Source organism: Streptomyces sp. DSM 40868, assembly GCF_011820545.1.
Lineage (GTDB): Bacteria > Actinomycetota > Actinomycetes > Streptomycetales > Streptomycetaceae > Streptomyces > Streptomyces eurythermus.
The window spans coordinates 6,696,071-6,809,920 of record NZ_CP050504.1; the positions used below are offsets into that span (position 1 = coordinate 6,696,071).

The following is a 113,850-nucleotide window of genomic DNA, read 5'->3' on the forward strand; positions in this document are numbered from 1 at the left end:
CATGCCGGTGGCGCCGGGGCCGCCCGGGTTGAAGACCAGGGCGCCCTGGCGGGGGACCTTGCGTTTGCTGTTGTGCGGGTCCTTCTGCGTGGCCCGGGCCCGGCTGACGGTCAGCTTGATCTGCCGGCCGTCCGGGTGGGAGTAGTCCAGCGGGACGCTCACCGTGCCGCACCGCACACCGGCCGGCGTGCCCGGCACCTCGGCCGCCGGGCACGGGCCGAAGTCGATCCCGGCCGCCCGGGCGCGGGCCGCGGCCATCGCGGTGCCGCGCAGCTCGGCCGCGCCGGGGGCGGCCGGGGCGTGCGCGACGGGCACGGCGTGCGGGGTGCCGGGGGTGCCGCCCGCCGGGGCCGCGGCCAGGGTGGTCAGCAGCAAGGACCCGGCGGCCGGGTAAAGGGCGGCAGCTTTCATCGCGTATCCCTTCGGTGCGCGGCGGCGGTGGCACGGCTGCCACGGCCCGGCGCGAACACAAGGGATATTTGGTACGGCCGTGGGGGGAAGGCAAGGACCGCCCGGCCGGTGTCGGCGTCAATGCCCCCTGTGCGCCCCCGGCGCCTTCCGGGCTCCCGGACCCCGGGTGCTCCCGGTCACTCGCGCAAGGGCTGGTCGCGGTCGGTGAAGGCCGCGCGCAGCTCCGGTTCGCCGATCGCGCGGATGCCGCGTACGGCGACGGAGGTGAGGAACGACCGCTCGTCCCCGGCCGGCCGCCCGGTCAGCGCGCGCAGCAGCCGCTGCCCGGCCGGGGAGGCCCAGGGCGAGTAGGGGTGCACCTCGAACCGGGCGATGGCCAGGCTGCTCAGCGTCAGTATGAGGGGCAGCGCGAACCACGCGCCCACCAGCGGGCGCGGTGTCCCGGTGTCGCCGGGCAGCAGCAGGGCCGTGATGCCGAACGCCGCCACGGCGAGCGCGGCGGCGCGCACCTGACGGACGGCGGACGCCACCGTGCCCGAGCACTCGGGCACCGCGAGTCCCGCGTGCACCAGGCCGTCGGCCAGGCGGCGTACGGCCTCCGTGTCGGCCGCCCGCGTCCGCACCGGCGCGATCCGCGACTGCCCGCCGGGTCCTATGGCTCCGATGACGGACTGCTCGATCTCGTCGCGGCCCCGCGGGTCCACGACCGTGGCCCAGCCGGTGTGCGCGAGCAGCAGCCGGCGCTGGCGGGCCATGGAGACGAGGGCCACATCGGCGACCCGCCTGGGCCCGCCGGAGAGGAACGCCGCCTCGTACAGCGTCAGATCGCGCTCGGCGACCGTCGGCGTGCCGGGTGCGTCCGGCGTGTCCGATGCGTCCGTGCGTACGGCCGCCAGGCAGAGACGGGCGCAGGCCGTACCGGCGAAAGCCCAGGCCAGGAAGAGGAGAAGGACCCAGAACATGAGCTGTTTGTATGCCAGGGGACTGGGTAGACACCATGCTCTGTTCACCATCCGGACGCACTGTTGCCGGTATGTGACGTTCCGTTTTCTCCGCCGGCCATCCGGGACGGTCGCGCCCGCGTTGTCGGCCGGATCGCGGACCGGGGAGTTCCGGGTGCCGGCCCGGACCTGGGTGGCAAGGGGGTACACCCGGCCGTGCGCGAGCCGCAGCACGGCGCCGAAGCGCCGGTCGAAGTCCCGGCCCTCGGCCGCCTCCAGGGTGGCGAGCCCCCGCTTCTGCCGCTCGTCCGGCTCGTTGGGCAGGAGAAGCAGGACGACGGCCGTCGCCGCGAGAGCGTACCGAGGTGCTGCCCCCTCCGGGGGAGGCACACCACCGCGGCGATGAGCCGGTCCGGGGCCCGCCCGGACCGGCTCAGGAGGACCGGCCGGTGCGCCGCCGCAGGACCCGCCCCAACAGCCCCCGCTTCCTGGGCGCCGGACCCGCTCGGTCCAGCCACCACTCCCGCAGGACGCGGCGGGCGCGGGCGTCCTGCGGCCGGCCCAGTTTCAGCAGATGGCCGGCGAAGTCCAGCGCGTCCTGGCGGTAGCCGCCCCGCATCGGACGCCGGCGCGCGTACTCCAGGAACGCCTCCCGGTACCCCGCCCCCAGGATCACCGGCAGTTCGGGCGCCACCTTGGCCACCACGCCCGCCCGTTTCGCGGCGAGCGCCCGCGCCTGCACCCCCATCCGGACGCGGTCGAACCCCTCCGGTACCGGCGTCCCCGCCACCAGCGCCGACAGCACGGCGGTCTGCGCCACCCCGAGCCGCTCGCGCACCCCGGCCACCGGCCGCGCCAGGACACCGACGCCCCCGGCCCCGCCGCCGACGGCGCCCTGCGCTGCCGTACGCACCGCCGCGCGTCCCCGAGCGCGCCCGGCCGCCACCGCCTCCCGGATGGCCGCCAACTCCCGCTCCAGCTCGACCGGTTCGGGGAAGTTCTCGTCCCGCTCCAGCAGCACTCCCGGCGGTGCGACCCGGCCGGCGAGGTCGCTCAGGATGTCGAGCACCGGGCGGGGCACGGGGTGCGCGTGGCTGTCGTGCCAGACGCCGTCGCGCTCGAAGCCGCCCGCGACATGGACGTAGGCGATCGCCTCCACCGGCAGCGCGGCCAGCGCCTCGGCGGGGTCCTCGCCCCGGTTGACGTGGTTGGTGTGCAGGTTGGCCACGTCGATCAGCAGCCGTACCCCGGTCCGTTCGACCAGCTCGGACAGGAACTGTCCCTCCGTCAGCTCCTCGCCCGGCCAGGAGAACAGCGCGGCGATGTTCTCCAGGGCCAGCGGCACCGGCAGCGCGTCCTGGGCGATGCGGACGTTCTCGCACAGCACGTCCAGCGCGTCCCGGGTGCGCGGCACGGGCAGCAGATGACCGGCCTCCAGCCGGGGGGACGCGGTGAGCTCGCCGCCCGCCCGGACGAACGCGATGTGCTCGGTGACCAGCGGGGAACCGAGGGCCTCCGCGCGTTCGGCGAGCGCCGTCAGCCGCCCCGCGTCGGGCCGGTCCGCGCCGCCGAGGCCGAGGGAGACGCCGTGCGGGACCACCGTCACACCGCGCTCGCGCAGCCGCAGCAGGGAGTGGGGCAGATGCCCGGGGCAGACGTTCTCCGCCACGACCTCCACCCAGTCGATGCCCGCCATCGCCTCCACGGCGTCCGCGATCTCCGGCCGCCAGCCGATCCCCGTCCCCAGCCGCATGACGCCTCCCCCTCCTCGGCCTGTGTCCGTACGTCGAGTGAGGGGGATATGGCCCCACCGCCCACCGGCGAACCCCCGCCCGGAGGCGTTCAGAGCAACATTTGAGGTTCGGGTGGCCACGGCGGCCCGGACGGGACCAGGCGCGCGCATCTGGTGTTGTCCGACCCGAGTCACCGGGAGGGGCCGGTCTCCATGGGAGACCGGCCCCTCCCGGTGCTCAGGGGGTGCCCGCCAGGGAGCGCGGCCGGGGGGTCGCGTACTGGCGGTTGTGGTAGACCAGCGGTGGCTGTTCGAGGACGGCCGCCTGCTCCACTTGCCCGATGAGGATGCTGTGGTCGCCGCCGTCGAGGATCGAGTGGACGGCGCAGGCCAGGCGGACGGTGGCGTCGGGCAGCCCGGGCAGTCCGAGTTCGCTGGTGAGCATCGGGCCGTCGGCGAACTTGTCCCGGTCGGGGGTGGCGAAGCGCTGGGCGATGCCATGGTGGTCCGCGCCCAGCAAGTTGACCATGAAGTGCGCGGTACGCAGGAACGCCTCGTGGGAGGACGCGGTCTTCGCCAGGCAGACCAGGATCAGAGGCGGGTCGGCGGACAGGGAGCAGAAGGAGCTCGCGGTGAATCCGTGGCGCCGTCCTTCGGGGGTGACCGTGGTGACGACGGTGACGGGGGCGGGCACCTGGGCCATGGCGTGGGTGAAGACGGTGCGATCGATGGGCATCGTGGTCTCTTCCGTTGCGACAGGGGACGGAGCCGGGGTGCCGCCCTCAGACGGTGGCCGGGCGCGCCGTCTCGAGCCCGAGCGGGCGTGCGTCCAGCCACTGGCCGTCGGGGTCGCCGAAGCCGTGGGAGTCCCAGATGACCGCGCCGCGGCGGACGGTGATGTCCACCCGGCCGGTGAAGGTCCAGCCCTCGTAGGCCGACCACGTGTTCTTGGTGTGAGCCTCGCGGGACGACATCAGCCAGTTGGCGGAAGGGTCGAAGACCACGAAGTCGGCGTCACGGCCCTCCGTCAGGGCACCCTTGCGCTCGTCCAGGCCGAACAGCGCGGCCGGCCTGGCGGCGCACAGCCGGGACAGCAGCATCATGTGGTCGTCGAGGGGGACGTCCGGGAAACGGCGCACCAGCCCGGTGAAGACGGCGGTGAGCAGTTCCTGGACGCCGGGCAGGCCGGGCGGCGCGTCCGGAGCGGGCCGGGCCTTCTCCTGCGGGGTGTGCGGCGCGTGGTCGCTGCCCAGCGTGGTGACCTGCTCCGATACGACGGCCCGCCACAGGCACTCCTGGTCGCGCTCTTCCCGGATCGCCGGGCTCAGCCGGATGCGCGCACCGAGCCGGCGCGTATCGGAGGCGGTGAAGGAGAGGTGGTGCGGGGTGGTCTCGTAGGTCACGGGCAGTCCCGCGGCGCGGGCGGCCGACAGCAGGTCGCTCTCCTCGGCCGAGGAGACGTGCAGGACGTGCGCCGCGGTGCCGTGGCGGCGGACCAGGTCGATCACCTTGGCGACGGCGACGATGCCGCCGCTGCGGGGCCGGTGGGGTTCGTAGGCGTCGTAGGAGTCCGGCCCCGGACGGTGGGTGTCGAGCAGGGAGAAGACGCCGTCGTCCTCCGCGTGCAGGACCAGGCGCAGGTCCCGCTCGGCGGCGACGGCGAAGATGCGGTCCAGGACGGCCGGGTCACGGATCACCGACGGAGCGGTGTGGTGCCCGGTCATGAACACCTTGACGGAGGTGGCGACGCGCGGAGTGAGGTCGCGCAGCACGTCGACGGTGTCCTCTCGCACCCCGAAGTGGAACCGGTAGTCGACCAGGGACTGCCCGGAGATCATCTCCGCCTTCGCGTAGGCCAGTTCGAGGCTGTGCAGCGGCGGTTCGGTGTTGGGCATGTCGATGACGGTGGTGACTCCGCCGGCCGCGGCGGCCCGGCTGCCGTGGTACCAGGTCTCCTTGTGGGTCAGGCCCGGGGTGCGGAAGTGGACGTGGGAGTCGATGACACCGGGCAGCACGTACCGGCCGGCGGCGTCCAGCGTCCGGGTCGCCGGCGGCAACGGCGCGTCGGCGGACAGGATCCGGGCGATGCGGCCGCCGGCCACGGCGAGGGCACCGGTGCGCACTCCCTCGGGCGTGACCAGGCGGGCGTCGGTGACGAGCAGGTCGTAGGCGGTCAGGCGGTCCATGGCATGCTCACCAGCTCTCGGGTCAGATCGTTCGTGGGGCCCATCAGGCCGACGGCGCGGGCGTCCCGGGCCAGCCGGTTCAGGGGGTGGTCGCGCAGATAGCCGGCGCTGCCCAGAAGGCGCTGTGCCTCCAGGCAGACCTGCTCACCCGTGCGGGAGGCGTGGAGCTTGGACAGCAGGGTGGTGGTGCCGGGGTCGGAGCTCTCGCGGCGCCCGGCGCGTTCGACCAGCGCGCGGGCGCTCTCCACCTGGGCGGCCAGATCGGCCAGGCGGTGGCGGACCGCCTGCGCCCCGTCCAGGCCCCGGCGGCGCGCGTGGGTGAGCGCCAATTCCAGGGCGGCCTCGGCGATGCCGACGGAGACGGCGCCCAGAGTGGCCCCGGACTGCCGTACGCCGGCGATGATCCGGGCCGCCTGGCCCACGGGGCCGAGGACGTTGTCGAGGGGAACCCGGCAGCCGTGGAGTTCGACGAAGCCGGTCGCCGAGGCGCGCATTCCGACCAGGTCCATCCCGGTGTCGGCGATCAGCCCCGGCCGGTCGGCTTCGATGAGGAAGAAGGTCTGTCCGTCGCTGCCGTAGATGCCGTCGTCGCCGCCGGGGGCGGAGGTCTGGGCGAGTACCAGGTAGAGCTGGGCGAGGCCGGCTCCCGTGGTGAAGGTCTTGGCCCCGTTCAGGGACCAGCCCGTGGCAGTGCGGTCGGCGGTGGTGGACAGGTTGCGTTTGTCGGCGCCGGCACCGCTCTCGCTCCAGGCGGAGGCCGCTATCCACTCGCCGGTGGCGAGCGGGGGCAGGAAGCGCTGCTTCTGCTCCTCGGTGGCCCATTCGCTGATGCGGGCCGTGACGGCGTAGTGCTGGAAGAGGATGATCGCCACGGACGGGTCGGCGGCGGCCACCTGCCGGATGAGGTCGTTGGTGGTGGCGGCACCTGCGCCGAGACCGCCGTACGCCGCGGGTACCGCAGCCGCCAGGATGCCGCTGGAGCGCAGGTGGGCCAGGACGTCGTCGCTCAGCCGGCCGGCCACGTCGGCGGTCGCCGCGTCACGGCGCAGGGCCTCGTCGAGCCCGGGGTAGTCCCGGCGCAGGATGGCGTGGTGGTCGTGGACGGACGTCAGGCGCTCGCGGGCTGCCATGAGGGTGCCTCCTGGTAGAGGTAGGTGCTCAGTTCGGGGATCTTGGCGGGGCCGCGCAGGTGGGCGTGTTTGTCGCCGATGCTGACCCACAGCAGGGCGGAGCGGGCGTCGGCCGTGGTGCCCAGGGAGGCGGCGATCCGCGTGGTGCTCCGCGGGGTGTCGACGACGATGTCGTCCAGCCCGGCTCCGGCCCGCTCCAGCAAGCCGGCGGGGACGGTCCCGGGGATCGCGGCGGCCGCCGCGAGGCAGGTCGCGCCGGTCAGCGCGAGGGTGGGGTGCCAGCTGGGCACGGAGATGGCCCGCACGGCCAGGCGGCCCGGCTCGTACGATCCGACCGCCGCGATCTTGGGGAAGACGCTTTCGGGCGGCCAGCCCAGGGTGGTGGCGGCCGCGGTGCGGATCTGCTGCAGCCGTTCATAGGTTTCCTCGCCCGCTTCGAACAGCTCCTGCCGGCTGGCGAGGCCGAGGGACTCGGCGTCGACGAAGACGTACGGGTTGCCGGTGGCCACGAGGGACGCCTCGTGCAGGCCGGACGTGGTGAGCAGCAGGTCCCGGGCGCGCCCGGTCAGCAGCAGGTCCTCCAGTGCCCGGTCGGAGTCCTGGACGAAGTGGACGGTGAACGTGCCGCCGTCGCGGCGGGCCTCGTCCACCTCGCAGACCACGTGGTCGCCGTTGTTGAGGACCCGCACCCGGACCCGGCTGCCGGGGGCGAGTCCGGGCAGCCAGCCGAGTGTGTCGGCGGCCAGCACCGAGGAGAGGATCGAATGCCCGCAGGAGCCGCGGAAGTCGAAGTGGCCCGGGCCGTCGGGCAGCCCTTGCACGAAGCGGTAGTCCAGGTCGAACAGCGGGTGGGCGGAGGGGGTGACGAGCGCGAACTTCAGTACGTCGTGGTGGCCGTTGGCGGCCAGCCAGGAGCGGACGGTGGTGAGGACCGCGCGTATGTCCGGTTCCTCCGGAGGAACCAAGCTGGCGTCCAGAACCAGCGTGGGGGTGGGCGCGCCGGTGGCCTGGGCGAGATAGGCGATCATGCGAGTACCTCGTGTCGGTTTCGGGGAGTGGCGGCGTGGAACTGGTCGAGCCACAGCTCGTGGATGAGCAGGGACCACACGGCCAGGGCGGAGGCGTCGGTCGGGGTGGTGCTCTGGGTGCGCAGGAGGGCTTGCACCGCGTCCGGGTCGAGCCGGCCGTGCCGGCGCAGCCGGGCCGGTGCCAGCATGTCCCGGGCGAACTCCATCAGCCGCTGGCCGTCGCAGAGCATGGCGGTGATCGGCAGGGTGAAGGGCTGCTTGGGCCGGTTGAGGACCGAGTCGGGCAGCAGTCCGCCGGCCGCCGCGTACAGGACCTTCTTGACCTGATCGCCCTCGACCTTGAGCGCAGCGGGCAGGGAGCGGGCGTAGCGCACCAGGGCGGGCTGGCAGAAGGGCAGGCGCACCTCGACCGAGGAGGCCATGGACAGGTGGTCGACCCGGCGCAGGTGGTAGGCCGGCAGCCGGCGGCCGATCTCGACCTCGGTGATCGCCGTCAGCCGGTCGTGCGGCGAGGAGGTGAGCGCCTGCGCGAGATGGTCCTCGGCGGTGCCGTGTGCGGTGATGAAGTGCCGGTAGTCGTCGGAGTACAGCCCCAGCCGCCGTTCGCGGGGGACGGCGGCGAGCGCGCGGACGTAGGCGGGCACCCAGTCGTGGCCGGCGCCGGCCTTCAACGCGGCCTTGATCCGGTCGTAGCCCCCGAAGAGTTCGTCGGCGGCGTCCCCGGTGACCGCCACCTTGAACCCGGCCTGGTGGACGGCCCGGAACAGCGCGTAGGTGCTCAGGGTGATGGGGTCGGCGTTCGGCTGGCCCAGGTGCCACACCACGTCCGACAGCAGGTCGGGGAAGTCCGCGGGGTCTATCTCGACCTGGTGGTGGCGGGTGCCGTGGCGGCTGGCGACCTCCTGGGCGAAGCCCCGCTCGTCGGCCGGCCAGGTACCGCGGTAGGCGATGTTGAAGCTGTGCAGCTCCCCGACCCGTTCGGCGGCCAGGGCCGTCACCAGGCTGGAGTCGAGCCCACCGCTGGTGATGGCACAGACGGGTACGTCGGCCCGGGTCAGACGGTGGACCTCGTGGCGCAGCAGCTCGCGGACTCGCTCGGCGGCCTCCTCCGGACCGGCGTCCGCCGGCGGGACCGAGGTGTCCCGTACCCGGATGCGCAGCCCGCTGCCGCGGGTGACCTCCGCGGTGGCGGCGGGAGGCAGGACCCGGATGCCGTCGAACATGGTCTGCTCGCTGAACGGCGTCTTGGTCGCCAGGTAGGCGTCCAGTCCCGGCTCCCAGGCCCGGGCCTGGACCGCCCGGAAGGACAGCAGGGCGGGCAGCTCGGAGGCGAAGTACAGGTGCCGTTCGGCGGCGTTCCAGTGGTAGTAGAGCGGCTTCATGCCCATGTCGTCGGTGGCGAGCACGAGTTTCGGCTCGCCGCGCAGATCGACGACGGCCACGGCGTACATGCCGTCGAGGTGCTCGGTGAACGCCGTGCCGTACTCGGCGTACAGCGCGGGCAGGATCGATCCGTCGCACAGATCGGGGAAGCGGTGGCCGCGGGCGGTCAGCATGCGGCGCAGCTCGTGATGGTTGTAGATCTCGCCGTTGAAGACGACGACGATGCCGTCGAGGACGTAGGGCTGGTCGCCTCCGTCGAGGTCCATGATGGCGAGCCGGTTGTTGCCCAGGCCCCAGGTGTCGCCCGTGGTGATGTACTGGGCGTCCGGGCCGCCGTGGCGCTGCAGCGCCGCGACGGTCTTGAGCTCGTGCACCGTGGCCTGGCTGTCGAAGTGGCCGAATATCCTGCACATCCTGATCACTTCACCTCGGTGGACAGTCCGGCGCGCTGGTAGAGCACCGGGTCGAAGGGGGTGGGACCGCCGCAGGTGGCGAAACGCGGGGCGGCGGGGTCGGTGGCGGGGTGCCGGGTGCCGTGCGGCACTCCGGGCGGGGCGAAGAGCACGTCGCCGGGGGCGGCGTCGATCCACTCGCCGTCCAGGTGGAGCTGTCCGGTTCCCTCGAAGACGATGAAGGCCTCCTCGCTGTCCGGATGGACATGGACGTTGAAGTACTCCCCGGCCTGCATGCAGCCGCAGTGCAGGCACAGCTGCGGGCTGCCGGTGCCCGGCCAGAACAGGAAGTTCATGGGGGCGGTGCGCCGGGAGGCGGGGGCCTGGCCCGTGCCGGTGAAGCCGGTGAGCTGGGTGTCGGTGTTCCACAGGCGGCTGAAGCGTGCCGGGGCGGCGCCGGGACGGCGGCCGGGGAGCAGACGGCTGCGCCAGAGGTAGACGGTGACGTCCGTGCCGGCCGCCGTCATGCCCAGGGTGTCGCCCGTGGGCGAGTAGACGGCGTCGCCCCGGGTGACCTCGCGGGTGTGCGCTCCCGAGGCTGCGGTGCCGGGGCCGGCGAAGACCACCATGACGTTCTCCTCGTGGGCGGCCCGCGAAAGTGCCCAGGTGCGGCCCGCGGCGATACGGACGACGTCCAGGCGGACGATGCGGGCGCCGAGATGGGCGCCGACCGCGGTGGCGGTGGTCACTCCTTGGCCGGCGGAGGTGAAGGTGAGCGTGCCGGCGGGGATGACGGCGCCGCGCGTGGCTGTCGTGGACATGACTGTTCCTTGTCGTGAGGGGATGATGTCGCGGCAGGCGGGCAGGAGCCGCGGTACGAAGCTCTCGCGCAGGGCAGCGGTTCGGGTCTGCCGGTCAGCGAGGGGCCGGCACCGGAGTGTCCGGGTCCCGGCGCTGGTCCCCGCCGGGCTGCCGCGCGGGGGGCGGGACGTCCGCGGCGGCGGGCGCGGGGCGGCGCCGGCTGCCCCAGCGGCGCATCGCGGGCACCTCCACGTACCTGTGGAGCAGCCAGGCGCACCCCAGTGACGCGCTGAACAGGCCCGCTGTCAGGGCGAGGCCCCCGGCGGTGCTCCAGTGGTGTCCCAGGGCCCGCAGCCCGTAACGGATGATCAGCTCGTGGACCATGTAGAAGGCGAAGGAGAGTTCGCCCAGCCGCACCATGGCCGCCGACCGCAGCGGTGACGGTGCGCCCGTGATGTCCGCCGTGGCGATGGCCGCGATCAGCAGGGCCAGCGGTACGGCGGGGACGGCCGCCATGGCGAACTCGGCCGGTGCCACGGTCATCACACCGTAGGCGGCCAGGGTGAGCAGCGTCGCCGTCACGGGGCCCGGGCCGGCCCAGCGGCCGGTGAGGACGGTGCGGGCCACGAGGATGCCCAGGACGAACTCGAGCATCCGTACCGGGGGCAGGCTGTAGGCCAGCCAGTAGTGCCAGAACGGGATGTCGGCAGCCCACGGGGTGACCGGTGCGGTGGGCAGTGCACGCGCCAGGAAGGGCACGGCGATGACGAGCAGCCCCACCGCGGCTGTCCACACCCACAGCCGGGTGGACGGGATGCGCACGACGAGACGGTGCAGAAGCGGGAACGCGAGGTAGAAGGCCAGCTCGCAACAGAGCGACCAGCTCAGCCCGTTGGGGCTGTCGTAGATGTCGACGACGGGCACCCAGGTGTTGAGCAGCAGCAGGTTCGCCGCGGTGGCCGAGGGCCTGATGGTCTGCCCGACGGCCGCCATCAGGGCCAGCGCGGCCACGAGGGTGACCAGGTGGTTGGGGTAGATCTTGACGATCCTGCGGCGCCAGAAGCCTCGCACCGTGTCGGCGGGGCGGGCGGACCAGGTCAGGATGAAGCCGCTGAGGACGAAGAAGAAGCTGACGCCGAGCCATCCGGTGCGGCCCAGCACGGCGGCCAGGCCGTCGTCGGTGGCCCGCGAGGCGAAGAGCCGGTTGGCGGATATGTGTGTGGCGAAGACCAGCAGGGCGGCGATGAACCGCATGCCGGTCAGGGACGGAAGTCTGCTGAACGTCGCGTTGCTGGTTGCCGGTTCGACGGATGCCGGTTCTCCGGACTCCGTCGGCGCGTGCAGGCGCGGCATGGATTTTCCCCCCGGTTGTCAGGCCCGTCAGGAGCGGTACCGGTACTGGTCGAACCGCTCGGCGAATTCCTCCAGTTCCTGCTCGCCGGGGACGACGTCCCGGTTCAGCAGCTCGGCCAGCCCGCGGAAGAAGTCCTCGCGGTGACGGCCCGGCATGAACGCGATCAGCAGCTCGGCAGGTGTGTCGGAGACGTTCGCGAAGCCGTGCGGGGTGCCCGGGGGAACGTAGAGCGCCGTACCGGGCCGGGCCGTCACCGGTGTCTCACCCCTGGTCAGGGTCACCTCACCGGACAGGACCACGAACAGCTCGGTCATCTCCTTGTGGAAGTGGGGCGAGGCGTACGGACCGTTCGGGGGCATCGACAGCGAGAACAGGCCGAGCCTGCCGCCGGTGGCGTGGGTGGGCACGAGCATCCTGCACACGTTCGTGCCGATGGGAACCTGCTCGGCCTGCTCGGGGGTGCCCAGGTAGGACTCGTCGGGGCGGGGCCGCACATCCCGCCGGTCGCCCGGGCGCTGTTCGGGAGCGCGCTGTGCGGAGGCGCGTATGTAGAGCGACATGTTCACCTGCCTGCCTCTATGCGAGCGATCTGCTCTTCGAGGGGGATGGGCGCCGGCGTGTCGGGGGCCGGAACGCCGTGGCGGAAGGGGTGGTCCTGGGGGACCTCGACGACGTAGATGCGCACTCCGTCGGGGTCGTTGAGGTGCATCTCCCACAGTCCCCAGGGTTCGACCCGCGCGTCACGGGCCGGGGTGACGCCGTTGGCGAGCAGCCGGGCGCGGGTCGCGGCGAGGTTGCGGACCTGGAGCCAGAGGGCGGGCTGGTCGGTCGGCGGCGTCGTGGACCGGCCGACGAGTTCGAGGAATCCGCCCCCCAGGTGGAAGACGGTGCCGCGTTCGGGACCGCTGCCGAACTCCTGGTAGACCGGCAGCTCCAGCTGGTCACGGTAGAAGCGGCGGGCCGCTTCGGGGTCGGTGGGACGGATGACGATGCGGCTGGCGAGGATTTCCATGGTGCTTCCCGGGCTCCTTCCGGAAGGCCGGCGGCGGGCGCCGGCGGGGCGGGGGCCTCGCGTCCGGGGGCCTGTGAGGGAGGACGGGCCCCCGGACGCGGCGGCCGCGGTGAGGGGGTTCCGCCCGGTGCGGCCGGGTGGCCGCACCGGCATCGCGGCGGCGGGCGGACGCGGTTGTCCTGCGTGTGTGGCCGCGGCTGTGCTGTGCGTGGGGCAGGTGGCCGCGGTCGGGCTGTGCGCGGGGGCGGATGCTCAGTCCGCCTTGCCGGCCAGCGGGCCACGCAGGCCGGTGGCGGCGACCAAGGTGCCGAGCAGGGCCATGGCGCCGGTGGCGGCGAAGGTGGTCGTGAAGTTGCCGGTGCCGGGATGCGCGCCGAGGAGGATGACCAGGACGGCGAGCCCGAGCGCCTGGAAGACGTTCTGCGTGGTGGTCACCAGTGCCGCGCCGACGCCCTGGTTCTCCCCGGGGATCTCGGAGGTGGCCGCGATGAACATGGCCGGGAAGGCGATGCCGTTGCCCAGTCCGGACAGCAGCAGCCCGGGCAGCACACCGATCGCGTAGCTGTCGCTGTGTACCCCGACCGCCAGCAGGCCGAGGCCGATCGCGGCGAGCAGCAACCCGCCCATCACCATGGTCCTCGGCCCGTGCCGCCCGACGAGCCGGTCCGTGACGGCGTTGCCGATGATCACCGTCACCGTCAGCGGCAGGAAGCCGAGCCCGGCGGCGAGGGGACTGAAGCCCCGCTGGTCCTGCAGGAACAGCGTGACGAGGAAGAACTCCACGCCGATGCTGAGCACATAGCAGGCGTCCACCGCACAGGCCACCATCAGCGACCGGGTGCGCCACAGTTCGCGGGCGATCAGGGGGCTGGCACTGGTCCGCTCGCGCACCACCCACAGGGCGGCCAGCACCACGAAGCCGGCCAGGCCGACGAGGGTGGCGGGGTCGGACCAGCCCGCGTCCCCGAGGCGGGTCAGGCCGAGCACGAGCAGGAGGATCGCGCCGGTGCCGAGGATCCCGCTCAGCGCGTTCAGCGGCGTCGGCGCGGCCGCGTCGGTGCGGCGGCCGGGCAGCAGGAAGAGACCGGCGGCGATGACCGCGGCGGCGATCGGTACGTTCACGAGGAACACCCACTGCCACGACACCGTCGTCAGCAGCCCGCCCAGGGCGACACCGCCGACCAGGCCGATCGCTCCCACGGCGCCCCATACGGCCATGGCGCGGTTCCGCTTGGGGCCGGGCGGGAAGACCTGCTGGATCAGTCCCAGGGTGGCCGGGTCGAGCAGTCCGGCCCCGATGCCCTGCAGAGCGCGGGCGACGACGAGCGTGGTGAAGTCCTGGGTCAGCGCGGCCGCCAGTGAGCTGGCCCCGAAGAGCGCGGTGGCGCCGAGGAAGACCCTGCGGGCGCCGAAGCGGTCCCCGGTGCGTCCCCCCACCAGGAGGAACCCGGCGAAGAAGATGGCGTAGCCGCTGACGATCCACTGGAGCCTGCTCTCGGGCAGCGCCAGGTCCTCGCCGATGCTGGGCAGGGCAACGTAGACGATGGAGAGGTCGAGGGTGGCGAGGAACAATCCGCAGCCCAGGACCGCCAGGGCCCATGCCTGCCGGCCGCTGATCCTGTTGTCGGCCGGTTCGGGAGCGCTCTGGGCGGCGGCCATCGCGCCGGTCGGGTTCCCCGACGTTGCTTCTGTGGTCATGACTGTGCTTTCTCCTGGCGTCCGGTCTCGTGCCTCAGGCACGGACCGGGTCGGCCGGGACGTGTTCCGACAGGGTTTGTACGACTTCGCCGAAGGACCGGCAGATCAGCGCGCCACCGCCGGCGAGCTCCTCCTCGGCGCCGACGCCATAGGTGACCGCGACCGGCAGCATCCCCGCACTGACAGCCATGCGCATGTCAGTACCGGTGTCACCGATGTAGGCGCACCGCTCGACCGGCACACCCAGCTCGCTCGCGGCCCGCAGACCCATCTCCGGGTCGGGCTTGCCGCGCCGCACCATGTCGTTGCCGACGACCGGGCCGAACAGCTCACGGATCCCGGTGGCGGCAAGGAGCTTCTCGGCGCTGGCGGAGATCTTCGACGTGCCCACGGCCAGCGGCAGCCCTCGCTCCCGCAGGTCCCGCAGCCCCTCGGCGACCCCCTCGTACAACAGGGCGGGTCCCGCGCTGAGGACGTCGGAGTCGAACAGCTCCCGGTAGCGGGTCACCGCCCGCGTGGTGACCGGGTCGTCCACCGCCCGCCCCAGCAGTGCGGCGACGGAGGGCTCCAGCGGCTTGCCGATGGTCGGTGCCACCTGTGCCTCGGTGACGTCCACTCCGTACTCCGCGCACACCCGCGTCAGCAGGCGGCCGATCGCGGCCGGGGTGTCGGCGAGGGTTCCGTCCAGGTCGAAGACGGCCGCCTGGATCACCGGTCCTCACCTCCCCCGACGCCGGCCTGCCGGGTGTAGGCGACGGCCAGTTCGCCCGCGACGGCCGCCGTGGAGATGAGCACCGCCCGGTTGGCGGCCGCGCTGCGGCCCTCGGTGGCCCGCGAGACGGCCTTCATCAGATACGGCGTGATGGCCGGCCCCGTGACCCCTTCCGCGTCGGCGTCGGCCAGGGCCCGCTCGATGACCTCCTCCATGGCCTGCGCGTCGAGGGCGTCCGCCTCGGCGATCGGGTGGGTGACCAGGGCGCCGCCGGGCAGACCCGCGGCCCAGTGCGCGCGCAGGGCCCGTGCGATGGCGTCGAGGTCGTCGATCCGCTGCGGGTTGCGGAAGCCGGAGGAACGGCAGTAGAACGCGGGGAAGTCGTCGCACCGGTAGCCCATGACGGGAACGCCGAGCGTCTCCAGGTACTCCAGGGTCAGCCCGAGGTCGAGGATGCTCTTGGCGCCGGCGCACACCACCGCGACCCGACTGCGGGTGAACTGCACCAGGTCGGCGGAGATGTCGAAGGTGGTCTGCGCCCCGCGGTGGACGCCGCCGATGCCGGCCGTGGAGAACACCGGGATGCCCGCCAGGTCGGCGGCGACCAGGCTGGAGGCGACGGTGGTGGCGCCGAGGCCACCGCCGGCGAGCACCGGGCCGATGTCCCGGCTGCTGACCTTGGGCACACCCTGCGTGGTGGCGAACTGCTCGATCCTCTTGTCGTCCATCCCGACGACGAAGCGGCCGTCCGCGATACCGATGGTGGCGGGCACGGCGCCGGCCGAGCGAACCGCCTGCTCGATGGCCCGGGCCGTCTCCACATTGCCCGGATAGGCCATTCCATGGGCGATGACCGTCGATTCCAGCGCGACCACCGGGCGGTGTTCGGACAGCGCCGTGGCCACTTCTTCGCCGAGTTCGATCAATTCGTGCACGGTCTCGTTCACCGAGGCAACCTCCGACTCGTCGGGTGAATTCCGATCGCGTGGCCACAATCGTGTTCGGTCGGTGTGCCGCTTGTCCACCGAATGGTGTGGCGAAGAGTCGCCTGGCGTTTCCCTGACAGGTGTCCATGCACGTCGAGCTCGGTGTCAATGGCGAATACCCGCCTGTCCGGCACTGGCCAACAGGCATTCACGGAACTTTCCCGAGTGCTTTCATGACACCGTGGGAAATCTTCTCGGCGAGGGAGCTCCTCTTCCCGTAAGGGATCAGGGCGAAGAGAGAAAGAGACTGTACCGGAGGAACAAGGCAGGAAAGGAGAGAGAAAGGAATGGAAACGGAGCAGGGAAAGAGCGAGGGGCTGGATGTGGGCCGTGCCCTGCGGGTGCTGGAGGCGGCGGATTCGGCTTTCTCCTCCAGCCCGAGCAAGACGGAGCTGAAGAACCTCGTCTGGCATCTGCGCCAGGCTCTGCGCCAGGCCGTCGCCTCGGCCCTGGCCGGCGCCGAGGCGACACAGCCGCCCAGACCGTGATCGGCCCGGGTCAGCTCAGCAGGCCGAGCTCCGCGGCGCGAACCCCCGCCTCGAACCGGCTGCGGGCCTCCAGTTCCTCCATCGCGCCGGCCATCAGCCGGCTCAGGGTCCGGGAGGACACGCCGAGCAGCCGGGCGATCTTCTCGTCCTTCACCCCGGAGCTCATCAGTCGCAGCATCGTCAGCTGCTCCGCCGTCAGCCGCTGCCGCGCCCGGGATCCGGGGTGCACCCGCCGGGCCGAGCGCCAGGTCTGCTCGAACGACTGCCTCAGCAGGGCGACGTCCTGGGGTGCGCGGAAGACCGTCTCGCCCTCCTCGCCCGGGCGCAGGCCCGCGGCCATGAACACGAACTCCTGGTCGACCACGGCGGTGAAGACCTGCTGGATGTCCACCATGCGGCACTCCACACCGAGTTCCGCCGTCCGTTCCAGATGCTCCGCGCCGCCGTCGACGGCGAGGACGGTGCTCGGGTACAGGGCGCGCAGCGCCACACCCTGGGAGGTCAGATCCGCGAACTGGGCCTCGGCGTCCTTCAGGCAAGCCAGCGAGGGGGGAGGGGCCAGCGCCACCCACACCTCGCGACGAGCGCTCAGCACCAGCTCGCGTCCCGGCTCCTTGGGCACCGGTGCGAGCCGGGGCATCTCCGCGAGTTCGCGCCGCAGGCTGCGCGCGCGGGCGAGCTGTTCCTTCAGGGCCGCCTGGGCGCGGGTGAGCACCGCCTCGACGGCGTCCAGCTCACCCTCCAGGGACGACGGGCCGGCCGTCTCGACGCGGGACGACGGCAGGGCACCTCCCACAGCGCGGAGGGCCGTGGTCTGCCGGTGGCCACTGCGTACGGCGGCATGATCCTTACGCGCGATCCCGACTGAATGCACGAACACTCCCTCATCGACATCGATTGGGCACGCGGTCCGCCCGTGACACACCACGGGCCGGCCGGCTGTGCGGACACGGCGTGGACAGCCGTGCGGAGAGCTACGCACTCAGAGAATAACAAACAGATCGGTCTGCCTGTTATGGCGGGCCACCTCAGTGAGCGACAAGAGACGAAAGGACCTCCCCATGCCCGTGGTGACGATCGACTGGTGGCGCGGCAGCACCGCCGACACGCGCGCGACGACCGTGAAGAGGGTCACGGAGGTGGTCGCCCAAGGGGCCGGCTGCCCCGAGGAGGCCGTCACGGTGATCATCCGGGAGACGGACCCCGCGTTCTGGGGGCGCGGCGGGGCCCTGGCGGCTCCGGGGGCGGACTGACCGCCGGCACGCCATTCCGAACCGACCGACCCGTATTCGATATGCCGACTCAGGCTCGCGGCTACCGGACCCGGAGCGCCCTGGTACTGGCGGCCGCGCACGAAGTGGACCGAACCGGCGACGCCAGCATGAGCGGGGTCTGCCGCAGGGCGGGCGTCAGCCGGGGCGCCCTCAGCCATCACTTCTCCGGCAAGCAGGACCTGCTGCGGGCCCTGCGCGACGAGGCGCGGGGGACGCTGCGCCTGCTGCTGCGGCACTTCGTGGCCGACCGGCGGCCGGTCGCGGAGGCCCTGTGCCGCCTCGCGGAGCAGTTGTTCCGGCGGCTGCGCCAGGACGTCGTGCTCCGATCCGGCCTGGCGCTCCTCGATCCCCGGGAAGTCGCCGCCCTGCAAGCGCAGTTCACCTGCCTGGTGCGCCGACGCATCGCGCGTGAGCAGCGCACGGCCGCCTCCGCGCCGGGCCCGGCGCAGGCGGCCACGCTGGTCGTCAGCGTGTTCGGCGGACTGGAGGCGCTGGGCCGGCGGGACCCGCGGTGGTGGTACCTCGCGGAATCCGTCGGCCTGTGGCAACAGCTCGGCCGCGCGCTGGCGGAGCCGGAGGCCGTCTGATCCCCGGGCGGCCGACCGGTATTGCCCGATGCCGCCGCGGCTCCAAGCCGGTGGGCGCCGGGGGGGGAGTCCCCCCCGGCGCGCGTCACACATCGTCCGCGTCGCCCTGCGTCCCGCTCAGAAGGTGACCGCGTTCCTCGTGCGTGTCGAGCCGCCGCAGGACACCCGGCACGGCGATGCCCGGCAACAGCACGTTCCACATCACCGACACCCGGTGCAGCAGGTCCTCACGGCCGCTGACCAGGTTCGACAGCAGCTGGATGCCGGTGAACGACCCCACGACGAGCTGGGCGAGATCCGGGATCGGCGTGCCCGGCAGCAGCTCACCGCCCGCATCGGCCTCGCGCAGCACGTTCTCGATGACGTCCAGGGCCCACTGATAGGGCGCCGTCCTGCTCTGCGAGAAGGAGGTTTCCTCGACCGTGAGACGTACCGCCGCCCTCAGCACGTCGCTGGTCTGCAGCAGTCGTGCGTAGGTGAGCGTGATGTCGATCGCGGCCTGCAGCCGGACGCTGGTCCTCGGCGGGCGCAAAGCCTCGATCTGGGCCGCCACCACCTCCTGGGCGATGGCCTCCTTGGACGCGAAATGGTGGTACATCGCCCCGCGCGTGAATCCCGCCCGGGTCAGGATCTCCCCGGTGCTGGCCCCGTCGTAGCCCCGTTCGGCGAACACGGAGGCCGCCGCCTCCACCAGTTGCCGCCGGGTCTGAAGCGCTCGTTCCTGCTGCGCCACTGTGCTCTCCCAAGATGCCTGTTGAAGTACAGACAGATCGGTCTGTATTTTACCGGCGGCAGGTCCGGTCCTGCTGCGGCCCGGACCCCTCGCGTTGTCAGGACACAGTTGTCAGGACAAAGGTCAAGAGGAGATCAAGGTGACGCTCCACCCTGTTCCGACCCTCGCCCGCTCCACCCCCGTAGCCGACCGCAACACCCTTGCCGAGCGGACGTGGACGCCGCTGAGCGACGACGATCTGCTGGCTCTGACCGCCACCGTCCCCCGCCAGTACGTCCACCGGGCAGCGGTCGCCGAGGTCTTTCTCACCGGCTGGCGAGCGGACGGCCCCGACTCGTTCACCGTCGCCGCGCAGTGGCCCCGCACCCACGCCTTCTTCACACCCGTGGCGGGGCGCCTCGACCCGCTGCTGCTGGCCGAGACGGTCCGCCAGACCGGCGCCCTCCTCGCCCATGCCGAGTACCAGGTTCCGTTCGGTCACCAGTTCCTGTTGCAGAGCCTGTCGTACTCCGTCACCGAAGAAGGCCTGCGCATCGGCGCCACCCCCGCCGACGTCGAACTCAAGATCACCTGCGGTGACATCGCCTACCGCTCCGGCCACCTGTCCCGCATGCGGTACCACGCGGTCCTCCTGCGCGAGGGCCGCCCCGTCGCCGAGGCCGAGGCCGCCTTCGGCTGCGCCTCCCCGGCCGTCTACCGGCGGCTGCGTGCCGGAGCACCGAGCAAGGCCCTGCCACTGCCGCAGGCACTGTCTCCGCGGGCCGTCGGCCGTGAACATCCGCAAGACGTCGTCCTCGCCGCAGCCGACCGCCCGGGCCGCTGGCAACTGCGCGCGGACACCACCCACCCCATCCTCTTCGACCACCCGGTCGACCACGTCCCCGGGATGGTCCTCCTCGAGGCCGCACGGCAGGCCGCCCACGCCCTGCACGGCGCTTCCCGCCGGCAGCCCCCGATCACGATGGACAGCGTCTTCACCCGATACGTCGAATTCGGCTCGCCCTGCTACATCGAGGCGGAACACATCCACTCGGCCGGGCCCGGTCCGCGCGTCCGCGTGCGTGGTGTCCAGGACGGTGCCGAGAGCTTCTCCGCGACGCTCACCCTCTGGTCACCCGACGGCGCCCAGGGCCGGCGGGGGGGCCTCTTATGACCACCATCCTGATCACCGGGGCGAGCGGCTTCATCGGCAGCCGGGTGACCCACTGGGCCGCACGCGCCCATCCCGACGCGCGACTGCGCCTGCTGCGCCACCACCGCGCTCCGGCAGCCGCCCCGGCGCATGCCACTGTCGTCACCGGCGATGTGACCGATCCGGACACCCTCACCCGTATCTGCGCGGACGTGGACGTCCTCGTGCACTGCTCCTCCTGCGTCGCGGGCCCGCCCGACGCGTGTGCGGCGGTCAACGCCGCCGGGACCAGAGCCCTGGTCGGGGAAGCCGCCCGCGCGGGCGTGCGCCGCATCGTCTACGTCAGCACCGCCGCGGTCTACGGTCGCGGTCCGTTCCGCGACGCGACCGTGGAGGAACTGCGCCGCGCCCCCGTCTCCGACGCCTCCCGCAGCCGCGCCGAGGCAGAGGACGCCGTACTCGCCGCCGACGGCACCGTGCTGCGCCCGCACCTGGTGCACGGGGCGGGCGACCGATGGGTCGGCCCGGGCATCACCCGGCTGGCCCGCGCGCTGCCGTTCACCGTCGACGGCTGGCGCAGCCTGCACTCCGTCATCACCGTCGACGACCTCGCACGCCTGGCCGTGGCCGCGGCGACGGCTCCGTCACGGGCCCTGCGCGGTCGCGCCTACCACGCCAACCACCCGTCCCCCGTCTCCGCCCGCACCCTCCTACGGTACTTCGCCCGGCGGGCCGGGCTCTCCCTGCCACACCGGAACGTCAGCCTGGAGCAGGCCCGGACCCACCTGCGCGCACACGGGCACAGCACCCACGACCTCGACCTACTCGCGACCGACCACTGGTTCCACAGCACCGGCATCTGGCGGGACACCGGCTGCGTTCCCCACCCCGACCCGGCACTGTCCCCCGACAGCCCCGGTCGAGACGTCCACCACCGATGCCGGCAAGAACGGCAACCGCGCTGGCAGGAGACCTGAACACCACGCCCGGACACATCCGGAACCCCGACGCGACGGGCGCCGGCCGGCCGCTCCCCGGCCGAGGTGACGGCCCGCCGACGGGCGCGCATCCACGGCGGTCCGGCCGCACCGTGGCCGCTCGGACGTCGGCGTGGCTGCGGCGTCGACGTCCCGTCGGGGGAGCAGGTGACGAATCACCTACGAAGACGGCCGTCGCAGCGCCGGATGGTCCGCCACCACCGTGCAGGAGCCCGGTGCGATCTCCGTGTAGCCGGCGTCGCGGACCAGGGGGAGTCCGGCGGTGGTCAGCCGGGGCCAGTCGGCGGGGGCGGCGGTGCGGACGGCCAGCGGGAAGCCCGCTTCCCGCCATACGGTGCGCTCCGCCTCGGACAGTGCCCACCAGGCCAGCTGGGCGCCGTGCCCGGCCTGGGCCATCGCCTTGCCCGCCGACATCTCCAGGTCCGGGTTGAGCCACAGCACCGGCTGCGCCGGATCGGCGGCGACGGGCGGCTCCGGGTCGTCCAGCTCGGTGCCCGACACCTGGAGCTTCGCCAGGTCCTTGGGCCAGCCGTCCAGCGGGATCGGCGGGAAGACCCGGACCTCGGCCGACTTGCCGGTCAGCGTGATCCCGGGCAGTGCCTCGGCACGCCGCCACTCGGCGCCCCGGGCCCGCCGGACCACCTTGCGGATCCGCGCGTCCTCCCAGTTCCGCACCGCCTCGGCCCACTCCCCGTCGCCGTGCGCCCGCTCGTCGGAGAGCAGGACGAGCACGGCCCGGGCGGCCGTCTCGAGCGCGTCGGTCCGGGCGGGCGGGGCGCCGCGCTCGATGCGTACGACGAGCGGCAGCACGTACTGCGGCGCCTCGTCGCGGGGATCGGTCCCGGCGCGGAACGGGCGGGCACTGGAGGGGGCGGGATCGTGGCTCACGAGAGCCCAGCCTACGAACCCGCCGACGCGCCGATCAACGCGCGGTCCCCGGCGGAGTCCGGCCCCCCGCCCATCCCGGTTCCGGTCGCAGTCAGAAGTCCGGCCGAAGCCCGGCCGGAGAAACGGCGACCGGAGCAGAGCCCACCCGGCCAGAATGGCCTCCATGCATCAAGGCCGTGAGCTGTGCCTGACCGCCGTGGGCCGTCGTTACGGTGTGCGCGGGCCCTGGGTGCTGCGCGGGGTGGACCTCGTCGTCGCGCCCGGCACCCTCGTCCGGATCGAGGGGGCGAACGGCAGCGGGAAGTCCACGCTGCTGCGGCTCCTCGCCCGGCTGGACGCGCCCTCCGAGGGCCGCGTCACCGGCCGGCCGCGCACGGCGTACGTACCCGAGCGGTTCCCCTCCGCCCTGCCCTTCACGGCCGTCGGCTATCTGACCCACCTCGGCACCCTCCACGGCCTGGGCCGCAAGGCCGCCGCCCGTGCCGCGGGCACCTGGCTGGAGCGGTTCGGCGCGGGACCGTACGCCGGTACCCCGATGGCGCGGCTGTCCAAGGGCGGCAGCCAGAAGGTCGCCGTCGCCCAGGCCCTGCTCGGCGACCCGGAGCTGCTGGTGCTGGACGAGGCGTGGACCGGGCTGGACGGGCCGGCGCGGGCCGAGCTGGACCGGGCGGTGGCCGAGCACACGGCCGCCGGGGGCGCGGTGGTGTTCGTGGACCACGACCCGCGCCGGCTCGCCGGGGCGGCGGACGCCACGTACACCGTGACCGACGGCGGTCTGCGGAGCCGTACCGGAAGCGCCGGTCCGGCGGTGGACGGGCCGGTCACCGTCGTCGTCGTACAGGGCCCGCCGGACGGGCGGCTGCCCCCGGAGGCGGTACGGACCGCCGTCGCCGTGGTGGAGACGGCTCCCGGCGGTCACCGCCTCACCGTACCGGCCTCCCACTCCGACGTCGTACTGCGCGCCCTGCTCACGGCCCGCCCGCCCTGGCACGTGGTGCGCGTCGAACCCGCCGGCGCCCCGCCCCCCGACCCCGGAAGCCACCCATGACCGCCCTGTTGCGCTACCAGGCCGACCTGCTGCTGCGCTCCCAGCGCTGGCTGCCCCCGGTGATCCTCTACGCCGTCTTCCTGGCCGTCGGCGTGCGCGGTGGACAGCCGGTGCTGGACTCGCTCGGCTACACCGCCGCCGCCCTGCTGCCGGTGGCCGCCTGGCTGGTACGGATCTGTGTCACCGGCGAGCCGCCCGCCGCCCGGGCCTGTGTCGCCGCCGCGCGCGGCCCCGCCCGGGCGCACCTCGCCTGCCTGCTGACCGCGCTGCTCGCGGCCGTGCTGCTGGGCGTGGCCGCCGACGTGGTGGTGACGCTGATCAGCGATCCCGCGAGCACCGCGCGTCCCGCCGGCGCGGGCGCTGGCCGCCGGGCTGCCGGCCGCGCTCGTCTGCGCCCTGCTCGGCACGGCCGTCGGCGCGCTCACCGGCCCGCCGGTGCTGCGCTCCACCGGGCGCTCGGTGCCCGCGATGCTGCTCGGCGCGCTGCTCGCGGTGGTCGCGTCCGGCTCCCCGGCGCGGGCCGCCGTCAGCGGTCTGGTCACCGGGTCGCACAGCGGGCGGGCGCCGGTGCCGCTGCTGCCGCTGGCGGGCGCGGCCCTGCTCGCGGCCGCCGCGTGCGCCGCCGCGGCCTGGCTCACCGCCCGCCGGTCAGCCTGAGCAGGCGGTGCGCTGGGCCTCCTGCCACTCGCACACCGGGCACAGCGTGATGCCCTTGTACGACTCCGGGTACTCGGTCGGCTCCCGGCACAGCACGCAGTCCGCGTACGGCGGGCCGTCGGCCCTGGGCGGCCGGGCCGCCTCGGCGATGGTGCAGTAGTCCTCGTCGTTCATGCCTTCAGCGTAGGACGGCGGTCCTCGAGCGTGGGTCAACGGCCGGTGCCGGTCTCGCCGATCAGCTCGGAGACCTTCACGAACCGGTAGCCGCGCCCGCGCAGCTCCGGTACGACCGTACGCACCACCTGCTCGGTGGTCGGGGCGGCGCTGCGGGTGCAGTGCAGGACGACCACCGAGCCCGGCCGTACCCCGTCGAGCACCTGCCGGGCCACCGCGTCGGCGTCCGTGGCGAACGCGTCACCGCTGACCACGTCCCACTGCACGGCGGTCACCCCGAGCCCGCTGAGCGCGCGCAGCGCCCGCTGGTCGTAACAGCCGCCGGGAAAGCGGAAGTACGGCATCGGGTGCGGCACGCCGGCCGCGCGCAGGGAGGCGTACGCCCGCTCCACGTCCGCCCGCATCCGGCCGGCGTCCACGGTCGGCAGGCCGTAGCAGTCGGCGGTGAAGGCGTAGTGGCTCCAGGAGTGGTTGGCCACCTCGAAGCGCGGGTCGCGGCCCAGGTCGCGGGCCTCGGCCGGGTACTGCTCGGCCCAGCTGCCGGTCATGAAGACCGTCGCCGGCACCTTCAGTTCGCGCAGTGCCCGGATCAGTCCCGGGTTGTCGAAGCGCTCGCCGGCGGCCGCGCGGGGCCCCTGGTCGGCGGTCATGTCGGCGTCGAAGGTGAACGCGACCGTCTTGCCCCGGGTGCGCGGGCCGTGCTCGAAGACCGGGGTCAGCCCGCCGGGGCCCGGCGCGAGCACCGGTGCGCGGGAGGGCGAGGGGGAACCGGTGGCGGGGGAGGCGGGGTGCTCCTGTCTCGCGGTGCCGCAGGCGGTGAGCACCGCGCCGAGGAGGCAGAGGGCGATGAGACGACGTGCTGGTGGGTTCACCCCACGAAGGTAAAACCGAATATCGGTTTATAAGTCTATATACATCCAGTGTTGTGGTGGCCTCACCCGCCCGGCGGGCCCGCCCCGAGCCTCGCAGCCCGCGCCCGCCGGTCAGCCCAGCTCGCGCCGGTCAGTCCAGCTCGCGCCGCTCCAGCGGCTTGACCGCCGGACCCTGGAGCACCGAGCCGTCCACCGCGAACCGCGAGCCGTGGCAGGGGCACTCCCAGGCACGCTCGGCGCGGTTGAAGGAGACCAGACAGCCGAGGTGGGTGCAGCGGGCGGACACCGCGTGCAGCGCGCCCTCCTCGTCGCGGTGCACGGCGAGCCGCTCGCCGCCGGAGCGGACCAGCGTGCCGTCGCCGGGCGCCAGGTCCGCCACCGAGCCCGGCGGCTTCAGCCGGTCGCCGACGAAGTGCCGGGCCACCTCCGCCTGCGTCTTCAGCAGCGACGGCGCCTCGCGGACCACCGACTTCAGCCGGCGCGGGTCGTACAGCTCGCGCCACAGACAGTCCCGGCCGGTGATCAGCGCGGTGAGCAGCAGCCCGGCCATGATTCCGTTGCTCAGGCCCCAGCCGCCGAAACCGGTGGCCACATAGGTGTGCCGGGCGGCCGGGTGGAACGGGCCGACCAGCGGGACGGTGTCGGTGGACTCGTTGTCCTGGGTGGCCCAGGCGTGGTCCAGGGTCACCCCGGGGAAGTGCGTCTCCGCCCAGGCGGCGAGCCGGTCGAACCCGGCCCGCGGATCGCCCGTGCCGGGCGTGAAGTGCTCCCCGGTGACCACGAGCAGCCGTTGCCCGTCCGGGCCGTAGGGAGCGGTGCGCACCGAGCGGGTGTTCTCGTCCGGGGTGATGTACATGCCGTCCGGATCCGGGCCGTCGCCCAGCGGCCCGGCCACGACCAGCTCCCGGCGCGGGGAGAGCCGGGCGAACAGCAGTGCCCGGTCGAACACCGGGTAGTGGGTGGCGATCACCACGTGCCGGGCGGTCACCACGGGGCCCGCCGCGGTCGTCAACCGGCACGGCTCGCCCTCCGTCAGCCCGGTCACCCGCGTGTGCTCGTACACCCGGCCGCCGAGCCGCAGCAGGTCGGCGGTGAGCGCCCGCAGGTACTTGACCGGGTGGAACTGCGCCTGCCCGGTCACCCGGACCGCGCCCGCCACCGGGAACGGCAGGCCGGTCTCCGTGGTGAACGACGCCGGCAGCCCCGCCTGCCGGGCGGCGTCCGCCTCCGCGCGCACCTCGGCCACCCGCGAGGGGTCCCCGACATAGGTGTAGGCGTCCCGGGTCTCCCACTCGCAGTCGATGTCCAGCTCCGCCACCAGCTCCGCCGCGTGCTCGATCGCCTCCGACTGCGAGCGGGCGTACAGCCGGGCGCCGTCCGGGCCCCGGGTGCGCCGCAGCCGGTCGTAGACCAGCGTGTGCTGGGCGGTCAGCTTGGCGGTGGTGTAGCCGGTGACCCCGGCCGCCGCCCGCCCGGCCTCCAGCACCGCCACCCGACGCCCGGCCCGGGCCAGCGCGTGGGCGGTGCTCAGCCCGGCGATGCCCGCGCCGACGACGGCCACGTCCACCTCGAGATCCGCGTCCAGGGCGGGGTGATCGGGCCCGGGAGCGGTGTGCAACCAGTACGAATCGGTGACCTTCCGCTGCTCACGCATGCCCGCCGGGTACCCAGGCCGCCCCGGCTCACATCTGCGGCGGGGGGCCTACGGTCACGGGACCTGCGGAGTGCTGTCGGTGCTGTTCAGGGGGGACTGTGGTGGGCCGTCGGGGCCGATCACGGGGACCTGGGGCGGGCCGCCGGTGTCGGTCACCGGAAGCTGGGGCGTGCCGTCGGCGTACCGCTCCCGTCCGCCGTCGGTGTGCCCCGGCGCGGCGCCCCGGTCCTGCTCCGGCGCGGACGGCCGGCCGCCGCGCTCCAGGAAGTGCAGCAGTTCCACCGGGATCGGCAGCACCAGCGTGGAGTTCTTCTCGGCCGCCACCGCCATCACCGTCTGCAGCAGCCGCAGCTGGAGCGCGGTCGGCGTCTCCGCCATCTGCTGGGCGGCCTCGGCGAGCTTCTTCGACGCCTGCAGCTCGGCGTCGGCGTTGATGATCCGGGCCCGGCGCTCCCGGTCCGCCTCGGCCTGACGGGCCATCGACCGCTTCATCGTGTCCGGCAGGGACACGTCCTTGATCTCCACCCGGTCGACCTGGATGCCCCAGCCCACCGCCGGGCTGTCGATCATCAGCTCCAGGCCCTGGTTCAGCTTCTCGCGGTCGGAGAGCAGGTCGTCCAGGTCGCTCTTGCCGATGATCGACCGCAGGGACGTCTGCGCCATCTGCGACACCGCGAACTTGTAGTCCTCGACCTTCACCAGGGCGCTCGCCGCGTCGACCACCCGGAAGTAGACCACCGCGTCCACCCGGACGGTGACGTTGTCCCGGGTGATGCCCTCCTGGGCCGGCACCGGCAGCGTCACGATCTGCATGTTGACCTTCTGCAGCCGGTCCACGAAGGGAATGATCAGGTTCAGGCCCGGCGACCGTACGTCCCCGCTGACCCGGCCGAGCCGGAACAGCACCCCGCGTTCGTACTGCTTGATCACCCGGACCGCCGACGCCAGATACACGACACCGGCGGAGCCCGCCGCCGCAACGGCCACCAGAAGGTCCTCGACCATGGCGACCTCCTCGCCCAGAGGTCGGTTTTGTCTGCTGTTGCCACCATAGGCCCGTGGGGCCGGGATGCCGAGAGGTTCCGGCGTCCCGGCCCCACGGGAGGGCTCTCAGGCGGCTGTGACCAGCTTCACCGGGTCGGTCCCGGCCGTGCTGTGCCGTTCCGCCCAGTTGTCCAGGGCCATCCGGCAGGCGTGGTCCAGATGGTGCAGCCCGGACACGTCGAGCCGGACCGGACGGTCCTGCGGCAGCGACTCCAGGCTGTCCAGGATCTTCGGCAGCCGCAGGAAGGTGGCGTTGCCCGTCAGGCGCGCCTCTATCGGGCCCGCGCCCTCGTCCACGACGTCCAGCTTGACGTGCGAGGCCTCCCAGGCGGACTTCGCCACCGCCAGCGCCAGACCGATGAGCACGCCCTCGAACATGCTGACCGCGACGATGGAGACGGCGGTGACGGCGAGGACCACCGCCTCCCCCCGGTGCTCGCGCCACAGCGTGCCCAGCGACCGGACGGGGATCAGCTTGGCGCCCGCGTGGATCAGGATGCCCGCGAGGGCCGGGATCGGGATGTAGGCGAGCACGTCGGGCAGCAGCGCCGCGAACAGCAGCAGCCACGCGCCGTGCAGGACCCGGGAGGCCTTCGTACGGGCGCCCGCCTGGACGTTGGCCGCGCTGCGCACGATCACCGCGGTCATCGGCAGCGCGCCGAGCGCCCCGCAGACCATGTTGCCGGTGCCCTGGGCGATGAGCTCCTTGTTGTACTCGGTGCGCGGCCCGGAGTGCAGCCGGTCCACGGCCGCCGCGCTGAACAGGGACTCGGCGGACGCGATCAGGGTGAAGGCGACGACCGTGCCGAGCAGTCCGATGCCGGCCAGTTCACCGAAGGCGCTCAGCGGCGGCGGCTGGACGGCGCCGAGCAGGCCCTTCACCTCGACCGTGGCCACGGGCATGTCCAGCGCGAACACGGCCAGCGTGGCGAGCCCCACCGCGGCGAGCGGGCCGGGCACCGTGCGCACCTTCTCCGGGGCGTGCTTCCACAGCAGCAGCACCGCGATGGTGCCCGCGGCCACCGCCAGGGAGGACAGCGCGCCGGTGTCACCGAAGGAGTCCACGAGTGTGCCGGGCAGTTCGGCGATCTTGTCCAGACCGGAGTCGGGGGCCTTGGTGGCCATCGCCGGGTAGAGCTGCCCGGCGATGATCACCAGGCCGATGCCGGCCAGCATCCCCTCCACGACGGAGACGGAGATGGCGCGGAAGTAACGGCCCAGCCGCAGCAGGCCCATGCCTATCTGGATGGCGCCGGAGGCGAGCACGATCACGCCGAGCACCGGCAGGCCGAACTCCTGCACCGCCTCGTAGACGAGCACGGTCATGCCGGCGGCCGGTCCCGACACCTGGAGGCTGCTGCCGCGCATCAGTCCGGTGACGAGGCCGCCCACGATGCCGGTCACCAGGCCGAGTTCGGCCGGTGCGCCGGAGGCGACGGACACGCCCACGCAGAGCGGGACGGCGACCAGGAAGACGACGAGCGAGGCCGCGAAGTCCTCCTTCAGGTGCGGGAAACGTGATGTGAGGGTGCGGTTGTCGGTCATCGGCGGACTCACAGGGCCTCGAAACTGTCGGTCTGCTGGCGGTGCGTCCGTACCGTGCCGGTGTGCACCTCGTAGTACCAGGCGTGCAGGTTCAGTTCACCCTCGGCCAGCTTCCGCTCGACGCAGGGGTACGAACGGAGCCGCAGCAGCTGGGTGAGGACATGGCTCTGCACGCCGTCGGCGACCTCCGGGTCCTCGGCCTTGCCGGACGGGCGCGGGGTGGCCGAGACCAGCCAGTCGCGCACGGCCGGTACGGCGGTGAGGTCGTCGCCGCGCACCAGCGCGCCGACGGCGCCGCAGTGCGAGTGGCCGCAGACCACGATGTCGCGGACGCCGAGCACCTCCACGGCGTACTCGATGGTGGCCGCCTCGCTGGTGGGGTGCTCGGAGGCGTAGGGCGGGACGATGTTCCCCGCGGTGCGCAGCTCGAACAGCTCGCCGGGGCGGGCGCCCGTGATCAGGGCCGGGACGACCCGGGAATCGGAGCAGGTGATGAACAGGACCTGCGGGGACTGGCCTTCGGCGAGCTTGGCGAACTCCTCAGGGCGTTGTCCGAAGGTACGGGCGTTGTCGATGAGGGGCTGCATGTGTGTGGGTTCCTCCTGGCGCGCCTTCCCGGCGCGTCGGACTCGAACGATGGTCGTGGGGGGAGAGAGCGCGAGGCGCCCGGACCTCAGCAGCGGAAGACCTGAAGCGCTGCCGGGGTGTGGGCTCTGATGGCTCTCGGGGAAGAGTGGCGCGTTCCGTCGGGCGGTGCCGACGGGGCTTCTCCGGCCCCCCGGCCGGAGTCGAGGATGCTCTCTTCGGGCCATCCGGACGCCGGCCCGCGATGCCGGTCGCGAAGATGCGGGGTGCCCACGGGCGCGTCCGGGCTGCCGGGGGCGCGGACCGTGTCCGCTCCGGCGCGCGCGGACCACGCGGAGGGAACAATTCCGGTCTCCGCCTTGAGCAACGTCTGGCCGAACGTGTGCGCGGATGCGAAGTTTTCGGTGCCCGCGCGCAGCTGGAGCGCGAGCAGCACCGCGGCGAGGGCGGCGAGCAGGCCGCGTACGGCTGTACTGCGGAACATGAGCCCCCCCTTCGCCCTGTTCATGTTTCTAGTACAGACCAAACCTTGGTCAACGGATGGTCAAGAAACACCTTAGCCGTGCAAAGACCTTTGCTGGGTTAACTGGAGGTTAACGGGCTGAGAGAGCGTAAAAAACGCGGGTCAAGTGGCCTGAAGTAGCCCTTGACCCGCGTCAGTTGATCGGTTATCAGATGGCGCCGTTCAGGCGCCGACCAGCCCCTTCGCGTCCCGGGCCAGCGCGGTGAGCCGGGATATCGCGCGGAAGTACTTCTTGCGGTAGCCGCCGTTCAGCATCTCCTCGCTGAACAGCCGGTCGAACGGCAGCCCCGAGGCCAGCACCGGCACCTCGCGGTCGTAGAGCCGGTCGGCGAGGACCACCAGCCGCAGCGCCGTCGACTGGTCCGGCACCGGCCGCACGCCGGTCAGGCACACCGCCCGCACCCCGTCGGTCAGCGCGCCGTACCGGCTCGGGTGCACCTTGGCCAAGTGCTCCAGCAGGCTCGGGAAGTCGTCCAGCGAGGCGTCCTCGGTGGCGAACGCCGTCTTCATGACCTCCTCGTCGGAGAAGGGCGCCGGTGCCTCGGGCAGGCCGCGGTGGCGGTAGTCCTCGCCGTCGATGCGCAGGGTGCGGAAGTGGGCCGACAGACCCTGGATCTCGCGCAGGAAGTCGGCGGCGGCGAAGCGCCCCTCGCCCAGCTTGCCGGGCAGCGTGTTGGAGGTGGCGGCGAGCGCCACGCCCGCCTCGACCAGCTTGCCGAGCAGCGTCGACACCAGGACCGTGTCGCCGGGGTCGTCCAGCTCGAACTCGTCGATGCACAGCAGGCTGTGCCCGGACAGCGTGCGCACCGTCTGCTGGAAGCCGAGCGCGCCGACCAGGTTGGTCAGCTCCACGAAGGTGCCGAACGCCTTGCGGGACGGCTCCGCCGGGGCGGCGTGCCACAGGGAGGCCAGCAGATGGGTCTTGCCCACGCCGTAGCCGCCGTCCAGGTACACCCCGCGCGGGCCGGCCGGGGCCTTGGGCGCCTTCGCCCGGCCGAATCCGAAAAGGCCGCGCCGGCCGGTGCCGGACGCCTGCGGCGCGCCCAGCCCGGCGGCGAAGCCCTCCAGGACCCGGACGGCCTCCGTCTGGCTGGGCTGGTTCGGGTCCGGGATGTACGTGGCGAAACGGACCGAGTCGAAGCGCGGCGGCGGCACCATCTCGGCGACCAGCCGGTCCGCGGGCACGTGCGGCTCGCGGGCGCACAGGGAGAGGGGGCCCGCGTCGGGCACGGGGCCGGAACCGGGGGCGGTGCTGGAGGAGGACACGGTTATCCATGCTAAGCGCCGTGTCACACTGCACGAATGCGACGCCTCTTCCCTGTGACCGAAGAAACAGCAGCCCAGGCCCGCGCCGACGGGGGAGCACCGGCCGCCTTGGGGGCGGCCGCGGACCGGGAGTGGGACCTCGCCGAGCTGGCCGCCGCCTATGCCTACCCGGACCCCGCGCCGGGCGCCCCGCGGCCCTGGCTGCGGGCCAACATGGTCTCCTCCCTCGACGGCGCCGCCCAGCACGAGGGCCACTCCAAGCCCATCTCCAGCGCCGCCGACATGCGGATCTTCGGCACCCTGCGGGCGCTCGCGGACGTCGTGCTCGTCGGTGCGGAAACGGTACGGCAGGAGGGGTACCGCCCCGCCCGGGTGCGCGCCGAGTTCGCCGGGGCGCGCGCGGCCGCCGGACAGGCCCCGGTCCCGGCGATCGCGATCGTCAGCGCGAGCCTGGACCTGGACTTCACGCTGCCGCTGTTCACCTCGCCCCTGGTCCCGACGCTGATCCTCACCGGAGCCGCCGCCGCGCCCGACCGGGTCGCCGCCGCCGAGAAGGCAGGCGCCCGGGTGCTGGTCGCCGGGGAGGGCATGGGCGTGGAGCCCGCCCGCGCGGTCGAGGCCCTCGCCGGCCTCGGACACACCCGGCTGCTCACCGAGGGCGGCCCCCGGCTGCTCGGCCAGCTGATCGCCGCGGAGGTGCTGGACGAGCTGTGCCTGACCGTCTCGCCGACGCTGACGGCGGGCGGCGCGCAGCGCATCTCCGGGGGGCCGTCGGTCGCCGTTCCGCACCGGTTCGAACTCGTGTCCCTGCTGGAGGAGGACGGATTCCTCTTCGGGCGCTACCGTCGGCCTTGAAATCAACGGAATCATCCGTTCCGGTTCGCTTCCGGCGGGCAGACTTAAGGCGGCAGTACCCGTGCGATCACGGGGAAGGATGGTTTCCGCAGGGGCCCTGCCGGGCCCTCTAAGGAGAAGAGGCGCCTGGTGTTCACAAGCGTTCTGATGATCGAGAAGGCCCTGACGTCCGCCGACGTGGAGTTCGTCACCACCTTGCACGGGGACGAGCCCGTCTCCTTTCACGTGCTGCTCCAGCCGCGCGGCGAGCAGGCGGACCGGCTGCTGCGGGCCATCGACGACATCGCGCTCGGCGAACTCGACGAGGCGGTGCGGGAGGGCGAGACCCCCGAGGGCCGCGAGGCGCGGAGCGTGGGGCAGCAGGCCCTCGACGTGTCGCTCCAGGCGCTGCGCTCCGCGGGGAGCGAGGCGGAGGGGCGGCTGGTCGAGGACCACCCGCTGGACGCGCTGAAGGGGCTGGTCGCCGAGGTGGACGCGGACGAGGTGATCGTCCTGACCGATCCGCACTACGTGGAGGAGTTCTTCCACCGGGACTGGGCTTCGCGGGCGCGGCACAAGGTGGGGGTGCCGGTGCTGAAGCTGTTCTCCCACAGCAAGGCGTAGGCGTGGGGCCCGTCGCGCGCGGGCCGCGGGTCCCTCGTGGCCGAGCCCGCCCTCCCGCGCCCCTTGCGGGGCGACCGGTGCTCCAGCGCATAGGCTAGGCCTGTTCCGGCACGTACCGTCTCTGGGGAGAAACGCATGGCACCCGGCCTTCCTACCGCCATGGACCGACCGCACTTCATCGGCATCGGCGGCGCCGGGATGTCCGGAATCGCGAAGATCCTGGCCCAGCGCGGGGCCCGGGTGGCCGGCAGCGACGCCAAGGACTCGGCGACCGCCGAGGCGCTCCGGGCGCTGGGCGCGACCGTGCACATCGGACACGCCGCCGGGCACCTCGCCGACGACGCGAGCTGTGTCGTGGTGTCGTCGGCGATCCGCGAGGACAACCCGGAGCTGGTCCGCGCCGCCGAGCTGGGCATCCCGGTGGTGCACCGCTCCGACGCGCTGGCCGCGCTGATGACGGGGCTGCGGCCGATCGCCGTGGCCGGCACCCACGGCAAGACCACCACCACCTCGATGCTGGCGGTCTCCCTGACCGAGCTGGGCCTGAAGCCGTCGTACGCCATCGGCGGCGACCTGGACGCGCCCGGCTCCAACGCGCTGCACGGCGAGGGCGAGATCTTCGTCGCCGAGGCGGACGAATCGGACCGCAGCTTCCACAAGTACGCGCCCGAGGTCGCCATCGTCCTCAACGTCGAGCTGGACCACCACGCCAACTACGCCTCCATCGACGAGATCCACGAGTCCTTCGAGACCTTCGTGGGCCGGATCACCGAGGGCGGCACCCTGGTCGTCTCCGCCGACCACGAGGGCGCCCGGGAGCTGACCCGGCGGGTGCGCGACCGCGCGGTGCGGGTGGTGACCTACGGCGAGGCCGAGGACGCCGACGTGCGCGTGCTGTCGATCGTCCCGCAGGGGCTGAAGAGCCGGGTGACGGCGGTGCTGGACGGGCAGGAGCTGACCTTCGCCGTCTCCGTGCCGGGCCGCCACTACGCGCTCAACGCGGTCGCCGCGCTCACCGCCGGCGCCGCCCTCGGCATCCCGGCCGCCGAGCTGGCGCCCGCGCTCGCCGCCTACACCGGCGTCAAGCGCCGCCTCCAGCTCAAGGGCGAGGCGGCCGGCGTCCAGGTGATCGACTCCTACGCCCATCACCCGACCGAGATGACGGCCGACCTGGAGGCCATGCGCGGCGCCGCCGGTGACGCCCGGATCCTCGTCGTCTTCCAGCCGCACCTGTTCTCCCGCACCCAGGAGCTGGGCAAGGAGATGGGGCAGGCGCTGGCCCTCGCCGACGCCTCGGTGGTGCTGGACATCTACCCGGCCCGCGAGGACCCGATCCCGGGCGTGACCAGCGAGCTGATCATCGAGTCCGCGCGCGCGGCCGGCGCCGACGTGACCGCCGTCCACGACAAGGCGGACATCCCGGCGGTGATCGCGGGAATGGCGAAGCCCGGTGATCTCGTTCTCACCATGGGCGCGGGCGACGTGACCGACCTGGGCCCGCTGATCCTGGACCGACTCGCGCAGTGATGAGGGGCTGAGAGCTGATGGCGTACGACGTCGAGAAGCCGGACGAGCAGTGGCGTGCGGAGCTGAACCCGGCCGAGTACGCGGTGCTGCGCCAGTCCGCCACCGAGCCGGCCTTCACCGGTGAGTACACGGACACCAAGACCAAGGGCGTGTACTCCTGCCGGGCCTGCGGCGCGGAGCTGTTCACCTCCGACACCAAGTTCGAGTCGCACTGCGGCTGGCCGTCCTTCTACGACCCGAAGGACTCCGACGCCGTGGAGCTGGTCGAGGACCGCTCCCACGGCATGGTCCGCACCGAGGTCCGGTGTGCCCGCTGCGGCTCCCACCTGGGGCACGTCTTCGCGGGCGAGGGCTACCCGACCCCCACCGACCAGCGGTACTGCATCAACTCCATCTCGCTGCGACTGACGCCCGCGGAGGGCTGAGGCGGCGCGGCGGCCCCGGTCCCGCCGGCCGGGGCCGGGCGGAGCCCACCGCCGCCCGCCCGGGCCGCGACCCGCCGTCTTCGTGCCAAGGTGTCGCAACACCGGCGGTCTAGACTCTCCCCGCATCAGCCCAGAGCGGTCGGACCGAAGGGTACGCGGCGTTTTGATACGGATAGATGCAGTCACCAAGCGGTACCCGGACGGCACGGTCGCCGTAGACCGGCTGTCGCTGGAGATACCGGACCGCGCGATCACCGTCCTCGTCGGGCCGTCCGGCTGCGGCAAGACGACGACCCTGCGGATGATCAACCGGATGGTGGAGCCCACCGAGGGCAGCATCCTCCTCGACGGCCAGGACATCCGGCAGCAGCCGGTCAACACCCTGCGCCGTTCGATGGGTTACGTCATCCAGAACGCCGGTCTCTTCCCGCACCGCACCATCCTCGACAACATCGCCACCGTGCCCCGGCTGCTCGGCCGGAGCAGGCGGCAGGCCCGGGAGCGGGCCGCCGAGCTGATGGAGCGGGTCGGGCTCGACACGGCACTTGCCAAGCGGTACCCGTACCAGCTCTCCGGCGGCCAGCAGCAGCGCGTCGGCGTGGCCCGCGCGCTCGCCGCAGATCCGCCGGTCCTGCTGATGGACGAGCCGTTCTCCGCCGTCGACCCGGTCGTCCGCAAGCAGCTCCAGGACGAACTCCTGCGCATCCAGGAGGAACTGGGCAAGACCATCGTCTTCGTCACGCACGACATCGACGAGGCGATCAAGCTCGGCACCCGGGTCGCCGTACTGCGCACCGGCGGCCGGCTCGCCCAGTACGCCCCGCCCGCCGAACTGCTCAGCGCGCCCGCCGACGCCTTCGTGGAGGACTTCCTCGGCGCCGACCGCGGCATCCGCCGGCTCTCCTTCTTCCCGTCCGCCGGGCTGGAGTTGCAGACCGCGCCCCTGGTACCGGCCGACGCCGACGCCGGCACGCTCGCCGCCCGGGCCACCGCCGCGCCGTACCTCCTCGTCACCGACCCCGACGGCAGGCCGCTGGGCTGGAGCGAGCCCGGCCGGCTCACCGCCGGCGCCGTCGACCGGGAGCGACTGCTCGACTACGGGCGGCCGTTCGTGCCCGGAACCGACTCGCTGCGGGCCGCGCTGGACGGGGCCGTGCTCTCGCCGACCGGATGGGCGGTGGCGGTGGACGGCGAGGGGCGCGCCGTCGGTGTCGTGTCCCAGCAGGTCATCGGCGAGGCGATCCGGGCCGCCCACGGCCGGGTGGCCGAGCGGGCCGGGGAGGCGGCCGGACGATGAGCGGGTTCTTCGACCTCCCGAGCGACCTCGGGCAGAGCTGGCTCGGTCTCGTCGGGCTGCACCTGCGCGAGGCCCTGCTGCCGGTGCTGGCCGGGCTGCTCGTCTCGCTGCCCGTGGCGCAGCTGTGCGTGCGCTTCCGCTGGATCTACCCGCCCGTCCTCGGCATCGCCACGGTCCTCTACGCCATTCCCTCGCTCGCCTTCTTCGTCGTGCTCATCGACTACTTCGGCCAGAGCGAGACCACGGTGATGATCCCGCTCGCGCTCTACAGCCTGGTGGTGCTGGTACCGGCGATCGTGGACGGCGTCCGCTCGGTGCCGCCGGAGACCCTGGCCGCCGCCCAGGCCATGGGCTTCGGCGCCGTACGCCGGTACTTCCAGGTCCAGTTGCCCCTCGCCGTGCCCGCCATCATCGCCGGCCTGCGGGTGGCGACCGTGTCCAGCATCTCCCTGGTCAGCGTCGGCATGCTCATCGGCAACCAGGGCGCCCTCGGCAACATGCTCTACGCCGCCCAGACCTACGGCCGCCCCGCCCTGGCCGTGAACGCGGTGCTGACCATCGGGGTGCTGGGCATGCTCGCCGACGCCGCGCTGGTCCTCCTGCGTTTCCTGCTCACCCCCTGGATGCCGCGGAAGGGGGCCGGCCGGTGAACGTCCTCGACTTCGCGCGCGCCTTCTTCGTCGACAGCGCCCACTGGCAGGGCTACGACGGCATCCCCACCCGGTTCGCCGAGCACATCGGGTACTGCCTCGAAGCCCTGGCGATCGCCGCCGCGATCGGTCTGCCCGTCGGCCTGCTCACCGGTCACACCGGCCGGGGCGGCAACGCCCTGGCGTTCCTCGCCACCGCCGGGCGGGCCCTGCCCAGCTTCGGCCTGCTGGTGCTGATGTTCATCTGGATCGGCCTGGGACTGCTGCCGGTGATGATCCCGCTGGTCGTGCTCGCCGTCCCGCCGATCCTGGTCACCACCTACGAGGCGGTCCGCTCCGTCGACCCCTCCCCGGTGGACGCCGCCCGGGGCATGGGGATGCCCGAGGCACGGGTGCTGTTCCAGGTGGAGGTGCCGGTCGCGCTCCCGCTGATCCTGAGCGGTCTGCGCACCGCGGCCGTCCAGATCGTCTCCACCGCCACCATCGCCGCCTACGTCAGCCTGGGCGGCCTCGGCCGGTACATCATCGACGGCCTCTACCAGAAGGACTACGAGAAGGTCGTCGGCGGCGCCACCCTGGTCGCCGGGCTCGCCCTCGTGACCCTGGCCCTGTTCTGGGCGGTGTCGCGGCTCGCGGTGTCACCGGGCGTGCGCCGCAGCGGCCGGGGCTGACGGCTGTCGCCGCGACGACGGGTACGGGCCCTACGCCGGTGAACCGCCGTCAGGAGGACACCCGGTGCCCACCACCACACGCGGACCGGCGGGCGATTTCCGGCCGATGGCACTTGACTGACCGAGAAGCGGCTGGATTGGATCAACGGGTGACTTCAACGACCCATGACAGCAGGTCCATCCGGGGGAGCAGAGGCGCGGCGGTGGTCGCCCTGGCGGCGACGGCTCTGCTGGCGGGCTGTTCCTCCAGCGACAAGGCCGACAACCCCCTCACCGGCGGCAAGGCGGACGGCGACAGCGTGGTCGTCGGTTCCAACAACTTTCCCGAGAGCACCCTGCTCGCCGACATCTACGGCGAGGCCCTCAAGGCCAAGGGCATCAAGGTCACGTACAAGCCGAACATCGGCAGCCGCGAGACCACATACGGGCTGATCAAGAACGGCTCCCTCACGGTGATGCCCGAGTTCAACGGCGCCCTGCTGGCCCATCTCGACAAGAAGGCCACCCCGAAGACCCTGGAGGAGACCCAGGACGCCATCAACGCCAAGCTGGACTCCCAGCTGACCCTGCTCGACCCGGCGCCGGCGCAGTCCAAGGACTCCGTCACGGTGAACGCGGCCACCGCCGAGAAGTACCACCTCACGGAGAAGTCCTCCATCGCCGACCTGAAGGACATCGCGGGGGACCTGGTCATCGGCGGCTCGCCGGAGTTCCAGGCCCGGCAGCAGGGGCTGGAGGGCCTGAAGTCCGTCTACGGCCTCGAATTCAAGTCCTTCAAGGCGCTGGACACCGGAGGCCCGCTGACGCTGGCGGCGCTGAAGAAGAACGCCGTCCAGGTCGCGGACGTCTTCACCACGGACCCGAACATCACCAAGGAGAAGTTCGTCGTCCTGCAGGACCCGAAGAACCTCTTCGGCTTCCAGAACGTCCAGCCGCTCGTCCGCAAGGGCGCGCTGCCCGAGAAGGGCGTCGACGCGCTCAACGCGGTCTCCGCGAAGCTCGACACCAAGACCCTGCTGGAGCTGGACACCCAGGTGCAGGCGGAGAAGAAGGACCCGCTGGACGTCGCCCGGGCCTGGCTGAAGTCCGCCGGGCTCGGCTGATCCACCGGCAGCCGCCAGTCCATGGGCGCCCGTCGGCGGGTGTCCCCGGGCCCGGGGACACCCGCCGACGGGTTTCCGGTCCTCGCTCAGAGGTCTCAGAGGTCTCAGAGGTCGAACTCGTGCGGCGGCAGGTCCAGCGCGTAGCACGCCTCGCGCACCACGGCCTGTTCGGTCTTGTCGAAGTCGCCGTCCGCGCCGCCGATGACGATGCCGATCTGGATGACGGCCCGCGCCTCCGCAGGCTTCTTCTTCGCCTTGGCGATCTCCTGGAGCACGCTGACCTTGCCGAAGGCGAAGTCGGCCGTCAGCTTGTTCAGGTTGTCCTCGAAACGGCGCCGCAGGTCGTCCGCCGGGAAGTTCTGCAACACCTCGTTCGTGGCGATGAGCTGGGCCACCCGCTGCCGCTCCGAGGGATCCACCGTCCCGTCGGCGGCGGCCACCAGCGCGCACATCGCCATGCTCGCATCGCGGAACGCGCCGCTCTTCAGGTCGTTCTTCTTCGCCACCAACTGGGTCTGCATCTGCGACGCCGACTCCTTGATGCGGTCCCACAGGGCCATGTCCACTCCTCGCAACAGCCGTCGGATGCCCTCGCGGCACCCCACGGAATTTCTACAGCACTGTAGAAACTAACGGATCGGCCGGGAAGTTCCGCGGACCGGCACCGGGCCGCCGGCGTGCTGCCCACCGCCGACCGGCATCCGGACGGACTCCACCCGAGTTGTACAGTTGCGCAATGCGGCAACTTTCCGTTGCCGTAGGCCGAGACGGAGAAGGGGCCGTCATGTTCCGCAACGCCATCGAGCCCTGGCACCTGCTGGTCGTCGCGATCGTGTTCATCGTGCTGTTCGGTTACCGGAAGCTGCCCGACACCGCCCGGGCGCTCGGGAAGTCCGTGCGGATCCTCAAGAGCGAGGCGCGGGCGATGAAGGACGGGGACGGTACGGGCGGTTCCGCCGGCTGAGGTCAGGCCTCTTCGGCGTCGTCCTCCTCCCCCTCGAAGAAGTCCCCGATCTCGTCCACGGCCTCCGCGGCCACCATGCCCCCGACCACGCCCACGGCGAGGCCCGCCGCGCCCGCCGCCACGGCCGTGCCCAGCCCCGGGCCGGAGTGGTGGCCGGTCCCGGGCATACCGGCGTGGCCGTAGCCGTGGCTGTCGTGGCCGTACGCCGCGTGGCTGCCGTAGGCGTCGTGGTGCTCGGTCATCCGGCGGATCCAGCCGTCCACCTCGGCCTGCCAGTCCAGGGCCGGCGCGTCCTCGTGGCGCACCGTGAACCGGGTCAGGGCGTCGTGCCCCGCGGAGAACGGCCCGCCGCGCTTGTCCGCCTCCAGCACGATCTCCACGCCGGCGGGGGAGGCCAGGAAGGTCAGCTCCAGCTCGTTCATCGCGTGCGCGTACTGCGGGGCCGGCGTCAGCTCGATCTCCTGGTAGAACGGCAGCCGCTGGCCCGTACCGCCGATGTGGCCGTACTCCAGGTCGGCCGAGCGGAAGCCGAAGCCCAGGCCGCCGAAGGCCTCCAGCACCGCCTCCTGCACGGGCAGCGGACGGACGGCCAGCGGGTCCAGGTCGCCCTTGTCCCGGGCGCCGGCCACCGCGACCTCCGTGCGCACGCCCAGCGCGACGCCGAGCGGCTGCCCGTGCAGCTCGGTCACCGGGGTCTCCCAGGGCAGCGGCACGCTGAACGGCAGCTCGCGCTCCTCGCCCTCGCCGAGCCGGAAGCCGCCGCCCACGGTGAACCGCTCGAAGACGACCGAGCCCTCGCTCTCGCCCTCCGCGTGCTCCGCCTCCACGCGGGCGATCAGCTCCAGGCCGATGTGCTCGATGTCCACGGCCGACCCGCCGCCCCGCAGCAGCACCCGGCCCGTCAGGGCGCCGCCCGGCAGCGCCGCGCCCCCGTCCAGCACCGTGTCCACGGAGGGGCCGCCGACCCCGATCGCACCCAGCAGCCTCTTGAACACCATGCCGTAGCTCCCTTGCGCCTCGTCGTGTCCGGACGGCACTCCTTGTCCGCCCGGCTGCCCGGTGAACTCCCGGCAAGGACAGAGAAGTTCCCAGGTCACCCGTTCGAAGGACCCATGACCTGACGGGGTGACGTCGTGACGGGCGGCGAGGTGCGGCAACCGCCGTGCCAGGGGACGCTGTTCGCTCTCAAGGGCGGGAAAGCACCGACCGGTCCTGCTGTTTTGCGGCTGCTCCGGCTCCCCGTTGAAGACCGGGCGTCCGCCTCGTATCGTGACGGATCAAGGGTGCGGTTGCCGCCGCCCGGAGCCCACCGAGCGCTGTAGTACGGCTGACAGGTGTCGTATCGCGTGCGATGGACCTCTGGACTCCCATTCCCGTGCGGTGAGTTATCGTATGCGGGGGGTTGAAAACAAACCGCATGTCCTGTTCTTTTGAGGTGCGAGGAGGGGTCCGGGGATGGCGAGGCAGTTACGCGCAGAACAGACCCGCGCAACGATCATCACGGCCGCCGCCGACCTGTTCGACCGGCACGGCTACGAATCCACCAGCTTGAGCGATATCGTCGCACATGCGAAGGTCACCAAGGGTGCCCTGTACTTCCACTTCGCGGCCAAGGAGGACCTCGCCCAGGCGATCCTGGAGCTCCAGGCCAAGGCGGCCCGGCAGCTCGTGGCCGACGTCGAGAGCCGTGGCTGCTCGTCGTTGGAGGCGCTGATGCGCGCCACGTTCGGGATGGCCCGGCTCGCCGTGGAGGATCCCGTGCCGCGCGCCGGGCTCCGCCTCGCCACCGCCGACATCGCCGTACGGCCGCCGCTGCGGCACCCGTTCACCGAGTGGCTGGAGTTCGCCACCCGCAAATTCAACGGGGCCGTCAGGGAGGCCGACCTGCACGGGGATCTCGACGTCGGGGTGGTCGCCCACTCCCTCGTCTGCTTCTTCGTCGGCACCCGGGTCGCGGGCCGTTCGCTGGAACCGGTCGGGCGGCTGCCGCGCAGGGTCGCCGAGATGTGGCACCTGGTGATCCGCGGTCTGGTCCCGGTGCACCGGCGCCCCCGCTACGTCACCCTCGCCACCCATCTGGAACGGGAGGTCCGTGCCGCCTGACGCCCACGACACGGTGACGGACATGTCCCTCCGTCCCCTTCGCGCCCATGGCCCGTCAGAGCAGCAGCAGCGGCAGTGACTTGACGCCGTTGATGAAGTTCGACACCAGCCGTCCTGCCGGCCCCGCGAGCACCGGCGGGCCCGGCAGGACGCGCGGCAACTCCTCGTGCAGCAGCCGCAGTTGCAGCCGGGCGAAGTGGGCGCCCAGACAGACGTGGGGGCCGTCCCCGAACGACACATGCGGATTGGGGGAGCGCGTCGGGTCGAGCCGGTCCGGGTCGGCGAACACGCGCTCGTCCCGGTTGGCCGAGGCGTGGAACACCACGACCTTGTCGCCCGCCCGGATCCGGCGGCCCGCCAGCTCGGTGTCCCGCACGGCCGTCCGGCGGAAGGTCAGCACCGGCGGATGCCAGCGCAGCAACTCGTCGACGGCCGACGGCAGGCCGGCCGGTTCGGCGCGCAGCCTCTCGTACACCCCGGGATGCTCCGCCAGCGCCAGCAGCCCGCCCGGGGCCGCGGCGCGCACCGTGTCGTTGCCCGCCACGGTGAGCAGGAAGAAGAACATCTCCAGTTCCGCGTCCGCGAGCCCGGCGTCGTGGGCGAGCGTCGTCATGATGTCGTCGGCGGGGTGCCGGCGCTTGTGCGCCGCGAGGTGCCCGGCGTAGTCGAACATGTCCCGCAGCATCGCCGGCGACCGGGGATCGACCGGCCTGCCCGCCTGGTCCAGCACCGGCGGGGCGGCCTCGTCCGGGTCCTGGTAGCCGATGACCCGCCGGGTCCAGTCCAGCAGCAGCCCCCGGTCGCTCTCCGGGACTCCCAGCAGATCCGTCAGGTTCAGCAGGGCGTACTCGTCGGTGACGGCGGCCACCAGATCGACCGTGCCGTCCCCCTCCCGCGCCCGCGCGAGGGCACCCGCGAGCAGCGCCCGCGCCCGCTCACGGGCGACGTCCGCGAACCGCTCCACGCGCCCCGGCGTGAAGGCGCGGCTCACCAGCCTGCGCAGCCGCCCGTGCGCCGGCGGATCCTGGTTGAGCATCATCCGCCGGATGAACGGCAGATCCTCCGGATCGGGGTCGCGGATCTGGGTGGCGCCCGCGTACGAGGAGTACGTCCCCGCGTCCTTCAGTACGCGCACGACGTCCGCGTGCCTCGTCACCGCCCAGAAGCCGGGCCCGGCCGGCCAGCCCAGCACCTCCGGCTCCTCCTGCCAGGCCACCGGATGATGGTCGCGCAGCACGCGGTAGTCGTCGTAGGGCACCCCGGCGGCGTACCGGCGCGGATCGAAGACGTCCGGGATTGGCGGGGCCGCGCGCCCGCTCACGCCCGCCCGTCCCGGTCCGCGCCGGCCGTCTCCCCGGCCTCGTCCGCCCGCAGGAAGTCCTCGGCCACGCGCACCAGTTCCAGCGGGGTCTCGTCCATGGCACAGTGGCCGGCGCGGGAGAGCACCGCCAGCCGTGCGCGCGGGTACCAGGACAGCCAGGTCCGCCGCATGACCTCCGGCGACAACGCCGGATCGAGCGCACCGGCCACGGCCAGCGCCGGCACCTCGCTGCCGGTGACCTCGGCGCTGAAGTCATCGCCCGACCACGACTCCAGCCAGGCCCGGAACGCCTTGGCGTCGCTGCGCTCCAGCGAGCGGGCGACCATCCGGTCCAGCCAGGCGGCGGGCCGGTCGCCCCCGGTGGTGAAGTCGATGATCGCGCGCCGGTTCTCCGCGCGGTGCGCCGCCTCGGCGAACAGCGCCGCCTGTTCCCCGGCCAGCGGCAGGCCCGAGGCGGGCACGGGCGAGACGCCCACGATCCGGCGCAGCCGCTCCGGGGCCACCGCGAGCAGCCGCTGGGCCACCGCGCCGCCCATCGAGTGCCCGATCACCGAGAACCGCCGCCAGCCGAGCCGGTCCGCCAGTTCCACCAGGTCCACGGCGGCCTCGGCGGTGGTGTACGCGCCCGTGACGTCCCGCGCCTCGCCGTAGCCGCGCAGGTCGACCAGCGCGTAGGAGAAGGACGTGCGGTCGAGGTCCGGCAGCACGGGTGTGTACGCGGACCGGTCGGCGAACCAGCCGTGCACGGCGAACACCTTGTGGGCGCCGTCGCCGTGCACCTCATGGGGCAGCACGAAGGAGGTCATGCGCCTACCGTGGCCCCCGCGCGCGGGCACGGCAAGGCGGCCAACGCCACAACCCCCGCAGGAGTTCCCGGTTTCGCCCACGGTTCACGCGATGGTGTGATCATGTGCCTTGGTGCGGATGGGGTTTCGGGGACACGGGTAGGGCCCCGGCCATGACGCAGCCGTTCGAACTCCCGCACTTCTACATGCCGTACCCCGCGCGGCTCAACCCGCACCTGGACGAGGCCCGCGCCCACTCGACCCGGTGGGCGCGCGAGATGGGCATGCTGGAGGGCTCCGGGATCTGGGACCAGGCCGACCTGGAGGCGCACGACTACGGACTCCTGTGCGCCTACACCCACCCCGACTGCGACGGACCCGCCCTCTCGCTGATCACCGACTGGTACGTGTGGGTGTTCTTCTTCGACGACCACTTCCTCGACATGTTCAAGCGCACCCAGGACCGCGCCGCCGGCAAGGCCCACCTGGACCGTCTGCCGCTGTTCATGCCGCTCGACCCCGGCACGCCCGTGCCCGAGCCGGAGAACCCGGTGGAGGCGGGCCTGAAGGACCTGTGGGCGCGCACGGTGCCGGCGATGTCCGTGGACTGGCGGCGCCGCTTCTCCGTCGCCACCGAACACCTGCTCAACGAGTCGATGTGGGAGCTGTCCAACATCAACGAGGGGCGGATCGCCAACCCCGTCGAGTACATCGAGATGCGCCGGAAGGTGGGCGGCGCCCCCTGGTCGGCCGGGCTCGTGGAGTACGCGACCGCCGAGGTGCCCGCCGCCGTCGCCGGCACCCGGCCGCTGCGCGTCCTCATGGAGACGTTCTCCGACGCCGTCCACCTGCGCAACGACCTGTTCTCCTACCAGCGCGAGGTCGAGGAGGAGGGCGAGAACAGCAACGGCGTGCTGGTCCTGGAGACGTTCTTCAAGTGCACCACCCAGGAGGCCGCCGACATCGTCAACGACGTCCTCACCTCCCGGCTGCACCAGTTCGAGCACACCGCGCTCACCGAAGTGCCCGCCGTCGCCCTGGAGAAGGGCCTGAGCCCCGCCGAGGTGGCCGCCGTCGCCGCCTACACCAAGGGGCTCCAGGACTGGCAGTCCGGCGGCCACGAATGGCACCTGCGTTCCAGCCGCTACATGAACAAGGGCGCGCGCACCGGCTCACCGTGGCAGGTGCCGAGCGGCCCCGGCACCTCGGCCGCCGACATCGGCGCCCTCCTCGCCTCGGCCGCGCAGGACCGCCTGCGCTCCTACTCCCACGTGCCGTACCAGAAGGTCGGCCCGTCCCGCATCCCCGACCTGCACATGCCCTTCGAACTCCAGCTCAGCCCCCACCTGGACCAGGCCCGCGGCCACCTCGCCGACTGGTGCCACCGCATGGGCATCCTCCAGGAGGGGGTCTGGGACGAGGACAAGCTGGCCGCCTACGACCTCGCGCTGTGCTCCGCCGGTCTGGACCCCGACGCCACCCCCGAGGCCCTCGACCTCAGCGCGCACTGGCTCGCCTGGGGAACCTACGGCGACGACTACTACCCGCTGGTGTACGGCCACCGCAGGGACCTGGCCGCCGCCCGCCTCACCACGGCCCGGCTCTCGCAGTGCATGCCGGTCGAGGGCGAGCCGGCCGTCGTCCCCGGCAACGCCATGGAACGCGCGCTGATCGACCTGTGGGCGCGCACCACGGCCACCATGACCACCGACCAGCGGCGCACCCTGAAGTCGGCCGTCGACGCGATGACCGAGAGCTGGGTCTGGGAACTGTCCAACCAGCTCCAGAACCGCATCCCGGACCCGGTCGACTACCTGGAGATGCGGCGTGCCACCTTCGGCTCGGACCTCACCCTGAGCCTGTGCCGGATGGGGCAGGGCCCCGCCATCCCGGCCGAGGTCTACGCCAGCGGCCCGGTGCGCTCCCTGGAGAACGCCGCCATCGACTACGCCTGCCTCCTCAACGACGTCTTCTCCTACCAGAAGGAGATCGAGTACGAGGGCGAGATCCACAACGCCATCCTCGTGGTCCAGAACTTCTTCGGCGTGGACTACCCGTCCGCGCTGACCGTCGTCCAGGACCTGATCAACCAGCGCATGCGGCAGTTCGAGCACGTCATCGCGCACGAACTTCCCGTCCTGTACGACGACTTCGCACTGTCCGAGGAGTCCCGGACCGCCATGGGCGCCTATGTGCTGGACCTGCAGAACTGGCTGGCGGGCATCCTGAACTGGCACCGGTCCGTCGACCGGTACAAGGCCGAGTGGCTGGGCCGCCGCGCCCACGGCTTCCTCCCCGACAGGCCGCCCGCCGTGCCGGCCCTGTCGCTCGGCTGACGGTCGCCGAATCTCCTCGTACGGAACAAGGCACTCAGGGAACTTCGCTGACCTCTCGGGAGTCTTCAGAAGCAAGGGGAAAAACAAACGCCAACACGGGGGGTGTGCGGCCTTGACCGAGATGATCGAGAGGCTCGCCGCTGACGCCGTACCTGGCACCGTTGACCGTACCGGGCGCCGGGCAACCCGATGCTGCGGATCATGGGCCGTTTCGACGGAGCGTACGGCCGGTTCATGTACCACTGCCATCTGCTGGAGCACGAGGACATGGGCATGATGCGGCCCTTCGTCGTCATGCCGCCCGAGGCCCTGAAGTTCTCCCACGACGGGGCACACGACGGCCACGGGCACACGGGCTGAGCGACGCGGCCCCACCGATCGGCTGAGCGCCGGCGGCCTCACCCGGTCGAGTGACGGTCACACCGGCTGAGCCGAGTAGCAAGACCGGATGGCCGGGCAGCTCGGCCATCCGGTCCCGGCCGTCCTCGTCGTCCCCCGAGAGACGGGGACGACGCCTCGTCGGCCACGGTCGGCCAGGGGCAGTCACGGTCAGGCATGACTACCCTCCGCCACCCTCCGGCCAGTTTCACCCTTTCGTGTCTCGTCACCGCCCGCCGTCCCGGGTAGAGCACCAGCCGGAGGCGAGCGAACCATGGAACCGACTGTGTTGCGTCCCAAGCCGATGCCCGGACAGAACCGGGAGGGAGAAGGCGGCCAGGGCCCCGTCCGGCGTCCGCATGCCGCGCCCCGGCGCGGACGGCGGCCGCGGACCCTGCTGCTCGGCCTGGGCGCCGCCGCGGCACTGCTGCTCTGCGGCATCGCCCTCGGCATCGCCGCCACCACGCTGACCGGCACCGGCGGACCGGCCGGGCCGTCCCGCCAGGCGCCGCCGTCCGCCCCCGCGGCCCCCACGGCCGCCCCCGTCCCGCCCGGCGCGACCCTCGGCGTGGAGGTGGCCGACGGCGAGAAGGCGGGCGCGCTGGTGGTGGCCGTCCATGTGCCCGGCCCCGGCTACACGGCCGGCCTGGTCCGCGGCGACCTCGTGCTCCAGCTCGGCGCGGCCCGTGTCGACACCGCCGCCGACCTCGCCCGCGCCGTCAGCCGGTCCCGCCCCGGCCGGGCGGTGCTCCTCACCGTGCGCCACGGCAGCGGGGCGTACCAGCAGTTGACGGTGACCCCCGGACTGGTCACCTGACGCCTCCGCGACCGGCGCGCTGCCCCACCACGCCCCGGGAAACCCCTGGTCACCATCCGTCCCGCGGGTCATCATGGGCCCATGCCGAGCCGTTTCGCCGCGTACCGCGGGACGCCCGTTCCGGGGATCCGGTCGCGTGGGTCCGGCCGGGCGGGCAGGATGCTGCCCGAGACGTCAGCACCCCCTTTCCCGAGCAGCGCCCGGAGGCCCGGATGACCGGTACCACGCCCGCGCCCTTCACCGCCGCCGACTACCGGGCCCGCATGGACCGCGCCGTGCGCTCCGCGGCCGACGCCGGCCTCGCCGGACTGCTCGTGGCCCCGGGCCCGGACCTGGTGTGGCTCACCGGCTACACCCCCACCGCGATCACCGAACGGCTGACCGTGCTCGTCCTCGCCCCCGGGCGCGACCCCGTCCTCGTCGTGCCCACCCTGGAGGCCCCGGACGCCGAGCAGGCACCCGGCGCCCCCGCGCTGACCCTGCGCGACTGGACCGACGGCACGGACCCCTACGCCGTCACCGCCGGCCTCCTCGACGACCGCGGCCGGTTCGGCATCAGCGACAACACCTGGGCGATGCACCTGCTGGGCCTCCAGCGGACCCTGCCCGGCACCTCCTACGCCGCCCTCACCGACGCCCTGCCCATGCTGCGCGCGGTGAAGGACAAGGCCGAGCTGGACCTCCTGGCCGCCGCGGGGGCCGCCGCCGACCAGGCGTTCGAGGAGATCCGCAAGCTGCCCTTCGCCGGCCGCCGCGAGTCCGACGTCGGCCGGGACCTCGCCGCCCTGCTGCGCCGCTTCGGGCACGAACAGGTCGACTTCACCATCGTCGGCTCCGGCCCCAACGGCGCCAACCCGCACCACGAGGTCGGCGACCGGGAGATCCGGCCCGGCGACATGGTCGTCCTCGACTTCGGCGGCCTGAAGGACGGCTACGGCTCCGACACCACCCGCACGGTCCACGTCGGCGAGCCCACCGAGGAGGAGCGCCGGGTGCACGACGTCGTACGCGCCGCCCAGGAGGCCGGCTACCAGGCCGTACGCCCCGGCGCGGCCTGCCAGGACGTCGACCGTGCCGCCCGCGCGGTGATCGCCGACGCCGGGTACGGCGCGTACTTCATCCACCGCACCGGGCACGGCATCGGCGTCACCACGCACGAGCCGCCGTACATGATCGAGGGCGAGGAGCAGCCGCTCGTGCCCGGCATGTGCTTCTCCGTGGAGCCCGGTATCTATCTGCCCGGCCGCTTCGGGGTGCGCATCGAGGACATCGTCACGGTCACCGAGGACGGCGGACGGCGCCTGAACAACACCACCCGCGAGATGGTCACAGTGGACTGAGGCATCCCGCGAGACCCCACCCCGACGACACCGGAACGGCGACGCGCGCACCCATGACCCAGGCACCGACACCCACCGCGGACACCGTCCGCCAACTGGTCCGTTCGCTGCTCAAGGAGGGCCGCGACGGCACCGGGGGACCCGAGGTGCGGCCCGTGGCGCCGCGGCGGGAGTACACCTGGTGGATCGGCGACCGCCATGTGCTGCGCCTCGCGCCCGACCGGGAGGCGTCCACGCGCCGCCGCCGGGAACTGCGGCTGCGCGACCTGGTCCGCCCGCAGCTGCCGGTCGCCGTCCCGGTCAGCGTCGCGCACGGCGACTGGGCACCCGGGCTCGCCTACACCCTCGACACCCGGGTGCCCGGCGGTACGGCCGACGAGCACGACGTCTCCGCCGTCGGGGAGGCCGATCTCGCCGGGCTGCTCGGCGGGCTGCGCGCGGTGCCCGTACGCCAGGCCGAGGCGCTCGGCGTGCCCCGCACCGCACCGCGCTCGCTGGAGGCGCTGCGCCGGATGGCCGTGCACGCGGCCGGACAACTCGCCGCGGCCGACGAGTTCGACGCCGCCCGGCTGCACCAGCTCTCCCCGGCGAACGCGGCCCGGCTCGCCGCGCAGCCCGGTGCCGCCGTCCTCACCCACCACGGGCTGACCGGCGCGCACGTGCTGGTCGGCGCCGACGGCCGGGTGCGGGGCGTCCTGGACTGGACGCGGGCGACCCTCGGCGACCCCGCCGAGGACATCGCCGGGCTGGCCGCCGCCGTCGGCCCCCCGGCGGCCGTCCGCGCCGCCACCCTCGCCGGCTACGGCGCCCGCCCCTGCCTGCGCGGCCTGTGGCTGGCCCGCTGCGACACCGTCATCCGGTTCGCCGACCACCTCCAGGGCCGCGCGGCCGGCTCCCCGCCCCTGCTGCGCGGCCGGCTGCGGCGCGCCTGGGAGCCGATCCTGCTGGAGCGGGTCACCGACTTCCCGGAGAACGAGCCGGAACCCTGACGGCGGGCGGGGTCCACACCCCTCAGGGCTGGGTCAGGACCACGCAGGACTCACCGGGGACGTGCAGCAGACCGTCCGGGCCCGGTTCCGGCACCGGCTCCCAGGCCGCCAGGACCTCCACCCGGCCGGTGCCCAGCGGGATCGCCGCGGCCTGCTTGCCGAGGTTCACCGCCACCCGTACGTCCCCGCGCCGGAAGGCCAGCCAGCGGGCCTCCTCGTCGTAGGCCACCCGCGTCGCGGCGAGGTCCGGGCCGGTGAGGTCGGGCTGGGCGTGGCGCAGCGCGATCAGCCGCCGGTACCAGGCCAGCACGCGCGCGTGCGGCTCGCGCTCCGGCTCCGACCAGTCCAGGCAGGACCGCTCCCGGGTCGCCGGGTCCTGCGGGTCCGGTACGTCCTCCTCGGCCCAGCCGTGCGCCGCGAACTCCCGCCGCCTGCCCCGCCGTACCGCCTCGGCCAGCTCCGGATCGGTGTGGTCGGTGAAGAACTGCCAGGGCGTGCCCGCCGCCCACTCCTCGCCCATGAACAGCATCGGCGTGAACGGCGCGGTCAGGGTCAGCGCGGCCGCGCAGGCCAGCAGGCCGGGGGAGAGCAGCGCGGTGAGCCGGTCACCCTGGGCGCGGTTGCCGACCTGGTCGTGGGTCTGGCTGTAGCCGACCAGCCGGTGCCCGGCCACCCGCGTGCGGTCCAGCGGACGGCCGTGGCGCCGGCCCCGGAACGACGAGTACGTGCCGTCGTGGAAGAAGCCGCCGGTGAGCGTCTTGGCGAGCGCGGCGAAGGGCTCCCGCGCGAAGTCGGCGTAGTAGCCCTGGGCCTCGCCGGTCAGCGCGGTGTGCAGGGCGTGATGGAAGTCGTCGTTCCACTGCGCGTGCAGCCCGAGCCCCTGCTCCGCGCGCCGGGTGATGAACCGCGGGTTGTTCAGGTCCGACTCGGCGATCAGGAACAGCGGCCTGCCCACCTCCCCGGCCAGAGCGTCCACGGCCGCCGACAGCTCCTCCAGGACGTGGCACGCGCGCGTGTCGTACAGCTCGTGCACCGCGTCCAGCCTCAGCCCGTCGATGCGGTAGTCCCGCAGCCACGCCAGCGCGCTGCCGACGAGGAACGCCCGCACCTCGTCCGAGCCGGGGGCGTCCAGGTTCACCGCCGAGCCCCAGGGAGTGGTGTGCGTGTCCGTGAAGTAGGGCCCGAACCGCGGCAGATGGTTGCCCGACGGGCCCAAGTGGTTTTGGACGACGTCCAGGACGACGCCCAGCCCGAGTTCATGCGCCCGGTCCACGAACCGCTTCAGCGCCTCCGGACCGCCGTACGGCTCGTGCACCGCCCACAGCGACACCCCGTCGTAACCCCAGCCGTGTTGCCCCGGGAAGGGACAGAGCGGCATCAACTCCACGTGGGTGACGCCCAGTTCCACCAGGTGCTCCAGCCGGGCCGCCGCGGCGTCCAGGGTGCCCTCACGGGTGTACGTGCCCACGTGCAGCTCGTACAGCACCGCGCCCGGCAGCCCGCGCCCCGCCCACCGCGCGCGCCACTCGTGGCGCCCGTGGTCCACGACCGCGCTCAGCCCGTCCGGGCCGTCCGGCTGGCGGCGCGAACGCGGGTCGGGCAGCACCGGCCCGTCGTCCAGCGCGAACCCGTACCGCGCGCCGTCCGCCGCCTCCGCCTCACCCGTCCACCACCCCTCGCGGGCGGGATCGCGCGCCAACGCGCGCGTGGTGCCCTCGCAATGGAGCGTCACTCGGTCTGCCTGCGGTGCCCACACCTCGAACTGCACGGACGGTTCCCCTTCGTCTGCTCACCGTGATGTTCAGCGGCCCCCATCGTGCCGCCTGGAACGATCGATCCGCTCATCAATTCGTCCCCGGCGGGCTGGTGTCGCGGAAGTACCGGCACACCGGCACCCGTTCCGCGTTTTCTGGACACCCGGAGTTCACTGCCCGACAATCACCAGCGTGACGTCGTCCTTCGAGTTCTCCACCTACCCCGCGCGCCTGTCCGACGCGGAACGGGACAAGGCGCTGCGGGTGCTGCGCGACGGCGTCGCCCTGGGCCGGCTCTCGCACGACACGTTCGTCCGCCGGATGGAACTGGCGCTCGCCGCGCGCCGCTCCGACGAACTCGCCGTCCTCGTCGCCGACCTGCCCCAGGAGAACCGCTTCTCCCGTGCGGTCCTGGGCGCCGTGGAGGCCGTGTCCGGGTTCACCGTACGGCTGCGCCGCGCCTGGCAGGCCGAGCGGCTGCCCAAGCTGCTGCTGCCGCACCCGGACCACGCCCACCCGCTGCGCATCGGCCGCGATCCCGCGAGCGGGCTGCGCCTGAACCACGAGACGGTCTCCCGCGTCCACGCCGAACTCCGCCGTCAGGGCGGTTCGTGGGTGCTCAGGGACCTGGGCTCCACCAACGGCACCACCGTCAACGGCCGCCGGGTGACCGGCGCGGTCGTGGTCCGCGAGGGCGATCAGGTGGCCTTCGGCCGGATGGCGTTCCGGCTCGCGGTGGGCTAGGACGCCGGCCGGTCCTTTTCGAATGGACGAACGGGCGTACGCGCGGGCCGTCCCGAACGGGTGAGGGCTCTCGGGAAGACGGGCCGCCGTGCCGATGCAACCGGCATGACTCACCACACCAGAGCGACAGCGTTGGCCGGTGCCCTGCTGGCCGTCGCGGCCCTTCTCACCGCCGGACCGGCGCAGGCCGCCACCCGGGAAGCCCGCGCGGACACCTGGCTCTTTCTGACGGTCACCAAGGGCAGCGCCCGGACCGGCGCGGTGCGCGGCACGCTGCTGCGCTGCGACCCGCCGCGCCTGCACGCGCGCGCGACCGAGGCCTGCGCCGAACTCGGCGCTGCCGGCGGTGACATCGGGCGCATCCCGGCCGAGAACGTCTTCTGCCCGATGATCTACGCCCCGGTGACCGCCCGGGCGCTCGGCCGGTGGAACGGCCGGACGGTCACCTTCCGGGAGACGTACACCAGCGCGTGCGTGATGAAGGCGCGCACCCGGCACGTCTTCGCCTTCGACGACTGAGGACGGATCCCGGCCGGGCGGCGCACCGGCCGCGCCGGGCTCACGCCACCCGCTCCCGGGCCTGCTGCGCCGCCACCAGCACCGTCCGCGACTGGTGCTCCACCTGGTGCTCCAGCGGCACCCAGCGGGCCCGGAACCGCTGCGCGAAGGCGTCGCACCAGGCGGCCACCAGCCGCTCCAGGCGCGGCGCCGCCCGGTCGTCCGCCTCCCGCAGCACCCGCAGCAGCATCGCCGCGGCCCGCAGCGGCAGCCGCCGCCCGAAGGCGTCCACACTCCCGACGTACGCCATCGTGGTGCCCGCCGGAGAGGTGTGCGCCCAGTCCTCGGCCAGGCCCGGGATCAGCTCCAGCGCCCACCGCGCGGCCCGCAGCAGCGGTCCGTCCACGCCGTCCAGCCGGGGCAGCGCCTCGGCGAGGACCCGCTCCACCTGCCGCGCGTCCCGCAGCAGCCGGGCGGCCAGGCCGCGCAGGGCCGCCTCGGGCTCCGGATGCGGGGCCGGGTCGTCCACCAGGTCGCTGGCCCACATCGGCACCTCCACCACGGCCGTCAGACCGCCGTACCGGTGCGCGTGGTACCAGGTGCTGTGCCGGGCGTCGTCCGGCATGCTCGGGTAGGGCACGCCGCTGTCCGGGCCGGGCATCACATGCACCCCGGGACCGGAGGCCGGCCAGCCCGCCGCGTCCGAGGCCCCCGTCTCCACCGGGATGTGCAGCTCCGCCGCGGACTTGGCGAACGGCTCGGCGAGACCCGGCACGTCCTTGGTCAGCTGCACCCAGCTGCCGCCCAAGTCGGTGCCGTGCAGGGTCACTTGCAGATACGGCCGCAACTCGTCTATCACCCCGGTCAGCGTCCGCGTCTCGGGCGGCAGCCGGTCCGGCGGCAGCACCGAGGGTGACCACTCCGGCTGCTCCGCGCCCGTCGGCCGGTAGAAGCCGAGGTGGTAGTCGAGCAGGCTGCGCGGCGCCGGGGTCACGTGCAGGCTCGCGCCGTCCGGGTCCGCGCACAGCAGGAAGTGCCAGGAGGTTCCGGCCCGCAACTCGCGGTGGGACAGCACGCGTTCGGCGAGCACCAGCAGGGTGGAACCGCCCGTCGGCTCATTGGCGTGGGCTCCGGCGACGACCAGCACCGCACGGTCGGCGTGCCCCACCGACAGCAGGTGCAGGGGTCTTCCCGCGCGTGAGACACCCACCTGGCGCAGTGCGCACAGCCCGGGTTCCCGGGCCGCCAACGCCTGGGCGTGGGCGATCAGTTCGGGAACGCTGGGATAGCGCAGCTCCGGCAGTGGACTCACCCCCGACTTGTCCGCCCGGCTTCGCCCTCCCAGTCCCGCACGCGACGGGGGAACTGTCAAGCAGTCGGCGGGGGAGGCGCCAGGGGCGTGCGGGGGCGCGAAGCCGACGGGATCCGGGCCACTGTGTGCCACGAGCGCACTACCGGTACGACAGGAGACCCGTGAGCGCACTACCGGCATGACGGACGTCCCGTGGCGCACTGTCGGCGCGGGGGCCCTCAGCCGTCCGCGACGCGCTCCAGCAGGGCCACCGGGAAGCGGTCCAGCAGGTCGGCCACGCGCGCGTGGCCGGTGAATTCCCGGCCCGGGGCGAGCACGTCGGCCCAGCGGCCGGGCGGCAGCGGCAGCAGCGTCTCGCGCCAGCCGCCCGCCTCCGCGAGCCGCAGTGACAGCCGGGTCACCGCCGTGACCACCTGACCGGAGCGCGCGAACGCCAGACAGTGGCCGGCCGCCGGACCCTCGGCGTCCAGCTGCTCGTACGACGCGTCCGCGCCGAACGCGTCCGGGCGCCGGGCGCGCAGCCGCAGCGCCGCCGCCGTCAGCGCGTCCTTCTCGCCGGGCGCCTCGGGCGGGAACGCCACCGGCCGCCGGTTGTCCGGGTCGACCAGCGCCCGGTACTCGCCCTCCGTGCCCTGGTACACGTCCGGCACTCCCGGCATCGTCAGGTGCACCAGCGCGGTGCCCAGGACATTGGCCCGCACGTGCGGCTCCAGCGCCTTGCGGAACGCGGCCACCCGTTCGCCGGGCGGACCGCACGGCCCGGCGGAGACGAAGGCGGCCACCGCGTCCTCGTAGGGCGGCTCCTGCTCCGTCCAGCTGGTGTACATGCCCGCCTCGCGCGCGTGCTTCAGCAGCGCCTGCTGGATCCGGTCCTCCTCGGCCGGGCCCAGCCCGAACACCGTCTGCCAGGCCGCCCAGGCCAGCTGTCCGTCCGGCGCGCCCTCCTCGGCCAGGCTCACCTCGGCGAGCAGTTCCGCCCAGCGGTCCGGGCACTCGGTGAGCACGGCCAGCGCGGCGCGCACGTCCGCGCTGCGCTTGGTGTCGTGCGTGGAGACGACCGTGCCGGTGAGCGGCCGGTCACGCTGCACGCGCGCGCAGTACGCGTGGAACTCCTCCGGGGACACGCCAGGGCTGCCGGGGTCGCCGCCCACCTCGGTCGCCGACAGCAGCGGCACATAGCGGTAGAAGGCGGTGTCCTCCACCGACTTGGCGCGCAGCGCCGACGCGGTCTGCGCGAACCGGGTACGGAACTCCACCCGGTCGGCGTGGTCCGGCGCCGCCGGGTCGCCGGGCGGCTCGACCAGCAGCCGGCGCACCACGGAGACGGCCTCGGCCTCCTCCGGCACCACGAACGCCAGCCGGGCCTCCTCGGCGGCCTCCTCGGTGATCACGGCGGAGGCGTCAGTGGAGGCGTACGGCCGGTACACCCGCAACCGCACCAGCAGCTCCTCCACGGCCGTGCGCAGCGCCCAGGGGGCGCGGTCGCGCAGCGAGAGGTCGGGCGAGGCGGCGCACAGCCGGGCGGCCACCCGGGTGAGCCGGTCCGTCTCCGTGGCCAGTTCGTGGGTGAGCACCTTGTACGCGGCCCGGCGGACCGTGGCCTCCCAGTTGCCGCCCCGGTCCGTCTGCGGGGCCGCGAACGCCCGGTACCGGCCCAGCAGTTCGTACGCCCCGGTGCGGTCCGTGAACAGGCCGTCGACGTGCCGCAGGGCGTCGTAGCCCGTGGTGCCCGCGACGGGCCAGGAGGCCGGCAGGCGCTCGCCGTCGGCCAGGATCTTCTCCACGACCGTCCAGCGTCCGCCGGTCGCCTCGTGCAACCGTGCGACATAGCCGTCGGGGTCGGCGAGTCCGTCGGGGTGGTCGACCCGCAGCCCGTCGAGCACGCCCTCGTGCAGCAGCCGCAGGATCGTGGCGTGGGTGGCGTCGAACACCTCGGGGTCCTCCACCCGCAGCCCGATCAGCTCCGAGATGCTGAAGAACCGCCGGTAGTTCAGCTCGGTACGGGCCAGCCGCCACCACACGGGGCGGTACCACTGCGCGTCCAGCAGTTCGGGCAGCGGCAGCGCCTCGGTGCCCGGACGCAGCGGGAAGGCGTGGTCGTGGTAGCGCAGCACGTCGCCGTCCACCCGCAGCCGCTCCAGCTCCGCGCCGACCGGGCCGCCGAGCACCGGCAGCAGCACCCGGCCGCCGTGCGCCGCCCAGTCGATGTCGAACCAGCGCGCGTACGGCGACTCGGGCCCGTCGCGCAGCACCTCCCACAGGGCGCGGTTGTACCGGGGGACCATCGCCATGTGGTTGGGCACGATGTCCGCCACCAGGCCGAGGCCGTGCGCCCGCGCGGTACGGGCCAGCGCGCGCAGACCCTCCTCACCGCCCAGTTCCTCGCGCACGCGCCCGTGGTCCACCACGTCGTAGCCGTGCGCGGAGCCCGGCACGGCCTCCAGGACCGGGGACAGGTGCAGATGCGAGACGCCGAGCGACGCCAGGTACGGTACGGCCGCCTCGGCGGCGGCGAACGGGAACGCGGGCTGAAGCTGTAGCCGGTAGGTGGCCGTGGGCACCCCCGGCCCGGGACGCGCAGGAGTCATGGGAACCTACGTACCCCGCCCGCCGTCTTTCGTGTCATCGGCCGGTGCCCGGATCACGCCCGCGTGTCCGGGTTCGAGCGGTGGGGACGACGGGAAAGCCGGGGCGGGGCCGCGCGGGGGACGTCTGCCGGCGGGTGACCGGGCTGGTGGAACGGCTCGCGGACCGGCCCGGCCGGCGCACGGTGGTGCTCGCGTTCTCGCTCGTCAACGCCGTGGCCGGCGCCACCGTGCCGCTCGTGGGGCCGCCGGCCCGGGCCCGGCCGGTCGTGCTCGGGCGCCTCCGAGGCCACGGTCGGTGCCGCGCTGTCCTTCGAGAGCACCCCGGACGAACTGTCTTTCGTCCGCTGCCTGGCCGCGGTACTCGCCCATCCGGCCTACGCGACGGCCGCCGCGGCGGCCCCGGTGGCCACCAGCGGCACCGCCTTCGCCCTCCACCCGACGTCCCACGCGGCGACCCCCGCAGGCGAGAACCCCGCCCGGCCCGACACCCCTGCCCCCGGCCCGCCCGAACCGCCCGCACGCGCGTGCCGCGCGCGCCGTCCCGGCCGGCCGAGACGATGGGCGTGGCCACCAGCACCCTTGTTGACGACCGGGCTCACCGTCGTCCCCACCCGGACGGTGGGCCCGGCCATGTACGCGGGCGAGCCCGGAAGAGCGCTCCACGCGCGCGAGGCGGACACGCGGCCCCGCCGAGGGGCCGCGCCCTACTCCGCGGGCCTTTGCAGCACCGTCAGGCTGCGGTCCGGCAGGGTGAGGCGGTCGCCGGCCGCGACCTTCTCGCCCGTCCCCGGCTCCACCCCGTCCGGGCGGGCCGTGTCCACCACCACCTGCCACTGCCGGCCGTGGTCGACCGGCACCACGAAGTCCAGCGGCTCGGGGGAGGCGTTGAACATCAGCAGGAAGGAGTCGTCGGTGACGCGTTCCCCGCGCGGGCCGGGCTCGGAGATGGCGTTGCCGTTGAGGAACACCGTCAGCGCCGAGGCCCGCGCCGAGTTCCAGTCCCGCTGGGTCATCTCGGCACCCTCGGGAGTGAACCAGGCGATGTCGGACAGCTCGTCGTGCGTGCCCTCCACCGTACGGCCGTGGAAGAAGCGGCGCCGCCGCAGCACGGGATGGTCCCGGCGCAGCCACACCATCGCGCGCGTGAACTCCAGCAGCTCGCCGTCGTCCGCCGGCCAGTCGATCCACGACAGCTCGTTGTCCTGGCAGTAGGCGTTGTTGTTGCCGCGCTGGGTGCGCGCGAACTCGTCGCCGTGGCTGATCATCGGCACGCCCTGGGACAGCATCAGCGTGGCGATGAAGTTCCGCATCTGCCGGGCGCGCAGCCGCAGCACCCCGGGATCGTCGGTGTCACCCTCCACCCCGCAGTTCCAGGACCGGTTGTGGCTCTCGCCGTCCCGGTTGTCCTCGCCGTTGGCCTCGTTGTGCTTGTCGTTGTACGCCACCAGGTCGTGCAGGGTGAAACCGTCGTGGCAGGTGACGAAGTTGATGGAGGCCAGCGGGCGGCGGCCGTCGTCCTGGTAGAGGTCGGAGGAGCCGGTCAGCCGGGAGGCGAACTCGGCCAGCGCGCGCGGCTCGCCCCGCCACAGGTCGCGGACGGTGTCCCGGTACTTGCCGTTCCACTCGGTCCACAGCGGCGGGAAGTTGCCCACCTGGTAACCGCCCTCGCCCACGTCCCACGGCTCGGCGATCAGCTTCACCTGGGAGACCACCGGGTCCTGCTGCACCAGGTCGAAGAACGACGACAGCCGGTCCACCTCGTGGAACTGCCGGGCGAGGGTGGCCGCCAGGTCGAAGCGGAAGCCGTCGACGTGCATCTCCGTGACCCAGTACCGCAGCGAGTCCATGATCAGCTGGAGCACGTGCGGGGACCGCATCAGCAGCGAGTTCCCGGTGCCCGTGGTGTCCATGTAGTAGCGCGGATCGTCGGCGAGCCGGTAGTACGAGGGGTTGTCGATGCCCTTGAAGGACAGCGTCGGGCCCAGATGGTTGCCCTCGGCGGTGTGGTTGTAGACCACGTCCAGGATGACCTCGATCCCGGCCTCGTGCAGCGCCCGGACCGCCGACTTGAACTCCAGCACCTGCTGGCCGCGGTCGCCCCAGGAGGCGTACGCGTTGTGCGGGGCGAAGAAGCCGATGGTGTTGTAGCCCCAGTAGTTGCTCAGGCCCATGTCGGCCAGCCGGTGGTCGTTCACGAACTGATGGACGGGCATCAGTTCGAGCGCCGTCACCCCGAGCTTGGTCAGGTGCTCGATGACCGCCGGGTGGGCGAGGCCCGCGTAGGTGCCGCGCAGCTCCTCGGGCAGGTCCGGATGACGCATGGTCAGGCCCTTGACGTGGGCCTCGTAGATCACCGTGTGGTGGTACTCGGTGCGCGGCGGCCGGTCGTCGCCCCAGTCGAAGTACGGGTTGATCACCACCGACGTCATGGTGTGCGGCGCCGAGTCCAGGTCGTTGCGCCGCTCCGGCGCGCCGAAGTGGTAGCCGTAGACCTCCTCGCCCCACCGGACCGACCCGCTGACCGCCTTCGCGTACGGGTCGAGCAGCAGCTTCGCCGAGTTGCAGCGCAGCCCGCGCCCGGGGTCGTACGGGCCGTGCACCCGGAACCCGTACCGCTGTCCCGGCATCACCCCGGGCAGGTACGCGTGCCGCACGAACGCGTCACTCTCGCGCAGTTCCACCGCCGTCTCCGAGCCGTCGTCGTGCAGCAGACACAGCTCTACTCGGTCCGCGGCCTCCGTGAAGACCGCGAAGTTGGTTCCGGCGCCGTCATAGGTGGCGCCGAGCGGATACGCCTCTCCAGGCCAGACCTGCATGGATACGACTCTCCCAGGTGTGCCGTCCGCCAGGGGCCGGGTCGGCCCCGAGTGTTGTCCGAAAGTGAGGCAACCTCCCGTGGCCCACCCGGCCTCTTGTGAGGTGACCAGTGCGTGTGGCGGTTCTGGTACCCGCCACGCGCCGAACCAGCGGGGCAGAAAACGTACTCCCGGGTGACCAAGGGGGGAGTAGGGGGAAATGTGCGCGAAAAAGTGCGCCGCCATCTGGGCAAAGTGCTGACCGGCGCGGCCCTCGCGGCGGCGGGGACCGCCGCCATGGTCGCGGTGACGCTGCCGGGCACGGCGGGCGCCGGCGAGTCCGGAGGGGCCGGCGGCGGCACGCGGGCCGCGCGGCAGACCGGGCCGGGCCCGGACGCCGCGCCGCCCGGCGTCGTGGAGCGGGCGCCCGCCGAGGCGGAGCGGGGCACGGGCCGCGATCCGCTCACCGACGACGAGCTCGGCCGGGTGGAGAAGGCCGCGCTGGCCGGGCGGCTGTCCGCCCTGGGCGAGAACGTCACCGGGGCGCGCGGACCGCAGCGGCTGAGCATCGACCTCGCCGAGCCCGAGGCCGGCGAGACGGACGACCCGGACGCGCCGCGCCGGGCCGACGTGGCCTTCTACGACTACAAGAACGACACGCTCGTCACCAAGACCGTCAACCTGGGCACCGGGAAGGTGGAGCGGACGGACACCCAGCGCGGCGCGCAGCCGCCGCCGAGCCGCGCCGAGAACGCGGAGGCGGCCCGCCTCCTGATCGCGAGCCCGCTCGGCGCGGGCCTCAAGTCGGACTACAAGGACGCCACCGGCAAGGACCTCACCTCCCCGGACCAGCTGGAACTGAGCGGCGGCATCTACCGGGCCGCGCCCGGCGCCCAGCCCGCCGTGCTCGACGCCTGCGGGACACACCGGTGCGTACGGCTGTTCTCCAAGGTCAGGAACGGGCCGTGGATCGACACCAGGGATCTGGTGATCGACCTGAGCGCCCGCAAGACCGCCGCCCTCGACCGCGGCTGACCGCCCGCACACCCGTGACCCCGGCAAGGAGTCGTCCCGTCATGCCCGAACAGCACCTGCCCGGCGGCGCCCGGCCGCGCGCCCTCGGCCGCGCCGCCCGCAAGACCGCGGCCGTCGGAGTGTCCCTGGCCGCGCTGGCCGCCGCCGCGACGGCCGGCGCGGGTCCCGCCGCGGCCCGGCCGCGCACCGCCCCCGCCGCGGCCCCCGGCTGCAGCGCCGCCTACACGATCGAACAGAAGCTCACCACCGGTACGACCTGGCGGATGTGCTGGCGCTACGACAGCAAGGCCGGCCTCGTCCTGGAGAACGTCTCCTATCAGCCCAAGGGCGAGACCAAGCCGATCAAGGTCCTCAACAGCGCCAGACTCGCCCAGGTCCACGTCCCCTACGACGACGGAAAGCACGAGTACTACGACCTGACGGGCCAGGGCTTCGCCCAGGAACTGATGACACTGTCGCCCGGCGAGTGTCCCGGCGGCACCATCAAGACCGTCAAGGTCCCGGACGGCGACCCGAGGAACCCGAACGTCAAGGGGCTGTGCACGACCACCCGTTCGCGTGGTCACGCCTACCGGATGCACGACATCGTCCAGTCGGACAAGACCTACCAGCAGCAGGGCAAGGACCTGCTGGTGTACACGGTCAACCAGGTCGGCTGGTACGAGTACATCACCGAGTGGCGCTTCCAGGACGACGGCACGGTCAACATGAACGTCGGCGCCACCGGCAGCCTCTCCTGGGAGGACTACAACGCCCAGGACGGGCGCGGCTGGCCCATCGGCAAGAACGCCAAGGACTACGCGACCAGCCACAGCCACAACGTCTTCTGGCGGCTCGACTTCGGCCTCGACGGCTCCTCCGGGACGAAGGTCGAGCAGTACGACTCCACCGTCAGCGCCCCCTCCGGACGGCAGGAGGGCCCGACCGCCAGGACCACCCGCACCCGGCCGGGCAAGGAGTTCGCGGGCGACTACAAGACCTACCGCTGGTGGCGGATGGTCAGCGCGTCCGGCAAGAACAAGGACGGGCACGCCCGTTCGTACGAACTGGTCCCCGGACCCACCACCAAGTACCCGGGCCGCCCCTTCACCCGGCACGACCTGTACGTCACCCAGTACGACAAGTGCGAGCTGTTCGCCAGTGACAACCCCAAGTGCGCGACGGGCCACCCGAAGTCCGTCGACAAGTGGGTGAACGGCCAGGCCCTCACCCACCCCGTGGTCTGGGTGAACGTCGGCTTTCACCACATAGCCCGGGACGAGGACCAGCAGCCCATGCCGGTGCACTGGCAGGGCCTCTCCATCGCCCCGCGGGACGTCACGGCTATGAATCCGCTCACTCCCAAGGAGCTGGCGTGGCAGAACGGACACTGGGAATGGCGTAGTTGAGCCGAGCGGCCGGGAAACCGACCTGTCCATCCGGCTGCACCGCCGACCGCTCCCGGAGTAGGCTTCCTTGATCGTTGAGATGGGAAGCCCCGGGAGCGGAAGGCGGTGCACGGGTGGGCTCGGGAGGGCTGGAGCTGCCTCCTGGTGACGAGGGTCACGAGGGGAACTCCGCAGACGTCCCGCCCGGCGCGGTGTCCCTGGCCCGGCCGATGGACGCGGGGTCCATCGGCCCGGAGCTGGACTGGGACGCCGACGCCTGGCGCGAGGTGCGCACCCGCGCCCAGCGGGCCGGCCGGGCCTACATCTGGCTGAACCTCGTCGAACAGCGGCTGCGCGCGGTCGTGGCCGCCGTGCTGCGGCCCGTCTACGAACCCGTCCACGGCGACGAGTGGGTGGTGGCCGCGGCCGGCCCGGCCGGGCAGGAGTGGGTGCAGCGGGCGGTCGCCGTCCGCGAGGTCAGCCGCCGCAAGGGCTACCTGCTCGACCCGGCCGACGACAACGTCCTCAGCTTCCTCACCCTGCCGCAGCTGCGCGAGCTGGTGGTGCAGCACTGGCCGTGCTTCGAGCCGTACTTCGACGAGCGCCGGGACCTCGAACTCGCCCTGGACGAGCTGGAGGTGACCCGCAATGTCGTCTCCCGCAACCGGGCCCTGTCGGAGGCGGTGCTCGGCCAGGCCGAGCGGGCCTCGGCCCGGCTGCTGGAGATGCTCGGCGCGGGCGGGGACGTGCCCTCGGCGCGCCGGCTGCCCGTGGACGCGGTCGAGGACCTGGTCGGCGACCGGTACGCGGACGTCGTCGCGGTCCACTCCGACCGGGTGCGGCTGCTGCGCCAGTTCCCGGCCGAGGACATCTTCGGCGGCGCCCGCCGGCTCGACGCCATCGGCATCGGCCTCAACCTGCTGGTGCAGAACTTCTCCGGGCGCCGCCTGGTCCGGCTCGCCGAGTCCGGCTGCCGGGTGCGGCTGCTCTTCCTCAACCCGGCCTCCAGCTCGGTCAAGCGCCGCGAGCGCGAACTGGGGATGAAACGGGGCGAGCTGAGCCGCTCGGTGGAGATGAACATCCTGCACATGCGCCGGGTGCGGTCCCGGCTGCGCGACCCGGGCGCGTTCGAGATCCAGGTGTACGACGAGACGCCCCGCTTCACCGCCTACCTGGTGGACGGCGACGGCGCGGACGGCGTCGCGGTGGTGCAGTCCTATCTGCGCGGCGCGCGCGGGATGGAGTCACCGGTCCTGGTACTGCGCAACGGCAGCCGGCTGGTCACGTCCGACGACGTCGGAGAATCCGGTCTTTTCCCGACATACCGCGAGGAATTCGAGCTGGCTTGGGCGGATTCGCGCCCGGTGTCCTGACCCACCGGCGCCGGGCGGCGCAAGGCCGTCGGTGGATTGTCAGTGCCGCGTGCGATGGTGGAGGCACTGGGGGAAAGCACCACCAAGAAGGGGGGCCGCCCATGGGCTGGCACCAGGAGCTGCTGATCGGCTTCGACCTGGAGACGACCGGGACCGATCCGCGTCAGGCGCGCATCGTCACCGGTGCCGTGATCGAGGTCAGGGCCGGTGAGCCCGTGGGCCGCCGGGAGTGGCTGGCCGATCCGGGCGTGGAGATCCCGGCCGACGCGGTCGCGGTCCACGGCATCAGCACCGCACGCGCGGCGGCCGAGGGCCGCCCGGCCGACCAGGTGGCCGACGCCATCGCGGACGTCCTGGTGGGGTACTGGAGGACGGGCGTCCCGGTCGTCGCCTACAACGCGGCCTTCGACCTCACCCTGCTCTCCGCCGAACTGCGCCGGTACGGCCTGCCGTCCCTGACCGACCGGCTCGGCACCGCCCCCGCCCCGGTCGTCGACCCGTACACCATCGACCGCTGGGCCGACCGCTACCGCCGCGGCAAACGGAACCTGGAGGCGGTCTGCGCCGAGTACGGCATAGTCCTGGGCGCGGCCCACGACGCCACCGCCGACGCCCTCGCCGCCGCGCGGCTCGCCTCCGCGATAGCCGACCGCCACCCGAAGATCGCCGCCCTGGGCCCCGCCGAACTGCACCGGCGTCAGATCCGGTGGTACGCCGAATGGGCGGCGGACTTCCAGGCGTTCCTGCGGCGCAAGGGCGAGACGGACGCGGTGGTCGACGGCGCGTGGCCGCTCCGCGAGCTGACCGAGGACCAGGCGGCGTAACGACGCCACCCGCGGGCGCGCCGTGGCGTCCGCGCCCCGTCCGGGCGAGGCACCGTCAGAACGGATACCACCGCACCGTCTCGTCCCCGTCCCGCAGGGACGCCACCCGCCGCCGGAACTCGGCCAGCGCCTTCGGGTTGGACGGGGCGTGCTGGGCCACCCACGCGCAGCTGGCCGTCTCCCGGGCACCGCGCAGCACCCCGCAGCCGTCCCACTCGCGCACGTCCCAGCCGTAGGCCCCGGTGAAGGAGTCGTACGCCTCGGCGGGCAGCCCGTACCGGTCGCGGGAGAGGGCCATGACCACCAGGTCGTGCTCGCGCAGGTCGGCGGAGAAGGTCTCCAGGTCGACCAGGACCGGCCCGTCCGGCCCGACGTGCACATTGCGGGGCAGCGCGTCACCGTGGATCGGCCCCGGCGGCAGCTGGGGCGTCAGCGCCGCCGCCCGCGCGGCGAAGCCGTCGCGGCGCGCACGGAGATAGGCCGCGTCCTCCGGGTCGATCGCGTCACCCGCGAGCCGCAGCCAGCGCTCCACACCGCCCAGCAGATCGCGGGGCGGCAAGGCGAACGAGGGCGAGGGAAGGGCGTGCACGACGCGCAGCAGCGCGGCCAGGTCCCGTGGCTCGGCGGGTCGTACGGCATCCGGCAGCCGGTGCCATACGGTCACCGGGTGCCCGTCCACCAGCAGCGGCTTCGGCTCGGCCGCCCGCACCGCCGGCACACCCGCCTCGGCCAGCCAGGCGGCGACGGCCAGTTCGCGCTCGGCCCGCGGCAGCAGCTCGGCGTCCCGGCCGACCTTCACCACCAGGTCGCCGGCGGCGAACACCGCGTTCTCGCCGAGGGCCACCAGCCGGGCGTCCCGGGCCGCTCCCGGGAGCACCCCCGTCTCGGCCAGTACGTCCCGCGCGCGTGCCTCGTCCATCGTCCCGCCTCCGTGCCGTCTTCCTGTGCCGGGTCCGTCCGTCGTCCGGCCAGTCTCGCATCCGTACAGGTCGGCGGCGGTGCGCGGGCCCTTGACGGGGTACCGGGCCTTCACGACCATGAACACGCCAACCGGAGCAGGCAAAGGGGCTGATTCCGTGACAGAGGTGGCCGAAGTGCGGACACCGGTGGCGGGGACACACCCCCGCGCCGGACTCCGGGCCGCCCACCGCGGCGCCTGGTTCCTGGTCCTGCCCGCCCTCATCCCGATCCTGCTGCTCAGCGTCGGCCCGCTGCTCTACGGCGTCCTGCTGGCCTTCACCGACGCCCAGTCCGGCCGGACCGCCGCCACCCGCTGGATCGGCGCCCTCAACTTCCGGGACCTGCTGCACGACACCCTGTTCTGGGAGTCGTTCCGCATCGGCCTGGTCTGGGCGGCGGGCGTGACCGTACCCCAGTTCCTGCTGGCGCTCGGCCTGGCCCTGCTGCTGAACCAGGACTTACGGCTGCGCGGCCTGGCCCGCGCCCTCGCGATCGTGCCCTGGGCGATGCCCGAGGTCGTCGTCGGCATCATGTGGCGGCTCGTCTACAACCCGGACGCGGGCGTCCTCAACGAGACCCTGCGCGACCTCGGCCTCGGGGACGGCCGGGACTGGCTGAGCGGCCTGGCCACCGCGCTGCCCGCGGTGATCGTCGTCGGCGTCTGGGCGGGCCTGCCGCAGACCACGGTCGCCCTGCTCGCCGGACTGCAGAACGTCCCCCGCGAACTCCACGAGGCGGCCGCGGTCGACGGCGCGGGCGCCTGGCGCCGCTTCCGCACGGTCACCTGGCCCGCACTGAGACCCGTGGCCCTCGCCATCACCGCGCTGAACCTGATCTGGAACCTCAACTCCTTCGCCCTGGTCTACGTCCTCACCGCCGGCGGACCCGGCGGCCAGACCCGGCTGCCCATGCTCTTCGCCTACGAAGAGGCCTTCCGCTACGGCCAGTTCGGCTACGCGGCGGCCATGGGCTGCGTGCTCGTCGCCGTGGTCTCCGTCCTGCTCGCGGTGTTCCTGGCCGGCCGGCTGCGCGGTGGTGAGGACGCATGAGGACCGCGCGCACCCCGAGGGCCCGCCGCGCCGCCCGCGCCGGGCAGTACACCGCCCTGCTCGGCTACCTGCTGTTCCTCGGCTTCCCGCTGCTGTGGCTGCTGTCCACCGCGCTGAAGTCCCCGCGCGAGCTGGGCAGCCCGCACCCCGCCTGGATCCCCCGCCACCCCACCCTGGCCAACGTCCGGCAGGCCTTCGCCGAACAGCCGCTGGCGCACGCCGCCCTCAACTCCCTGCTGGTGGCGCTCGCCACCGCCGCCGTCACGGTACTGATCGCCACCCCGATGGCCTACGTCATGGCCCGGCACCGCACCAAGGCGGCCCGGGCGGCCACGGGCTGGGTGGTGGTCAGCCAGGCGTTTCCCTTCGTCCTGCTGATCATCCCGCTGTTCCTGGTGCTGAAGCGGCTGCGGCTGATCGACTCCCTGACCGGACTGGTACTGGTGTACGTGGTGTGGTCGCTGCCGTTCGCGCTGTGGATGCTCGCCGGCCACGCCCGCGCGGTCCCCGCCGAACTGGAGGAGGCGGCGGCCGTGGACGGGGCCGGACGGCTGAGAACGCTGACGTCGGTGACGGTGCCGCTGCTCGCGCCGGGCATCGCGGCGACGGCCCTGTTCGCGTTCGTCACCGCGTGGAACGAGTTCTTCTTCGCGCTGGTGCTGCTCAAGAGCCCGCACCGGCAGACGCTCCCGGTCGTCCTCACCCACTTCATCGGCGCGGAGGGCGTGGCCGACCTCGGCCCGCTGGCCGCCGCCGCGTTCCTGGCCACCCTGCCCTCCCTGGCCTTCTTCGCACTGGTCCAGCGGCGGATCACCAGCGGCCTGCTCACCGGGGCGGTGAAGAACTGATGCGGACCCGGATCACCCTGGCACTCGCCGTGCTCCTGCTCCTCCTCGCGGGCTGCTCCCCGGGCGCCCCCGCGGACGGCCCGGTCACCCTGCGCTTCCAGTCCCTGGCCTGGCAGCCGGACTCCGTCGCCGCCACCAAGGAGCTGGTGGGGGAGTGGAACGCCACCCACCCGGACGTCAAGGTCGAGTACATCCAGGGCAGTTGGGACAGCGTGCACGACCAGCTGCTCACCTCCTTCGAGGGCGGCGAGGCACCGGACGTCATCCACGACGCCTCCGACGACCTCGCCGACTTCGCCTACGGCGGCTACCTCGCCGACCTGTCCGGCCTGCTGCCCGCCCGGCTCGCCTCCGACATCCCGCGCGGCAGCTGGGAGACGGCCACCTTCGGACGCGGTGTCTACGGCGTGCCGTTCCTCCAGGAGCCCCGGGTGCTGATCGCCGACGCCGACCGGCTGCGCGCGGCCAAGGTGCGCATACCGACCCCCGGACACCCCTGGAGCTGGCCGGAGTTCCGGCAGGTGGCCAAGAAGCTCACCGGGCCCGGGCGGTACGGCGTGGCCTGGCCGCTGAAGGAGCCCGTGTCCGCCACGCTCAACCTGTCCCTGTCGGCGGGCGGACGGCTCTTCCACCGGGGTGCGGACGACAAGGTCACCGTGCGGTTCGAGGCCGGGGACGAGGTCGTGGCCCGCACCATCCACGACCAGGTCGCCGTCGACCGCAGCGCCCCCGCCTCGACCCTCGGCAGCGGGGGTGCGGACACCCTGCCCGGCCTGTTCGGCGGCCGGTACGCGATGGTCCCGCTGGGCTTCTCCTACCGCCAGCAGATCGTGCGGCAGGCCCCCGAGGACTTCCACTGGCAGGTGCTGCCCGCGCCGGCCGGCGCCGGCGGGCTCACCCAGGGCGTCAGCCCGCAGACGCTGTCCGTCTCCGCCGACTGCCCGCACAAGAAGGAGGCCGTCGCCTTCATCGACTTCCTGCTGCGGCCCCGGAACATGGTGCGCCTCGCCCTCGGCGACTGGATGCTGCCCACCGGCACCCAGGCCCTGAAGGACCCGGCCCTGCACACCGCGCGGCACGGCTGGGCCACCGGCACCGCCCTCGCGGCCCGGCTCCGCCCCGCGCCCGCCCAGTCCGTGCGCGGCTACCCGGAATGGAAGGACAAGGTCGCCACCCCGGCCTACCAGCGGTACTACAGCGGCGCGAGCACTCTCGCCGAGCTGCGCCACCGCCTGGAGCGGGACGGCAACCTGGTGCTGGCCCGCTACCAGCGCTGACCCGCCCCCCGGCGTACCCCGCGCAGGAAAAAGAAATATACGAGACGCAACGTCTCGTCTACCGTCGACGCCGTGACCACCCAGACCACTCCCGCCCACATCGCCATGTTCTCCATCGCCGCCCACGGCCATGTGAACCCCAGCCTGGAGGTGATCCGTGAACTCGTCGCCCGCGGCCACCGGGTCACGTACGCCATTCCGCCCGTCTTCGCCGACAAGGTGGCCGCCACCGGCGCCCGGCCCGTCCTCTACCACTCCACCCTGCCCGGCCCCGACGCCGACCCGGAGGCATGGGGAAGCACCCTGCTGGACAACGTCGAACCGTTCCTGAACGACGCGATCCAGGCGCTCCCGCAGCTCGCCGATGCCTACGCCGACGACATCCCCGATCTCGTCCTGCACGACATCACCTCCTACCCGGCCCGCGTCCTGGCCCGCCGCTGGGGCGTCCCGGCGGTCTCCCTCTCCCCGAACCTCGTCGCCTGGAAGGGTTACGAGGAGGAGGTCGCCGAGCCGATGTGGCGCGAACCCCGGCAGACCGAGCGCGGACGGGCCTACTACGCCCGGTTCGAGGCATGGCTGAAGGAGAACGGGATCACCGAGCACCCGGACACGTTCGCCAGTCATCCGCCGCGCTCCCTGGTGCTCATCCCGAAGGCGCTCCAGCCGCACGCCGACCGGGTGGACGAAGACGTGTACACCTTCGTCGGCGCCTGCCAGGGAGACCGCGCCGAGGAAGGCGGCTGGCAGCGGCCCGCCGGCGCGGAGAAGGTCGTCCTGGTGTCGCTCGGCTCGGCGTTCACCAAGCAGCCCGCCTTCTACCGGGAGTGCGTGCGCGCCTTCGGGAACCTGCCCGGCTGGCACCTCGTCCTCCAGATCGGCCGGAAGGTGACCCCCGCCGAACTGGGGGAGCTGCCGGACAACGTGGAGGTGCACGACTGGGTGCCGCAGCTCGCGATCCTGCGCCAGGCCGATCTGTTCGTCACCCACGCGGGCGCCGGCGGCAGCCAGGAGGGGCTGGCCACCGCGACGCCCATGATCGCCGTACCGCAGGCCGTCGACCAGTTCGGCAACGCCGACATGCTCCAAGGGCTCGGCGTCGCCCGGAAGCTGGCGACCGAGGAGGCCACCGCCGACCTGCTCCGCGAGACCGCCCTCGCTCTGGTGGACGACCCGGAGGTCGCGCGCCGGCTCCGGCGGATCCAGGCGGAGATGGCCCAGGAGGGCGGCACCCGGCGGGCGGCCGACCTCATCGAGGCCGAACTGCCCGCGCGCCACGAGCGGCAGGAGCCGGTGGGCGACCGACCCAACGGTGGGTGACCGGCCGGCCGGTGTCCGTTCCGACCGGCAGAGATCCGCTTTGTGATTACGAAACCTTGTTGAACAAGTAACAGCTGCGTGAAGAGGTTGATCCGGCCCCCGCTCATCGGCCAGAGTTTCGCGCAGCCCGCCTCGGCGCGGTCACGGCCGTCGTGCCCACCCCCACGGGGCACGGCGGCCGTACGCGTACGCCCACCTCCGGCAAGGCGCAACGCCCGTTGGACAGTTGGCTGAAAACCTTCCGTTCGCGCGCCTGCCGGTGACACCGGAGCCGCGGCCGACGCAGAACCAGACGCCGCCGCGGTCCGACGTCACAGGGGAACGCCGGACCGCGGCCGCCGATACCACACACCCGCCCCCCGTTGGTCCGGCTCACCGAAGCGCGCGACAAACCCGTCAGGCTGTTCCTAGGGTGAAGCCCACGGAAGGCCGGAAGGGGCGGAATCAGGGTGAGGGGCAGACCATGACCGGCGTCGCCGCGCCACCGCGAGGGCACCGTGACCCGGCGCCCGGACACCCGTGTGCGGCCCGGACGGCGACTTCGCCGTGCGTACGGCCCCGCCCCCGCCGGCGACCGGCCGTGCGCCCGCCGGCGACAGTCGTACGCCCGTCGCTTCGACCGGCCGTGCGGCCCCCTTCCCCACCGGATCCGGTGGGGACGGTCAACGGGCACCGCTCACTCGGACGGGTGGCGATTTCCGGCCCTCGCGGGCCCTTGGTGCCGTCCGGGGCGGACGGCGCCCGCCGCCGGAATCCGTGGTCCGGGCCGCACCGTACCGGCGAAATCAGGCCAACGTTCACGCCGCCGGGCCGCCTTGGCACCGTTCCTACGGCACGGCCGCACCGGCCGGCGGCACGCACCCACGACATCGATGACGTCTGCGGCCCCGGCCGCCCGACGGCTCCTCCGGCCCGCGAGCGAGGACAGGACATGAGCACTTACAACTTCGGCAACGTCAACGGACCGGCCCGCTTCGGCGACCGCGCCACCCCGGACCTGGAGACCCTGATGGAGGCCGCCGACCGGCTCACCGAGGCGCTGCGCGCCGAGTACCCGGGGCTGGTGAGCAGCGGCGAGACCATCCAGGAGCAGCTGGCGGAGTCCGCCGAGGACGGCCTGCCGCCCAACCGGGGCCGGATCCGCTCCGCACTGGAGACGATCGCCATCGCCGCCTCGGCCGGCACCGCCAGCCTCGACTACACCCGGCACCTCCTGCACGCCCTCGACCTCTGACGTCCACGGGCTCCGACCGTCCACGGCCGGTGGACCCACGAGGCCGGCCGGTGCCGGGTGGGGGAGGCCGTGGCGAGCGGCCCGGGCGTCACGCGCCGAGTGCCGTCAGAGCCGGCCGCCGGGCCTGGTCGTAGCGCTCCAGCAGGACGCGGGCGACCTCCGGTGCCGCGCCCAGCACCTCGGCGCACACGTCGGCGTCCGCCGCGCCGCGCGCGATCCGGTCCGGCAGGAAGCCGGGGGCCAGCACATACGGTGCCACGGCGACCCGGGCGCAGCCGAGCCGCCGCAGCTCCCGCACCGCGTCCTCGGTGCGGGGAAGGGATGCGGAGGCGAACGCAGGCCGCACGGCGCACCAACCGGTGTGCCGCCACTCCCGCGCGATATCAGCGATCACTGCGATCGCCTCCGGGTCGGAGGACCCCGCCGAGGCCAGCACGACCCCGGTCGAGGACTTGTCGGCGGGCGTCAGCCCCGCCTCGTACAGCCGCCGTTCCAGCGCGGACAGCAGCAGCGGCGACGGGCCGAGCACCTCCGCCTGGCGGATCCGCAGCCGCGCCGGGGCGTCCCGCAGCACGGCCGGGATGTCGGCCTTGGCGTGGAACGCCCGGGTCAGCAGCAGCGGCAGGGCGACCACGTCCCGGACGCCCCGGGCCGCCAGCGACTCCAGCACCCCGTGCACCGACGGGAGGTTGAAGTCCAGGAAGCCGGTCTCCACGCGCAGCCCGGGCCGCAGCGACCGCACCCGCTCCACGAGGGCGTGCACGGTCGCCGCGTGCCGCGGGTCGCGGCTGCCGTGGGCGATGACGAGGAGAACCGGCCTGGTACGCATGGGACGTCAGCTCTTCACCAGCAGGCCGCGGCTGCGCAGCACCCACCGCTCCAGCGGACTGAAGATCAGCAGGTCGATGGCGATGCCGACGAACAGGATGAGCAGGATCGCCTCGAACACCATCGCCATGTCGCTGGCGGTGCGGCCGTTCTCCAGCAACTGGCCGAGGCCCACGCCGAGATCGGGGAACTGCGCGATGATCTCCGCGGCCATCAGCGAACGCCAGGAGAACGCCCAGCCCTGCTTCAGACCCGCCACATAGCCGGGCAGCGAGGCCGGCAGGGTGACGTACCAGACGCCCTTGGCACCCGTGGCGCCCATGGTGCGGCCCGCGCGCAGGAACAGCGGCGGCACCTGGTCGACGCCGGACACCAGGCCGTTGGCGATGGACGGCACGGCGCCGAGCAGGATCACCGCGTACATCATCGAGTTGTTCAGGCCCAGCCAGATCACCGCCGGCGGCACCCACGCCACCGACGGCAGCGACTGGAGGCCGGACAGGATCGGGCCGATGGCCGCGCGCACGAACTTCACCCGGGCCACCAGCAGACCCAGCGGGGTGCCGATGACCAGCGCGAACGCGAAGCCCAGCAGACCGCGCGAGACACTGGTCCAGATGTAGCCGAGCAACTCGCCCCTCAGCCAGGCGTCCCGGAACGCGCTGCCCACCGCGCCCGGCGAGGGCAGCTTCGACGGGTCGTCCACGACCGGGTACAGGATGTACCAGACCACCAGGACCACCGCGATGGCGACGACCGGCGGCAGGATCTTGTTGACGAGGGTCTCGCGCAGCGGGGGGCGGCCCGTGGTCGTGGTCTCCAGCGCGTCCAGGCCGGCCTCGACGCTCCCGGCGTCCGGGACCGGTGTCGTCTCAGTGCTGGCCATGGCGGCGGATCTCCCCACGCAGTACGTCGGTTATCTCAAGGGACAGTTCGGCCACGGGCGCGTCCTCGATGCGGCGCGGCTGCGGGAGGTCCACGCGCCACTCGCGCGCGATCCGGCCCGGGCGGGAGGACAGCAGGACCACCCGCTGCGCGAGCCGCACCGCCTCGCGCACGTTGTGCGTGACGAACAGCACGGAGAGCCCGGTCTCCGCCCAGATACGGGTCAGCTCGTCGTGCAGCACGTCCCGGGTGATGGCGTCGAGCGCGGCGAACGGCTCGTCCATCAGCAGCATGTTGCTCTCCTGGGCCAGCGCGCGGGCCATCGCCACCCGCTGGCGCATACCGCCGGACAGCTCGTGCACCCGCTTGCCGTAGGCGCCCTTCAGCCGGACCAGTTCGAGCAGTTCCTCGGCCTTGCCGCGCCGCTCGGGCTTGGCAACGCCCCGCAGCTTCAGGGCGAGTTCGATGTTCTTGCCCGCGGTCAGCCACGGGAACAGGGCGTGTTCCTGGAACATCAGGGCGGGGCGGCCGTCCGTGGTGATGGAGCCGGCGCTCGGCCGGTCCAGGCCCGCCACCAGGTTCAGCAGCGTGGACTTGCCGCAGCCCGAGGCCCCCAGGAGGGTGACGAACTCACCCGGCGCGACATCGATGCTGATGTCGTCGAGGACGAGCTGCTGCCCGCCCGGGGCCGCGAAGGACTTCGAGACGTGCTCAAGGCGTGCCGCGAACTCGACGCTCTCGTCGGCCTTGGCGAGGGTCGTGGCCATGGTCGTCACCTCCTGGGGACGCGTCGGTCAGGGGCGTCAGCTGGTGCCGAGGCCGGCGGCGTCGACCGCGGGACGGCCCTCGGCCTTGAGGACCTTGTTGAGGATCGTCAGGTCGTAGATCCCCTTCAGGTCCGGCTTCTCCAGCAGACCGGCCTTGACCGCGTGCTCGGCCTCGGTGTCGAGGGTGGCGGCCAGCGGGTCGTCGGTGAACTGGATGGACTTCCAGGCCGGGTCGAGGATCTTCGCCGGGAGCGCCTTGCCGGAGTCCGTCTCCAGCCGCTGGTTCGCGGCGGCCTTCGCCTCGTCCGGGTGGGCGTTGATCCACTTGTTGGTCTCGACCGACGCCTTCAGCACGGCCTCGACCGCCTTCGGGTGCTCCTTCAGGAAGTCCTGCCGCACGATGATGTTCGTGATCACGAACTTCTTGTCCGGCCAGAGCGTCGACTCGTCCAGGAGCACCTTGGCGCCCTCGGCGACCAGCTTCGACGCGGTCGGCTCCGGCACCCACGCGCCGTCGACCGAGCCGGACTTGTAGGCGTCCGGGGTGATCTTGTTGTCCGTGCGGACGACGGTGACATCACCCTTGCCGCTCTGCGCGTCGACCTTCCAGCCCTGCTCGGCGGCCCAGTTGAGAAACGCCACGTCCTGCGTGTTGCCGAGCTGGGGCGTGGCGATCTTCTTGCCCGCGACGTCCTTCAGGGACTTGATCTTCGCCGGGTTGACGACCAGCTTCACCCCGCCGGAGGCCGAACCGCCGATGATCTTCAGGCTCTTGCCGTTGGACTTGGTGTAGCCGTTGATGGCGGGGGACGGGCCGATCCAGCCGATGTCGATGGAGCCGGCGTTGAGGGCCTCGATCTCGGACGGGCCGGCGTTGAAGATGGCGGGCTTGACCGTGGTGGCGCCCAGCTCCTTCTGGAAGAAGCCCTTCTGCACGCCGACCAGGGCGGTGGCGTGGGTCAGGTTGCCGAAGTAGCCGATCTTGACGGAGTCGAGCCCGTCGGTCTTCTCGGCGCCGGCGGCGATCTTGGCGGTGCCGTCGTCCTTGGCCTCGGAGCCGTAGCCGCAGGCGGCCAGCGTGAGCAGGGGGAGAGCGGCGATGGCCGCTGTGCCGCGGCGCAGGAGCGATGAGCTGATGGCAGGCACGGGAGGGTTTCCTCTCGTTGGCCCGGCGGTCACGGTCTCTCAGGTCGTGGCCGGGAGTTCGGCTGGAGGTCTTCGTCGCTTCCGGGACGACGCCGGGTGGGGGGAGCGGGCGCGCGAGCGGTGCGCGTACGTCAGCGCACACATCGCGCGACTCCGCCCTGCCCGCTGCCGAGGGCGCCGCTGCCGACGCGGCCGCCCTCCTTGGCGAACGTGGAGTAGACGTCGGGTGTCCTCATGTCAGAAGTCCCAGCCGTCGTCGGCCTCGTCCTTGACCGGCTCCGGCGCGGCGAACGACTCGCCGACCATGCCCGCCGTCAGCGTGGTGCCGTCGGCGGGATCGATCAGGATGAAGGAGCCGGTGCGGCGCGAGTCGGCGTAGGAGTCGACCGGCAGCGGCTCGGCGGTACGGATCTTCACCCGGCCGATGTCGTTGGCGACGAGCCGGCCCGGGTGCGGGTGCAGGGACAGGTCGTCGAGCGTGAGCCGGGACGGGATGTCCTTCACGATCGCCTTGACCGTGCGGGTGCCGTGCTTGAGCAGCACCCGGTGGCCCACGGTGAGGGGCGCGTCGGCGACATGGCAGACGGTCGCCTCCACGTCCTGCGTGGTGGCCGGGGCGTCCTTCGTCGGCACGATCAGGTCGCCGCGCGAGACGTCGATGTCGTCCTGGAGCAGCACCGTCACCGACTGCGTCGTCCAGGCCACGTCGACCGGCTCGCCCAGCAGATCGATGCCGGCGATCCGGGTGGTCCGCCCGGACGGCAGGACCGTGACCTCCTCGCCGACCCGGAAGGTGCCGGCCGCGATCTGGCCCGCGTAGCCCCGGTAGTCGGGGTGCTCGGCGGTCTGCGGCCGGATCACGTACTGCACGGGCAGCCGCGCGTGGCAGTGCGCCAGGTCGTGGCTGACCGGCACGGTCTCCAGGTGCTCCAGCACGGTGGGGCCGCCGTACCAGTCCATGTTCGCGCTCGGCTCCACCACGTTGTCCCCGGCCAGCGCGGAGATCGGTATCGCGGTGACCTCCGGGACGCCCAGCTCGGTCGCGTACGCCGTGAACTCCTCGGCGATCTTCGCGAAGACCCGCTCCTCGTACCCGACGAGGTCCATCTTGTTCACGGCCAGCACGACGTGCGGGACGCGCAGCAGGGCGGCGATGGCCGCGTGCCGGCGGGTCTGCTCGACCACGCCGTTGCGGGCGTCGACCAGGATCACGGTCAGCTCGGCGGTGGAGGCGCCGGTGACCATGTTCCGGGTGTACTGCACATGGCCGGGGGTGTCGGCGAGGATGAACCGGCGCCGGGGCGTGGCGAAGTAGCGGTAGGCGACGTCGATGGTGATGCCCTGCTCCCGTTCGGCGCGCAGGCCGTCGGTGAGGAGGGCGAGGTCCGGGCCGTCCTGGCCGCGGCTCGCGGAGACCCGCTCCACGGCCTCCAGCTGGTCGGCGAGGACCGACTTGGAGTCGTGTAGCAGCCGCCCGACGAGGGTGGACTTGCCGTCGTCGACGGAGCCGGCGGTGGCGAACCGCAGCAGGGTGGTGGCCGAGAGCGCCTCGGTCGTGGTCGTGCTCATGCCTAGAAGTACCCCTCGCGCTTGCGGTCTTCCATCGCGGCCTCGGACAGCTTGTCGTCGGCGCGGGTCGCACCGCGCTCGGTCAGCCGGGACGCCGCGATCTCGGCGATGACCTTCTCGATGGTGTCGGCGTCGGAGTCGACCGCGCCGGTGCAGGACATGTCGCCGACGGTGCGGTAGCGCACCCGCCGCTTCTCGACGGTCTCGCCGTCCTTCGGGCCGCCCCACTCGCCGGCGGTCAGCCACATGCCGGAACGCTGGAACACCTCGCGCTCGTGCGCGTAGTAGATCTGCGGCAGCTCGATGTCCTCGCGGGCGATGTACTGCCACACGTCCAGCTCGGTCCAGTTGGACAGCGGGAAGACGCGGACGTGCTCGCCGGGGGCGTGCCGGCCGTTGTACAGGTTCCACAGCTCCGGACGCTGGCGGCGCGGGTCCCACTGGGAGAACTCGTCGCGCAGGGAGAAGACGCGCTCCTTGGCGCGGGCCTTCTCCTCGTCGCGGCGGCCACCGCCGAAGACGGCGTCGAACCTCTCGCTCTGGATCTTCTCGGTGAGCGGGAGCGTCTGGAGCGGGTTGCGGGTGCCGTCGGGACGTTCCTTGAGCACACCGCGGTCGATGTAGTCCTGGACGGAGGCCACGTGGAGGCGCAGCCCGTGTGCGGCCGCCACCCGGTCCCGGTACTCGAGGACCTCCGGGAAGTTGTGTCCCGTGTCCACGTGCAGCAGGGAGAAGGGGACCGCGGCCGGGGCGAACGCCTTCAGCGCGAGATGCAGCATGACGATGGAGTCCTTGCCGCCGGAGAACAGGATCACCGGGTTCTCGAACTCGCCCGCCACCTCGCGGAAGATGTGCACCGCCTCGGACTCCAGCGCGTCCAGGTGCGACAGGGCGTACGGGCTCTCCGTGCCGCCCTCCGACTTGGCGACCGTGGTCATGCCAGTCCCCTCTCGCTCAGCAGCGCGTACACCGACGCCGCGGACTCCTGGACCGTCTGGTGCTGTGACTCGATCCGCAGATCGGGCGTCTCGGGCTCCTCGTACGGGTCGTCGACCCCGGTGAGCCCGGACAGCTCGCCCGCGGCCTGCTTCGCGTACAGCCCCTTCACATCGCGCACGCTGCACACCTCGACCGGGGTCGCCACATGGATCTCCAGATACGGCGTCCCGTTCTCCGCGTGCCGCTTGCGCACCGCCTCCCGGCTGTCCGCGTACGGCGCGATCACCGGCACCAGCGCCTTGACGCCGTTGCGGGCGAGCAGTTCGGCGACGAAGCCGATGCGCTGGACGTTGGTGTGCCGGTCCTCCCGGGAAAAGCCGAGCCCGGCCGAGATGAACTCGCGGATCTCGTCGCCGTCGAGCACCTCCACGCGGTGGCCCTCGGCACGCAGCCGGCCCGCCAGCTCGTACGCGATGGTGGTCTTGCCGGCGCTCGGCAGACCCGTGAGCCAGACGGTGGCTCCGGTCGTCACGTGCATCTCCTGGATCTGGTCGTTCGTCATCCGTGCAGCCCGCACTCGGTCTTGGCGCGGCCCGCCCAGCGGCCGGCGCGCGCGTCCTCGCCCTCCAGGACCCTGCGGGTGCACGGGGCACAGCCGATGGAGGCGTAGCCGTCCATCAGCAACGGGTTGGCCAGCACGCCGTGTTCGGCGATGTAGGCGTCCACGTCGTCCTGGGTCCAGCGGGCGATCGGCGAGATCTTGACCTTCTGCCGCTTCTCGTCCCAGCCGACGACGGGGGTGTTCGCCCGGGTCGGGGACTCGTCGCGGCGCAGGCCCGTCGCCCATGCCCGGTAGTTGCGCAGCCCCTCTTCCAGGGGCTTGACCTTGCGCAGTCTGCAGCACAGGTCGGGGTCGCGGTCGTGCAGCCTCGGGCCGTACTCCGCGTCCTGTTCGGCGACCGTCCGGCGCGGGGTGAGGGTGATGACGTTGACGTCCATCACGGCCTCCACCGCGTCCCGGGTGCCGATGGTCTCCGGGAAGTGGTAGCCGGTGTCCAGGAAGACGACGTCCACGCCCTTGCGCACGCGCGAGGCGAGATGGGCGACCACGGCGTCCTCCATGGAGGAGGTGACGCAGAACCCGTCGCCGAAGGTGTCCACCGCCCACTGGAGGATCTCCAGCGCGGAGGCGTCCTCCAGCTCACGGCCCGCCCGTTCGGCGAGCGCCTTCAACTCCTCGGTGGACCGCTCGTCCTGAGTCGTCGTCATATCCGATCGTCCCCTCCGTGGTCGGCTCGCTGAACGCCCCGGGCCAGCAGACCCAGGAACTTCAGCTGGAATGCGCGGTTGCACGCCCCGCATTCCCAGGCGCCGTGACCCTCGCCGCTCGGACGCAGATCCTCGTCGCCGCAATAGGGGCAGTAGAAGGGCGCGGCCCGCTCGCTCACGACAGCGCCTCCTCGGAAGCGCGCGCCGCCCACGCCGCGAACCGCTCGCCGTCCGCGCGTTCTGCCTGGAAGCGCTTGAGCACCCGCTCGATGTAGTCGGGCAGTTCCTCGGACGTCACCTTCAGGCCGCGCACCTTGCGGCCGAAGCCGGCCTCCAGGCCGAGGGCGCCGCCCAGGTGCACCTGGTAGCCCTCGACCTGCTCACCCCGGTCGTTCAGGACGAGCTGCCCCTTGAGACCGATGTCCGCGACCTGGATACGGGCGCAGGCATTCGGGCAGCCGTTGAGGTTGATGGTGATCGGCTCGTCGAACTCCGGCAGGCGGCGCTCCAGTTCGTCGATCAGCTGGGAGCCGCGCTGCTTGGTCTCCACGATGGCGAGCTTGCAGAACTCGATGCCGGTGCAGGCCATGGTGCCGCGCCGGAAGGAGGACGGCCGGGCGGTGAGGTCCAGCGCCTCCAGGCCCTCCACCAGCGAGTCGACCCGGTCCTGCTCGACGTCGAGAATGATCATCTTCTGCTCGACGGTGGTGCGGACCCGGCCCGAGCCGTGTGCCTCGGCGAGGTCGGCGACCTTGGTGAGCGTGGCGCCGTCGACCCGGCCGACCCGCGGCGCGAAACCGACGTAGAACCGGCCGTCCTTCTGCCGGTGCACACCGATGTGGTCGCGCCACTGCTGCACCGGCTGCTCCGGGGCGGGCCCGTCGACCAGCTCGCGCTTCAGGTACTCGTCCTCCAGCACCCTCCGGAACTTCTCCGCGCCCCAGTCGGCGACGAGGAACTTCAGCCGGGCGCGGTTGCGCAGCCGCCGGTAGCCGTAGTCCCGGAAGATCGAGATGACGCCCTCGTAGACGTCCGGCACCTCGTCGATCGGCACCCACGCGCCCAGCCGCACACCGAGCTTGGGGTTGGTGGACAGACCGCCGCCCACCCACACGTCGAAGCCCGGCCCGTGCTCGGGGTGGCGTACGCCGACGAACGCGACGTCGTTGATCTCGTGCACCACGTCCAGCAGCGGCGACCCCGAGATGGCCGTCTTGAACTTGCGGGGGAGGTTGGAGTAGGCCTTGTTGTTCAGGACGCGGCGCTTCATCTCCTCCAGCGCCGGCGTCGCGTCGATGATCTCGTCCTCGGCGATGCCCGCCACCGGGGAGCCGATCATCACACGCGGGGTGTCACCGCAGGCGGTCACGGTGGACAGGCCCACGCTCTCCAGCCGGTCCCAGATCTCGGGCACGTCCTCGATCCGGATCCAGTGGTACTGGACGTTCTGCCGGTCGGTGATGTCCGCGGTGCCGCGCGCGAACTCCTGCGAGATCTCGCCGATGACCCGCAACTGCCGGGTGGTCAGCGCCCCGCCGTCGATACGGACGCGCAGCATGAAGTAGCTGTCGTCCAGCTCCTCGGGCTCCAGGATCGCGGTCTTGCCGCCGTCGATCCCGGGCTTGCGCTGGGTGTACAGCCCCCACCAGCGCATCCGGCCGCGCAGGTCGTTCGGGTCGATGGAGTCGAAGCCGCGCTTGGAATAGATCGTCTCAATGCGTGTCCGCACATTGAGACCGTCGTCGTCCTTCTTGAACTGCTCGTTGCCGTTGAGCGGCGTGAAGTGGCCGGCGGCCCACTGGCCCTCGCCGCGGTGACGGCTCACCTTGCGGCGGGGCGCGGAGGCGGCGGGGTTCGGTGGGGTGGCGGCCATGGTTCTACGTCCTTCGGGACCGGTGGGAATCAGCTCTGACCTGCACAGACGCGCGCACGCGGGCAGGCGTGCGCGGCGTTGCGCGGGAGGAAGGGGGACGGGGTGTGCGGCGGTGCTGGGAGGCGTCAGCCCACCGGACAGATGGCGCTGGACATGCGGCCGAGGTCGACGTGCCGCCGACTCACCAAGGCAATTCCAGTTCCGGACATGACGGAAGCGTGTCACGGCGATCTGGACACAGTCCAGCTTCGTCCATTATCCGGACATTGATGTCCCGCTATGTGATACGGGGGTGGTGTCGCTCACATGTGTCGCCGGAAGGCTTGTCGCGGCAGGTCAGGCGGGGTATGCGCCGGGCCACGGCCCCGGTGCGGCCCCTTCCGGTTCCGGCTCCACCTTGGTGTCGAACAGCTTGAATCCCCGCCGCAGGTAGTTGTCCATCGCGTGCTCGCCGTCCTTGCTGCACGTGTGCAGCCACACCCGCTTGGTCGGCGTCCGCCCAGGCCACCGGTCGGCCAGGTCCCAGGCGCGGGCCGTGCCGTAGGCCAGCAGATGACCGCCGATGCGCCGGCCGCGGAAGGCGGGGATCAGCCCGAAGTAGACGATCTCCACCACGCCGTCGTCCTGCGGCTCCAGTTCCACGTAACCGGCCGGGGTGCCCCGGTCGTAGGCCACCCAGGTCTCCACGCCGGGCCGCTCCAGGAACTCCTGCCAGCGCGCGTACGTCCAGCCCAGCCGGTCGGTCCAGTGGATGTCGCCGCCGACGGAGGCGTACAGGAACCGGCTGAACTCGGGGGAGGGCACCTCGGCGCGGACGATCCGGACCTCGCCGTCGGGGGCGGCGGCGGGCAGGAGGTCGGCCGGGGACGTCTGCTCCAGGGACCACGTGGTGACGGGAACGCTGCTCATGCGGGCCAGGGAATCATCCCGCCACCTGGTCTGTCGACGCGCGGGGGCGGGGTCGTCGGCCGGGGCGATCGGCGCCCGCCCGGGTACGCGGGTGCGGTGACGGGGTCGGGGAACCGGAGGCGGGCGCGGAAGCCCGGGGCCCGATGGCGGGTCGGGGTGGCGTGTCGTTCGCCGGTCCCGTCCCGCCGGCCCCGCCGGATCAGTCCAGGGAGCGGTCGAGGCCGGCCAGGGGCAGCGCGAACAGCATGCGGTCGGACAGCGACCACACCTCGCCGGTCCCCCGCCAGTAGGACAGGGAGCCCGCGTCCCGCGCCCAGCAGCGGTCCGAGGCGTCCGCGCCGCAGCGGGCCTCCCGGGTCCGCTCGGTGTCCTGCCGCCACAGCCCGCCGTGCCCGTCCTGCGTACCGGGCAGCCGTCCCACATACCAGGACGGCCGGTCCGCCCCGGCCTCCCGGTACGACAGCACGCCCCGGATCCCGGTCGCCCGGGTGCGGTACGCCTCCACCGCGTCCACCCGCCCCGCGCCGTCCGTGGCGAGCAGCCCACGGCGCGCCGGGTCGGTGTCGAACGCGTACCGCCACAGCCGCGCGCGCCGGTCGCCGTCCGGTGCGGTCCACTCCGCGGCCACCAGACTGTCGGGTGCCGTGCCGCCGTCCAGGGCGAGCGCGCCGGGACAGGGCGGCCCGGAGGCCGAGCAGCGCCCGGCGGCGAAGCGGTACGAGGCGACCGCGGGCAGGACGTAGTCGTAGCCGCCGGCGGACCAGCCGCCGGGCACCCGGCCGATCGCGGGCGCGGCGACCGTGGTGCGCTGGATGCGGTCGAGGTCGTAGACGTAGAGCGCGTCGGCACCGCCGGACGTGGTGGTGACCAGCAGCTTGTCCTTGTGCCAGGCCATGCCCGAGACGCCGGAGGCGAGGCCCCGGTAGTCACGGCCGCCGTCCACCGGCACCACCGGCAGCACCCAGCGGTAGGCGAGGTGCGCGGGGTCGTCCGCGTTCACGAACGCCACCCGGGCGAGGCCCTGTTCCCCGGGCCGGCCGGCCGTGGCGCTGTGCGTCCAGCCGGCCAGGATCACCCGGTGGGTGCCCCACACGCCGTCCTCGTCGTCGGAGGTGGTCACCGAGGCCGGCCGCCAGTCGCCCGCGGTGTCGGCCGGGTCCCAGCAGTAGGCGCGGGTGGCGGCCGGGGCGACCGGCAGGGACGCGCGGTCGTCGGCGGAGCAGTCGTCCGCCTCGCGCAGCCGGTGGTCGGCGCCGCGCAGCACGGCGTCCACGCCGACCGGGCTGCCCATCGCCGCGGCGAGCCGGTCCAGCGAGCGGTCGGGCACCAGGTGCTCCTGGAGCCGCAGTCGCCCGGTGTCCGCCGGGGAGGTCAGCGGGGTGAGCGCGCCGGGGTCCGCGGCGATCCCGGCCTGGGAGGTGCTGATCAGGGTGGCGGCGGCGGTGAGCGCCAGTGCGGTCCCGGCCAGGACGGCACGCAGGGCCGCGCCCCGCCTGCGCCGCCGGTGTCTGCCGCGATGCTTCATCTCTCCTCCAGAGGCCCGGCCAACTGCGCCCGCCGGTCCGGAGATTGACGCGAGGAACAGGTGGTGCGGCCCGTACGGGATGCTACGGCAGGAACGGGCCGGACAGGGCCGGTACCGGAGGTGACCAAGCGGGGACTGCGTGGGGAACCATGAGGGAACTGTGAGGGAACTACGCCGGGGGCCGCTCGCTACGGCCTTCGTCACCGGCACTCCGTTTCCGCGCCACCGCCGGTGCCGTCGACTGCGGGAGCAGGTCACTTGGATTGTCCGGCAGGACGACTTCCACTTCCGCATCGTCGCGGAAACGATACGGCCGATGCCATAGGAGTTCCCCGAGATAGCGTCGGACCCTGGACATCTCCGCCCGTACGGTCACCGTCCGGGAGGGGTCGTCGAACAGATCCTCGGCCAGCTGCGCGGCCCCGCGACCGGCGCGGTCTTCGGCGAGCAGGAACAGCAGTTCCGCGTGACGGGGGCTCAACTCCCGCGACCACGACCCCGACGAGCCGGTGACCGTGACCGTACGGCGGTCCCGCCCGGCGAGGTCCAGCACGATCCGGCACGCACCCTGGGCGGCCGGCCGGTCCTCCGCCCGCAGCAGCCACCCCCCGGCCAGCGGCTCCACCGCGCACGCGCCCAGCGAGGGCAGCCAACGGTGGCCCGGCGACAGCGACTTGGGCAGCGCCACCCGCCGTACATACGGCATCCCGGTCACCGCCGCCGCCCAGCCGTCCCGGTCCACCACCACCGCCCGCCCCGGCAGCCGGGCCAGCATCGGCGCCGCCACCGCCCGCAGCCGCTCCAGCGACGCCAGGTGCAGCTCCCGCAGCCGGGCCTCGGCCAGCTTGGCCACCGAGTCCACCCAGGCGAGGGTGGCCGGATGCATCGTCTCCAAGGGGCCGCTGACATCCACCACACCGAGCAGCCGGCCGTCCCGCGGATCGGTGATCGGCGCACCCGAACAGGTCCAGGACGTGTGCGACCGCACGAAGTGCTCGGCGGCGAACACCTGGACGGGCCGCCGTACCACCGCGGGCGTGCCCACCCCGTTGGTGCCGACGACGTCCTCCCGCCAGTCCGCGCCGATCTCGAACCCCAGCCCGTCGGCCTTGCGCAGCACCGGGGAGGCGCCCTCCCGCCACAGCACCCGGCCGTCGGCATCCGCGACGACCATGATGTGCTGCGCCACGTCCGCGACCGAAAGAAGCCCCTCCCGGAGCACCGGCAGGACCTGCCGCAGCGGAGACTCCTCCCGCCGTCGCCGTACCTCGTCGGAGGGCAACAGCCCGGACCGGACGTCGCGTTCGGGGTCGACACCGCTGCGCAGCACCCGGTCCCACGACTGTTCGATCACCGGCCGGGGTGCGATCCGCGCACGTCGCCCGGCGAGCGCGGCCTCGCGCACCTCGCTCAGCACCCGCGCCGCCTGCACCGCGTCCCGCGCGGCCAGGCGCACCAGATTCATCGGCGGGTTCCCCACTGCGGTCCTCCCGGAAAAGGCATCGAACACTCTTGTCAAGCCGTCCGGGCGGCGGTTTCCGGTCCGACTGTCCTCACATAGTGCCGCTCCGCTCATGGCGGAGGCACAGACTCCGCGCATGTGCCCCCATAAGTTGCAACCCCTTGCAACCCTGGTGAACCACCGACCGGCGGCCGAGACTTGACCACGACGCGCCTGTGCGTCCGCGGGGGCTCAGCGAGCCCGTGCGGTGGGGGTGGTGCCGTGTCGGCGCAGCACCACCCCTTGCCGACGGCGGCCCGGCCGACGACAGCCGGGGCGTGACGGTGCCCGACCGCCGCCGGCATGTGACGGTGCCCGGCGGCAGCGCGGCCCCCGGTTTCCCATGGCGGCGGGGCGGACGGCTGCCGGTGGCAGCGGGGCGTGGCCGTTTCCGGGGGTCAGGCCGGCCGCGCCCGCTCGACCACCGACTCCAAGTCCAGGCCCGCCGGCAGGGTGCCGAAGGACGCGCCGTGGTCGCCGCCCAGGCGGGACGCGCAGAACGCGTCGGCGACCTCCGGCGGCGCGTGCCGTACCAGAAGGGAACCCTGGAGCACCAGCGCGAGCCGCTCCACCAGCCGCCGGGCCCGCCCCTCGACGCCCTCCAGGTCCGCGAGTTCGGTGAACAGGTCCTTCACCGCCCGGTCCAGCCGGTGGTCCGCGCCGTGCGCCCGGCCGATCTCGGTGAGGCAGGCGTCCAGCGCGCCCGGCTCCCGGCGCAGCGCCCGGAGCACGTCCAGCGCCTGGACGTTCCCCGCGCCCTCCCAGATGGAGTTCAGCGGCGACTCCCGTACCAGCCGGGGCAGGCCCGACTCCTCGACGTACCCGTTGCCGCCCAGGCACTCGGCCGCCTCCACGGCCACCGGCGCACACCGCTTGGTGATCCAGTACTTGGCGGCCGGCACCGCCAGCCGCAGGAACGCCCGCTCCTGCTCCCCGCCGTCGTCGCAGGCCGCGGCGAGCCGCAGCGCGAGCGCCGTCGCCGCCTCCGACTCCAGCGCCAGATCGGCGAGCACGTTGCGCATCAGCGGCTTGTCGATCAGCTTCCCGCCGAACGCCTCCCGGTACGCGCAGTGGTGCACCGCCTGGGCCACCGCCTGCCGCATCAGGCCCGCCGAGCCGAGCGCGCAGTCCAGCCGGGTCGCGGCGACCATCCCGATGATCACGCGCACCCCGTGCCCCTCCTCGCCGACCCGGCGCGCCCAGGTGCCGTCGAACTCGACCTCGGCGGAGGCGTTGGAACGGTTGCCCAGCTTGTCCTTCAGCCGCTGGATCAGGAAGACGTTGCGGGAGCCGTCCGGCAGGACGCGCGGCACCAGGAAGCAGGTGAGCCCGCCCGGGGCCTGCGCGAGCACCAGGAACGCGTCCGACATCGGCGCCGAGCAGAACCACTTGTGCCCGGTCAGCAGATACGTGCCCGGCTCCGCGAGCGGCCGGGCCGCGGTGGTGTTGGCGCGGACGTCGCTGCCGCCCTGCTTCTCCGTCATCCCCATCCCGAACAGCGCCCCGGGCTTCTGGCCGGCCACCCGCGGCTGGGGATCGTAGACCGTGGACGCCAGCCGGGGCTCCCACTCGGCGGCCAGCTCCGCGTCGGCGCGCAGCGCGGGCACGGCCGCGTGCGTCATCGACAGCGGACAGCAGGTGCCCGCCTCGGCCTGCGTCCACAGCAGGAACCCGGCCGCCCGCCGCACGTGCCCGGAGGGCCGCGTCCAGGCGCCGCCGGCCAGCCCGGCCGAGACGCCCTTGCCGAGCAGCCGGTGCCAGGCCGGATCGAACTCCACCTCGTCGATCCGGTGGCCGTACCGGTCGTGGCTGCGCAGCCGGGGCGGATGCTCGTTCGCCCGCACCGCCCACTCCTGGACCTGCGCCGAACCCACGGCCCGGCCCAGGGCGGACAGCTCGGCGCGCACGTCGTCCAGGACGTCCGCGCCGGTGTACCGGTCGACGGCCTCGGCGAGGGCGCGGTCGGCGGTGAAGACGTCGTAGCCGACCAGCGGCGGCGGCTGGTTGGTCACGGTGTGGGTGGAGGTGCCTGCCATGATGGGGAACCTACCCGGGAAGGCCGCGGTGATGGCTTCCAGCGTGATGGTGACGGCTTCCGGAAGTCGTCGGTGGCGGATTCCGGAGTGCCGGTGAGGGCCTCCGGAGCGACGGTGACGGTTTCCAGAGTGACACACCGGAGCCGGGCGGCGGGCCGGAACCGCCTCAGCCCACCCCATGGAACCGACCGCGGGCCCCGGAAGGTGAGGGCGGTCCCGTGCTGCGGATACCTTTGGGTCGTGCAGCCAGCAAGTGAAACCCCCGAGCGCCCGGCCGGCCGCTTCCACCGGGCCAGAGCTCTCTACCGGAACGTCTCCAAGCGCAGGACCGCCTGGCTGTTGCTCAAGGACACCGTCAACTCCTGCATGGAGTACCGCATCCTCGGCCTGGCGGCGGAGGCGGCGTTCTTCACGCTGCTGTCCGTGCCGCCGCTGCTGCTGAGCCTGATCGGCCTGCTCGGCTACGTCGACGACTGGACGGGCGCGGACACCATCCACAGCCTTGAGACCAACCTCCTCGACGCGTCCCGCACGGTGTTGTCCGACAAGGGCGTCAAGGAGATCGCCGAGCCGATCCTGCACGACGTGATGAAGGGCGGCCGGCCCGATGTCATCTCCATAGGCTTCCTGTTCGCCCTGTGGTCGGGTTCGCGCGCGGTGAACGTCTTCATCGACACCATCACCGTCATGTACGGGCTCGACGGCGTCCGGGGCATCGTCAAGACCAGGATCATGGCGTTCCTGCTGTTCATCGTGGCGCTGTTGATCGGCTCGGTGGCGCTGCCGCTGATGGTGGCCGGGCCGGACGCGGTGGTCCGGATCGTGCCCTGGTCGGGGACGGTCGTCCAGGTTCTGTACTGGCCGGTCGTGATCGTCCTGTCCATCGCCTTCCTGACGACGCTGTACCACGTCTCGGTGCCGGTCCGCTCCCCGTGGATCGAGGACGTGCCCGGCGCGCTGGTCGCCCTCGCGATGTGGGTCCTGGGCAGCTTCCTGCTGCGCATCTACCTCATGTACACCATCGAGGGCGCCACGATCTACGGGTCCCTCGCCGCCGCGGTCGCGGTCCTGCTGTGGATCGGGGTGGGCGCCTTCGCCGTGCTCGTCGGCGCGGCCGTGAACGCGGCCATCGACCGGGTCTGGCCGGCCGCGGCCACGGCCGCCGCGCGCGAGGCCAACGAGCGGATGCGGGAGGCACAGGTCGCCGAGTACGTGGCCCGCGCCGCGGCGGCGGCCCGCGAGGCCGACCCCGACGACCCCGACATGCCCTCCGAGTTCCCCGAGCGCTGGTCCCGTTTCCTCCCTCCGGAAGACGTGACGGCACGCCTGCGCAGCCATGCGCGGAATCCCCATCACGCCCACCGGAGGAACGGCGACGGGAGCGGGGACGGGAACGGGAACGGGAACGGTGACGCGACGGGAAGCGGGGAGAGCGGGAGCGGCAGGGGCCCTGAGGGCGGCGCGGGCAGCGGGGGTGCCGGCGGAGCCGGTGGGGGCACAGGCGGCTTCGGCGGGAGCGGTGGCTTCGGGGGTGGCGCCGGGAGCGGTGGCTTCGGGGGTGGCGCCGGGAGCGGTGGCTTCGGCGGGGCCGGGGGTTACTGGGTCGGGGGCAACGGTGGGGCCGGCGGCGGGGAGTACTGGAACGGGGGCCGCAACGGCAACGGCAGCGGTAGCGGCAGCCCGGACGGTGGTGGGGACGGCAGGAGTGCGGTGCGTCCTGAATGGTGAGTGCCGAGCGGACTCTCCCCCTCCCCGCCCGGCCACCTCACGGCCATCCGGCACCGGCAGACCGTCTCCACCCTCAGGGCTAGATCCCTCGGTGGAGAAGGCGCCGGTGCCGGCCCTGTGAATCTCCACCCGCCGCTCCACCCGTGCTCCGATCCGCCCGCCCCCGCTCCGCGCCTAGCGTGATTGCACAGGCCGGAGCAGTCCGGCCGCAGCAGACAGCCGGGCGTCGTCACGTCGCAGCATCGCCCGGTACGGCTCTGGCGCCGGACAAGGAGGCAGCGGACATGACGGAGCGGACGGGACGCGGGGACCAGCGTGGTACGGCGGGGAGGCCGACCGGGACAGCGGGGGTGATCAGCACCGCCGAGCCGATTGAAACGGCCAGGCCACCGAAGCTGTCCGAACCAGCTGAGCCACCCGAGCCACCCGAGTCACCCAAGTCGTCGAAACCCCCGCGGCCCCCTGACCCCGGACCACGAGGGCCCCTGGGCTCCGAACCACAAGGGGCCCTGGGCTCCAGACCACCAAGGCCTTCCCGCACCCTGCGCGGCCCTCTGCTCTCCCTCGCGGTGGACATCCTCCTGCCGCTCCTCGTCTACTACGCGGCCCGCGCACTCGGCGCCGATCAGGGCCCGGCCTTGTTGCTCAGCGGCGCACCGCCGGCCCTGCGCCTGCTCACCGGAGTCGTGCGGCACCGCCGTGTCGACGGGGTGGACCTGTTCCTCACGGTGCTGCTCGTCGCCGCCGCGCTGGTGTCCCTGATCGGCGGCGGGCCCCGCGTCCTGCTGTTCAAGAACGCGGCACTGTCCCTCGCGGTCGGCGCCTGGGCACTCGGTACCGCTTTCACCCGCAGACCCCTGGCCTTCCAGCTGGGCCAGCGGATGCACCGGGGCGAGGCGGTCCGTGCCCGGGCCGGACTCTGGCAGGACAGCGCCCCCTTCCGCCGCGGGCAGCGTGCCCTCACTCTGCTCTGGGGAGCCGAGCAGTTCCTCGACGGCGGCGTGGGCGCCCTCGCCGCCGCCACCCTGCCGCCCGACACGGTGCCGCTGCTGGACCGTGCCGTCTCCCTGACCCTGCTGTCCCTGGCCGCCGCCGTCACCGCCGGCTACGCCCGCCGCTTCCGCATACGCCACGCGCTCCCGCTGTTCGGCGCCCCCGCCCCGGCGACGGCACCGCGGACACCGCGCGTGTCGTCCACCCCGTAGGCTGGCCGCCGTGTACACGGAGCGGGTGTCGCGGCTGACCGGCGCGGTCGTGTGGACGAAGCGGCCGACCGGCACCGCCGTCCGGCCGGTGCTGCCGGACGGCTGCATGGACCTGCTGTGGAGCGAGGGCCGACTGCTGGTCGCGGGTCCCGACACCCGCCCCTACGCCCCGGAAGGCCCGGACCGATCCTGGGCGGGCATCCGCTTCTTCCCCGGCACCGCGCCCGCGCTGCTCGGCGTACCGGCACACGAACTGAGAGATCTGCGCGCGGACTTGGCGGATCTGTGGCCCGCGGCGAGGGTCCGGCGGCTGTGCGACCGGATCGCGGCGGCCCCCGACCCGGCGAGAGCGCTGGAGGACATCGCCCTGGAGCGGGCGGCGGAGGCGGAAGCCCCGGACCCGCTGCTGCGCCGACTGGTGGAGTGCCTGGACGAGGGCCGCCCGGTGTCGGCGACGGCCGCCGAACTCGGCGTCGGCGAGCGCCGGTTGCACCGGCGCTGCCTGACCGCGTTCGGGTACGGGCCGAAGACCCTGGCCCGGATCCTGCGCCTGCGGCGGGCCCTGGCCCTGGCCCGCGCCGGGACGCCGTACGCGGAGACGGCGATCCGCGCGGGCTACGCGGACCAGCCGCATCTGGCGCGGGAGGTGCGCCGGCTGGCGGGGATGCCGCTCGGGGAGCTACTCGCCGGGGGCGGATAGCGGCGCGAACAGATCGACCGGGTTGCCGTCGGGGTCGTGCACGGTGGCGTAGCGCTGTCCCCAGAAGGCGTCCCACGGCTTCAGCTCCCCGTGGTGGCCGGCGGCCACCAGCTCCTCGTACCGGGCGTCGACCTCGGCGGGGGAGTCGCACCGGAAGGCGAGCGAGACCCGTCCCGGTCCGGCGGACGGGTGCCACCCGGGGTGAAAGGAACGGATGGTCTCCTCGGTGTCCAGGGCGAGCACCAGCCCGCCGGGCAACTCGGCCTCGACATGCGGCTGTTCCTCGGATCCCTCGGGAAACACCAGCCCGAGACGGCGATAGAAGGCGAGGGAGGCGGCCAGGTCGGAGCTGACCAGGCCGATCACGGCGAAACGTACGGTCATGCGGCCACCGTAGGCAGCGCCCGACGGGCCGGTCTTGAAGAAATCGGACGTTCCGCGAGCGGATCTGTGTGCCTTCGAGTGACAAGCCCGGCGGCGGTCAAGGCCCGCCAGGTCATGAGTCCGTCCCAAGAGATGGCTGTTGCGAACGGTCGCGAAAGGGGGTGGGAACCACCGTCCCGGGTGGGCCGGTGCAGTGCCCGGTGCGGTGTGGCGCACCGCGCTCGGACCTCGGCTTTCCTGCCGGAGGGAGGTGTGCTGCGGACGCAGTGCGCCCGGCGGTGGGGTGTGCCGTACCCAAGCCCCGCCTGTAACAGCGACGTACCAGCGGGCAGTTCGGGGGAAACGGCGAACCGGTCCGATGACTCTTGGTACTCAGAAAGGCCCGCCCGCAACCGACGGGCCGGCACTCCGACCGATACGAAGGATGACACCATGCGCGTCAACACGATCACCGTCGCAGCCCTGGCCGTCGTCGCGGGCCTCTCGCTCACCGCCTGCCAGAGCGACGGCGACGCCACGGGCCAGGGCACCTCGTCCGCCGCGCCCGCGTCGGCTTCTTCGGCTTCTTCGACCGGTGGTTCGGGCACGGGCGCCTCGAAGGGGGATTCGGCATCGGGCGGCTCCGCTCAGGACGGCGCGACGGTCTCCGCCGGGAAGAAGACGGGCAAGGGGCAGGGCACGAGCGCCGGGACCGGCTCCACCAAGGACGGCAAGACCGGCAAGTGCCGCACCGACGAGCTGGAGGTCAAGGCGACGGACCACACCATTGACGGCGACCCGGGCGGAACCGTCGTCGTGGAGTTCACGAACGGCGGCGGTCGGGACTGCGTGCTGTCGGGGTACGCGGGAGTCGACCTGAAGACCAACGCCGGGTCGCTGTCCGCGAAGCGCACCGGTGAACCGGCGAGCCGGGTCGTCCTGAAGGACGGTGAGTCGGTGGCCTTCGGCATCACCTACCCGATCAACGACTCGGGCGGATCCGGCGTCCGTATCACGGGGCTGGTGGTGACCCCGCCGGACGAGACGAAGTCGGTCTCCCTCCGCTGGCCCGGCGCGGCCACGCTGCCCGTCACGGACGGCTCCGGCTCCCCGGTGAAGGTCGGACCGATCGGCAGCGCCGGCCAGGGCGGCTGACCGGCGTCGTCTCGCACGAAACGACCCTGATCCGATGACTGCGCACGCAGACCCCGGTTCGCGGGAGGAGTGGTGTTCCAGAGGTCAGCCGAAGACGACCGGCCCGTTCGGGGTGTCCACGGTGAAGGAGAGCGTGGTGGGTCCCACGGTGAGATCCAGCGAAGTGCCCAGTGCGGCCAGCCGGGCGCGCACCGCCTCCGGGTCGGGCACCGAGGCCGACACCGCCAGCAGCGGGGTGACCGGCAGGCCGGAGGCGGCCGGGTGCCGGGAGTCACCCCAGTCGATCAGGAACGGCACCGGATCCGGGATCGCCCCGGACTCCGTGTCGGTCAGCCGCCAGCGCAGTACGGTGCCGTCCGGGGTGCGGCGGCTCATCTGCCGCGGCGGGCCCGGGTCGACACCCCGGGCCCGGGCGCCGGTGATCGCCGCGTCCAGGTCGGGCGGGCTGATCGCCCAGGTCAGCACGGTGGGCCCGGCCAGCCGGTCGACACCGAACGGCCGTGGCCCGGCGGGCTCCGGCTGCTCCGGGTCGGGGCCGATGATCTCCAGATAGCTCCGGCCGCCGAGCCCGGCCAGGTGGTTCCGGGTGCCGAGACCGGGATGGGCCCCGCCGGGCACCGGTGTGACCCCGGTCCGTCGCGCGAAGTCGGCGACCGTCGTGCCCAAGTCCGGGGTGGCGAGCACGAGATGATCCAGCAATGGGGGAATGGCCTTCATCCCGCGAGAGGTTACGGGACCGGTGATGCCCCGCGGTATGCCCGTGCGGCACCATGGGCGGCATGATCCGTGCCGCACGCGCCCTGCCGTTGCTCCTCGTCCTTCCCGCGCTGCTCACCGCGTGCGGCACCGAGAAGGCGCGCTCCGGCCCCGAGCCGGCGGCCTCCGGTTCCGGGCGGGCGGCTGCCGGGAGTTCCCAGGAGCCGGCGTCCGGCGCACCGGGGCAGGCCGAGTTGGACGAACGTCTGCGGGCGTTGGGCATCGCACCGGAACTCGTCTACGTCACCGAGGTGCCCGGCTTCACGGTCGCGCAGCAGTCCATCGGGGTGAACGGGGACGACGGCTTCTCCGTCGCGTACTGGGCGAAGAACGGCGCCGTCCTGCACCTGTACGCGGAGCGGGGCAGCGCCGCCGACTGTCCCCAGGGTCACGTCTGCCGGGCCCCCGCGAAGGGCCAGGTGGTGCGCCTGTACGGGGAGAAGGTCGCACCCGACGTGCTGCGCCAGGCCGCCGACGCCCTCCACCGCCCCACCCCCGGGGAACTCGTCCCGCTCCTGCCGTCGCCCCGCACGGCGACGGCCCCGGTCCAGCGCGGCGACCTCCCGCCCAACGGCGACGGAGCCCCCGACAACAGCGTCCCCGGGAGCAGTTGACCGACCGACCCGAGCGGTCTCGGTCCCCGCCGTCGCCGGGCACCTGCCGTTCCCGCTCACCATCACCTGGCCCGCACGGCCCCGGAGTGCGCCCGGGACCGGTCGTCTCCCGCCCCCCGCCCCCGGAGAACCCGCCATGCTGCCTCGTCTCCTCCTCTACACCCGTACCGCCGACTACCGTCACGACTCCATCCCGGATGCCGTCGCCGCCGTGCGGGCGTCGGGGGAGTTCGTCGTGGAGCACACCGAGGATCCCGAGGACCTCGAAGGCCCGCTGGACGGGTTCGCGGCCGTGGCCTTCCTGTCCACCAGCGGGGAGGTTTTGACACCGGCCGGGCGCGCGAGGCTGGAGCGGTACACCAGGGCGGGCGGCGGCTTCGCCGGGGTGCACGCGGCGTCCTGCACCGAGTACGGGTGGCCGTACTACGGCGAACTCCTCGGCGCCCGCTTCACCCGGCACCCCGCCTACCAGCCGGGGCAGGCCCTCGTCGCCGACCCCGGCCACCCCGCCACCCGGCATCTGCCGCCGGCGTGGGAGTTCACCGACGAGTGGTACGACTTCGACCGCGTCCCGGGCGGTCCGGCGCGGGTGCTGCTGCGCGCGGACGAGGGGTCGTACGACGGCGGCGGGATGGGCGCGGACCATCCGCTGGCCTGGTGCCGCGAGCGGGGCCCGGCGGGCGGGCGGATGTTTTACACATCCCTTGGCCATGCCTCGGACGCGTACCGCGACCCGGACTTCCTGGCTCACCTGAACGGCGGACTCCTCTGGGTGTCCGGAGCCGCCATTTAACGTTTCTTCGGTGAACCGGTTCCTCCATTGGGGTGACTAAAGCTCGCGTAGAGGGATGGTCATGTGTCTACCTAGAGATGCTCTTGTCTTGGCAAAGGGCGTCGAGACGCGTGACCCATCCTGCCCGCGTCACCCACCCACAGAAGGAGCCGGACCTTGTCTTACGGTAAGAAGCTGCGCGAGTCCATCGCCGGGCCCGGGACCACACCGCTGATCGGCGTGTACGACATGTACTCGGCGTCGATCGCGGCCAAGCACTACGACGGGATGTTCGTCTCGGGCTTCGGCTTCGCGGCCTCGTACTACGGCCTGCCGGACATCGGATTCATCGCCTGGCCCGACATGGTGGCCTTCGTCCAGCGACTGCGGGGCGCCTTCCCGCACCACCACCTGCTGGTGGACATCGACGACGGGTACGTCGACCCCGAGGTCGCCTGCCACGTCGTGGAGGGGCTCGAGCGCATCGGCGCCTCCGGGGTGATCCTGGAGGACCAGAAGCGGCCCCGCCGCTGCGGCCACGCCGACGGCAAGCAGGTACTGCCCCTGGACGAGTACCTGGAGAAGCTGAACAAGGTCCTGGAGACCCGCAAGGACCTGGTCGTCGTCGCCCGTACGGACGCCACGGACGAGCACGACATCCTGCACCGCGCCGAGCGGCTCGCCGCCACCGACGCCGACGTGGTGCTGGTCGACGGGGTGCGCAGCGTCGAGTGGATCAAGCGGATCCGGAAGGTCGTCGGGGACAAGCCGCTGCTGTTCAACCAGATCGCCGGCGGCAAGTCGCCCCGCCTGTCCCTCGGTGAACTTGCCGACCTCGGCGTGGACGTCGCCATCTACAGCACCCCGTGCCTGTTCGCCGCCCACGAGGCGATGGACTCCGCGCTCGCCGGTCTGAAGGCGGCCGACGGACGGCTGCCGGAGGTCGATCCCGCGAGCGGCGTCGGGGTGAAGGCCTCCACCAGCCTGCTGGAGCGCAACATCGCCCGTGAGCGGCTCGTCCCCGAGGGCGTGGGCGTGTGACCCGTGCCGTGTCCGGGCTCGGTATGGCGGCGGCGGTCGTCGCCACCCTCCTCGGGGCGGGTGCCGCTCAGGCCGTGGCGTCCGAGAGCCTGATCACCGTGATCGACAACTCCGAAGCCGACTCCTGGCTCGAAGTCGATCGCACGGCCAACCTCCAGAACGGCAGCGGCACCGCCGGCAGCGACCACGACGGCAGCGCCGTGGACGTGGTGGAGGCCCTCCTCGCCGGGCCGGACCAGGACGACGAGGACTGAGGGGCACGGCGGAACCCGGGGAACCGGGGACCAGGGGGGAACAACGGAATACGAGCGACGGCCGGGCACCCCCCGAGGGAGGTGACCGGCCGTCACGCGTGACGAACTCCGCCGGGGCTCAGTCCTCTCCGAGGTCGGGGCGGCCGTTCTCGTCGAGTTCGACGTCCTCCTTGGGGTCGTGCTCGTCGGCGGGCGAGACCGCGGACGAAGCCGCGGACGAGTTCGACGGAGAGGTTCCGGGTGAGACCGCGGGGGACGTCACGGTGGCGCGCTGCTGTGCGGGGGCCAGGGTGTGCCGGGCCGCATGGGCCGTGCCGTAGGCGGCGGCCAGGACGACCGCGGCCACGGCGAGGGGCGCGGCGATACGCGTGCTGTGGTTCATGCCCGGCCAACGATCGCCGCGGGGCGGGGTCACCGCCCGGCAGCCGAACCGGTCCCCGACGTCACGCGGTTGGCCGCTGGGCGGTGAGGGGCCCGTACGTCGAGGGACGGACGGCTGGCGGCGGGGCCGTGCTCGCCCGCCGTACCAGCCGGGTCGACAGCTCCGTGCGGGTGCCCTCGGGGCGCTCCCCGTGCGTCATGCGCACCAGCAGCCGCAGCGCCGTCGCCGCCATCTCCGCGAGCGGCTGGCGGACGGTGGTCAGCGCCGGGGTGGTCCAGCGGGCCTCGGGCAGGTCGTCGAAGCCCACCACGCTCATCTCCTCCGGCACCCGCACCTCCCGCTCCGCCAGCGCCGCGTACACCCCGAGCGCCATCCGGTCCGAGCACACGAAGACCGCGGTCGGCGGCTCGGGCAGGTCCAGCAGTTCATGGGTGCGCAGCCGGGCGCTGGTCTCGTCGGAGTCCGCGTGCCGCACATATTCGGCGCGGTACCGCACGCCCGCCGAGGCCAGCGCCGAGCGGTAAGCGGCCAGCCGTGCCTCGCCGGCCATGGTGTGCCGCTGCCCGGTGATCACCCCGATCCGTTCGTGGCCCAGCTCCAGCAGATGGCCGGTCGCGCACACCCCGCCCTGCCAGTTGGCCGCCCCGACCGACACCACGCCGGCCGGCGGCTCGTGCGCCGGGTCGATGAGCACGTAGGGGATGCGGTGGTGGTCCAGCCAGGCGTACTGCGCGGCGGACAGCACCGCCGGGTGGAACAGCACCCCCGAGGAGCCGCGCGCGGTCAGCCTGTCCAGCCATCCCTGTTCCCGCCGGGCGTCCCGGCCCCGGGCGGGCGCGGCCGACACAACGACCTCCAGGCCCGCCTCGTACGCCGCCGCCTCCACCCCGCTCAGCACCGCGCCCGAGCGGGAACTGTCCAGTGAGTGCAGCACCAGGTCCACCAGACCGGGCGCCCCGGCCCCGGCGAGGCGCGGCCGGCGCACATAGCCGAGCCGGTCGAGCGCCTCGGTCACCCGGCGTCGGGTCTCCGGCGCGACGTCCTCCCGGCCGTTGACCACCTTGGACGCGGTGGGCACCGACACGCCCGCCTCCCGGGCCACCGCCGCCAGCGTCGGCCCGGCCGCCACGCTCGCACCCCGCGCACGGACCACAGCGAACCGCCTTTCCCCCGGCCCGCCCGTGGGCCATCGACACCTGTGACCAACGTGCCTGCGCGGCCTGCGCACGACCCGCCGACAGAAAGCGCTTCCTACGATAGTTGCGCCTCAACACGGCGGGAAGACAGAGGAATTCACGGGAGGGTACGGACGGAGGGCGTCCTCGGACCCCTGGGCCGGCGGACTCGAACCCGGGTCACTCCGGTGCCCGCCCCTCCGACCCGGGGGTCACTTCCGGTGCCCGCCCCTTTGAACCCGGCCGCCCCTCCGAACCCGGGGCCGCTCCCGGCGCCCGCCCCTCGAACCAAGCGGCACCCGCCGTCCCATGTCGGTTGACCTTCGAGTGGGTTGAAGCCCCACGATGACGCCGTGCCCAACTCTGAGCTGATGCCGATCGGGGTCTTCGCCCGGCGCAGTGGACTGACCTCCAGCGCGCTGCGGTTCTATGCCGACTCCGGACTGCTGCCCCCCGCCGAGGTGGACCCGGTCACGGGCTACCGCTACTACCGCGCCGACCAGGTGGCCCGGGCCGCCGGACTCCGCCGGCTCCGGGAGATCGGCATGCCCCTCGCCACCGCCGAGGCGGTCCTCGACGCCGGCCCCGGGGACGCGGCCCGGCTGATCGACGCGCACGTGGCGAAGGCCCTCGCGGACGCGGAAGCGGTGCGGCGCGAGGCCGCCGTGATCAAGTCCTCGCTCACCGGCGCGCCGAGCCTGCCCCTCGCCGCGCTGAAGGGACCCGTACTGGCCGACGCCATCGAACAGGTCCTGGCCGCGACCGCACACGACCCGCGGATGCCGGTGCTCGGCGGGCTGCGCATGGAGGCGACCCCCGAAGCCGTCACCCTGACCGCGACCGACCGCTACCGGCTCTCGATCCGCACCCTGGTCCCCGCCGAACCCGCGACCACCCGCTGGGCCGCCACGGTCGACGGCGACGACCTGCGCACCGCGCTCACCCACATCCGCCGCAGCCCCCTGCTGCGCGTCGAAGCGACACCGCACACGATCCGGCTGCGCGGCGCGGACCGCGCGGACCGGCACTGCCGGCTGCTCGCGGCGGAGTTCCCCGACCACCGGCTGATGCTCGCCTCGCTCCCCGATGTCGCTACCCGGGTGACGGTCGCGAAGGACCCGCTGCTGCGCGCGCTGGAGGACCACCCCGGGGAGTGCAGCACGCTGCGGGCGACCCGGCAGGGTCTGCACGTCCGGGCGGCCGGAGACCCCGGCCCCGGCGCCGCGCTCCCGGCCACCGTCACCGGGCCGCAGCTCAGGATCTCCTTCGAGCTGACCACGCTCTACCCGGCCGTCAGCACGGCCCTCGGCCCCGAGGTACTGCTCGACCTGCGCGGCCCCGACCTGCCCGTCACCATCCGCTCCGCCGACCGCGGCGACCTCACCACCCTGGCCATGCCCGTCCGGCACGACCACTCCGCCTGACCGAGAAGGACGCCCCGCGATGACCACCGCCCCCGCCACCACCACCGAGCCCGTCACCCCCGAACCCGTCGTCCCCGCCCCTGCCACCCCCGAACCCGTCACCCCTGACCCCGCCACCCCCGACCCGGTCATGGAGGCCGTCGGCAGGGCCGTCGCCCAGGGCCGGGCCGGCGCCCCCGCCGCCGCCCGCCGGACACTCCTGGACCTCTGGTCCACGATCGGCGTCACCGGCGACCCGCTGCACCGCTGCACCCTCGCCCACCACCTGGCCGACCTCTACGACGACCCCGCCGAAGCCCTGGCCTGGGACATTCGCGCCCTCGACGCCGCCGACGCGCTGACCGAACAGCGCCTGCGCGCCCACCACGAGGGTCTCCGCCTCGCCGGCTTCCGCCCGTCCCTGCACCTCAACCTCGCCGACCTCTACCGCCGGCTCGGCTCCTTCGACGCCGCCGCCGCACACATCACCGCGGCCCGTCGGCACGCCTCGGGCCTCCCGGAGGACGGCTACGGCACCCTCGTGCGCACCGCCATCGGCGAGGTGGCCGAGGCCATCACCCGCCGGGACAGCGACAGGCGGGCCTCCGCGCCGGGAGTCGGCGCGTAGCGGGCACGGGAGGTCCCCGGACGGCCGTGCGGTGGTTCCGTGCACAGGAATACTTCCGCGCGGCGTGGTGCTCTGATGTGAACGGTGTCCGCACCGATGAGCGGTGCGGTCGCGCGGCGAAGGGCTGGCGGCGATGGCGGCGGACCAGGCGGGACCCGTGGTCACGACCCCCTGCGGGGCCGTACGCGGCCGGTACGAGCGGGGTGTCGCGGTCTTCCGGGGGATCCCGTACGCCGCCCCGCCCTTCGGCCCGCTGCGGTTCCGCCCGCCCCGGCCGCCCGAGCCCTGGGACGGGGTCCGGGACGCCGGTGTCTTCGGGCCGACCGCGCCGAAACCGCCGTACTCCGAGGCGTTCGCCCAGTACCTGTCCGACCCGGAGATCCCCGGCGACGACTGTCTCAACCTCAACGTCTGGACCCCCGAGCCCGGACCCGGCGCCCGGCTCCCGGTGCTGGTCTGGCTGCACGGCGGCGCGCTGACCAGGGGTTCCTCGGCCGTTCCGGTCTACGACGGCGGCACCTTCGCGCGGGACGGGGTCGTCTGTGTCTCGGTCAACTACCGGCTCGGCGTGGAGGGTTACGGACTGTTCCCCGACGCGCCACCGAACCCCGGCCTGCGCGACCAGCTCGCGGCCCTGCTCTGGGTGTACGAGACGATCGCGGCCTTCGGCGGCGACCCCGACCGGATCACCCTGTGCGGACAGTCGGCCGGCGCCATCAGTGCGGGCGCCCTGCTGGCCGCGCCCCGGACGCGGGGCCTGATCCGGCGGGGGGTGCTGCAGAGCGGACCGCCCGAGGTCTCGGACCGCGACAAGGTACGGCGTGTGGTGCGCCGGATGGCCGCCCGGCTGAGGATACCGGCCACCGCCGAGGCGTTCGCCGCCGTCGACCGCGGTCTGCTGCTGCGCACCCAGGCCGAGGTCGGCCGGCTCGGCGGCCCGGTGCTGGGCGGTCCCGCGTTCGGCATCGTGGTGGACGGCGACCTCGTGCCCCGCGACCCACTGAAGGCGCTGGCCGAGGGCACCGCCGCCCGGGACGCCGAACTGCTGATGGGCTGGACCCGGGACGAGTACCGGCTGTGGCTGGTGCCCGGCGGGCTGCTGGAGCGCGTCGACCGGCTCGGCGCGGTCGCCCTGGCCGGGGCCATGGCCCGCTGCCACGCCGGCCACGACATCCCGCGCGGGTACCGGGCCCTGCACCCCGACGCCGGAACCGCCGAGATCGTCGGCCAGATGGTCACCGACCACCTGCTGCGGGTGCCGCTGCACCGGCTCGCCGACGCCCGGCCCGGCGCCAGTTACCTGTACGAGTTCGCGTGGCCCTCCTGGCTGCCCGGCCTCGGCGCCTGCCACGCCCTGGAACTGGGGTTCGTCTTCGACACCGGGGGCGTGCCCGAGTCCAGGAAGCTGGCCGGTGAGGGCGCGCCGCAGGAGTTGTGCGACGCGATGCACGCCGCGTGGGTGCGGTTCGCGACGACCGGGGACCCCGGCTGGGCGGCCTGGGACGCCACCCACCCGGTGCGGATCTTCGACGACGGCGGACCGCGCGTCGCCCTCGGCCCACGGGACGCGGAGGTCGCCCTGTGGGCCACCGCGTCCGCAGCCCCGGAGCCCCCGCGCCACTCCGTCCCGCGCGCCCCGGGCGCCGAACTCGCCTCCGCCATGCGCCGGCTCCGCCGCTCGGTGGGCCCGCTGCGCCGCTGACGACGGGGCCCGGCCAGGCGGGGACGGAATGAGCCGGCCGCCCGGTGGGAGGGTCCGGGCGGCCGGAGCTTCGGCCGGGGCAGGCCCGGGTTGTCGCCGGAAGCGCCGGATCGGATAGACACCGAACGTACGAGATCGGACACGCAACGTCATCGGCGCCCGGTGTCGTTGTTCGACCCGGGGGCGCCGCCCGGGCGCTCTACCTCACCCCACGCGCCGATCAGCGCCCCACCGGACGGCGCCGATACCTCCGCGTCCCCCTGGCGGGGGACTGCGCTCAGACCGCGCCCAGTGTCCGCGCGATCTCCCCGGTGCCCGCCTGGCCGATCAGCGGTGCTCCCGCCTCGCCTGGCGTGTCGATGGGTGTTCAACGGCGGCGCTGTTCCTGGTTTGTCGCGTCTCTCCGGCGGGGGCTGTACTCAGGCCGTGTCCGGTGTCCGCGCGGTCTCCCCGGTGCCCGCCTGGCCGATCAGTGGCGCTCCCGCTTGGCCTGGCGTGTCGATGGGTGTTTAACGGCGGCGCTGTTCCTGGTTCGTCGCGTCTCTCCGGCGGGGGCTGTACTCAGGCCGTGTCCGGTGTCCGCGCGATCTCCCCCGATGCCCTCCGGCCCGATCAGTGCCGCTCCCGCCTCGCCCCGCGTGTCGATGGGTGCTCCTCCCGGCGCCGCTTCTGGTCCCTCCGCGTCCCCCGGCGGGGTACTGCGCCCAGTGTCCGCGCGAATCCCCTGATGCCCTCCGGCTCGATCAGCCGCGCCCCTCGCCGATCAGCGCCCCACCGGACGGCGCCCCGATACCTCCGCGTCCCCCCGGCAGGGGACTGCGCTCAGGCCGCGCCCAGTGTCCGCGCGATCTCCCCGATGCTCTCCGGTCCCACCCGGCAGCATCCGCCGATCAGTCGTGCTCCTGCCTCGCGCCACGCCGTGAGCTGGGTCGTGCCGAACGTCGTCCCGCCCCGCCAGGCGCGGGCGTCGGCGTCCCAGCCCTCGCCGCTGTTGGGGTAGACCACGACCGGTTTGCCGGTGACGCGTGCCGCGATCTCCACGGCGGGGCCCACGTCCCCGGGCGCGCAGCAGTTGACGCCGACGGCGATCACCTCCTCCGCGTCGGCGGCGAGCGCGAACGCCTCCTCCAGGGGCTGGCCGGCCCGGGTCCGCCGCCCGTCGACCGTGTACGACAGCCAGGCCGGCACCCCCAGTCCCCGTACCGCCCGCAGCAGCGCGGCGGCCTCGTCGGTGTCCGGCACGGTCTCCAGTGCCAGCACGTCCGGCGCGGCCGCGGCCAGCGTCTCGATCCGGGGCCGGTGGAACCGCTCCAGCTCGGCCACGCCCAGCCCGTACCGGCCCCGGTATTCGGAGCCGTCCGCGAGCATCGCCCCGTACGGCCCGACCGAGGCCGCCACCCACAGCGGGCGCCGCACCCCCGCGTCCGCCGCCTGCCGGGCCGCCGTGCGGGCCAGGTCGACGCTGAGGGCGAGCAGCCGCGCGGCCTCGGCCCGGTCGATGCCCCGCTTGCCGAAGCCCTCGAAGGTGGCCTGGTAGCTGGCCGTGATCGCCACGCTCGCGCCCGCGCGGAAGTAGGCGAGGTGGGCCTCGGTGACCGCCTCGGGCCGCTCGGCGAGCAGCCGCGCCGACCACAGCTCGTCGCTCAGGTCGTGCCCGGCCGACTCCAGCTGGTTGGACATGCCGCCGTCGAGCACGACCGTCCCGGCGGCGAGGGCGTCGGCGAGGCTGGGGGAGGTGTCGCTGGTCATGGTCACGACGCTAGTCGAAGCGGGACGGGACCGGACCCTGGGTCCCGGCGTCCGCCCCATTGACCCTCCCGTTGCCCGCCCGTACCTTTTCGGCGTTCGGGATCACAGATGCAGTACGAAATATCGAACAATCGAGAGGCAGTCCGCATGAGCCGCGACCACGACCTGCCCGACACCCCCGGCCGCAGAACGGTGCTCAAGGGCGCCGCGCTCGCCGCCGGCGCCCTGGCCGTCACACCCGGCCTCGCCCAGGCGGCCCCAGCGCCGGCGACCGCCCCGAAGCCGCACCCGGAGAAGCGCCCGGAGGCGGCCCCGTACGCGAACCCGCTCGTCCTCCAGCGCGCCGACCCGCACATCACCCGCCACACCGACGGCCGCTACTACTTCACGGCGACCGTCCCCGAGTACGACCGCATCGTCCTGCGCCGCGCCCGCACCCTGAACGGGCTGTCCACGGCCGCCGAGTCGGTGATCTGGCGGGCGCACGCGTCCGGCCCGATGAGCGCCCACATTTGGGCGCCCGAACTGCACCGGATCGGCGGCAAGTGGTACATCTACTTCGCCTCGGCCCCCGCCGAGGACGTGTGGGCCATCCGCATCTGGGTGCTGGAGAACGCCAACCCCGATCCGTTCAAGGGGACCTGGGTGGAACGGGGCCAGATCAAGACCGCCTGGGAGACCTTCTCCCTGGACGCCACCACCTTCCAGCACCGTGGCACCCGCTACCTGGTCTGGGCCCAGCACGAGCCCGGCATGGACAACAACACGGCCCTGTGGATCTCGGAGATGGCGAATCCGTGGACCCTGACCGGTCCCCAAGTGCGCCTGTCCACACCGGAGTACGACTGGGAGTGCGTCGGCTACAAGGTCAACGAGGGCCCGTACGTCCTCAGGCGCAACGGCCGGATCTTCCTCACCTACTCGGCCAGCGCCACCGACTGGCACTACTGCGTGGGCCTGCTGACCGCCGACGACCACGCCGACCTGCTGGACGCGCGCAGCTGGACCAAGTCGCCCGTCCCGGTGTTCACCAGCGACGACACCACGCGGCAGTACGGCCCCGGGCACAACTGCTTCACCGTCGCCGAGGACGGCCGTACCGACGTCCTCGTCTACCACGCCCGCCAGTACAAGGAGATCACCGGCGACCCGCTGCACGACCCCAACCGGCACACCCGGATCCAGAAGCTCGGCTGGAAGCCGGACGGCACCCCGGACTTCGGCGTCCCCGTGGCCGACACCGTGCGGGAAGGGGCGTGAGATGAGACGCGCGTACGCCGTCCTGCTCGCCCTGTGCTGCGCCCTCGCCGCCGCCCTGGCGACCGCCGGGCCCGCCCAGGCGGCGCCGGCGACCATCGCCAACGGCACCCGGTTCACCGACACTTCGGGCAACCCGGTGCACGCCCACGGCGGCGGGGTCATCAAAGTCGGCGGCTACTACTACTGGTTCGGCGAGGACCGCAACAGCGACAACACCTTCCGCTCCGTGGACGCCTACCGCTCCACCGACCTGAGGAACTGGGAGTTCCGCGCCCGCGTCCTCACCCAGTCCTCCGCCGCCGAACTGTCCACCGCCTACATCGAACGCCCCAAGGTCGTCTACAACGCGGCCACCGGCAAGTTCGTGATGTGGATGCACAAGGAGAACGGCACCGACTACGGCGAGGCCCGTGCAGCCGTCGCCGTCTCCGACACGGTCGACGGGACCTACACCTACCGGGGCAGCTTCCGCCCGCTCGGCCAGTACATGTCCCGCGACCTGACCACCTACGTCGACACCGACGGCACCGCCTACATGGTCTCGGCCGCCAACGAGAACTACGACCTGCACATCTACCGGCTCACCGCCGACTACACGGGCATCGCCGGCCTGGTCGCCAACCCCTGGCCCGGCGGCCACCGCGAGGCACCGGCCCTGTTCAAACGCGGCGGCGTGTACTTCATGCTCACCTCGGGCGCCACCGGCTGGAACCCCAACCAGCAGCAGTACGCGACCGCCACCTCCCTCGCCGGCCCCTGGACGTCCTGGCAGGCCGTCGGCGACTCCACCGCCTACGGCTCCCAGACCGCCTACGTCCTTCCCGTGCAGGGCACTTCGGGCACCTCGTACCTGTACCTGGGCGACCGCTGGGGCAACTCCTTCGGCGGGACGGTGAACGACTCCCGCTACGTGTGGCTGCCGCTGGCCTTCCCCACCGCCACCTCGATGACCATGTCCTGGTACCCGGAGATCACCGTCGACACCACGGCCGGCACCGTCACCGGCACCGCCGCGGCCTACAACACGCTGATCGCCCGGCACAGTTCCAAGTGCGCCGACGTGCCGAGCCGGTCGCTGTGGCAGGGGGTGGCGATCAGCCAGTACGGCTGCAACGGCGGCACCAACCAGAAGTGGTGGTTCAAGGACCTCGGCAACGGCTACCGGGCGCTGGTGGGCCGGGGCAGTTCCCTGTGCCTCCAGGAGAACGCGAGCGGTGTCACCCAGGAGAACTGCACCGGCGCCACCGCCCAGCAGTGGTCTCTCACCGCGTCCGGCTCGTACGTCACCCTCACGTCCCGCGCGAGCGGGGAGTGCCTGGACGTCTCCGGCGGGTCCACCGCCGACTCGGCCGCGATCATCACCTACGCGTGCAATGGTGCGACCAACCAGCAGTGGACACGCGGTAGCTGATGCGGTGTCAGGCAAGGAGGTCGATGGCGTCGACGGCCGTACCGGCGCTGAGGTAACCCGTCGTCCCCGAACCGCTCACCACGTCGATCCGCAGCACGTTGTACTGGCCGGTGTCCGTGCGCCAGGCGGCGGCCGGGACGCTGTAGGTGAAGGTGTGGTTGTTTCCCCGGTACGAGCCCACCGTCAGGGAACGGGTGGCCGGCTGGGCGGGCGGGGAGGGGATCGCCGAGGTCCAGGTGTCGTTGACCGTGACCCGCGGCCGGCCGTTGGCGTAGGCCGTCGTCACGCCGATCCTCAGGGTGTGCGCGGCGGCGGCCTGTGCGGCGGTGAGCCGGAAGTAGACGAGCAGGCCGCTGTTGACGCCCTTCCACAGATAGCAGGGGAAGCCGGACGTCTCGGTGCCGCTGCCGATCACCACGTTCCCGGTCCAGGGCGCGGCCCGCACGTCGGACGGATGGGCGTACGTCATCAGGTCCGCGTTCTTGAATCCGCTCGGGGTGCCGTCCCAGTCCCCGATCCGCCAGATCGCGCTCGCCCGGGACGGGTCGTTGGACGAGGGAATGGTGAGTGTGTTCAGCGTGGTCGTCGTGCCCGCCGTGACGGTCACCTGGGCGCTGTGGGCGGCCAGTTCGCCCTTGTAGACGGTCAGCGTGTACGTGCCGGGCAGCACGCGGGAGACCGAGAAGTACCCGTCCGAGGCACGCGCCGGGGCCCAGTACTGGGCCGAGGGGCTCGCCAGGCCCACGGTGTACGGGTACGCCGTGTCCCGCCCGGCGATGCCCACCCCGGCGACACGGCCCCGCCCGCTGTCCGGTACATAGCCGGCGATGCCCAGGGAGTCGGCCCACGGGGTGGTCAGCGTGCCGGGGTACAGGGCGGCCGGGGGTGCCCCGCCGTCGGTGAACGCGATGACGTACGGCCCCTGGAGTCCGTAGCGCTCGGCCTCCGTCTGGTTCTCCCCGTAGTACAGGATCTCGTACAGCCCGCCGCCGTCGGCGCTCTGGTGACGCAGCAGCGAGCGGTAGAAGGGGCCGCCGGATGCCTTCTCGTGGTTGCTGCGCACGATCCACAGGCCGACGCCGCCGGCGGACCAGCCGGTGTAGTCGTAGTCGACGACCCGCACCTTGGAGTAGTGCTTGGACCGGGTCTGCCCGTCGGGCTTGGCGAAGACATCCGACGCCTCGATGGTGCTGGTCGTGTAGGTGTAGGAGTCGGGCTGGTCGTTGAGGAACAGGCCCGCCTTGACGCGCAGGATGAAGCGGGTCGCGCTGACCGAGGAGTCGGCCTTGTGGGTCCACAGGTAGATGTGGTTCTCGCCGCTGCGGGCCGCGTAGTAGTGGCGCAGTGTGCCGTGGGTGACGGAGATCAGGATGGTGGAGCCGGACTGGGCCAGGGTCACCGTGGAACTGCCGAGGCCGGACTCGATGTGCGAGTTCTTGCCGCCGTAGCCCTGGTACTCGGTGCCCTTGTAGACCAGCGAGGTCAGGTCGCCGGTGGACTTGGAGACCTTGAAGACCAGGGCCGCGCCGGTGTCGACGACGTAGTTCGTCCCGTCGTCGCGCCAGCCGAAGCCGGCGGCGACGGCGGCACCGGCGAGCGGGCCGGCCAGGGCGGCCGAGCCGGCGACGGCCGCGGTGCCGGCGACGAAGGCGCGACGCGTGACCGCGTCGGCGGGGGATCCGGACATGGGGGTGCCTCCTTCGGGAGGTCCGGGTGTGCGGGTGACTGGCAGGGTGACAGTTGAATCGTTTTCGCGAAAGGGCTTTCACACGTCCCGGATCGTTGATCGTGCGAATTCCGCCTCAGGTCTAGAAAGCGCTTGTCAGTAGCGGTACGGTCCAGCCGCCGGACCTTGCCGACCGCCGAGGAGCCCCCCAGTGAGACGTTTCACCGCCCTGCGCGGCGCCACCCTGACCGCCCTCGCCCTCGGCACGGTCCTGACGGCGGCCCCGGCCCGGGCCCACACCGGACGGCCGCCCGGCATCGAGCACTGCACCGCCACCGCCTGCCACTTCGACGTCCCGCCGGGCACCTACGACGTGACCGTCCGGCTCGGCGCCGCCACGGCCTCCGCCACCCGCGTCACCGGCGAGACCCGCCGCACCCTGCTGCCGGAGACCGCCGTCCCGGCCGGCGAGCACGTCACCCGGAGCTTCACCGTCGACGTCCGCACCCCCGAGGGCGAACCGACCGGCCCCGACGGAACCCCCGGCCTGGACCTGGCACTCGGCGGCTCCGCTCCCGCCCTCGAAGCCATCCGGGTCACCCCGTCCGGGCAGACCCGCCGTATCCTCCTCATCGGCGACTCCACGGTCTGCGACCAGCCCGCCGACCCCTACTCCGGCTGGGGTCAGCAACTCCCGCAGTACCTGCGCAAGGGCCTGTCCGTCGCCAACCACGCCGACTCCGGCGAGAGCACGGTCACCTACCTCCGGGACCCACGGCTGTGGGCCGCCGTCCAGCCGCTGATCCGCCCCGGCGACCTCGTCCTCGTCCAGCTCGCCCACAACGACAAGACCACCGACGAGGCCACCTACCGCGCCAACCTGGAGACCCTCGTCGCCGGCATCCGGGACCGGGGCGGCGAACCGGTGCTCGTCACACCTGTCGTGCGCCGCTGGTTCAACGCCGACGGCACCCTGGACAACGGCACCGCCCTGCTCGTCAACGGCCTCGGCGTCGACCACCCGGCCGTCATCCGCGCGGTCGCCGCCGCCGAGGACGTCCCGCTGATCGACCTCACCGCGAAGACCAAGGCCCTGGTGGAGTCCCTCGGCCCGGAGGCCTCCAAGGCGCTGTACCTGTACAACGAGAAGCGCGACAACACGCACACCTCCGTGCACGGCGCCACCGTCTTCGCGGGCCTGGTCCGCGACGAACTGCTCGCCCGGCACCTGGTCCCCGAGGGCAGGGTACGGGTGTGACAGGCCCCCGGGGCGCCCCGACCGGAACCGGGGCGTCCCGGGTTCCCGCCGAGGAAGGACAGCCACCGCCGTGATCGAACTCCCCGCCGACGACCGCGAGTCGAGCCCGTACACCGGCTACACCCGCGCCCACTGGGAGGCCGCCGCCGACCGGCTCCTCGCCGCCGTCGAGCCGTACGCGAGCCCCGACCGCGCCCTCTACCACCTCCCCGGCGACCACGTGAGCCACTCCGGCCGCCTCTCCGACGGCCTCGAAGGCTACGCCCGCACCCTGCTGCTGGCCGCGTTCCGCCGCGACGAGACCGCCCTCGGCCGGTACGCCGACGGCCTCACCGCCGGGCCCGGCGGGGTCTGGCCCCGGATCACCGACCGGAGCCAGCCGCTGGTGGAGGCCGCCTCGATCGCGCTCGCCCTGCGGCTGACCCGGCCGCTGCTGTGGGACCGGTTGGCCGACCCCGTGCGCCGGCGCACCGCCGACTGGTTGGCGGACGCCCTCACCGCCGCGCCCTGGCCGTGCAACTGGGAGCTGTTCCCGGTCACCGTCGGCGGCTTCCTCGCGGAGATCGGGTACCGGGAGCAGGCGGCCCGCGCCGCGATCGACCGGGGCCTGGAGCGGATCGAGAGCTGGTACGCGGGTGACGGCTGGTACACCGACGGCGACGGCCGGAAGTTCGACTACTACAACGGCTGGGCCATGCACCTCTACCCGGTCCTGCACGCCTGGCTCGCGGGCGACACCGCCCTCCTCGACCGCTACGGGCGCCGGCTCTCCCGCCATCTCGCCGACTACGCACACCTGTTCGGCGGCGACGGCGCCCCGCTGCGCCAGGGCCGCTCCCTGACCTACCGTTTCGCCACCACCGCCCCGCTCTGGCTGGGCGCGCTCACCGGGCACACCCCGCTCGCCCCGGGGCAGACCCGGCGCCTGGCCTCGGGTGCCCTGCGGTACTTCCTGGACGGCGGCGCGGTCGACGAGCGGGGCCTGCTGCCGCTCGGCTGGCTCGCCCCCGACACCTCCCTGGTGCAGAGCTACTCCGGTCCCGCCTCGCCGTACTGGGCGAGCAAGGGCTTCCTCGGCCTGCTGCTGCCGCCCGGCCACGAGGTGTGGACGGCACCGGAGGAGGCGGCCCCCGCCGAACGCGCCGACGCGGTCCACCCGGTGCCCGTCCCCAACTGGCTGCTGCAGTCCACGGCTTCGGACGGACTGGTCCGGCTGCACAACCACGGCAGCGAGGACGTCCGGTACGACCCCTACTACACCCGGCTCGCCTACTCCACCGCCACCGCGCCCGAGCCGTCGTACGACAACAGCGTGATCGTCGGCGGCGATCCGAGCCGTACGGGCATCGAGCCGCTCGGCACGGGCGAGGGCTGGATCGCCTCCCGGCACATCGTGGGCGAGGGGACCGCTGTCACCAGCCTGGTGGTGGTGCGCGGAGCCGTGGAGGTACGGGCTCATCTGGTGGCGGGCGCGGCGCCCGGGACGCCGGTCCGGGTGACGGGCTGGCCGGACCAGGACGGGGTGAGCGCCGAACTCGCCCCGGCCCACGGCCTGTCGGCGGAGCTGACCGGGGCCACCGGGGCGGACGGCGGCCCCGCGCTCTTCGTGGCGCTCGCCCGGCTCACCGGGGAGACGGAACCGCCACCGCTGTCCGGGCTGGTGTCCGTGGTGGTGGGGGAGGACGAACGCGAGGTGCGGGTGAACTGGCCCGGCGAGCCGGGCATGGTCTTCCGGTTCACGGCCGAGGACACGAAGTGGTCGGTGACGCCCCGGTGAGCGGGCGGACGGTCGCTTCGGCGGGTGCCGAACCGTTCGGGGCCTAGCGTGGTCGTATGACCACAGAGCACGCCCCCGTCTCCTTCGCCGGCCTCCACCACCGCCCGGGGGAGCCGCTGTTACTGCCCAACGCCTGGGACCACGCCTCGGCCGCCGCCCTCGCCGCCCGGGGGTTCCCCGCGATCGGCACCACCAGCCTGGCGGTGGCGGCGGGCGCCGGACTGCCCGACGGGGCGGGCGCCACCCGGGAGCAGACCGTCCGGCTCGCCCTGACGCTCGGCTCCGAGCCGTATCTGCTCTCCGTGGACGCCGAGGCGGGCTTCAGCGACGACCCGGACGAAGTCGCCCGTCTGGCAACCGAGTTGTGGGCCGTCGGGGCCGTAGGCATCAACCTGGAGGACGGCCTCGGTCCGGCCGCCCGGCACGCGGCGAAGATCGCGGCGGTGAAGGCGGCCGTGCCGGGGATGTTCGTCAACGCCCGTACCGACACGCACTGGTCGGGCGACGGGGACGAGCGGGACACCCTGCGCCGGCTCGACGCCTACCAAGAGGCCGGCGCCGACGGGGTGTTCGTGCCCGGTGTGACCGACCCGGAGCGCATCGCCGCCCTCGTCCGGCACACCGAGGCCCCCCTCAACGTCCTGTACTCGCCCGCAGGGCCCCCGCTCGCCCGCCTCGCCGACCTCGGCGTGCGCCGGGTCAGCCTCGGCTCGCTGCTGTACCGCAGGGCGCTCGGCGCGGCCGTGGACGCGGTGGCCGACATCGCGGCCGGACGCGCCCCGGGCGGCCCGACCCCCTCCTACGCCGACGTCCGGGCGTTCGACCGCAGCGTCTCGGCGAGCCGGTCCGCGAACTCCACCGGGTGATCCAGCGTGCCGAGATGCCCGCCCGGGAACTCGGCGAAGGCACGGCCCAGCCGTCCGGCGAGGGCTTCGGTGGTGCGGTACAGGAGCTGACCGCGCGAGTCGGTGCCGGCGGCGAGGGTGAGGCGCCCCGGGGGCGGGGCGGCGGCGGGCGCGTACGCGGTGAACGGGCGCAGGACACGGGCGAGGAAGACGCCCATCGGGGTCGCCGACTCGCCCTCGGCGGGCAGCCGTCCGGACCCCTCCAACTGCTCGATCAGCTCCGCCCGCCGCGCGGCCCCGTCCGGCAGGACCGTCACACACGGCGGCTCGTGCGCGACCACGTGCGCCGTCCGCCCCGGGTGGCGGGCGAGCAGGTCCAGGGCCGCGATGCCGCCCGAGCTGGTGCCGAACACATACGCCGGCTCGCCCGTCGGCGCCACCGCGTCCAGCACCCGCCGCGCGCCCTCGCTCCAGTCCTCGACCCGCTGTTCGGGAATCGGCCGGCCGAGCCTGCCGTGCGCGAGGCCCAGCGGATCGTAGGTGACCACGGTGAACCGCGTGGCCAGCCGCTCGGTGAGCGGGCCGAGGCCCATCGGATGCCCGGCCCCGCCCGGCAGGAGCAGCAGCACCGGGCCGCGGCCCGTGATGTCGTGGTACGGCGTGTCAGTCATCGCTCTTCCCCTCCCGGGGCCAGTGGGTGAGGGCCAGGTGCAGGGCGTCGACCGCCTTGTCCCAGGAGGCCCGTACGTCCCGGTCGGCGCCGAAGCCGCCCGCGCTCTCCAGGACGCAGTAGCCGTGGAACGTGCTGCGCAGCAGGCGGACCGCGTCCGTCAGGTCCGGCTCCGTAAGGCCGTAGCCGCGCAGCATGCCGTAGGTGATCTCGGCGGTGCGGCGCAGCGCGGCGGAGTCCGCGATCAGGGACTGGTCGATCCGGATCTGGGTGGCCGCGTACCGGCCGGGGTGCGCCAGGGCGTAGTCCCGGTAGGCACCGGCGAACGCCGTCAGCGCCTCCTTGCCCGCCCGGCCGGCCACGGCCGCCGCGATCCGGTCGATCAGCTCGCCGCCCGCGTACAGCGCGAGCCGGGTGCGCAGGTCCTGGAGGTTGCGCACGTGCGAGTACAGGCTCGCGTCCTTGACGCCGAAGCGGCGGGCCAGCGCCGAGACGCTGAGCCGGTCGAACCCGGCCTCGTCCGCCAGCTCCGCCGCCGCCTCCACCAGCCGCTCGACGGTGAGTCCCGCCCGGACCATGGCCACCTCCCTTGAGTTCCTAGGGTGCAGCCTAGGGCATCTAGGAAAGCGGTGCATCAGGGAATCGGCGCGTACAGCACCCCCAGCTTGTCGATCTCGTCGCCGGAGCGGCCGGTGAATCCCACGATCTGCCAGCCGGCCGGGGCGGTGAGGGTGGTGCCGTCGGCGGTCGGTGTGCCCGCGGCGAGCGTGCGGCCCCGGTCGGTGCTGAAGGCGGCCGAGAAGATCCGGGTACGGCCGTCCTTCTGGCCCTCGGTGAGCCGCACCGAGGTGAGGTGTTCCCCGGCGGCGAGGGTGAGCGAGGCGGCCGTGCCGCCGGTGCCGCCGTGACCGAGGACCGTGCCGCCGTCGTGGGTGAGGGACACGGCGTCCAGGCGGGCGCCGCCGCGCAGGGTGAGGGTGCGCGGGGCGGATGTGGCCGGCAGGCCGGCGGCGTCGTTGAAGGCCGTGCCGTGCGGGCCGCCGAAGAAGTCGCTCGCGCGGAGCCTGGGGTTCGGCGTGTAGGAGAAGTCGACGGTGTGCGGGAAGTGGTCGGAGAGGTTGCCGCCGGCCGCGTCCAGGAACTCGGCCCACTCGTCGTGGTAGCGCGTCGCGGTCAGGGAGAGCAGGGGCCCGCTCCGGTAGAGCACCTTGTCGACCACCTCGCAGTCGTCGGGCGGCGCGGACGCCGGGCACAGCAGCGGATCGGCGCCCTGCGCGGGGGCCGTACCGCCCTTGACCAGCCGTACCCAGGCGTCGGTCAGGCCGCCCTCGTCGACGAGCGTGCGGATGTTGTCGCCGGCACGGGTGTAGCGGGTGTTGGTGTCACCCATCACGATCACCGCGTTGCCCGCCGAGTTGGCCCTGATGAAGGCCGACAGCTGGGCGATGTTGGCCCGCCGGGCGGCCAGGGCGTCGGCGCTGTCGTCGGCGTTGGGGTGCAGGTTGTACAGGTCCACGTACACGCCCTCGGCGAGCCGCACCCGGGCCAGGGTGAAGCCCTTGGGGGTGAGGCAGTTGGTGCCGGTGCAGTCGTTCCACCTCACCCGCTCGAAGTCCTCCAGCGGATAGGCGGACAGGGTGTTGAGGCCGTCACCGAAGCCCGCGCCGCCGCTCGTGGCCGTGCGGTAGGGGTGGTGGTCGCCCGCGTAGAGCGCCGCGTGGTAGTTGAAGTCCTCCTGGACGTTGACGATGCCGTAGTCCGCCAGTCTGGGGGAGATCAGCGGGGTGTTGACCGCCGGATGGCTGGAGCTGATGCCCTCCGGCAGTCCGGCCACGTTGTACGTCAAGACGCTGAAGCTCCCTGAGCCTGCGGCCCGTGCCGTGCCCGCGGAGGCGGTCAGCCCGGACACGGCCAGCAGGCCGGCGGCGAGAGCGCCGAGAAGTCGTCCCATGGGTCGCATAGGACCCATGTTCACGTCAACCCGGCCGTCACGACAGGGGAGTTCAGAAAACGCTGTCTGTCGCCGAGAAGACGAACGAGAACTCCGCCGGTTCGGCCCGCAGGTGGTACCGGGGCAGCGGGCCCGGGCCACAGGACTGGGAGCCGATGCCGTGCTGCCCGTGGTCGAGGTTCACCCAGACCGTGTCGCCGGGCACCAGGTCGGTGCGGTGGGCGGCGGCGTCCAGCTGCTCGGTGGTCCAGCGGCGGGCGGTCAGGAAGAACGCCGGGTCGCCCTCGATCCGCAGGCCGCCCAGCTCCGCCCAGCGCACGTCGATCCGGGCGCCGTTCTCCTGCGGGCGTACGTACGGCGTCTGGAGGTCGTCCACGGCCGCCTCCCAGCGGCCGGTCAGCGCCGCCGCCCGGGTGTCCGGATACGCCTCGCCCGGTCCGCCGCCGTACCACCGCACCCGGTCGGCGGCCCGCAGGCCGAAGCGGATGCCGAGGCGGGGCAGCGGGACGGTCCAGTCGCCGTCCGGGACGGTGGACACCGTCAGCCGGAGCCGGTCGCCGTCCGACGTCCACCGGTACACCGTCGCGAGCCCCGTCTCCCGGGCGGCCGGCGCCACCCGGGTACGGACCGTCAGGGCGTCCTCGCCCGACTCCACCGCGTCCAGGCGGTGCCGCATCCGGTGCAGGCCCAGCTTCCGCCACAGCGGCCCGTGGCGCAGGTCGCCCTGCCAGGCCGCGCCGTCGTCGTTGTCGGTGGTGGCCCGCCACACGTCCAGCCGCAGACCCGTCACCGGCACGCCGCCGATCGTCCGCACCGCACCGGTCCGGGCGTCGAACGTGGCCGGACCCAGGACGATCACCCCGTCACCGGGCACCGGCCGGGCGGTCGCGGCGACGGACGGCACCCGGCGCTCCGTCACCGGGATCTGGCCCCAGGCGACGACATGCCCCGCCGGCGCCCAGGCGGCGCCGGTGGCGAGCCGTGCCCGGACGGTCCACAGCGCCTCGCCGGACGGCGCCCCGTCCGGTACGGCGGGCAGCTCGACCTCGGCGGACTCGCCGGGAGCCAGCGCGGGCACCGGCAGCGTCCCCTCCGCCACCGGTTCGCCCTCGACCTCGTACGACCAGGAGAACGCCAGCGCCGAAAGGTCGGCGAAGTCGTAGCCGTTGGTGACGCGGACGGTGCCGGCCGTGCCGTCGCCGGTGAGGGTGACGGGCTCGATCACCTTCTTGTACTCGATCAGCCCCGGGGACGGCCGCCGGTCCGGGAACAGCAGGCCGTCGCAGACGAAGTTGCCGTCGTGCAGTTCCTCGCCGAAGTCGCCGCCGTAGGCGTACCCCAGCCCGGGATGGGCGATGCCGTGGTCGATCCACTCCCAGACGAAGCCGCCCTGGAGCCGGTCGTAGGAGCGGAACAGCCGCTGGTAGTCGGCGAGTCCGCCGGGGCCGTTGCCCATGGCGTGGGCGTACTCGCACAGGATGAAGGGCAGTTGGCGGCGCCGGCGCGGCCCGCCGTCCAGGCCCCGGCCGATCCGCTCCACCTCGGCGTGGCTCGCGTACATCCGTGAATACACGTCCGTGTCGCGGCAGTCGGCGTCGCCCTCGTAGTGCAGCAGCCGGGAGGCGTCACGGCCGCGGATCCACTCGGCCATCGCGGTCAGGCCCCGTCCGGTGCCGGCCTCGTTGCCCAGCGACCACACCACGACCGACGGGTGGTTCTTGTCCCGCTCCACCATCCGGGCCGCCCGGTCCAGCAGGGCCGG

The 113,850-nt window shown here is 73.0% G+C and carries 103 protein-coding genes and 5 pseudogenes (2 of these 108 only partly in view); 49 read left to right on the plus strand and 59 right to left on the minus strand.

Annotated elements, in window-relative coordinates; genetic code table 11:
- The 15 genes and pseudogenes from HB370_RS30450 to HB370_RS30520 all read right to left on the minus strand — a co-directional run.
- Positions 1–411, minus strand: partial view of an alpha/beta hydrolase gene (locus tag HB370_RS30450; RefSeq protein ID WP_030777684.1) — the beginning only. Its footprint begins 1,218 nt before the window's first position; the window shows 411 of its 1,629 coding nt (coding positions 1–411); it begins with the start codon at positions 409–411; its stop codon lies off the left edge, out of view.
- Positions 412–587: 176 nt separating this feature from the next.
- Positions 588–1,373, minus strand: coding sequence for a TIGR04222 domain-containing membrane protein (locus tag HB370_RS30455; RefSeq protein ID WP_030777686.1), 786 nt, complete (start codon positions 1,371–1,373; stop codon positions 588–590).
- A 412-nt stretch (positions 1,374–1,785) separates the two neighbouring features.
- Positions 1,786–3,105, minus strand: a complete 1,320-nt coding sequence (locus HB370_RS30460; protein WP_030777688.1) for a DUF692 domain-containing protein — start codon at positions 3,103–3,105, stop codon at positions 1,786–1,788.
- Between the two features lie 217 nt (positions 3,106–3,322).
- Positions 3,323–3,820, minus strand: a complete 498-nt coding sequence (locus tag HB370_RS30465; RefSeq protein WP_030777690.1) for a flavin reductase family protein — start codon at positions 3,818–3,820, stop codon at positions 3,323–3,325.
- 46 nt (positions 3,821–3,866) lie between these two features.
- Positions 3,867–5,270, minus strand: coding sequence for a dihydroorotase family protein (locus tag HB370_RS30470; RefSeq protein ID WP_030777692.1), 1,404 nt, complete (start codon positions 5,268–5,270; stop codon positions 3,867–3,869).
- Positions 5,258–6,400 (minus strand): acyl-CoA dehydrogenase family protein, encoded by a 1,143-nt coding sequence (locus tag HB370_RS30475; RefSeq protein ID WP_030777694.1) that lies wholly within the window; start codon positions 6,398–6,400, stop codon positions 5,258–5,260. Before HB370_RS30475 ends, HB370_RS30470 begins: the two co-directional genes overlap by 13 nt.
- Positions 6,379–7,428, minus strand: a complete 1,050-nt coding sequence (locus HB370_RS30480) for a PrpF domain-containing protein (protein ID WP_030777696.1) — start codon at positions 7,426–7,428, stop codon at positions 6,379–6,381. The genes HB370_RS30475 and HB370_RS30480 overlap by 22 nt, the downstream gene beginning before the upstream one ends.
- Positions 7,425–9,224: an asparagine synthase (glutamine-hydrolyzing) gene (asnB, locus tag HB370_RS30485; protein WP_030777698.1), complete on the minus strand. Its 1,800-nt coding sequence runs from the start codon at positions 9,222–9,224 to the stop codon at positions 7,425–7,427. The genes HB370_RS30480 and asnB overlap by 4 nt, the downstream gene beginning before the upstream one ends.
- 5 nt (positions 9,225–9,229) lie before the next feature.
- Positions 9,230–10,024 (minus strand): cupin domain-containing protein, encoded by a 795-nt coding sequence (locus HB370_RS42065; protein ID WP_030777700.1) that lies wholly within the window; start codon positions 10,022–10,024, stop codon positions 9,230–9,232.
- A 94-nt stretch (positions 10,025–10,118) separates the two neighbouring features.
- A complete protein-coding gene (locus tag HB370_RS30495) occupies positions 10,119–11,357 on the minus strand; it encodes an acyltransferase (RefSeq protein WP_078637380.1) in 1,239 nt (412 codons plus the stop codon).
- A gap of 27 nt (positions 11,358–11,384) precedes the next feature.
- Entirely contained in the window at positions 11,385–11,918 is a 534-nt protein-coding gene (locus HB370_RS30500) for a cupin domain-containing protein (protein ID WP_051815374.1), read from the minus strand.
- Between the two features lie 71 nt (positions 11,919–11,989).
- Positions 11,990–12,370 (minus strand): annotated as a pseudogene (locus tag HB370_RS30505) (VOC family protein); the annotation flags it as partial.
- A 252-nt stretch (positions 12,371–12,622) separates the two neighbouring features.
- Positions 12,623–14,068: an MFS transporter gene (locus HB370_RS30510; protein WP_078637381.1), complete on the minus strand. Its 1,446-nt coding sequence runs from the start codon at positions 14,066–14,068 to the stop codon at positions 12,623–12,625.
- A gap of 34 nt (positions 14,069–14,102) precedes the next feature.
- Entirely contained in the window at positions 14,103–14,780 is a 678-nt protein-coding gene (locus tag HB370_RS30515) for an HAD family hydrolase (RefSeq protein ID WP_051815377.1), read from the minus strand.
- The gene (locus tag HB370_RS30520; RefSeq protein WP_051815379.1) at positions 14,777–15,727 is read right to left on the minus strand and encodes a pseudouridine-5'-phosphate glycosidase; all 951 of its coding nucleotides are present in this window, start codon (positions 15,725–15,727) and stop codon (positions 14,777–14,779) included. The genes HB370_RS30515 and HB370_RS30520 overlap by 4 nt, the downstream gene beginning before the upstream one ends.
- Positions 15,728–16,053: 326 nt before the next feature.
- Between HB370_RS30520 and HB370_RS30525 the strand changes: the two genes are divergently transcribed.
- A complete protein-coding gene (locus HB370_RS30525; RefSeq protein WP_030777716.1) occupies positions 16,054–16,254 on the plus strand; it encodes a hypothetical protein in 201 nt (66 codons plus the stop codon).
- Positions 16,255–16,264: 10 nt separating this feature from the next.
- On the opposite strand, the gene HB370_RS30530 is transcribed toward HB370_RS30525, so the two are convergent.
- The gene (locus tag HB370_RS30530; protein WP_157855540.1) at positions 16,265–17,050 is read right to left on the minus strand and encodes a LuxR C-terminal-related transcriptional regulator; all 786 of its coding nucleotides are present in this window, start codon (positions 17,048–17,050) and stop codon (positions 16,265–16,267) included.
- Between the two features lie 265 nt (positions 17,051–17,315).
- On the opposite strand from HB370_RS30530, the gene HB370_RS30535 reads away from it, so the two are divergent.
- Both HB370_RS30535 and HB370_RS30540 read left to right on the plus strand, forming a co-directional pair.
- Positions 17,316–17,507 (plus strand): tautomerase family protein, encoded by a 192-nt coding sequence (locus tag HB370_RS30535; RefSeq protein ID WP_030777722.1) that lies wholly within the window; start codon positions 17,316–17,318, stop codon positions 17,505–17,507.
- A 41-nt stretch (positions 17,508–17,548) separates the two neighbouring features.
- Entirely contained in the window at positions 17,549–18,115 is a 567-nt protein-coding gene (locus tag HB370_RS30540; RefSeq protein ID WP_051815383.1) for a TetR/AcrR family transcriptional regulator, read from the plus strand.
- 85 nt (positions 18,116–18,200) lie between these two features.
- On the opposite strand, the gene HB370_RS30545 is transcribed toward HB370_RS30540, so the two are convergent.
- The gene (locus HB370_RS30545) at positions 18,201–18,848 is read right to left on the minus strand and encodes a ScbR family autoregulator-binding transcription factor (RefSeq protein ID WP_051815385.1); all 648 of its coding nucleotides are present in this window, start codon (positions 18,846–18,848) and stop codon (positions 18,201–18,203) included.
- Positions 18,849–18,987: 139 nt separating this feature from the next.
- On the opposite strand from HB370_RS30545, the gene HB370_RS30550 reads away from it, so the two are divergent.
- Both HB370_RS30550 and HB370_RS30555 read left to right on the plus strand, forming a co-directional pair.
- Entirely contained in the window at positions 18,988–20,001 is a 1,014-nt protein-coding gene (locus tag HB370_RS30550; RefSeq protein ID WP_244405683.1) for a ScbA/BarX family gamma-butyrolactone biosynthesis protein, read from the plus strand.
- Complete coding sequence (locus tag HB370_RS30555; RefSeq protein WP_063766409.1) at positions 19,998–20,957, plus strand: NAD-dependent epimerase/dehydratase family protein; 960 nt, start codon at positions 19,998–20,000, stop codon at positions 20,955–20,957. The genes HB370_RS30550 and HB370_RS30555 overlap by 4 nt, the downstream gene beginning before the upstream one ends.
- A 180-nt stretch (positions 20,958–21,137) precedes the next feature.
- Here the strand turns inward: HB370_RS30555 and HB370_RS30560 are convergent, their stop codons facing one another.
- A complete protein-coding gene (locus tag HB370_RS30560; protein ID WP_030777732.1) occupies positions 21,138–21,866 on the minus strand; it encodes an aminoacyl-tRNA hydrolase in 729 nt (242 codons plus the stop codon).
- Positions 21,867–22,029: 163 nt separating this feature from the next.
- On the opposite strand from HB370_RS30560, the gene HB370_RS30565 reads away from it, so the two are divergent.
- Both HB370_RS30565 and HB370_RS30570 read left to right on the plus strand, forming a co-directional pair.
- Positions 22,030–22,914 carry an ATP-binding cassette domain-containing protein gene (locus HB370_RS30565; protein ID WP_030777734.1) on the plus strand — a complete coding sequence of 295 codons (885 nt, stop codon included), beginning with the start codon at positions 22,030–22,032 and terminating at the stop codon, positions 22,912–22,914.
- Positions 22,911–23,571: pseudogene (locus tag HB370_RS30570) on the plus strand (ABC transporter). The gene HB370_RS30565 and the pseudogene HB370_RS30570 overlap by 4 nt, the downstream one beginning before the upstream one ends.
- Here HB370_RS30570 and HB370_RS30575 read toward each other — a convergent pair.
- From HB370_RS30575 to zapE, 8 genes are all read right to left on the minus strand, one after another.
- On the minus strand, positions 23,563–23,745 hold the full coding sequence (locus HB370_RS30575) for a hypothetical protein (RefSeq protein WP_030777735.1): 183 nt from the start codon (positions 23,743–23,745) through the stop codon (positions 23,563–23,565). The pseudogene HB370_RS30570 and the gene HB370_RS30575 sit on opposite strands and share 9 nt — an antisense overlap.
- Positions 23,746–23,780: 35 nt before the next feature.
- On the minus strand, positions 23,781–24,617 hold the full coding sequence (locus HB370_RS30580) for a polysaccharide deacetylase family protein (RefSeq protein ID WP_030777737.1): 837 nt from the start codon (positions 24,615–24,617) through the stop codon (positions 23,781–23,783).
- Between the two features lie 130 nt (positions 24,618–24,747).
- Positions 24,748–26,271 carry an FAD-dependent oxidoreductase gene (locus HB370_RS30585; RefSeq protein ID WP_030777739.1) on the minus strand — a complete coding sequence of 508 codons (1,524 nt, stop codon included), beginning with the start codon at positions 26,269–26,271 and terminating at the stop codon, positions 24,748–24,750.
- Between the two features lie 54 nt (positions 26,272–26,325).
- Positions 26,326–27,276 (minus strand): slipin family protein, encoded by a 951-nt coding sequence (locus HB370_RS30590; RefSeq protein ID WP_078637382.1) that lies wholly within the window; start codon positions 27,274–27,276, stop codon positions 26,326–26,328.
- 105 nt (positions 27,277–27,381) lie between these two features.
- On the minus strand, positions 27,382–28,860 hold the full coding sequence (locus tag HB370_RS30595; RefSeq protein WP_030777744.1) for a SulP family inorganic anion transporter: 1,479 nt from the start codon (positions 28,858–28,860) through the stop codon (positions 27,382–27,384).
- 8 nt (positions 28,861–28,868) lie between these two features.
- On the minus strand, positions 28,869–29,447 hold the full coding sequence (locus HB370_RS30600; RefSeq protein ID WP_030777746.1) for a carbonic anhydrase: 579 nt from the start codon (positions 29,445–29,447) through the stop codon (positions 28,869–28,871).
- A gap of 86 nt (positions 29,448–29,533) precedes the next feature.
- A complete protein-coding gene (locus HB370_RS30605; RefSeq protein WP_030777748.1) occupies positions 29,534–29,929 on the minus strand; it encodes a hypothetical protein in 396 nt (131 codons plus the stop codon).
- 201 nt (positions 29,930–30,130) lie between these two features.
- The gene (zapE, locus tag HB370_RS30610; protein ID WP_030777750.1) at positions 30,131–31,234 is read right to left on the minus strand and encodes a cell division protein ZapE; all 1,104 of its coding nucleotides are present in this window, start codon (positions 31,232–31,234) and stop codon (positions 30,131–30,133) included.
- Positions 31,235–31,270: 36 nt separating this feature from the next.
- Between zapE and HB370_RS30615 the strand changes: the two genes are divergently transcribed.
- From HB370_RS30615 to HB370_RS30650, 8 genes are all read left to right on the plus strand, one after another.
- On the plus strand, positions 31,271–32,089 hold the full coding sequence (locus tag HB370_RS30615) for a pyrimidine reductase family protein (protein ID WP_030777752.1): 819 nt from the start codon (positions 31,271–31,273) through the stop codon (positions 32,087–32,089).
- A 129-nt stretch (positions 32,090–32,218) separates the two neighbouring features.
- Entirely contained in the window at positions 32,219–32,692 is a 474-nt protein-coding gene (locus HB370_RS30620; RefSeq protein ID WP_030777754.1) for a hypothetical protein, read from the plus strand.
- A gap of 135 nt (positions 32,693–32,827) precedes the next feature.
- Positions 32,828–34,219 (plus strand): UDP-N-acetylmuramate--L-alanine ligase, encoded by a 1,392-nt coding sequence (murC, locus tag HB370_RS30625; RefSeq protein ID WP_030777756.1) that lies wholly within the window; start codon positions 32,828–32,830, stop codon positions 34,217–34,219.
- A gap of 17 nt (positions 34,220–34,236) precedes the next feature.
- Positions 34,237–34,644, plus strand: coding sequence for a peptide-methionine (R)-S-oxide reductase MsrB (gene msrB / locus HB370_RS30630; protein ID WP_030777758.1), 408 nt, complete (start codon positions 34,237–34,239; stop codon positions 34,642–34,644).
- Positions 34,645–34,807: 163 nt separating this feature from the next.
- Positions 34,808–35,941 (plus strand): ABC transporter ATP-binding protein, encoded by a 1,134-nt coding sequence (locus HB370_RS30635; protein WP_030777760.1) that lies wholly within the window; start codon positions 34,808–34,810, stop codon positions 35,939–35,941.
- Complete coding sequence (locus HB370_RS30640) at positions 35,938–36,591, plus strand: ABC transporter permease subunit (protein WP_030777762.1); 654 nt, start codon at positions 35,938–35,940, stop codon at positions 36,589–36,591. The genes HB370_RS30635 and HB370_RS30640 overlap by 4 nt, the downstream gene beginning before the upstream one ends.
- Positions 36,588–37,262 carry an ABC transporter permease gene (locus HB370_RS30645; RefSeq protein ID WP_030777764.1) on the plus strand — a complete coding sequence of 225 codons (675 nt, stop codon included), beginning with the start codon at positions 36,588–36,590 and terminating at the stop codon, positions 37,260–37,262. The genes HB370_RS30640 and HB370_RS30645 overlap by 4 nt, the downstream gene beginning before the upstream one ends.
- Positions 37,263–37,411: 149 nt before the next feature.
- Positions 37,412–38,365 (plus strand): ABC transporter substrate-binding protein, encoded by a 954-nt coding sequence (locus HB370_RS30650; protein ID WP_030777765.1) that lies wholly within the window; start codon positions 37,412–37,414, stop codon positions 38,363–38,365.
- Positions 38,366–38,469: 104 nt separating this feature from the next.
- On the opposite strand, the gene HB370_RS30655 is transcribed toward HB370_RS30650, so the two are convergent.
- A complete protein-coding gene (locus HB370_RS30655; protein ID WP_030777767.1) occupies positions 38,470–38,925 on the minus strand; it encodes a TerB family tellurite resistance protein in 456 nt (151 codons plus the stop codon).
- Between the two features lie 224 nt (positions 38,926–39,149).
- On the opposite strand from HB370_RS30655, the gene tatA reads away from it, so the two are divergent.
- The gene (tatA, locus tag HB370_RS30660) at positions 39,150–39,329 is read left to right on the plus strand and encodes a Sec-independent protein translocase subunit TatA (protein WP_030777769.1); all 180 of its coding nucleotides are present in this window, start codon (positions 39,150–39,152) and stop codon (positions 39,327–39,329) included.
- Between the two features lie 2 nt (positions 39,330–39,331).
- Here tatA and HB370_RS30665 read toward each other — a convergent pair whose 3' ends face one another.
- A complete protein-coding gene (locus HB370_RS30665; protein WP_030777771.1) occupies positions 39,332–40,327 on the minus strand; it encodes a sporulation protein in 996 nt (331 codons plus the stop codon).
- Between the two features lie 457 nt (positions 40,328–40,784).
- Here HB370_RS30665 and HB370_RS30670 point away from each other — a divergent pair, with 457 nt between their 5' ends.
- Complete coding sequence (locus HB370_RS30670) at positions 40,785–41,432, plus strand: ScbR family autoregulator-binding transcription factor (RefSeq protein WP_030777772.1); 648 nt, start codon at positions 40,785–40,787, stop codon at positions 41,430–41,432.
- A gap of 55 nt (positions 41,433–41,487) precedes the next feature.
- On the opposite strand, the gene HB370_RS30675 is transcribed toward HB370_RS30670, so the two are convergent.
- The gene (locus HB370_RS30675) at positions 41,488–42,753 is read right to left on the minus strand and encodes a cytochrome P450 (RefSeq protein WP_030777773.1); all 1,266 of its coding nucleotides are present in this window, start codon (positions 42,751–42,753) and stop codon (positions 41,488–41,490) included.
- A complete protein-coding gene (locus tag HB370_RS30680; RefSeq protein WP_030777774.1) occupies positions 42,750–43,559 on the minus strand; it encodes an alpha/beta hydrolase in 810 nt (269 codons plus the stop codon). The genes HB370_RS30675 and HB370_RS30680 overlap by 4 nt, the downstream gene beginning before the upstream one ends.
- A 152-nt stretch (positions 43,560–43,711) precedes the next feature.
- Here HB370_RS30680 and cyc2 point away from each other — a divergent pair, with 152 nt between their 5' ends.
- From cyc2 to HB370_RS30705, 5 genes and pseudogenes are all read left to right on the plus strand, one after another.
- On the plus strand, positions 43,712–45,874 hold the full coding sequence (cyc2, locus tag HB370_RS30685) for a germacradienol/geosmin synthase Cyc2 (protein ID WP_030777775.1): 2,163 nt from the start codon (positions 43,712–43,714) through the stop codon (positions 45,872–45,874).
- A 168-nt stretch (positions 45,875–46,042) separates the two neighbouring features.
- Positions 46,043–46,234, plus strand: a pseudogene (locus HB370_RS30690) (multicopper oxidase domain-containing protein); the annotation flags it as partial.
- Positions 46,235–46,526: 292 nt separating this feature from the next.
- Positions 46,527–47,069: a PDZ domain-containing protein gene (locus HB370_RS30695; RefSeq protein ID WP_030777777.1), complete on the plus strand. Its 543-nt coding sequence runs from the start codon at positions 46,527–46,529 to the stop codon at positions 47,067–47,069.
- 212 nt (positions 47,070–47,281) lie between these two features.
- Positions 47,282–48,409 carry an aminopeptidase P family protein gene (locus tag HB370_RS30700; protein WP_030777779.1) on the plus strand — a complete coding sequence of 376 codons (1,128 nt, stop codon included), beginning with the start codon at positions 47,282–47,284 and terminating at the stop codon, positions 48,407–48,409.
- 53 nt (positions 48,410–48,462) lie between these two features.
- Positions 48,463–49,398 carry an aminoglycoside phosphotransferase family protein gene (locus HB370_RS30705; protein ID WP_167513047.1) on the plus strand — a complete coding sequence of 312 codons (936 nt, stop codon included), beginning with the start codon at positions 48,463–48,465 and terminating at the stop codon, positions 49,396–49,398.
- 22 nt (positions 49,399–49,420) lie between these two features.
- Here the strand turns inward: HB370_RS30705 and treZ are convergent, their stop codons facing one another.
- Entirely contained in the window at positions 49,421–51,166 is a 1,746-nt protein-coding gene (treZ, locus tag HB370_RS30710; protein ID WP_030777785.1) for a malto-oligosyltrehalose trehalohydrolase, read from the minus strand.
- Positions 51,167–51,344: 178 nt separating this feature from the next.
- Between treZ and HB370_RS30715 the strand changes: the two genes are divergently transcribed.
- Both HB370_RS30715 and HB370_RS30720 read left to right on the plus strand, forming a co-directional pair.
- Positions 51,345–51,896 carry a DUF1707 and FHA domain-containing protein gene (locus tag HB370_RS30715; RefSeq protein ID WP_030777787.1) on the plus strand — a complete coding sequence of 184 codons (552 nt, stop codon included), beginning with the start codon at positions 51,345–51,347 and terminating at the stop codon, positions 51,894–51,896.
- 105 nt (positions 51,897–52,001) lie between these two features.
- The gene (locus HB370_RS30720; RefSeq protein ID WP_030777789.1) at positions 52,002–52,415 is read left to right on the plus strand and encodes an SSI family serine proteinase inhibitor; all 414 of its coding nucleotides are present in this window, start codon (positions 52,002–52,004) and stop codon (positions 52,413–52,415) included.
- Between the two features lie 40 nt (positions 52,416–52,455).
- Here the strand turns inward: HB370_RS30720 and HB370_RS30725 are convergent, their stop codons facing one another.
- The 3 genes from HB370_RS30725 to glgX all read right to left on the minus strand — a co-directional run bounded on the left by HB370_RS30725 (position 52,456) and on the right by glgX (position 59,110).
- Entirely contained in the window at positions 52,456–53,706 is a 1,251-nt protein-coding gene (locus HB370_RS30725; protein WP_030777791.1) for a M14 family zinc carboxypeptidase, read from the minus strand.
- A 218-nt stretch (positions 53,707–53,924) separates the two neighbouring features.
- On the minus strand, positions 53,925–56,294 hold the full coding sequence (treY, locus tag HB370_RS30730) for a malto-oligosyltrehalose synthase (RefSeq protein WP_208974458.1): 2,370 nt from the start codon (positions 56,292–56,294) through the stop codon (positions 53,925–53,927).
- A 704-nt stretch (positions 56,295–56,998) separates the two neighbouring features.
- Positions 56,999–59,110 carry a glycogen debranching protein GlgX gene (glgX, locus tag HB370_RS30735; protein ID WP_030777797.1) on the minus strand — a complete coding sequence of 704 codons (2,112 nt, stop codon included), beginning with the start codon at positions 59,108–59,110 and terminating at the stop codon, positions 56,999–57,001.
- 201 nt (positions 59,111–59,311) lie between these two features.
- Between glgX and HB370_RS30745 the strand changes: the two genes are divergently transcribed.
- The 4 genes from HB370_RS30745 to HB370_RS30760 all read left to right on the plus strand — a co-directional run bounded on the left by HB370_RS30745 (position 59,312) and on the right by HB370_RS30760 (position 63,688).
- The gene (locus HB370_RS30745) at positions 59,312–60,124 is read left to right on the plus strand and encodes a hypothetical protein (RefSeq protein WP_030777799.1); all 813 of its coding nucleotides are present in this window, start codon (positions 59,312–59,314) and stop codon (positions 60,122–60,124) included.
- A gap of 41 nt (positions 60,125–60,165) precedes the next feature.
- Complete coding sequence (locus HB370_RS30750; RefSeq protein WP_030777801.1) at positions 60,166–61,512, plus strand: copper amine oxidase; 1,347 nt, start codon at positions 60,166–60,168, stop codon at positions 61,510–61,512.
- 113 nt (positions 61,513–61,625) lie between these two features.
- Positions 61,626–62,864, plus strand: a complete 1,239-nt coding sequence (locus HB370_RS30755; RefSeq protein ID WP_030777803.1) for an SAV2148 family HEPN domain-containing protein — start codon at positions 61,626–61,628, stop codon at positions 62,862–62,864.
- A gap of 101 nt (positions 62,865–62,965) precedes the next feature.
- Positions 62,966–63,688: a 3'-5' exonuclease gene (locus tag HB370_RS30760; RefSeq protein WP_030777805.1), complete on the plus strand. Its 723-nt coding sequence runs from the start codon at positions 62,966–62,968 to the stop codon at positions 63,686–63,688.
- Between the two features lie 55 nt (positions 63,689–63,743).
- Here HB370_RS30760 and HB370_RS30765 read toward each other — a convergent pair whose 3' ends face one another.
- Positions 63,744–64,607 (minus strand): aminoglycoside phosphotransferase family protein, encoded by an 864-nt coding sequence (locus HB370_RS30765; RefSeq protein WP_030777808.1) that lies wholly within the window; start codon positions 64,605–64,607, stop codon positions 63,744–63,746.
- A 187-nt stretch (positions 64,608–64,794) separates the two neighbouring features.
- Here HB370_RS30765 and HB370_RS30770 point away from each other — a divergent pair, with 187 nt between their 5' ends.
- From HB370_RS30770 to HB370_RS30790, 5 genes and pseudogenes are all read left to right on the plus strand, one after another.
- Positions 64,795–65,697: a sugar ABC transporter permease gene (locus HB370_RS30770; RefSeq protein ID WP_106980592.1), complete on the plus strand. Its 903-nt coding sequence runs from the start codon at positions 64,795–64,797 to the stop codon at positions 65,695–65,697.
- Entirely contained in the window at positions 65,694–66,545 is an 852-nt protein-coding gene (locus HB370_RS30775) for a carbohydrate ABC transporter permease (protein WP_030777813.1), read from the plus strand. Before HB370_RS30770 ends, HB370_RS30775 begins: the two co-directional genes overlap by 4 nt.
- Positions 66,545–67,822: an extracellular solute-binding protein gene (locus HB370_RS30780; protein WP_030777815.1), complete on the plus strand. Its 1,278-nt coding sequence runs from the start codon at positions 66,545–66,547 to the stop codon at positions 67,820–67,822. Before HB370_RS30775 ends, HB370_RS30780 begins: the two co-directional genes overlap by 1 nt.
- Positions 67,819–69,142 (plus strand): annotated as a pseudogene (mgt, locus tag HB370_RS30785) (macrolide-inactivating glycosyltransferase). Before HB370_RS30780 ends, mgt begins: the two are co-directional and overlap by 4 nt.
- 931 nt (positions 69,143–70,073) lie before the next feature.
- Entirely contained in the window at positions 70,074–70,376 is a 303-nt protein-coding gene (locus tag HB370_RS30790) for a hypothetical protein (RefSeq protein ID WP_030777820.1), read from the plus strand.
- 88 nt (positions 70,377–70,464) lie between these two features.
- Here HB370_RS30790 and HB370_RS30795 read toward each other — a convergent pair whose 3' ends face one another.
- The 14 genes from HB370_RS30795 to HB370_RS30865 form a co-directional block, all read right to left on the minus strand.
- Positions 70,465–71,205 carry a sirohydrochlorin chelatase gene (locus tag HB370_RS30795; RefSeq protein WP_030777821.1) on the minus strand — a complete coding sequence of 247 codons (741 nt, stop codon included), beginning with the start codon at positions 71,203–71,205 and terminating at the stop codon, positions 70,465–70,467.
- Positions 71,206–71,211: 6 nt separating this feature from the next.
- The gene (locus HB370_RS30800; protein WP_030777824.1) at positions 71,212–72,090 is read right to left on the minus strand and encodes an ABC transporter permease; all 879 of its coding nucleotides are present in this window, start codon (positions 72,088–72,090) and stop codon (positions 71,212–71,214) included.
- Entirely contained in the window at positions 72,077–72,856 is a 780-nt protein-coding gene (locus HB370_RS30805) for an ABC transporter ATP-binding protein (protein ID WP_030777827.1), read from the minus strand. Before HB370_RS30805 ends, HB370_RS30800 begins: the two co-directional genes overlap by 14 nt.
- Before the next feature lie 36 nt (positions 72,857–72,892).
- Positions 72,893–74,002: an aliphatic sulfonate ABC transporter substrate-binding protein gene (locus HB370_RS30810; protein WP_030777829.1), complete on the minus strand. Its 1,110-nt coding sequence runs from the start codon at positions 74,000–74,002 to the stop codon at positions 72,893–72,895.
- Between the two features lie 237 nt (positions 74,003–74,239).
- The gene (locus HB370_RS30820) at positions 74,240–75,571 is read right to left on the minus strand and encodes a GTP-binding protein (protein WP_030777832.1); all 1,332 of its coding nucleotides are present in this window, start codon (positions 75,569–75,571) and stop codon (positions 74,240–74,242) included.
- 2 nt (positions 75,572–75,573) lie between these two features.
- Positions 75,574–76,509 carry a sulfate adenylyltransferase subunit CysD gene (gene cysD / locus HB370_RS30825; protein WP_030777834.1) on the minus strand — a complete coding sequence of 312 codons (936 nt, stop codon included), beginning with the start codon at positions 76,507–76,509 and terminating at the stop codon, positions 75,574–75,576.
- Entirely contained in the window at positions 76,506–77,042 is a 537-nt protein-coding gene (gene cysC, locus HB370_RS30830) for an adenylyl-sulfate kinase (protein ID WP_030777836.1), read from the minus strand. The genes cysD and cysC overlap by 4 nt, the downstream gene beginning before the upstream one ends.
- 26 nt (positions 77,043–77,068) lie before the next feature.
- Positions 77,069–77,779 carry a phosphoadenylyl-sulfate reductase gene (locus tag HB370_RS30835; protein WP_030777839.1) on the minus strand — a complete coding sequence of 237 codons (711 nt, stop codon included), beginning with the start codon at positions 77,777–77,779 and terminating at the stop codon, positions 77,069–77,071.
- The gene (locus HB370_RS42075; RefSeq protein WP_030777841.1) at positions 77,776–77,958 is read right to left on the minus strand and encodes a hypothetical protein; all 183 of its coding nucleotides are present in this window, start codon (positions 77,956–77,958) and stop codon (positions 77,776–77,778) included. Before HB370_RS42075 ends, HB370_RS30835 begins: the two co-directional genes overlap by 4 nt.
- Entirely contained in the window at positions 77,955–79,652 is a 1,698-nt protein-coding gene (locus HB370_RS30845; protein ID WP_030777843.1) for a nitrite/sulfite reductase, read from the minus strand. Before HB370_RS30845 ends, HB370_RS42075 begins: the two co-directional genes overlap by 4 nt.
- Positions 79,653–79,988: 336 nt before the next feature.
- Positions 79,989–80,561, minus strand: a complete 573-nt coding sequence (locus HB370_RS30850) for a GNAT family N-acetyltransferase (protein WP_030777845.1) — start codon at positions 80,559–80,561, stop codon at positions 79,989–79,991.
- Between the two features lie 199 nt (positions 80,562–80,760).
- A complete protein-coding gene (locus HB370_RS30855; protein ID WP_030777847.1) occupies positions 80,761–82,086 on the minus strand; it encodes a hypothetical protein in 1,326 nt (441 codons plus the stop codon).
- 169 nt (positions 82,087–82,255) lie between these two features.
- A complete protein-coding gene (locus HB370_RS30860) occupies positions 82,256–83,551 on the minus strand; it encodes a GAF domain-containing protein (RefSeq protein WP_208974459.1) in 1,296 nt (431 codons plus the stop codon).
- A gap of 434 nt (positions 83,552–83,985) precedes the next feature.
- A complete protein-coding gene (locus HB370_RS30865) occupies positions 83,986–85,623 on the minus strand; it encodes an acyl-CoA dehydrogenase family protein (RefSeq protein ID WP_030777851.1) in 1,638 nt (545 codons plus the stop codon).
- A gap of 240 nt (positions 85,624–85,863) precedes the next feature.
- Here HB370_RS30865 and HB370_RS30870 point away from each other — a divergent pair.
- The 3 genes and pseudogenes from HB370_RS30870 to HB370_RS30880 all read left to right on the plus strand — a co-directional run.
- A pseudogene (locus HB370_RS30870) lies at positions 85,864–86,976 on the plus strand (YihY/virulence factor BrkB family protein); the annotation flags it as partial.
- A gap of 659 nt (positions 86,977–87,635) precedes the next feature.
- Positions 87,636–88,556 (plus strand): VC0807 family protein, encoded by a 921-nt coding sequence (locus tag HB370_RS30875; protein WP_280117761.1) that lies wholly within the window; start codon positions 87,636–87,638, stop codon positions 88,554–88,556.
- A 10-nt stretch (positions 88,557–88,566) separates the two neighbouring features.
- A complete protein-coding gene (locus HB370_RS30880; protein ID WP_030777854.1) occupies positions 88,567–89,256 on the plus strand; it encodes a helix-turn-helix domain-containing protein in 690 nt (229 codons plus the stop codon).
- On the opposite strand, the gene HB370_RS30885 is transcribed toward HB370_RS30880, so the two are convergent.
- Positions 89,236–89,640 (minus strand): VOC family protein, encoded by a 405-nt coding sequence (locus HB370_RS30885; RefSeq protein WP_030777855.1) that lies wholly within the window; start codon positions 89,638–89,640, stop codon positions 89,236–89,238. The two genes, HB370_RS30880 and HB370_RS30885, sit on opposite strands and share 21 nt — an antisense overlap.
- A 432-nt stretch (positions 89,641–90,072) precedes the next feature.
- Between HB370_RS30885 and HB370_RS30890 the strand changes: the two genes are divergently transcribed.
- Positions 90,073–90,774, plus strand: a complete 702-nt coding sequence (locus HB370_RS30890; RefSeq protein ID WP_030777857.1) for a DUF4232 domain-containing protein — start codon at positions 90,073–90,075, stop codon at positions 90,772–90,774.
- 84 nt (positions 90,775–90,858) lie between these two features.
- Here HB370_RS30890 and HB370_RS30895 read toward each other — a convergent pair whose 3' ends face one another.
- Entirely contained in the window at positions 90,859–91,491 is a 633-nt protein-coding gene (locus tag HB370_RS30895) for a VOC family protein (RefSeq protein WP_030777858.1), read from the minus strand.
- 62 nt (positions 91,492–91,553) lie between these two features.
- Between HB370_RS30895 and HB370_RS30900 the strand changes: the two genes are divergently transcribed.
- The 4 genes from HB370_RS30900 to HB370_RS30915 all read left to right on the plus strand — a co-directional run bounded on the left by HB370_RS30900 (position 91,554) and on the right by HB370_RS30915 (position 94,211).
- Positions 91,554–92,144 carry a hypothetical protein gene (locus HB370_RS30900; protein ID WP_030777861.1) on the plus strand — a complete coding sequence of 197 codons (591 nt, stop codon included), beginning with the start codon at positions 91,554–91,556 and terminating at the stop codon, positions 92,142–92,144.
- A 136-nt stretch (positions 92,145–92,280) separates the two neighbouring features.
- Positions 92,281–92,937, plus strand: a complete 657-nt coding sequence (locus HB370_RS30905; protein ID WP_030777863.1) for a ThuA domain-containing protein — start codon at positions 92,281–92,283, stop codon at positions 92,935–92,937.
- Between the two features lie 156 nt (positions 92,938–93,093).
- Positions 93,094–93,957 (plus strand): isocitrate lyase/PEP mutase family protein, encoded by an 864-nt coding sequence (locus HB370_RS30910; RefSeq protein WP_030777865.1) that lies wholly within the window; start codon positions 93,094–93,096, stop codon positions 93,955–93,957.
- The gene (locus tag HB370_RS30915; RefSeq protein WP_244405686.1) at positions 93,954–94,211 is read left to right on the plus strand and encodes a hypothetical protein; all 258 of its coding nucleotides are present in this window, start codon (positions 93,954–93,956) and stop codon (positions 94,209–94,211) included. The genes HB370_RS30910 and HB370_RS30915 overlap by 4 nt, the downstream gene beginning before the upstream one ends.
- A 118-nt stretch (positions 94,212–94,329) precedes the next feature.
- Here the strand turns inward: HB370_RS30915 and HB370_RS30920 are convergent, their stop codons facing one another.
- Positions 94,330–94,593 carry a hypothetical protein gene (locus HB370_RS30920; RefSeq protein ID WP_030777870.1) on the minus strand — a complete coding sequence of 88 codons (264 nt, stop codon included), beginning with the start codon at positions 94,591–94,593 and terminating at the stop codon, positions 94,330–94,332.
- Between the two features lie 61 nt (positions 94,594–94,654).
- A complete protein-coding gene (locus HB370_RS30925) occupies positions 94,655–95,746 on the minus strand; it encodes a LacI family DNA-binding transcriptional regulator (RefSeq protein ID WP_051815389.1) in 1,092 nt (363 codons plus the stop codon).
- A gap of 375 nt (positions 95,747–96,121) precedes the next feature.
- On the opposite strand from HB370_RS30925, the gene HB370_RS30930 reads away from it, so the two are divergent.
- The 3 genes from HB370_RS30930 to HB370_RS30940 all read left to right on the plus strand — a co-directional run bounded on the left by HB370_RS30930 (position 96,122) and on the right by HB370_RS30940 (position 99,501).
- Entirely contained in the window at positions 96,122–97,192 is a 1,071-nt protein-coding gene (locus HB370_RS30930; RefSeq protein ID WP_037700635.1) for a MerR family transcriptional regulator, read from the plus strand.
- A gap of 130 nt (positions 97,193–97,322) precedes the next feature.
- The gene (locus HB370_RS30935) at positions 97,323–97,799 is read left to right on the plus strand and encodes a hypothetical protein (protein ID WP_030777877.1); all 477 of its coding nucleotides are present in this window, start codon (positions 97,323–97,325) and stop codon (positions 97,797–97,799) included.
- Positions 97,800–97,932: 133 nt separating this feature from the next.
- A complete protein-coding gene (locus tag HB370_RS30940; protein WP_030777879.1) occupies positions 97,933–99,501 on the plus strand; it encodes a carboxylesterase family protein in 1,569 nt (522 codons plus the stop codon).
- An 822-nt stretch (positions 99,502–100,323) separates the two neighbouring features.
- On the opposite strand, the gene mmuM is transcribed toward HB370_RS30940, so the two are convergent.
- Positions 100,324–101,250, minus strand: a complete 927-nt coding sequence (gene mmuM, locus HB370_RS30945) for a homocysteine S-methyltransferase (protein ID WP_030777882.1) — start codon at positions 101,248–101,250, stop codon at positions 100,324–100,326.
- Positions 101,251–101,397: 147 nt separating this feature from the next.
- Between mmuM and HB370_RS30950 the strand changes: the two genes are divergently transcribed.
- Together HB370_RS30950 and HB370_RS30955 are read left to right on the plus strand one after the other, a co-directional pair.
- On the plus strand, positions 101,398–102,510 hold the full coding sequence (locus HB370_RS30950; protein WP_030777884.1) for a glycoside hydrolase family 43 protein: 1,113 nt from the start codon (positions 101,398–101,400) through the stop codon (positions 102,508–102,510).
- Position 102,511: 1 nt separating this feature from the next.
- Positions 102,512–103,921: an RICIN domain-containing protein gene (locus HB370_RS30955; protein WP_030777887.1), complete on the plus strand. Its 1,410-nt coding sequence runs from the start codon at positions 102,512–102,514 to the stop codon at positions 103,919–103,921.
- Positions 103,922–103,928: 7 nt separating this feature from the next.
- On the opposite strand, the gene HB370_RS30960 is transcribed toward HB370_RS30955, so the two are convergent.
- Complete coding sequence (locus HB370_RS30960; protein ID WP_030777889.1) at positions 103,929–105,608, minus strand: rhamnogalacturonan lyase B N-terminal domain-containing protein; 1,680 nt, start codon at positions 105,606–105,608, stop codon at positions 103,929–103,931.
- 190 nt (positions 105,609–105,798) lie between these two features.
- Between HB370_RS30960 and HB370_RS30965 the strand changes: the two genes are divergently transcribed.
- The 3 genes from HB370_RS30965 (at position 105,799) to HB370_RS30975 (ending at position 109,488) form a co-directional block, all read left to right on the plus strand.
- Positions 105,799–106,845, plus strand: coding sequence for a rhamnogalacturonan acetylesterase (locus HB370_RS30965; RefSeq protein WP_030777891.1), 1,047 nt, complete (start codon positions 105,799–105,801; stop codon positions 106,843–106,845).
- A gap of 73 nt (positions 106,846–106,918) precedes the next feature.
- On the plus strand, positions 106,919–108,622 hold the full coding sequence (locus HB370_RS30970) for a DUF2264 domain-containing protein (protein ID WP_030777893.1): 1,704 nt from the start codon (positions 106,919–106,921) through the stop codon (positions 108,620–108,622).
- 56 nt (positions 108,623–108,678) lie between these two features.
- On the plus strand, positions 108,679–109,488 hold the full coding sequence (locus HB370_RS30975) for an isocitrate lyase/phosphoenolpyruvate mutase family protein (RefSeq protein WP_030777895.1): 810 nt from the start codon (positions 108,679–108,681) through the stop codon (positions 109,486–109,488).
- On the opposite strand, the gene HB370_RS30980 is transcribed toward HB370_RS30975, so the two are convergent.
- The 4 genes in view from HB370_RS30980 to HB370_RS30995 are tightly spaced (at most 56 nt apart) and all read right to left on the minus strand, a layout consistent with a single transcriptional unit that may run on beyond the window.
- Entirely contained in the window at positions 109,422–110,138 is a 717-nt protein-coding gene (locus tag HB370_RS30980; protein ID WP_030777897.1) for an alpha/beta fold hydrolase, read from the minus strand. The genes HB370_RS30975 and HB370_RS30980 overlap by 67 nt on opposite strands.
- On the minus strand, positions 110,131–110,715 hold the full coding sequence (locus HB370_RS30985) for a TetR-like C-terminal domain-containing protein (protein ID WP_030777899.1): 585 nt from the start codon (positions 110,713–110,715) through the stop codon (positions 110,131–110,133). The genes HB370_RS30980 and HB370_RS30985 overlap by 8 nt, the downstream gene beginning before the upstream one ends.
- Positions 110,716–110,771: 56 nt before the next feature.
- The gene (locus tag HB370_RS30990; RefSeq protein WP_030777900.1) at positions 110,772–112,088 is read right to left on the minus strand and encodes a jacalin-like lectin; all 1,317 of its coding nucleotides are present in this window, start codon (positions 112,086–112,088) and stop codon (positions 110,772–110,774) included.
- A gap of 52 nt (positions 112,089–112,140) precedes the next feature.
- Positions 112,141–113,850 carry the 3' portion of a glycoside hydrolase family 2 TIM barrel-domain containing protein gene (locus HB370_RS30995; RefSeq protein ID WP_030777902.1) on the minus strand. Its footprint extends 1,155 nt past the window's final position, so only the last 1,710 of its 2,865 coding nucleotides appear in the window; its start codon lies off the right edge, out of view — the gene reads right to left on this strand; it ends in the stop codon at positions 112,141–112,143.

Coding starts and splice junctions, on each gene's coding strand:
- HB370_RS30455 (WP_030777686.1), bottom strand. CDS start 1,373: ATGTTCTGGGTCCTTCTCCTCTTCCTGGCCTGGGCTTTCGCCGGTACG.
- HB370_RS30460 (WP_030777688.1), bottom strand. CDS start 3,105: ATGCGGCTGGGGACGGGGATCGGCTGGCGGCCGGAGATCGCGGACGCC.
- HB370_RS30465 (WP_030777690.1), bottom strand. CDS start 3,820: ATGCCCATCGATCGCACCGTCTTCACCCACGCCATGGCCCAGGTGCCC.
- HB370_RS30470 (WP_030777692.1), bottom strand. CDS start 5,270: ATGGACCGCCTGACCGCCTACGACCTGCTCGTCACCGACGCCCGCCTG.
- HB370_RS30475 (WP_030777694.1), bottom strand. CDS start 6,400: ATGGCAGCCCGCGAGCGCCTGACGTCCGTCCACGACCACCACGCCATC.
- HB370_RS30480 (WP_030777696.1), bottom strand. CDS start 7,428: ATGATCGCCTATCTCGCCCAGGCCACCGGCGCGCCCACCCCCACGCTG.
- asnB (WP_030777698.1), bottom strand. CDS start 9,224: ATGTGCAGGATATTCGGCCACTTCGACAGCCAGGCCACGGTGCACGAG.
- HB370_RS42065 (WP_030777700.1), bottom strand. CDS start 10,024: ATGTCCACGACAGCCACGCGCGGCGCCGTCATCCCCGCCGGCACGCTC.
- HB370_RS30495 (WP_078637380.1), bottom strand. CDS start 11,357: ATGCCGCGCCTGCACGCGCCGACGGAGTCCGGAGAACCGGCATCCGTC.
- HB370_RS30500 (WP_051815374.1), bottom strand. CDS start 11,918: ATGTCGCTCTACATACGCGCCTCCGCACAGCGCGCTCCCGAACAGCGC.
- HB370_RS30510 (WP_078637381.1), bottom strand. CDS start 14,068: ATGACCACAGAAGCAACGTCGGGGAACCCGACCGGCGCGATGGCCGCC.
- HB370_RS30525 (WP_030777716.1), top strand. CDS start 16,054: ATGGAAACGGAGCAGGGAAAGAGCGAGGGGCTGGATGTGGGCCGTGCC.
- HB370_RS30535 (WP_030777722.1), top strand. CDS start 17,316: ATGCCCGTGGTGACGATCGACTGGTGGCGCGGCAGCACCGCCGACACG.
- HB370_RS30540 (WP_051815383.1), top strand. CDS start 17,549: ATGCCGACTCAGGCTCGCGGCTACCGGACCCGGAGCGCCCTGGTACTG.
- HB370_RS30555 (WP_063766409.1), top strand. CDS start 19,998: ATGACCACCATCCTGATCACCGGGGCGAGCGGCTTCATCGGCAGCCGG.
- HB370_RS30565 (WP_030777734.1), top strand. CDS start 22,030: ATGCATCAAGGCCGTGAGCTGTGCCTGACCGCCGTGGGCCGTCGTTAC.
- HB370_RS30575 (WP_030777735.1), bottom strand. CDS start 23,745: ATGAACGACGAGGACTACTGCACCATCGCCGAGGCGGCCCGGCCGCCC.
- HB370_RS30585 (WP_030777739.1), bottom strand. CDS start 26,271: ATGCGTGAGCAGCGGAAGGTCACCGATTCGTACTGGTTGCACACCGCT.
- HB370_RS30590 (WP_078637382.1), bottom strand. CDS start 27,276: ATGGTCGAGGACCTTCTGGTGGCCGTTGCGGCGGCGGGCTCCGCCGGT.
- HB370_RS30595 (WP_030777744.1), bottom strand. CDS start 28,860: ATGACCGACAACCGCACCCTCACATCACGTTTCCCGCACCTGAAGGAG.
- HB370_RS30600 (WP_030777746.1), bottom strand. CDS start 29,447: ATGCAGCCCCTCATCGACAACGCCCGTACCTTCGGACAACGCCCTGAG.
- HB370_RS30605 (WP_030777748.1), bottom strand. CDS start 29,929: ATGTTCCGCAGTACAGCCGTACGCGGCCTGCTCGCCGCCCTCGCCGCG.
- HB370_RS30615 (WP_030777752.1), top strand. CDS start 31,271: ATGCGACGCCTCTTCCCTGTGACCGAAGAAACAGCAGCCCAGGCCCGC.
- murC (WP_030777756.1), top strand. CDS start 32,828: ATGGCACCCGGCCTTCCTACCGCCATGGACCGACCGCACTTCATCGGC.
- msrB (WP_030777758.1), top strand. CDS start 34,237: ATGGCGTACGACGTCGAGAAGCCGGACGAGCAGTGGCGTGCGGAGCTG.
- HB370_RS30640 (WP_030777762.1), top strand. CDS start 35,938: ATGAGCGGGTTCTTCGACCTCCCGAGCGACCTCGGGCAGAGCTGGCTC.
- HB370_RS30655 (WP_030777767.1), bottom strand. CDS start 38,925: ATGGCCCTGTGGGACCGCATCAAGGAGTCGGCGTCGCAGATGCAGACC.
- tatA (WP_030777769.1), top strand. CDS start 39,150: ATGTTCCGCAACGCCATCGAGCCCTGGCACCTGCTGGTCGTCGCGATC.
- HB370_RS30665 (WP_030777771.1), bottom strand. CDS start 40,327: ATGGTGTTCAAGAGGCTGCTGGGTGCGATCGGGGTCGGCGGCCCCTCC.
- HB370_RS30670 (WP_030777772.1), top strand. CDS start 40,785: ATGGCGAGGCAGTTACGCGCAGAACAGACCCGCGCAACGATCATCACG.
- HB370_RS30680 (WP_030777774.1), bottom strand. CDS start 43,559: ATGACCTCCTTCGTGCTGCCCCATGAGGTGCACGGCGACGGCGCCCAC.
- cyc2 (WP_030777775.1), top strand. CDS start 43,712: ATGACGCAGCCGTTCGAACTCCCGCACTTCTACATGCCGTACCCCGCG.
- HB370_RS30695 (WP_030777777.1), top strand. CDS start 46,527: ATGGAACCGACTGTGTTGCGTCCCAAGCCGATGCCCGGACAGAACCGG.
- HB370_RS30700 (WP_030777779.1), top strand. CDS start 47,282: ATGACCGGTACCACGCCCGCGCCCTTCACCGCCGCCGACTACCGGGCC.
- HB370_RS30705 (WP_167513047.1), top strand. CDS start 48,463: ATGACCCAGGCACCGACACCCACCGCGGACACCGTCCGCCAACTGGTC.
- HB370_RS30720 (WP_030777789.1), top strand. CDS start 52,002: ATGACTCACCACACCAGAGCGACAGCGTTGGCCGGTGCCCTGCTGGCC.
- treY (WP_208974458.1), bottom strand. CDS start 56,294: ATGACTCCTGCGCGTCCCGGGCCGGGGGTGCCCACGGCCACCTACCGG.
- glgX (WP_030777797.1), bottom strand. CDS start 59,110: ATGCAGGTCTGGCCTGGAGAGGCGTATCCGCTCGGCGCCACCTATGAC.
- HB370_RS30750 (WP_030777801.1), top strand. CDS start 60,166: ATGCCCGAACAGCACCTGCCCGGCGGCGCCCGGCCGCGCGCCCTCGGC.
- HB370_RS30760 (WP_030777805.1), top strand. CDS start 62,966: ATGGGCTGGCACCAGGAGCTGCTGATCGGCTTCGACCTGGAGACGACC.
- HB370_RS30765 (WP_030777808.1), bottom strand. CDS start 64,607: ATGGACGAGGCACGCGCGCGGGACGTACTGGCCGAGACGGGGGTGCTC.
- HB370_RS30775 (WP_030777813.1), top strand. CDS start 65,694: ATGAGGACCGCGCGCACCCCGAGGGCCCGCCGCGCCGCCCGCGCCGGG.
- HB370_RS30780 (WP_030777815.1), top strand. CDS start 66,545: ATGCGGACCCGGATCACCCTGGCACTCGCCGTGCTCCTGCTCCTCCTC.
- HB370_RS30790 (WP_030777820.1), top strand. CDS start 70,074: ATGAGCACTTACAACTTCGGCAACGTCAACGGACCGGCCCGCTTCGGC.
- HB370_RS30795 (WP_030777821.1), bottom strand. CDS start 71,205: ATGCGTACCAGGCCGGTTCTCCTCGTCATCGCCCACGGCAGCCGCGAC.
- HB370_RS30800 (WP_030777824.1), bottom strand. CDS start 72,090: ATGGCCAGCACTGAGACGACACCGGTCCCGGACGCCGGGAGCGTCGAG.
- HB370_RS30805 (WP_030777827.1), bottom strand. CDS start 72,856: ATGGCCACGACCCTCGCCAAGGCCGACGAGAGCGTCGAGTTCGCGGCA.
- HB370_RS30820 (WP_030777832.1), bottom strand. CDS start 75,571: ATGAGCACGACCACGACCGAGGCGCTCTCGGCCACCACCCTGCTGCGG.
- cysD (WP_030777834.1), bottom strand. CDS start 76,509: ATGACCACGGTCGCCAAGTCGGAGGGCGGCACGGAGAGCCCGTACGCC.
- HB370_RS30835 (WP_030777839.1), bottom strand. CDS start 77,779: ATGACGACGACTCAGGACGAGCGGTCCACCGAGGAGTTGAAGGCGCTC.
- HB370_RS30845 (WP_030777843.1), bottom strand. CDS start 79,652: ATGGCCGCCACCCCACCGAACCCCGCCGCCTCCGCGCCCCGCCGCAAG.
- HB370_RS30850 (WP_030777845.1), bottom strand. CDS start 80,561: ATGAGCAGCGTTCCCGTCACCACGTGGTCCCTGGAGCAGACGTCCCCG.
- HB370_RS30855 (WP_030777847.1), bottom strand. CDS start 82,086: ATGAAGCATCGCGGCAGACACCGGCGGCGCAGGCGGGGCGCGGCCCTG.
- HB370_RS30860 (WP_208974459.1), bottom strand. CDS start 83,551: ATGAATCTGGTGCGCCTGGCCGCGCGGGACGCGGTGCAGGCGGCGCGG.
- HB370_RS30865 (WP_030777851.1), bottom strand. CDS start 85,623: ATGGCAGGCACCTCCACCCACACCGTGACCAACCAGCCGCCGCCGCTG.
- HB370_RS30875 (WP_280117761.1), top strand. CDS start 87,636: ATGACGGAGCGGACGGGACGCGGGGACCAGCGTGGTACGGCGGGGAGG.
- HB370_RS30885 (WP_030777855.1), bottom strand. CDS start 89,640: ATGACCGTACGTTTCGCCGTGATCGGCCTGGTCAGCTCCGACCTGGCC.
- HB370_RS30890 (WP_030777857.1), top strand. CDS start 90,073: ATGCGCGTCAACACGATCACCGTCGCAGCCCTGGCCGTCGTCGCGGGC.
- HB370_RS30895 (WP_030777858.1), bottom strand. CDS start 91,491: ATGAAGGCCATTCCCCCATTGCTGGATCATCTCGTGCTCGCCACCCCG.
- HB370_RS30900 (WP_030777861.1), top strand. CDS start 91,554: ATGATCCGTGCCGCACGCGCCCTGCCGTTGCTCCTCGTCCTTCCCGCG.
- HB370_RS30905 (WP_030777863.1), top strand. CDS start 92,281: ATGCTGCCTCGTCTCCTCCTCTACACCCGTACCGCCGACTACCGTCAC.
- HB370_RS30920 (WP_030777870.1), bottom strand. CDS start 94,593: ATGAACCACAGCACGCGTATCGCCGCGCCCCTCGCCGTGGCCGCGGTC.
- HB370_RS30935 (WP_030777877.1), top strand. CDS start 97,323: ATGGAGGCCGTCGGCAGGGCCGTCGCCCAGGGCCGGGCCGGCGCCCCC.
- HB370_RS30940 (WP_030777879.1), top strand. CDS start 97,933: ATGGCGGCGGACCAGGCGGGACCCGTGGTCACGACCCCCTGCGGGGCC.
- mmuM (WP_030777882.1), bottom strand. CDS start 101,250: ATGACCAGCGACACCTCCCCCAGCCTCGCCGACGCCCTCGCCGCCGGG.
- HB370_RS30950 (WP_030777884.1), top strand. CDS start 101,398: ATGAGCCGCGACCACGACCTGCCCGACACCCCCGGCCGCAGAACGGTG.
- HB370_RS30955 (WP_030777887.1), top strand. CDS start 102,512: ATGAGACGCGCGTACGCCGTCCTGCTCGCCCTGTGCTGCGCCCTCGCC.
- HB370_RS30960 (WP_030777889.1), bottom strand. CDS start 105,608: ATGTCCGGATCCCCCGCCGACGCGGTCACGCGTCGCGCCTTCGTCGCC.
- HB370_RS30975 (WP_030777895.1), top strand. CDS start 108,679: ATGACCACAGAGCACGCCCCCGTCTCCTTCGCCGGCCTCCACCACCGC.
- HB370_RS30980 (WP_030777897.1), bottom strand. CDS start 110,138: ATGACTGACACGCCGTACCACGACATCACGGGCCGCGGCCCGGTGCTG.
- HB370_RS30985 (WP_030777899.1), bottom strand. CDS start 110,715: ATGGTCCGGGCGGGACTCACCGTCGAGCGGCTGGTGGAGGCGGCGGCG.
- HB370_RS30990 (WP_030777900.1), bottom strand. CDS start 112,088: ATGGGACGACTTCTCGGCGCTCTCGCCGCCGGCCTGCTGGCCGTGTCC.